General features: G+C 42.6%; 103 protein-coding genes (1 of these 103 running past the window's edge). 55 read left to right on the top strand and 48 right to left on the bottom strand.

What is annotated here, in order from left to right; genetic code table 11:
• The 9 genes from BLP33_RS08300 to fdhD form a co-directional block, all read right to left on the bottom strand.
• Positions 1 to 782 carry the 5' portion of an alpha/beta hydrolase family protein gene (locus BLP33_RS08300; RefSeq protein ID WP_090526462.1) on the bottom strand. The gene continues 241 nt to the left of window position 1, outside the view, so 782 of the gene's 1,023 nt are visible here — the first part of the coding sequence; its start codon is at positions 780 to 782; the stop codon falls past the left edge of the window.
• Positions 783 to 849: 67 nt separating this feature from the next.
• A complete protein-coding gene (locus BLP33_RS08295) occupies positions 850 to 1,419 on the bottom strand; it encodes a Crp/Fnr family transcriptional regulator (RefSeq protein ID WP_090526461.1) in 570 nt (189 codons plus the stop codon).
• Positions 1,420 to 1,548: 129 nt separating this feature from the next.
• The gene (locus BLP33_RS08290; protein ID WP_254780084.1) at positions 1,549 to 2,091 is read right to left on the bottom strand and encodes an O-acetyl-ADP-ribose deacetylase; all 543 of its coding nucleotides are present in this window, start codon (positions 2,089 to 2,091) and stop codon (positions 1,549 to 1,551) included.
• Between the two features lie 19 nt (positions 2,092 to 2,110).
• Entirely contained in the window at positions 2,111 to 2,839 is a 729-nt protein-coding gene (locus tag BLP33_RS08285) for an esterase family protein (RefSeq protein WP_090526459.1), read from the bottom strand.
• 43 nt (positions 2,840 to 2,882) lie between these two features.
• Positions 2,883 to 3,488, bottom strand: coding sequence for a GDSL-type esterase/lipase family protein (locus tag BLP33_RS08280; protein ID WP_090526457.1), 606 nt, complete (start codon positions 3,486 to 3,488; stop codon positions 2,883 to 2,885).
• A 100-nt stretch (positions 3,489 to 3,588) separates the two neighbouring features.
• Positions 3,589 to 3,903, bottom strand: coding sequence for a ferritin family protein (locus BLP33_RS08275; RefSeq protein ID WP_090526455.1), 315 nt, complete (start codon positions 3,901 to 3,903; stop codon positions 3,589 to 3,591).
• A 71-nt stretch (positions 3,904 to 3,974) separates the two neighbouring features.
• Positions 3,975 to 6,290: an FdhF/YdeP family oxidoreductase gene (locus BLP33_RS08270; RefSeq protein WP_090526453.1), complete on the bottom strand. Its 2,316-nt coding sequence runs from the start codon at positions 6,288 to 6,290 to the stop codon at positions 3,975 to 3,977.
• The gene (locus tag BLP33_RS08265) at positions 6,287 to 6,643 is read right to left on the bottom strand and encodes a DUF7009 family protein (protein ID WP_090526451.1); all 357 of its coding nucleotides are present in this window, start codon (positions 6,641 to 6,643) and stop codon (positions 6,287 to 6,289) included. Before BLP33_RS08265 ends, BLP33_RS08270 begins: the two co-directional genes overlap by 4 nt.
• A 14-nt stretch (positions 6,644 to 6,657) precedes the next feature.
• Complete coding sequence (fdhD, locus tag BLP33_RS08260; RefSeq protein ID WP_090526449.1) at positions 6,658 to 7,539, bottom strand: formate dehydrogenase accessory sulfurtransferase FdhD; 882 nt, start codon at positions 7,537 to 7,539, stop codon at positions 6,658 to 6,660.
• A gap of 367 nt (positions 7,540 to 7,906) precedes the next feature.
• Here fdhD and BLP33_RS08255 point away from each other — a divergent pair, with 367 nt between their 5' ends.
• The 3 genes from BLP33_RS08255 (at position 7,907) to BLP33_RS08245 (ending at position 9,151) form a co-directional block, all read left to right on the top strand.
• On the top strand, positions 7,907 to 8,149 hold the full coding sequence (locus BLP33_RS08255) for a MoaD/ThiS family protein (RefSeq protein WP_090526447.1): 243 nt from the start codon (positions 7,907 to 7,909) through the stop codon (positions 8,147 to 8,149).
• Between the two features lie 135 nt (positions 8,150 to 8,284).
• The gene (locus BLP33_RS08250; RefSeq protein WP_090526445.1) at positions 8,285 to 8,719 is read left to right on the top strand and encodes a GNAT family N-acetyltransferase; all 435 of its coding nucleotides are present in this window, start codon (positions 8,285 to 8,287) and stop codon (positions 8,717 to 8,719) included.
• 12 nt (positions 8,720 to 8,731) lie between these two features.
• Positions 8,732 to 9,151, top strand: a complete 420-nt coding sequence (locus BLP33_RS08245; RefSeq protein ID WP_090526441.1) for a molybdenum cofactor biosynthesis protein MoaE — start codon at positions 8,732 to 8,734, stop codon at positions 9,149 to 9,151.
• A 243-nt stretch (positions 9,152 to 9,394) separates the two neighbouring features.
• Here BLP33_RS08245 and BLP33_RS08235 read toward each other — a convergent pair whose 3' ends face one another.
• From BLP33_RS08235 to moaA, 5 genes are all read right to left on the bottom strand, one after another.
• Positions 9,395 to 10,453 carry a HesA/MoeB/ThiF family protein gene (locus BLP33_RS08235; protein ID WP_090526437.1) on the bottom strand — a complete coding sequence of 353 codons (1,059 nt, stop codon included), beginning with the start codon at positions 10,451 to 10,453 and terminating at the stop codon, positions 9,395 to 9,397.
• Entirely contained in the window at positions 10,428 to 11,639 is a 1,212-nt protein-coding gene (locus tag BLP33_RS08230) for an NTP transferase domain-containing protein (protein WP_217633142.1), read from the bottom strand. Before BLP33_RS08230 ends, BLP33_RS08235 begins: the two co-directional genes overlap by 26 nt.
• Entirely contained in the window at positions 11,620 to 12,090 is a 471-nt protein-coding gene (moaC, locus tag BLP33_RS08225; RefSeq protein ID WP_090526435.1) for a cyclic pyranopterin monophosphate synthase MoaC, read from the bottom strand. The genes BLP33_RS08230 and moaC overlap by 20 nt, the downstream gene beginning before the upstream one ends.
• Before the next feature lie 158 nt (positions 12,091 to 12,248).
• On the bottom strand, positions 12,249 to 13,442 hold the full coding sequence (locus BLP33_RS08220; RefSeq protein WP_217633141.1) for a molybdopterin molybdotransferase MoeA: 1,194 nt from the start codon (positions 13,440 to 13,442) through the stop codon (positions 12,249 to 12,251).
• An 18-nt stretch (positions 13,443 to 13,460) separates the two neighbouring features.
• Positions 13,461 to 14,450 carry a GTP 3',8-cyclase MoaA gene (gene moaA / locus BLP33_RS08215; protein WP_090526431.1) on the bottom strand — a complete coding sequence of 330 codons (990 nt, stop codon included), beginning with the start codon at positions 14,448 to 14,450 and terminating at the stop codon, positions 13,461 to 13,463.
• A gap of 432 nt (positions 14,451 to 14,882) precedes the next feature.
• On the opposite strand from moaA, the gene BLP33_RS08210 reads away from it, so the two are divergent.
• Entirely contained in the window at positions 14,883 to 15,473 is a 591-nt protein-coding gene (locus tag BLP33_RS08210) for a nucleotidyltransferase family protein (protein ID WP_090526429.1), read from the top strand.
• A 5-nt stretch (positions 15,474 to 15,478) separates the two neighbouring features.
• On the opposite strand, the gene BLP33_RS08205 is transcribed toward BLP33_RS08210, so the two are convergent.
• Positions 15,479 to 15,922: a KTSC domain-containing protein gene (locus BLP33_RS08205; RefSeq protein ID WP_090526427.1), complete on the bottom strand. Its 444-nt coding sequence runs from the start codon at positions 15,920 to 15,922 to the stop codon at positions 15,479 to 15,481.
• Between the two features lie 276 nt (positions 15,923 to 16,198).
• On the opposite strand from BLP33_RS08205, the gene BLP33_RS08200 reads away from it, so the two are divergent.
• The 3 genes from BLP33_RS08200 (at position 16,199) to BLP33_RS08190 (ending at position 19,806) form a co-directional block, all read left to right on the top strand.
• The gene (locus BLP33_RS08200; RefSeq protein ID WP_090526425.1) at positions 16,199 to 16,924 is read left to right on the top strand and encodes an RluA family pseudouridine synthase; all 726 of its coding nucleotides are present in this window, start codon (positions 16,199 to 16,201) and stop codon (positions 16,922 to 16,924) included.
• 20 nt (positions 16,925 to 16,944) lie between these two features.
• Positions 16,945 to 18,459 carry a hypothetical protein gene (locus BLP33_RS08195; protein WP_139159957.1) on the top strand — a complete coding sequence of 505 codons (1,515 nt, stop codon included), beginning with the start codon at positions 16,945 to 16,947 and terminating at the stop codon, positions 18,457 to 18,459.
• Positions 18,460 to 18,795: 336 nt separating this feature from the next.
• On the top strand, positions 18,796 to 19,806 hold the full coding sequence (locus tag BLP33_RS08190) for a glutamine synthetase beta-grasp domain-containing protein (protein ID WP_090526420.1): 1,011 nt from the start codon (positions 18,796 to 18,798) through the stop codon (positions 19,804 to 19,806).
• 84 nt (positions 19,807 to 19,890) lie between these two features.
• Here BLP33_RS08190 and BLP33_RS08185 read toward each other — a convergent pair whose 3' ends face one another.
• From BLP33_RS08185 to BLP33_RS08175, 3 genes are all read right to left on the bottom strand, one after another.
• Entirely contained in the window at positions 19,891 to 20,868 is a 978-nt protein-coding gene (locus BLP33_RS08185; protein ID WP_090526418.1) for a quinone oxidoreductase family protein, read from the bottom strand.
• 73 nt (positions 20,869 to 20,941) lie between these two features.
• Positions 20,942 to 21,526 carry a Crp/Fnr family transcriptional regulator gene (locus BLP33_RS08180; protein WP_090526416.1) on the bottom strand — a complete coding sequence of 195 codons (585 nt, stop codon included), beginning with the start codon at positions 21,524 to 21,526 and terminating at the stop codon, positions 20,942 to 20,944.
• A gap of 2 nt (positions 21,527 to 21,528) precedes the next feature.
• Positions 21,529 to 21,975 (bottom strand): gamma-glutamylcyclotransferase family protein, encoded by a 447-nt coding sequence (locus BLP33_RS08175; RefSeq protein WP_090526413.1) that lies wholly within the window; start codon positions 21,973 to 21,975, stop codon positions 21,529 to 21,531.
• 116 nt (positions 21,976 to 22,091) lie between these two features.
• Between BLP33_RS08175 and BLP33_RS08170 the strand changes: the two genes are divergently transcribed.
• From BLP33_RS08170 to arsB, 12 genes are all read left to right on the top strand, one after another.
• On the top strand, positions 22,092 to 23,450 hold the full coding sequence (locus tag BLP33_RS08170) for a glutamine synthetase family protein (protein ID WP_090527583.1): 1,359 nt from the start codon (positions 22,092 to 22,094) through the stop codon (positions 23,448 to 23,450).
• 172 nt (positions 23,451 to 23,622) lie between these two features.
• On the top strand, positions 23,623 to 24,660 hold the full coding sequence (locus BLP33_RS08165) for a hypothetical protein (RefSeq protein WP_090526410.1): 1,038 nt from the start codon (positions 23,623 to 23,625) through the stop codon (positions 24,658 to 24,660).
• 50 nt (positions 24,661 to 24,710) lie between these two features.
• A complete protein-coding gene (locus BLP33_RS08160; protein WP_090526408.1) occupies positions 24,711 to 25,580 on the top strand; it encodes an HAD-IIA family hydrolase in 870 nt (289 codons plus the stop codon).
• Positions 25,581 to 25,843: 263 nt separating this feature from the next.
• Positions 25,844 to 26,896: a UDP-glucose--hexose-1-phosphate uridylyltransferase gene (locus tag BLP33_RS08155; RefSeq protein ID WP_090526406.1), complete on the top strand. Its 1,053-nt coding sequence runs from the start codon at positions 25,844 to 25,846 to the stop codon at positions 26,894 to 26,896.
• Positions 26,897 to 26,939: 43 nt separating this feature from the next.
• Positions 26,940 to 28,106, top strand: coding sequence for an aldose epimerase family protein (locus tag BLP33_RS08150; protein ID WP_090526404.1), 1,167 nt, complete (start codon positions 26,940 to 26,942; stop codon positions 28,104 to 28,106).
• A gap of 64 nt (positions 28,107 to 28,170) precedes the next feature.
• Complete coding sequence (locus BLP33_RS08145) at positions 28,171 to 28,527, top strand: DUF6717 family protein (protein WP_090526402.1); 357 nt, start codon at positions 28,171 to 28,173, stop codon at positions 28,525 to 28,527.
• A 15-nt stretch (positions 28,528 to 28,542) separates the two neighbouring features.
• Positions 28,543 to 28,803 (top strand): DUF7674 family protein, encoded by a 261-nt coding sequence (locus tag BLP33_RS08140; protein WP_090526401.1) that lies wholly within the window; start codon positions 28,543 to 28,545, stop codon positions 28,801 to 28,803.
• A 244-nt stretch (positions 28,804 to 29,047) separates the two neighbouring features.
• Complete coding sequence (locus BLP33_RS08135; protein ID WP_090526399.1) at positions 29,048 to 29,533, top strand: hypothetical protein; 486 nt, start codon at positions 29,048 to 29,050, stop codon at positions 29,531 to 29,533.
• Positions 29,534 to 29,686: 153 nt separating this feature from the next.
• Positions 29,687 to 30,016 (top strand): ArsR/SmtB family transcription factor, encoded by a 330-nt coding sequence (locus BLP33_RS08130; RefSeq protein WP_090526397.1) that lies wholly within the window; start codon positions 29,687 to 29,689, stop codon positions 30,014 to 30,016.
• Between the two features lie 40 nt (positions 30,017 to 30,056).
• Entirely contained in the window at positions 30,057 to 30,899 is an 843-nt protein-coding gene (locus BLP33_RS08125; RefSeq protein ID WP_090526395.1) for an arsenite methyltransferase, read from the top strand.
• A 7-nt stretch (positions 30,900 to 30,906) separates the two neighbouring features.
• Positions 30,907 to 31,332, top strand: a complete 426-nt coding sequence (locus BLP33_RS08120; RefSeq protein WP_090527580.1) for an arsenate reductase ArsC — start codon at positions 30,907 to 30,909, stop codon at positions 31,330 to 31,332.
• A 1-nt stretch (position 31,333) separates the two neighbouring features.
• A complete protein-coding gene (gene arsB, locus BLP33_RS08115) occupies positions 31,334 to 32,419 on the top strand; it encodes an ACR3 family arsenite efflux transporter (RefSeq protein ID WP_090526392.1) in 1,086 nt (361 codons plus the stop codon).
• A gap of 80 nt (positions 32,420 to 32,499) precedes the next feature.
• Here the strand turns inward: arsB and BLP33_RS08110 are convergent, their stop codons facing one another.
• From BLP33_RS08110 to gatB, 3 genes are all read right to left on the bottom strand, one after another.
• On the bottom strand, positions 32,500 to 33,189 hold the full coding sequence (locus tag BLP33_RS08110; protein WP_022831601.1) for a response regulator transcription factor: 690 nt from the start codon (positions 33,187 to 33,189) through the stop codon (positions 32,500 to 32,502).
• A gap of 106 nt (positions 33,190 to 33,295) precedes the next feature.
• Positions 33,296 to 34,441 carry a TlpA disulfide reductase family protein gene (locus BLP33_RS08105; protein ID WP_090526390.1) on the bottom strand — a complete coding sequence of 382 codons (1,146 nt, stop codon included), beginning with the start codon at positions 34,439 to 34,441 and terminating at the stop codon, positions 33,296 to 33,298.
• Complete coding sequence (gene gatB, locus BLP33_RS08100; RefSeq protein WP_090526388.1) at positions 34,442 to 35,911, bottom strand: Asp-tRNA(Asn)/Glu-tRNA(Gln) amidotransferase subunit GatB; 1,470 nt, start codon at positions 35,909 to 35,911, stop codon at positions 34,442 to 34,444.
• A 286-nt stretch (positions 35,912 to 36,197) separates the two neighbouring features.
• Between gatB and BLP33_RS08095 the strand changes: the two genes are divergently transcribed.
• Complete coding sequence (locus BLP33_RS08095; RefSeq protein WP_090526385.1) at positions 36,198 to 36,710, top strand: hypothetical protein; 513 nt, start codon at positions 36,198 to 36,200, stop codon at positions 36,708 to 36,710.
• Positions 36,711 to 37,135: 425 nt separating this feature from the next.
• On the opposite strand, the gene alaS is transcribed toward BLP33_RS08095, so the two are convergent.
• Positions 37,136 to 39,775, bottom strand: a complete 2,640-nt coding sequence (gene alaS / locus BLP33_RS08090) for an alanine--tRNA ligase (RefSeq protein ID WP_090526383.1) — start codon at positions 39,773 to 39,775, stop codon at positions 37,136 to 37,138.
• 182 nt (positions 39,776 to 39,957) lie between these two features.
• On the opposite strand from alaS, the gene BLP33_RS08085 reads away from it, so the two are divergent.
• The gene (locus BLP33_RS08085) at positions 39,958 to 40,158 is read left to right on the top strand and encodes a hypothetical protein (RefSeq protein WP_090526381.1); all 201 of its coding nucleotides are present in this window, start codon (positions 39,958 to 39,960) and stop codon (positions 40,156 to 40,158) included.
• Positions 40,159 to 40,262: 104 nt separating this feature from the next.
• Here the strand turns inward: BLP33_RS08085 and BLP33_RS08080 are convergent, their stop codons facing one another.
• Positions 40,263 to 42,503 (bottom strand): DUF3857 domain-containing protein, encoded by a 2,241-nt coding sequence (locus tag BLP33_RS08080; RefSeq protein WP_090526379.1) that lies wholly within the window; start codon positions 42,501 to 42,503, stop codon positions 40,263 to 40,265.
• Entirely contained in the window at positions 42,500 to 44,380 is a 1,881-nt protein-coding gene (locus BLP33_RS08075; protein ID WP_090526377.1) for a transglutaminase-like domain-containing protein, read from the bottom strand. The genes BLP33_RS08080 and BLP33_RS08075 overlap by 4 nt, the downstream gene beginning before the upstream one ends.
• A gap of 102 nt (positions 44,381 to 44,482) precedes the next feature.
• On the opposite strand from BLP33_RS08075, the gene BLP33_RS08070 reads away from it, so the two are divergent.
• The 4 genes from BLP33_RS08070 (at position 44,483) to BLP33_RS08055 (ending at position 49,692) form a co-directional block, all read left to right on the top strand.
• The gene (locus tag BLP33_RS08070) at positions 44,483 to 44,818 is read left to right on the top strand and encodes a MerR family transcriptional regulator (protein WP_090526375.1); all 336 of its coding nucleotides are present in this window, start codon (positions 44,483 to 44,485) and stop codon (positions 44,816 to 44,818) included.
• Between the two features lie 91 nt (positions 44,819 to 44,909).
• Positions 44,910 to 47,012, top strand: a complete 2,103-nt coding sequence (locus BLP33_RS08065; RefSeq protein ID WP_090526373.1) for a ComEC/Rec2 family competence protein — start codon at positions 44,910 to 44,912, stop codon at positions 47,010 to 47,012.
• 79 nt (positions 47,013 to 47,091) lie between these two features.
• Positions 47,092 to 47,736 carry a DUF4412 domain-containing protein gene (locus BLP33_RS08060; RefSeq protein WP_090526371.1) on the top strand — a complete coding sequence of 215 codons (645 nt, stop codon included), beginning with the start codon at positions 47,092 to 47,094 and terminating at the stop codon, positions 47,734 to 47,736.
• A gap of 72 nt (positions 47,737 to 47,808) precedes the next feature.
• Entirely contained in the window at positions 47,809 to 49,692 is a 1,884-nt protein-coding gene (locus BLP33_RS08055; protein WP_090526369.1) for an LTA synthase family protein, read from the top strand.
• A gap of 97 nt (positions 49,693 to 49,789) precedes the next feature.
• Here BLP33_RS08055 and BLP33_RS08050 read toward each other — a convergent pair whose 3' ends face one another.
• From BLP33_RS08050 to BLP33_RS08035, 4 genes are read right to left on the bottom strand one after another with little or no spacing between them, the layout of a single operon-like run.
• Complete coding sequence (locus BLP33_RS08050) at positions 49,790 to 50,395, bottom strand: hypothetical protein (RefSeq protein WP_217633140.1); 606 nt, start codon at positions 50,393 to 50,395, stop codon at positions 49,790 to 49,792.
• Between the two features lie 3 nt (positions 50,396 to 50,398).
• Positions 50,399 to 51,664: an adenosylmethionine--8-amino-7-oxononanoate transaminase gene (gene bioA, locus BLP33_RS08045; RefSeq protein WP_090526367.1), complete on the bottom strand. Its 1,266-nt coding sequence runs from the start codon at positions 51,662 to 51,664 to the stop codon at positions 50,399 to 50,401.
• Positions 51,661 to 52,101 carry an NUDIX domain-containing protein gene (locus BLP33_RS08040; protein WP_090526365.1) on the bottom strand — a complete coding sequence of 147 codons (441 nt, stop codon included), beginning with the start codon at positions 52,099 to 52,101 and terminating at the stop codon, positions 51,661 to 51,663. Before BLP33_RS08040 ends, bioA begins: the two co-directional genes overlap by 4 nt.
• A complete protein-coding gene (locus tag BLP33_RS08035; RefSeq protein WP_090527575.1) occupies positions 52,101 to 53,075 on the bottom strand; it encodes a cation diffusion facilitator family transporter in 975 nt (324 codons plus the stop codon). Before BLP33_RS08035 ends, BLP33_RS08040 begins: the two co-directional genes overlap by 1 nt.
• 93 nt (positions 53,076 to 53,168) lie before the next feature.
• Here BLP33_RS08035 and BLP33_RS08030 point away from each other — a divergent pair, with 93 nt between their 5' ends.
• The gene (locus BLP33_RS08030) at positions 53,169 to 54,362 is read left to right on the top strand and encodes a pyridoxal phosphate-dependent aminotransferase (protein ID WP_175489972.1); all 1,194 of its coding nucleotides are present in this window, start codon (positions 53,169 to 53,171) and stop codon (positions 54,360 to 54,362) included.
• Between the two features lie 165 nt (positions 54,363 to 54,527).
• Here the strand turns inward: BLP33_RS08030 and BLP33_RS08025 are convergent, their stop codons facing one another.
• From BLP33_RS08025 to BLP33_RS08010, 4 genes are all read right to left on the bottom strand, one after another.
• Positions 54,528 to 55,100 carry a hypothetical protein gene (locus BLP33_RS08025; protein ID WP_090526363.1) on the bottom strand — a complete coding sequence of 191 codons (573 nt, stop codon included), beginning with the start codon at positions 55,098 to 55,100 and terminating at the stop codon, positions 54,528 to 54,530.
• Positions 55,101 to 55,500: 400 nt separating this feature from the next.
• The gene (locus BLP33_RS08020) at positions 55,501 to 58,677 is read right to left on the bottom strand and encodes an efflux RND transporter permease subunit (protein WP_090526361.1); all 3,177 of its coding nucleotides are present in this window, start codon (positions 58,675 to 58,677) and stop codon (positions 55,501 to 55,503) included.
• Between the two features lie 74 nt (positions 58,678 to 58,751).
• Positions 58,752 to 59,927, bottom strand: coding sequence for an efflux RND transporter periplasmic adaptor subunit (locus BLP33_RS08015; RefSeq protein WP_090526359.1), 1,176 nt, complete (start codon positions 59,925 to 59,927; stop codon positions 58,752 to 58,754).
• A gap of 54 nt (positions 59,928 to 59,981) precedes the next feature.
• Positions 59,982 to 61,334, bottom strand: a complete 1,353-nt coding sequence (locus tag BLP33_RS08010) for a TolC family protein (RefSeq protein ID WP_090526356.1) — start codon at positions 61,332 to 61,334, stop codon at positions 59,982 to 59,984.
• A gap of 371 nt (positions 61,335 to 61,705) precedes the next feature.
• Between BLP33_RS08010 and BLP33_RS08005 the strand changes: the two genes are divergently transcribed.
• The 11 genes from BLP33_RS08005 to BLP33_RS07955 all read left to right on the top strand — a co-directional run bounded on the left by BLP33_RS08005 (position 61,706) and on the right by BLP33_RS07955 (position 77,431).
• Entirely contained in the window at positions 61,706 to 62,914 is a 1,209-nt protein-coding gene (locus tag BLP33_RS08005) for a serine palmitoyltransferase (protein WP_090526354.1), read from the top strand.
• 104 nt (positions 62,915 to 63,018) lie between these two features.
• Positions 63,019 to 64,137 (top strand): GNAT family N-acetyltransferase, encoded by a 1,119-nt coding sequence (locus BLP33_RS08000; RefSeq protein WP_090526353.1) that lies wholly within the window; start codon positions 63,019 to 63,021, stop codon positions 64,135 to 64,137.
• Positions 64,134 to 65,120: an NAD-dependent epimerase/dehydratase family protein gene (locus BLP33_RS07995; RefSeq protein WP_090526351.1), complete on the top strand. Its 987-nt coding sequence runs from the start codon at positions 64,134 to 64,136 to the stop codon at positions 65,118 to 65,120. Before BLP33_RS08000 ends, BLP33_RS07995 begins: the two co-directional genes overlap by 4 nt.
• A 33-nt stretch (positions 65,121 to 65,153) precedes the next feature.
• Entirely contained in the window at positions 65,154 to 66,476 is a 1,323-nt protein-coding gene (locus BLP33_RS07990) for an inositol-3-phosphate synthase (protein WP_090526349.1), read from the top strand.
• Between the two features lie 607 nt (positions 66,477 to 67,083).
• Positions 67,084 to 69,648 (top strand): DUF5686 family protein, encoded by a 2,565-nt coding sequence (locus BLP33_RS07985; protein WP_090526347.1) that lies wholly within the window; start codon positions 67,084 to 67,086, stop codon positions 69,646 to 69,648.
• A gap of 28 nt (positions 69,649 to 69,676) precedes the next feature.
• Positions 69,677 to 70,417, top strand: a complete 741-nt coding sequence (locus BLP33_RS07980) for a CDP-alcohol phosphatidyltransferase family protein (RefSeq protein ID WP_090526345.1) — start codon at positions 69,677 to 69,679, stop codon at positions 70,415 to 70,417.
• Positions 70,418 to 70,663: 246 nt separating this feature from the next.
• Complete coding sequence (locus BLP33_RS07975) at positions 70,664 to 71,287, top strand: sterol desaturase family protein (RefSeq protein WP_090526343.1); 624 nt, start codon at positions 70,664 to 70,666, stop codon at positions 71,285 to 71,287.
• 2 nt (positions 71,288 to 71,289) lie between these two features.
• Complete coding sequence (locus BLP33_RS07970; protein ID WP_090526341.1) at positions 71,290 to 72,225, top strand: phosphatase PAP2 family protein; 936 nt, start codon at positions 71,290 to 71,292, stop codon at positions 72,223 to 72,225.
• Between the two features lie 264 nt (positions 72,226 to 72,489).
• Positions 72,490 to 75,585, top strand: a complete 3,096-nt coding sequence (locus BLP33_RS07965; RefSeq protein WP_217633139.1) for a TonB-dependent receptor — start codon at positions 72,490 to 72,492, stop codon at positions 75,583 to 75,585.
• 417 nt (positions 75,586 to 76,002) lie between these two features.
• Complete coding sequence (locus tag BLP33_RS07960) at positions 76,003 to 76,764, top strand: hypothetical protein (RefSeq protein WP_090526337.1); 762 nt, start codon at positions 76,003 to 76,005, stop codon at positions 76,762 to 76,764.
• Positions 76,765 to 76,873: 109 nt separating this feature from the next.
• Positions 76,874 to 77,431, top strand: coding sequence for a CAP domain-containing protein (locus BLP33_RS07955; protein ID WP_090526334.1), 558 nt, complete (start codon positions 76,874 to 76,876; stop codon positions 77,429 to 77,431).
• 109 nt (positions 77,432 to 77,540) lie between these two features.
• On the opposite strand, the gene BLP33_RS07950 is transcribed toward BLP33_RS07955, so the two are convergent.
• The 4 genes from BLP33_RS07950 to BLP33_RS07935 all read right to left on the bottom strand — a co-directional run bounded on the left by BLP33_RS07950 (position 77,541) and on the right by BLP33_RS07935 (position 80,260).
• On the bottom strand, positions 77,541 to 77,789 hold the full coding sequence (locus BLP33_RS07950; protein ID WP_090526331.1) for a DUF1456 family protein: 249 nt from the start codon (positions 77,787 to 77,789) through the stop codon (positions 77,541 to 77,543).
• Between the two features lie 21 nt (positions 77,790 to 77,810).
• On the bottom strand, positions 77,811 to 79,112 hold the full coding sequence (locus BLP33_RS07945; RefSeq protein ID WP_090527568.1) for a DEAD/DEAH box helicase: 1,302 nt from the start codon (positions 79,110 to 79,112) through the stop codon (positions 77,811 to 77,813).
• Between the two features lie 146 nt (positions 79,113 to 79,258).
• On the bottom strand, positions 79,259 to 79,528 hold the full coding sequence (locus BLP33_RS07940; RefSeq protein WP_090526329.1) for a hypothetical protein: 270 nt from the start codon (positions 79,526 to 79,528) through the stop codon (positions 79,259 to 79,261).
• 54 nt (positions 79,529 to 79,582) lie between these two features.
• Positions 79,583 to 80,260 (bottom strand): pseudouridine synthase, encoded by a 678-nt coding sequence (locus BLP33_RS07935; protein WP_090526328.1) that lies wholly within the window; start codon positions 80,258 to 80,260, stop codon positions 79,583 to 79,585.
• Between the two features lie 196 nt (positions 80,261 to 80,456).
• On the opposite strand from BLP33_RS07935, the gene BLP33_RS07930 reads away from it, so the two are divergent.
• On the top strand, positions 80,457 to 81,605 hold the full coding sequence (locus BLP33_RS07930) for an acyltransferase family protein (RefSeq protein WP_090526326.1): 1,149 nt from the start codon (positions 80,457 to 80,459) through the stop codon (positions 81,603 to 81,605).
• Positions 81,606 to 81,712: 107 nt separating this feature from the next.
• Here the strand turns inward: BLP33_RS07930 and rlmF are convergent, their stop codons facing one another.
• A complete protein-coding gene (gene rlmF, locus BLP33_RS07925; protein ID WP_090526324.1) occupies positions 81,713 to 82,675 on the bottom strand; it encodes a 23S rRNA (adenine(1618)-N(6))-methyltransferase RlmF in 963 nt (320 codons plus the stop codon).
• 26 nt (positions 82,676 to 82,701) lie between these two features.
• On the bottom strand, positions 82,702 to 83,172 hold the full coding sequence (locus tag BLP33_RS07920; protein ID WP_217633138.1) for a pyrophosphohydrolase domain-containing protein: 471 nt from the start codon (positions 83,170 to 83,172) through the stop codon (positions 82,702 to 82,704).
• Between the two features lie 266 nt (positions 83,173 to 83,438).
• Between BLP33_RS07920 and BLP33_RS07915 the strand changes: the two genes are divergently transcribed.
• The 4 genes from BLP33_RS07915 to BLP33_RS07900 all read left to right on the top strand — a co-directional run bounded on the left by BLP33_RS07915 (position 83,439) and on the right by BLP33_RS07900 (position 87,620).
• Positions 83,439 to 83,762, top strand: coding sequence for a hypothetical protein (locus BLP33_RS07915; protein WP_090526322.1), 324 nt, complete (start codon positions 83,439 to 83,441; stop codon positions 83,760 to 83,762).
• A 283-nt stretch (positions 83,763 to 84,045) separates the two neighbouring features.
• Positions 84,046 to 84,654: a carboxypeptidase-like regulatory domain-containing protein gene (locus BLP33_RS07910; RefSeq protein WP_090526320.1), complete on the top strand. Its 609-nt coding sequence runs from the start codon at positions 84,046 to 84,048 to the stop codon at positions 84,652 to 84,654.
• Positions 84,596 to 86,818, top strand: a complete 2,223-nt coding sequence (locus BLP33_RS07905) for a TonB-dependent receptor plug domain-containing protein (protein ID WP_090526318.1) — start codon at positions 84,596 to 84,598, stop codon at positions 86,816 to 86,818. The genes BLP33_RS07910 and BLP33_RS07905 overlap by 59 nt, the downstream gene beginning before the upstream one ends.
• A 214-nt stretch (positions 86,819 to 87,032) precedes the next feature.
• Positions 87,033 to 87,620, top strand: coding sequence for an RNA polymerase sigma factor (locus BLP33_RS07900; RefSeq protein WP_090526316.1), 588 nt, complete (start codon positions 87,033 to 87,035; stop codon positions 87,618 to 87,620).
• Between the two features lie 8 nt (positions 87,621 to 87,628).
• Here BLP33_RS07900 and BLP33_RS07895 read toward each other — a convergent pair whose 3' ends face one another.
• Positions 87,629 to 88,183, bottom strand: a complete 555-nt coding sequence (locus BLP33_RS07895; protein WP_090526314.1) for a dihydrofolate reductase family protein — start codon at positions 88,181 to 88,183, stop codon at positions 87,629 to 87,631.
• A 175-nt stretch (positions 88,184 to 88,358) separates the two neighbouring features.
• Between BLP33_RS07895 and BLP33_RS07890 the strand changes: the two genes are divergently transcribed.
• The 5 genes from BLP33_RS07890 (at position 88,359) to BLP33_RS07870 (ending at position 95,647) form a co-directional block, all read left to right on the top strand.
• The gene (locus tag BLP33_RS07890) at positions 88,359 to 89,351 is read left to right on the top strand and encodes a FecR family protein (protein WP_090526312.1); all 993 of its coding nucleotides are present in this window, start codon (positions 88,359 to 88,361) and stop codon (positions 89,349 to 89,351) included.
• A gap of 65 nt (positions 89,352 to 89,416) precedes the next feature.
• Complete coding sequence (locus BLP33_RS07885; RefSeq protein ID WP_254780083.1) at positions 89,417 to 92,080, top strand: TonB-dependent receptor; 2,664 nt, start codon at positions 89,417 to 89,419, stop codon at positions 92,078 to 92,080.
• A 4-nt stretch (positions 92,081 to 92,084) separates the two neighbouring features.
• On the top strand, positions 92,085 to 92,906 hold the full coding sequence (locus tag BLP33_RS07880) for a DUF4249 domain-containing protein (RefSeq protein ID WP_175489971.1): 822 nt from the start codon (positions 92,085 to 92,087) through the stop codon (positions 92,904 to 92,906).
• A gap of 145 nt (positions 92,907 to 93,051) precedes the next feature.
• Complete coding sequence (locus BLP33_RS07875) at positions 93,052 to 93,756, top strand: 3'-5' exonuclease (protein ID WP_090526306.1); 705 nt, start codon at positions 93,052 to 93,054, stop codon at positions 93,754 to 93,756.
• Positions 93,740 to 95,647 carry a DUF294 nucleotidyltransferase-like domain-containing protein gene (locus BLP33_RS07870; RefSeq protein WP_090526305.1) on the top strand — a complete coding sequence of 636 codons (1,908 nt, stop codon included), beginning with the start codon at positions 93,740 to 93,742 and terminating at the stop codon, positions 95,645 to 95,647. Before BLP33_RS07875 ends, BLP33_RS07870 begins: the two co-directional genes overlap by 17 nt.
• A gap of 328 nt (positions 95,648 to 95,975) precedes the next feature.
• Here the strand turns inward: BLP33_RS07870 and BLP33_RS07865 are convergent, their stop codons facing one another.
• The 8 genes from BLP33_RS07865 to BLP33_RS07830 all read right to left on the bottom strand — a co-directional run bounded on the left by BLP33_RS07865 (position 95,976) and on the right by BLP33_RS07830 (position 106,889).
• On the bottom strand, positions 95,976 to 96,275 hold the full coding sequence (locus BLP33_RS07865; RefSeq protein ID WP_090526303.1) for a GIY-YIG nuclease family protein: 300 nt from the start codon (positions 96,273 to 96,275) through the stop codon (positions 95,976 to 95,978).
• A gap of 122 nt (positions 96,276 to 96,397) precedes the next feature.
• Entirely contained in the window at positions 96,398 to 97,465 is a 1,068-nt protein-coding gene (locus BLP33_RS07860; protein WP_090526301.1) for a glycoside hydrolase family 76 protein, read from the bottom strand.
• Positions 97,466 to 97,562: 97 nt separating this feature from the next.
• Positions 97,563 to 98,717 (bottom strand): glycoside hydrolase family 76 protein, encoded by a 1,155-nt coding sequence (locus BLP33_RS07855; protein ID WP_090526299.1) that lies wholly within the window; start codon positions 98,715 to 98,717, stop codon positions 97,563 to 97,565.
• Between the two features lie 66 nt (positions 98,718 to 98,783).
• Positions 98,784 to 99,920 carry a SusE domain-containing protein gene (locus tag BLP33_RS07850; RefSeq protein WP_090526297.1) on the bottom strand — a complete coding sequence of 379 codons (1,137 nt, stop codon included), beginning with the start codon at positions 99,918 to 99,920 and terminating at the stop codon, positions 98,784 to 98,786.
• Positions 99,921 to 99,963: 43 nt separating this feature from the next.
• Positions 99,964 to 101,592 (bottom strand): RagB/SusD family nutrient uptake outer membrane protein, encoded by a 1,629-nt coding sequence (locus BLP33_RS07845; RefSeq protein ID WP_090526295.1) that lies wholly within the window; start codon positions 101,590 to 101,592, stop codon positions 99,964 to 99,966.
• An 11-nt stretch (positions 101,593 to 101,603) separates the two neighbouring features.
• Positions 101,604 to 104,966, bottom strand: coding sequence for a TonB-dependent receptor (locus BLP33_RS07840; RefSeq protein ID WP_175489970.1), 3,363 nt, complete (start codon positions 104,964 to 104,966; stop codon positions 101,604 to 101,606).
• Positions 104,967 to 105,223: 257 nt separating this feature from the next.
• Complete coding sequence (locus BLP33_RS07835; protein WP_090526291.1) at positions 105,224 to 106,192, bottom strand: FecR family protein; 969 nt, start codon at positions 106,190 to 106,192, stop codon at positions 105,224 to 105,226.
• Between the two features lie 67 nt (positions 106,193 to 106,259).
• On the bottom strand, positions 106,260 to 106,889 hold the full coding sequence (locus BLP33_RS07830) for an RNA polymerase sigma-70 factor (RefSeq protein WP_090526289.1): 630 nt from the start codon (positions 106,887 to 106,889) through the stop codon (positions 106,260 to 106,262).
• 171 nt (positions 106,890 to 107,060) lie between these two features.
• Here BLP33_RS07830 and BLP33_RS07825 point away from each other — a divergent pair, with 171 nt between their 5' ends.
• From BLP33_RS07825 to BLP33_RS07795, 8 genes are all read left to right on the top strand, one after another.
• Entirely contained in the window at positions 107,061 to 107,747 is a 687-nt protein-coding gene (locus BLP33_RS07825) for an NUDIX hydrolase (RefSeq protein WP_090526287.1), read from the top strand.
• 343 nt (positions 107,748 to 108,090) lie between these two features.
• On the top strand, positions 108,091 to 108,987 hold the full coding sequence (locus BLP33_RS07820; RefSeq protein ID WP_090526285.1) for an NUDIX domain-containing protein: 897 nt from the start codon (positions 108,091 to 108,093) through the stop codon (positions 108,985 to 108,987).
• Positions 108,988 to 108,991: 4 nt separating this feature from the next.
• Positions 108,992 to 110,410, top strand: coding sequence for a nicotinate phosphoribosyltransferase (locus BLP33_RS07815; RefSeq protein ID WP_090526283.1), 1,419 nt, complete (start codon positions 108,992 to 108,994; stop codon positions 110,408 to 110,410).
• Positions 110,411 to 110,466: 56 nt separating this feature from the next.
• Complete coding sequence (locus BLP33_RS07810) at positions 110,467 to 111,369, top strand: ribose-phosphate diphosphokinase (protein WP_090526281.1); 903 nt, start codon at positions 110,467 to 110,469, stop codon at positions 111,367 to 111,369.
• 148 nt (positions 111,370 to 111,517) lie between these two features.
• Positions 111,518 to 113,518, top strand: a complete 2,001-nt coding sequence (locus tag BLP33_RS07805; protein WP_090526279.1) for an AlbA family DNA-binding domain-containing protein — start codon at positions 111,518 to 111,520, stop codon at positions 113,516 to 113,518.
• 130 nt (positions 113,519 to 113,648) lie between these two features.
• Positions 113,649 to 114,152, top strand: a complete 504-nt coding sequence (locus tag BLP33_RS07800) for a hypothetical protein (protein WP_090526277.1) — start codon at positions 113,649 to 113,651, stop codon at positions 114,150 to 114,152.
• Positions 114,153 to 114,162: 10 nt separating this feature from the next.
• Positions 114,163 to 114,333, top strand: coding sequence for a hypothetical protein (locus tag BLP33_RS27415; RefSeq protein WP_175489969.1), 171 nt, complete (start codon positions 114,163 to 114,165; stop codon positions 114,331 to 114,333).
• A gap of 194 nt (positions 114,334 to 114,527) precedes the next feature.
• Positions 114,528 to 114,896 (top strand): hypothetical protein, encoded by a 369-nt coding sequence (locus BLP33_RS07795; protein WP_090526274.1) that lies wholly within the window; start codon positions 114,528 to 114,530, stop codon positions 114,894 to 114,896.
• Between the two features lie 202 nt (positions 114,897 to 115,098).
• Here the strand turns inward: BLP33_RS07795 and BLP33_RS07790 are convergent.
• Positions 115,099 to 115,343, bottom strand: a 245-nt coding sequence (locus BLP33_RS07790) for an integrase core domain-containing protein (protein ID WP_139159956.1), incomplete at its 5' end; no start/stop codon positions are given.

Raw genomic sequence — 115,343 nt, 5'->3', positions numbered from 1 at the left:
CTTTGCGAGCCTACAATATACAAGGCGCCTTTAATATCAGCTACCTGCTCTTTACGAGTGAAACCAAAGCCTAATGCGGGCGATATGGAAAAGAATGCTTTGATCCGGTTATCTTTTAGCGGGGGCACATGTTTGGAATCGGCGATCATGGAGCTATCGTCCAGTAATTTTACCAAGCCCGGAAATTCGGGGATTTCCAGCTCTTTGCGGCCTGTGGTTTTGTAATAGTTGCGGGCCTGTTCAAAATCGAGCTTTGCACCGGCCAGGGCGATCATAGTATAGCCGCCAAATGAAAACCCGGTTGCGCCTATTTTTTGCTGATTAATAAGGGGGCCGATCTCGGGGTTATTCAATAAGGATGTAAGAGCAAAACTGATATCCAGCGGGCGTTCCCATGGCTTAACAAATTCAAGGGGAATTTTATGATCGTAGGTATTGCCATAATGATCGACAGCAGCAACTATACAACCGCTGTTTGCGATGGCCTGGGCCAGCCACTCCAAAGTTAACCGGCCGCCACCTGTGCCATGCGAGAGCAGGATAAGCGGCAGTTTATTTGCGGGAAGCTTGCCATTACGGACCGTCGGTTGCCGTAAAAAGGGCGAAAAATGCTTATCTGCAGGCTTCAATGTATCGGCAGTTGGATACCAGATTTCGGTTACCACCGGACGGTTATTACGGCTTTCGTCCTTAAAATTGAGGGTACGCTCGCCTAAGTTTTGGGCAATCGCAAGATGGCCTGATAGCAAGATTATAATAATGGTGAAGGTTTGTTTCCACATAATGTTAGCGTTTATATCACAAAGCAACACATTCAGTGAGTCAAAAAGATTGACAATAGTCAATAAATCACTTTTTTGATTTAAGGCGGCTCAGGGTTTCCTGAGAGATGCCAAGGTAATCGGCAACTATTTTATTGGGCAGTCTTTTGATGATTTCGGGCTGGGTTTGCATCAGGATATTATAACGGGCTTTTGAATCCATAGTGATAAGGCTTTCTATCCGCTGGATGGATGCGATATAATCAAGCTCAAGACCCGTACGGTACATAGTTTCAAAGCCGGGGATCTCCTTCAGTAGCAAATCGCGATCTGCATAGCTCAATACCAATAATTCTGATGGCTCGGGGCTTTGAATAGATGCAACAGAGGGCTCTTTCAATATGAAACTCGGGAATGCGGTACCCATGCGCCCTTCAAATATCAGGAACCGGGTTGATTCGTTGCCCTCATCATCGGTTAAAAACACGCGGAGGCATCCTTTTACCACAAAATATAAATGCTTTGCGATGCTCCCCTTTTCAACCAGTATCTCGTTTCGTTTGGTAAAACGGGTTTTAAAACAATTAGCAATCAGCCGCTCATGTTCAGGCGAGAGGATTAATTTATCTTCAAGATGTTGTTTTAAAGCAGGATGCATAGTTGCAATTTATGCACTTAGCATTGGGTTGACAAATTCCAGATTATTTTAACCTGTGAAGACTTACGAAGTTTTAGAAACTTCGTAAGTCTGGGTCTACAACATATAAGGGATAAGCACAGTCTGCTGCTAAGTAAGCAGCTTATTATACAAGCTGTAATTTTCGTTATCGAAGCAGACAAATATGACTTTCTCAACTACTTCGTTATCTGACAAAAAATCTTTAACCGTTTTAACAGCGATTGCCGCAGCCCTGTCCTTTGGAAAATGATAAATGCCGGTACTGATATTAGGAAAAGCTACGGTATGCACATCATTTTGGGCAGCAAGCTTCAAACTATTTAAATAAGCGGATTGCAAAAGTTCATTCTCACCTCTTTTACCACTATTGTAAACGGGGCCAACTGTGTGGGTCACATATTTAGCCGGCAGCTTACCGCCGGTTGTAATTACAGCCTGCCCGGTTTTGCAGCCGCCCTGCCGGGCTACTATCTTACGACAATCTTCCAGAATCTCCGGTCCGCCGGCGCGATGGATAGCGCCATCGACACCGCCGCCGCCCATGAGCGAGGTGTTTGCCGCGTTTACAATGGCATCAGCTTTAATTTTTGTGATATCGCCCTGTACTAATTCAATAGTGCCATAATATTTTAAATTATAGCAGATAAACAAACAGGAAAGTGTTTTGCTTTTAGAAATAAAGTTGCACCATTTTACGCCAGTAACGGGCGCGGTGTGCTTCCTCGTGCCAAATATACAAGCTGTTTTGGATGCCTTTGCTGGCCAATACGGTGCTTAGGTATTTATTATCTTCCAAAAATGCATCCTCCTCGCCCACGGCCAGGATAATTTGGAGACGCTTGATCTGGTCAATAATTTCGGGGCTATGCAGGTTATTTAAAAACTGGTTAGGCATATTGAAATACACATTCTCATCGCGGTACCCATCTAACAGGTCGCGGAAATTGCCCATAGCCTGGGTAATGTCATAGCGCCCGCTCATACCTACTACTTTCACAAATACCAAGGGATGTTTAAACGCTATGTTAACCGCATGATAGGCCCCCATGCTGCAACCTGCCGAAATAATTGAACCGGCGGCGTTAAGTATTTTCATTAAGGGCACTACCTCCTGTAAAATGTATTGCTCATACTGAAGGTGCCTTTCCATGCGATGGTAGGGATGACTGAACTCATTATAAAAGCTTTCACGGTCGATGCTATCCACACAGTAGACCTGCAGGTGACCTGCCTCAATTTTACTGCGTAAGGCTTCAATTACTTTCCAGTCTTCATAATCATAAAACCGGGCTGTGCGGGTGGGAAAAAATAGAACAGAGGCGCCCGCATGGCCAAAAACCAGCAATTCCATATTGCGCTGAAGCGACGGACTGAACCACTTGTGGTACTCTCTTTTCATCTTTTAAACCGCTGAAAGATGACAAATGCGTGTAAACCCTATATTAAGCTAATTTGATACTTTGTGGCATTCGCTGTAAAACAGCTTTTTTCCACAAAGCGTAACCGGCGCTGCTCAAATGCAAACCATCTTTATCATAATATTCTCGTATTGGTTTACCGGAAGCATCTATCATCTGATTAAATATATTGATGAACTGCCAGTTTTTATGGCGGTGTATTATCTCGTTTTCAATTAGGCTATTGGTGTACCTGTACTTTTCAACAATAGGCCAGCGGGCAAGGCTTGGCTTAAGCGATATATAATAGCAGGGAATGTTACCAAAAAGCCGCTCAACCTCGACAGTGAGCTGCTTAAAAAATATAAAAACTTCTTCAGGGTTGCGGCCATCGCCGAGATCATTATCGCCCGCATACACTACGATGGATTCGGGGTTATAAGAATGCATTATACGCTCAAAAAACCATACGCAAGCAGCCAGTGTAGAACCGCCAAAGCCAAGGTTAACTGGTTGCATGTCATCAAAATCAACATCAAGCGTATTCCACAAACGAATGGATGAGCTTCCATAAAAAATTACCCGCGGCACATAATCAAGCTTGGTTCGCTTAATTTCCAGCTGCTTCACATCCTCTTCGTACCAGATCATATTCTTTTATAGTAGGGCCGTATTAATTTAAGCGCTAAAGATAATACAATAGCCCTAACTTAATGTAACGATGATAAAACTAAAAATGTAAAAATGACTATTATTCTGCCGCTTCTTCACCTTTGGTGCCCAGCTTAACAATATCACCTTCTTTAAAAAGGATAGCTTGCAGCGTAGTACGCCATACCGGCTTTTTGCGCAGTAAAAACTCAAGGTCCATACCAAAGTGCTTAAACTCCTCCTGCTGTGCGTTTTGCATAATGGCTTTGGCCTGGTTATCTTTCTCGACAGAAATCCGCTGTTCGTACCAGTTTATAGCCTCAGCCTCTTCGGTTAATGAAACTATCATTCGGGCAAAGGTGCGGGTTTCGTCGGATAGTTCATTTGCCGGCTCGTGATATTGATCAAATGACATAATACTTTTTTTAAGGAGATAAGTATTATGTAAACGCTTTTGTTTTAAGGTGTAAGTATTTAGAATGGTTATTAACCCACGTGTTTCCTGATTTTGATATTAACCAGTTTGGATGTGGGCGTATTACTTTGTTCGGCAACGCTGTTGATAGGAACCAGTACATTGGCCTCGGGGTAATAGGTCGCTGTATTCCCTTCGGGGATGTTGTAAGGCACAACTACAAACAACCTCGCTACCCGCTCAACACCATCATCATAATTAAACAGGTCAACTTTTTCCTGCGCCCTGAAACCGGCTTTTTTCATATCTTTTGCATTCATCAAAATTACCCGGCGCTCATTGTGAATGCCCCGGTAGCGGTCGTCAAGGCCATATATGGTGGTGTTAAACTGATCATGACTGCGGATGGTTGCCATATGGTATTCGTCGGCAGCCAGTTCATGCTTCGGCAACGGGGCGATATTGAAAGGCACAACAGCTCCATTCTTTTCGGTGATAAACTTACCCTCGCGGGCGGCGTTTGGCAGGTAAAAACCGCCGGGCAAACGTACCTTTTGGTTATAATCCTCACAGCCCGGAATGACTTTGGCAATCGCGTCGCGCACAGCATCATAGCTTTGTGCGTACTTATCCCAGTCGACAACGGCACGATTACCTAATGTGGCTTTAGCAAGATTACAAATGATCTGGTTCTCGTTCATCAGATGTTCAGATACAGGCTTCAGCATCCCTTTTGACATTTGGACAACCCCCATGGAGTTTTCACAGCTTATAAATTGATCCTCGCCATTTACAACATCTTTATCGCTTCGTGACAGTGTTGGCAAGATCAAAGCTTCTTCACCATGAACCAGATGGCTACGGTTTAATTTGGTTGATACATGTACCGAAAGTTTAAGTTTACGCAAGGTCTGTGCCGTAAACAGGGTATCCGGCGTAGCCGAAAGGAAATTGCCGCCCATGGCAAAAAACACTTTAAGTTTGCCTTCGTCCATAGCTTTAATAGATTCAACAACATCATAACCATGGCCCCGCGGCGGCTCAAAACCAAAAACTTCCTTGAGTTTATCCAACTGCTTCGGTTTTGGCTTATCCCAGATCATCATGGTACGGTTACCCTGTACGTTGCTATGACCACGCACCGGACACAAACCGGCACCGGGTTTACCAATGGCGCCTTTAAGCATGGCCAGGTTCACAATTTCTTTTACGGTATCCACTCCGTTTTTATGCTGGGTGATGCCCATAGCCCAGCAAATAATGATGCGGCTTTTATTTTTAATCAAATCAACCGCCTGTTCAATTTCATTCACTGTTAAACCGGCAGCTTTAGCCAGGTCGTCAACCTCATATTGGTTCAGACTGTCTAAAAAGGCAACGTAACCGGTAGTGTTCTTTTTAATAAATTCATGATCGAAGACGCTGCCGGGATTTTCCCGCTCGGCTTTATATAGCAGTTTTTCCATGGCTTTTAGCAAAGCCATATCACCGTTTATTTTTACCTGCAGGTACAGATCGGCCAATTGCGTTTTGATACCTAAAATGCCTTTTACCGTTTGCGGGTTTTTAAAACCCATTAACCCAGCCTCATGCAAGGGGTTTACCGCAATGATCTTTGAGCCTTTCTGCTTAGCCTTTTCAAGCGCGCTAAGCATCCGGGGATGATTGGTACCTGGGTTTTGCCCCATGATAATGATTACATCGGTATCGTAAAAATCATTAAGGGTGACTGTGCCCTTGCCAATGCCAATAGTATCGGCAAGGCCAACACCGGTACTTTCATGGCACATATTGGAGCAATCGGGCATGTTATTGGTACCAAACTCGCGCACAAATAACTGGTAAGTAAATGAAGCCTCGTTACTGGTACGGCCGGATGTATAAAATGCAGCTTCATCGGGCGACGCCAAGCCGTTAAGCTCATTCGCTATTTTTTTAAACGCGAAGTCCCAGTTTACCGGTGTGTAATGTGTAGCTCCTTTGGCCAGATATACTGGTTGGGCTATGCGTCCCTTCTTCCCTATCTCATAATCGTTAAGTTTGGCAAGATCCGCTACCGAATTTTCAGCAAAAAAATCACCAGTGAGCTTTTTGGTAGTAGCTTCTTCGGCAAGGGCTTTAGCACCATTTTCACAGTATTCGGCAATGGGCGAACGGTCGTCATCCGGGTCGGGCCAGGCACAGCCAGAACAATCAAAACCGCTCTTTTTGTTCATATGAAACAAGCCTTCCATACCTCTTGCCAGGCCTGCTTCCTTTAATATATCAACCATAGCCACTGTAACAGCAGGGATACCCGCCGCCCAGTCTTTTGGATGTGTTATTTTCAGGTCGAGTAGCTCCTCAGGATTCTCTGCTGCCGGTCCTTGTTCTGCTTGCTTGCTCATGGCTTTTTAGCTGCTAAGGGATTAGGATAATTATCGCTTTGATCTTCGGCGACTTCATCCAAACACGTAAAATCTTTTTCAACCAGTAAATGCAAACTGCCGTGTTTACCTTCATAACCTACCTTATCGTCGTCGGCAAAGCCGGTGGCCACAGCTTTTGGCACATATAGTGTTATGGCATTCTCCTTATAGGTTGCCGAAAGATGCTCATCATCAACCAGTCTCAAAGCATAAATAAGCTGCTGACTGCCAAAATCGACGGTTTCCTGAACATAACCTTCTTCGGCCAGTTTGGTTACATCAGTTTTTGTGAGCCTGTATCTTAATGAATTACCTTTTATCCTTATTTTCATTGGTATCAATCAGTTTACACCGATGGTGCCGTTAGTACGGCCTCATCGGGGACCATTACCCGGTGCGCGCCCGCGTAAATATTAAAGCGCTCATCGCGTAAAAAGCCAATCAGTGTAATATTAAATTCGTTTGCCAGTTCTATAGCCAGGCTTGACGGCGCACCTACTGCCGCAATAATACTGATGCCTGCCATCGCGGCCTTTTGAATAAGCTCAAAACTCGCCCTGCCGCTAAGTAACAATACTGTTTGCTGCAACGGCAGCCAGTTATACATCATAGCAGCACCTATCAGCTTATCTAAAGCATTATGCCTGCCTACGTCTTCTCTTAATAATAACAGTTCACCCAAAGGAGTAAACAAAGCCGATGCATGCAAACCGCCCGTATCATCAAATACCCGCTGGTGCCCGCGCAAAATCTTCGGTAACTGATTAAGTACCAAACTATTGATCACATTGCCATCATCTGCCCCGGCGGCAAAATTGCTTACTGTGCGAATAGCGCTGATAGAACCCTTTCCGCACACACCGCAACTGCTTGTGGTATAAAAATTCCGTTCGGTATTTTGAAGGTACGGCAGTGCATCCTGTTCAAGTGTTACCAGCATGGTATTCTTCTTGTTTTCAGCGCAGGTTATAAAGCTGTGTTTAGCTGATTTTATCTCATCTGCATTTTTAATAATGCCTTCGGTAAAAAGGAAACCGGTTGCCAGTTCGGCATCATGACCGGGGGTACGCATAGTTACAGAGATATTACGTAACTCCCTGCCGTCTGCAGGGCCATATTCCAGTTTAATTTCAAGTGGTTCTTCAATGGCTATGCTATCCTCTTCCCTTGCGCTTCGGTTAGCGTTAACTTTTACAACCGGGATATGAATAACTGATGGCGTAGACATACTCAAAGATACAATTTATGGCATAGTTTGTTTATGCAAGTTTACATGCAGAAGGCAAGTTTAAGTCCCTTCGTTTGAATTGTTTTTGAGGCAAGCGTCTGCAAAACAGCCGTTAACTTAGGCTGGCAAAGGGTTAACAGGGTTAACAGAAATTCGAACAATTTTATACTATCTAATTAACAATCAATTAATTACATTAAAAATAGTATTAACACATGTAAACCCCGGCAAGGTTAAGGCTTCACGCTTATTTTTTGTTTAGGCTCAAACCCGGAGGCTTTAACCCGCATAATGAACTACATATGTTGATTTGTTAAATTTAAAACCCAGTACTCGTTTTGTAAGCTAATTTGAATATTTTTGAGATATGAAGATCAACATACTGGCTTTTGGAGTGGCTAAGGAGATATTTGGAAGCAGCGAAGTTAGCCTGGAAATGACCAACGATGCTACTATCTCCAATTTAAAATACCTGCTTGAGCAACAATACCCGCGTTTAAAGCAGCTTTCATCCTACATGCTGGCTGTTAACAACGAATATGCCCTGCCCGGCGATACTATTCACGAACGCGACGAAATAGCGATCATTCCGCCGGTAAGCGGGGGGTAGATCAGTTTGCAGTTTTTAAGTAGCAGTGGCAGTAAACTTTTTAGCGGCAGTTTACAGTTTTTAGTGGGCAGCTTGCAGTAGTATTTTAGGACTTACCTCAATTTCATCAATATTAAACAATCAACTTAATATAGAATGGCCATCAGAAGCGCAACGCTTGCCGATCATACTGCAATATCAAATTTGCTAACACAATTGGGTTATCCAGGCACTGAAGATTTTTTGCCGGGTAACCTTGAACGAATGTTAGAGCAACCTTCATCGAAGGTTTTGGTTTATGAAGATGAAGGTAAGGTTGCAGGTTTTATCGCCATTGATTTTTTAACTCAACTGGTTGTTAAGGGTGATTTTATTCGCATCAGTTGTTTTTCTGTTGATGAAAACACCCGGGGCAAAGGTATTGGTAAGGCTCTTGAGGGTTATATTACCGAACTTGGCAAAGAACGTGATGCCGACAGGATAGAGGTGCACTGCCATACACGCAGGACCGACGCCCACCGGTTTTATTACAAGCAGGGTTATACTGAATCGCCCAAATACCTCATGAAATCATTGGCAGATAAAATATAGATTTGCATTGCTATGAACACACAGATCCTCCTATCGGCCCAAACACTGGATATCCAATCATGTATCGACTGGATCATGTCACATGAATCCGGGGGGATAGATGTATTCATTGGTACCGTACGCAATTCAACCAAAGGAAAAAAAGTTTTAAGGCTCGATTTTGAAGCTTACGAGCCAATGGCCATCAGCGAAATGAATAAGATTGTTGCCTGGGCCTTTGAACGCTGGCCGGTACAAAAAATACTGATCCACCACCGTACCGGATTGCTGCAGGTTGGCGAGGTACCGGTTGTTATTGCCGTTTCAGCAGCGCACCGTGACGCTGCCTTTGATGCCTGCAGGTACATCATCGATACACTTAAACAAACCGTCCCTATCTGGAAAAAAGAAAGCTTTGAGGACGGCGATGTCTGGGTAGCAGCACATCCTTAGGATTTGGGATGTTGGATTTCGGAACTTGAAATTCGGATTTTTCAATTTTCAATGGGAGATTTTCCTCGTCGTTGTTGGTGTTGTCACCAACAACTCCCGCTCCGTAGCTGCCGCTTGTTGGAGGTTTCGTCATTATAAAAGCTTAGGATACAAAAAAGTTGTTGGTGACAACACAAACAACGGCACAAACTTTCGATTCAAATTAAAAAAATCCGAAATCGAAATTCCGATATCCGAAATCATTTAATCAGCCTTATACTCTTCTAACCCGCCTTCCAATGAAAACACATCGGCCTCGGGGATCATTTTGAGGATAAGTTTTACGGATTCCTCGCTTCGTTTACCTGATGAGCAGTAAAGGACTTTGGTATTCGGGCTGGTAAAGTAGGCCAGGTACTCTTCTATTTCGTCCAGCGGGATATGCGTACCGCCAATATCATAGGCTTCACGCTCGTGGATGGTACGCACGTCAATAAGTTCTACCGTATCATCTAAAAGGATCCGTTTTTTTAGTTCATCTGCATTGATGGTTGGAATAGTGATAGTTGTTTTTAACCTGCGGATATGTGTTTTTGTTACCGGGCCAATCTTAAAGATGCGGCTTTGCATGCTTTGTGCATCAAAGATCAGCACTTTCCCGGCCAGTAATTCACCGGTTTTGGTAATGTACTTGATTACTTCATTGGCCTGCATACAGCCAATGATTCCGGCCAGTGTAGGTACTACTCCGCCTTCAGTACAGTTAGGGATCTGGGTAGCATCCACTTCGGGGAACAAATCACGATAATTGGGCGAATTTGCCCCTTTGGGGTTGCTTACGTTCCAAATGGCAACCTGCCCTTCAAACTGATAAATGGCACCATAAACAAGCGGCTTACCGGCCAAAACACAGGCATCATTAAGCAGGTAACGGGTTTCGAAATTATCGGTACCATCCAGCACAATGTCGTAATTGTTGATAACATCCATCACATTATCGGATGTTATTTTGATGGCATGAGGTACGAGCTTAATACTCGGATTTTGAGCCTGTAGGCGTAAACAAGCCACTTCAGCTTTATTTTTCCCCTCATCAGCAGGGTTATATAATACCTGGCGGTGCAGGTTACTTATCGATACCTGGTCAAAGTCGGCAATACCCAATGTACCAATTCCGGTTGATGCCAGGTATTGTGCAGCCGGGCAGCCCAACCCCCCAGCCCCAACAACCAGTACGCGGGCTTCCTGCAATAATTGCTGGGCTTCCTCGCCAAAACCAGGCAGCGCTATCTGGCAGTTATATCGTTGTAAATCCTGATTCATTAGTAACAACTATTGTATGGTGGATCATTGATTTTACTTTCTCCAATTCTTCAGGCGTATTCACATTGGTCAGCGCCTCCTGTTGTGGGGCGTTTAACAATGTAATATCACTATTGATCAAAACCTTGCGCGGGCATGAATACCCTTGCGCCAGAAACGATAGCAGTACAGGGTAGCTTTTAGGCTCCCATATGGCTATCAAAGGTTCCGGGAAATCAGTTACCGGACTGTGATAAGCCGTAGCTACCGACGAACTGTTTCGCCAGGCCACTAAATTGCGAAGGGTAGCTTCATCCATCAAAGGCAAATCGCAGGCTATAATCAGCCAGGCGGCATCCGGCTGTTCGCGAAAAGCGGAAAGAATAGCCCCATAAGGTCCTAAACCAGTAAATGTATCCTCAATAACGGGATAAGCCGGGTCAATTTCCTGCTGCTGGCCGGGGCGACCGGAAATGTAAACCTCCCGACAAAAGGTTTTAAGCAGATCGGCCATATAATACCGTTGCTGCTTGCCATGCCATTTGGCCGCACCTTTATCAAAACCCATTCGGGTACTTTTACCGCCGGCCAATACCAGTCCATTTAAAACGGGTTTGGCTAACTTTAATGCGGCTTCAAAAAAGGCAACGATCTTTTCACGTTCATCTACTTTTAAAATTGGGATCTGATGCCAGTTGGGTGTAACTTCCTGTATAAAGTCCGGGATTTCGCTTGCATTATCGGCCAGCAGAAAAAGCTGAATATTATTGAGCTGACCTGTCCTTTTTTGCAGTGACGCCTCTTTATTAACGTCGATAATAACTACCTGGGCCTTAGCCTGCTGGTGATTTCCATTAACTAATACCAGGTCGGCAGACGAAAATTGCTGTTTAAGCTGATAAGGATATACCGGGTTTTGATAGTTAAACTGCTGATAGTTTACCTGGTCGGTATAATCAAGCGAAACGCCGCTCACCAATCTGCCGGGCAGCAAAGTAATATCATCATTATGTGACATATCCACATAAGCACATTTATAAACCGGAGAAAGTGAACGGATCACATCATCGGCCAATAATTTGATCACGGTACAGGGGCCACCTAAAATTGCCCATTCGTTACGGCCGAAGTTACCGGTTGAAGGGCGGGCCAGTTTAGCGTGTTTTTTATGCGTGCCTGATGGCTGGTTATGATCTTTTAAAGTCACGTTTACCTCCTGTTTTTGAGATCAGTTTGGTTTCTTTTATCACTATATCATGGCTCATGGCCTTGCACATATCATAAATAGTAAGTGCCGCTATTGAAGCGCCTACCAGCGCTTCCATTTCCACACCTGTCTTTGCCGTAATGCTTGCAGTACAGTCAACCACCACTTCCTGCTGCTCATTTATTCGGATAGTAACATTACAGTTATCCAAACCCAGCGGATGACAAAGCGGGATCAGGTCGCCGGTTTTTTTTGCGGCCATGATACCGGCGATGATAGCTGTTTGAAAAACGGGGCCCTTTTTACTCTGCAATTCATTCCCTGCTAAAAGTTCAAATACCTCTGCCGGCAAACTAATAATGCTACGCGCAGTAGCAGTACGGTGTGTAACCTGCTTTTCAGTTACATCAACCATATTAGGATCGCCTTGTTTGTTTATGTGGGTTAACATTATTTTTTATTATGATTACAATGATTTCTTATTGTGATTTCATCGATTTGTTAGGGCCATGATTCCTTTGTTTGTTTATAGCGACTTATTATGTTATGGATTCGATCAAATCAAAAAATCGGTGTAATCAACAAAGAAAATCGGTGAAATCCCAAAAACTAAAACCTCCAAACCTTAAACACCTCTCCTGCTTTAAAATTATTCTTTTCAGGCGGAAGTTCTAAAAAAGCTTCGGTATCTGCTAAGTTAGCAAAATCGCCCGAACCATTTCCTTCAACGGGTGTAGCTATCAATTGGCCCTGCCCGTTACTTTGCAGCTTTACCTGCAGATAGTATTGTAAAGCCGGCTGAAATGTAAAATCTTTTCCTAATACCGCATATGTGACGGCTTTCGCGGGCAAGCCGAGCGCTGCATTAAGCCATGTTAAAAAGTAACGGTGCAGGCACATAAATGTGGCTACAGGGTTACCCGGAAAAGCAAACACCAATGCACCGTTATTATGCCTGCCAAACCAAAAGGGTTTACCGGGCCGCTGGGCTACTTTATGAAACAACTTTTCAACCTTTAATTCCTCAAGTGCCTGGGGGATATAATCAAACTTCCCCATCGAAACACCGCCGCTTAGCAGCAGTACATCATAGTTTTGTAAACAGTATTGGATCTTTTCTTTAGTAACCGCGGGCTCATCGGGGATATGCAAAATATCAGCATCGGTACCATGTTGTTTTAAAACGGCTTTTACCATATAGCTGTTTGATTTGCGGATCTGGTACGGCAGCGGCGTTTCATGCACATCAACTAATTCATCTCCTGACGAAACTATTACCACCCGCGGCATTTTTTTAACAAGCAGGTGGGTTTTACCTACTGATGCCGCCACACTAATGATAGCGGGGCTTACCACCTGTCCTGCCGTTGATATAACATCATTTTGTTTTTTATCAAGGCCCTGCAAATGCAGGTTCTGCCCCTTTTTTATGTCGCGGGTGTGTACGCTCGCCGACCCGGCGATGATCTCCACATCCTCATAACGGATCACTGTATCAACCGAAGCGGGCAACACAGCACCGGTCATGATCTCGATGCATTCATCGGCGCTGTCGATTTGAACCGGCTCGTCACCGGCTGCCTGGGTAGCTTTGATCCGGAAAATATTGATTCCACTCTCAATAGCTTCATATCTTATAGCGATACCATCCATGGTTACCCGGTTAAAGGGCGGCAGATCACGATCGGCCTTCAGGTCTTCGGCCAGGGCACAACCCAGAGCCTGTTCAAACGGGAGGCTTTGAGTACCATAATCCCTGATTTGTGTAAGCACCAGTTTTTCAGCTTCTTCAACCGTTGTCATATATATGTAGTTTAAAAACTATCCGCCAATAGTGGCCATTGACTCGTGGATGCCTGTTTTGGCTACCCGTGCCCGCTCGGCTTCCCAGCCATCTGCCGGGCGGTGGCTAAAAGCAGTTAACAAGGCATCCTCCAATACTTCATCAGAAGCTCCCGCACGCATCAGATCTTTTAAATTGAGCACGCCATCATCATACAAACAGGTTTTTAACCCACCCTGAGGCGTTATGCGGATCCGGTTACAGCTGCCGCAAAATGTACGCGAATAAGCGGCTATAATACCAACTGTACCCTTATGCCCCGGGACCTGATAATTGTATGAAGTAGAATAAGCCGGGTCATCCAGTTTCTTTATTTGCGGATACTTGCTTTTTATTTCATCTAAAATGCGAAGATAATCCCAATGTAATCCATCGTACACATGACCATCGCCGTTAAAAGGCATTTCTTCTATAAACCTGACACTTACCGGCAACTCTTTGGCCAATTCAACCAGCGGGATAATATCCTGTATATTTTTGCCATCCATCACCACGGCATTGATCTTTACTTCCATATCATGGCTCAGCATGGCATCTAAGGCTGTCATCACACTGGCAAATTCGTCGCGGCGGGTAATGGTAAAAAAGCGGTTGGCATCCAGCGTATCCAGGCTCAGGTTTATTGACCGTACACCTATCTTTCTTAATTCGGGCACATAAGGAGCTGTAAGTACACCGTTAGTTGTAAGGCCCAGCTCTTTTAAGCCGTCCAGCCTGGATATAGCTGTGAGCAAATGCATAATATCTTTGCGTACAAAGGGCTCGCCCCCGGTAATACGGATTTTTTCGATACCCATTTTTACAAGCAAACTGCAGCTGCGCAGCATTTCCTCATAGGTCATGAGCTCGGCACGTGAAAGCCAGTTCAAGCCATCCTCAGGCATACAGTAAAAACAGCGCAGGTTGCACCTGTCTGTCACCGCGAGGCGCATATAGCTGATCTTCCGTCCATGATTATCTGTTAACAAAATATTGCTTTTTTATCCTGTAAATTTAATTAATTAACAGCCATTACACCTTTAAGTTTATGCACGGCAATTGTAAAAATAAGCATTACCCCGCTTGGAGATGTTTACGAAATGTATTTTTATTCCCTTCCTCAGTGATATATCCGGTCTGAAATAAAATTACAAAAGCGTAACAGGGTTACACCCCTTTCCCAATACACGCATAAAGCACAAAAAATCAAATTGTTATAAATGAATAGATCCGACTAAAACTTTAATTAAATTATTACCGTATTAAGGCAAGCATCCGCCCCAAAGAATTTATAAAAAGGAAGCCCCCTGAGCCTAACAAACATAAACCGCAGGACCGGAAGCTACAAAATGGTAATGCATGATCATTAACCAGGCATTACAACAACAGTTATACCAACATCTAATGTAACAGTAATAAAAATGACAGGGATTATTATTCTGGCAGCGGGCGCATCAAATCGTTTTGGCTCGCCCAAGCAAAACCAAATTTACCAGGGTAAAACCCTTTTACAGCGGGCAATTCAAACCGCGCTTACCTGCCTGCATTGCGAAAAAGTTATTGTGGTGTTAGGAGCCAATGAACAATTAATCCGTCCCAATATAGATGAACAACTTGTAGGCGTCATTCACAATCCGCGTTGGGAAGAGGGAATGGGCTCGTCAATAAAAGTTGGTGTAGCCGAAATTTTGAGGCTTGAACCCCGCATAACTTCAATTATCCTGATGCTTTGCGATCAGCCATTTGTTGATTCATTCCTGATATCACAATTAATGGAAAAAAAAGAAGTTAATGACTGCGGTATTATTGCCTGCGGCTATCGTGATGTTTTGGGCGCGCCCGCTTTGTTCGATATAAAATATTTCCCCGAACTACTTGACCTGCAAGGCTCCGAAGGTGCAAAAAAAATCATTGAAGCACATACCGATGACGTTTTTATACTCCCTTTTCCGCTGGGCGCTATTGACATTGACACCGCCGATGATTTAGAAAGGCTTAACCAGGTAGGATAAGATAATTAAGCCGAAGCAACCAGTTTATTTACACTGCGATATACAAACTCGTTAAAAATATGCCTGCGGGCAAACCGGCCGGGCGAATCAGCATTGATCAGTTTGATATAAACGGCTTTGGGCACGCCAAAATATTCATACACATTACCATCAAGAAAAGTAACTTTCAGTACCTGTTGCTTATACTCAAAATCGGCTATGTTTGATAACGTTGTGGTAGCTGTATAATCAGGCAAAGTTTGAGCACGGGTTTCAGGTGCAATGCTTACCAAAAAATGATAAGCTTCAATAATTGTTTTACTCTTCTCTTCTGCCTCTGCCCTGTTGTCGTCCTGAAACCTGTCGGGGTGCCAGGTTTTCATCATGCTTTTATAAACCGAACGTAACTCGCTTAACTCTGCATTTTCGGTCACGTTCAGGAGTTTCCTGTAGTCGCCAATTTTTTTCATTGTTTATTTAATTCTTTTTTATTGTCGATGAAGGGATTACAGGCAAAAAAGCGCTCAGCACCACCATGAAAATAACGGCGCGAAGGTACACTTTTTTAACGAGGAAAAACAGGAAGTTTTATTTATTAAACAATGATGATATGGAGTAAATATTAGCTAAAACTTTTATTAACATTCAACTTAATTCCTTACCCTGTTTGCAGCTTTAATTTAGCAGCATAAATGAATAAAATACGGTGGCAGCTGTTTAAATTATAAACCGTATTTTTGCGGGCTATGAAGTTTCCCAAATTTGCCGATCTGATACTGTTTGAGAACGACGACGTTATTGTTGTAAACAAACCGCCTTTTATAAGTTCACTTGATGAACGGGGCGAAGGCAGCAGCGAGATCAGCATGTTAAGGCTGGCTAAGGCTTATTGGGACGATGCGCAGATCTGTCATCGCCTTGATAAAGAAACATCCGGCGCGCTTATTTTTGCAAAAAATCCCGAGGCTTACCGGTCGGTTTCCATTCAGTTTGAAAAGCGTAAGGTTAAAAAAGTATATCACGCGGTTATTGACGGCACACATACTTTCGATAACCTGCTTGTTGATTTGCCTATATTAAATGTTGGCAAGGGCAGTGTAACCATCAGCAGGCAGGAAGGCAAGCGTGCCGAAACCTGGTTTCAGTCGTTAAAATATTATAAACATTATACTTTGGTTGAATGCCGCCCGGTTACAGGCCGTATGCACCAGATCAGGATCCACCTGGCTACACAAAGAGCCTCCATAGCCGGCGATGAGATGTATAAGGGCGAGCCTGTTTTTCTCTCTAAAATAAAGCGCAAATATCATTTGGGTAAAGATCAGGAAGAGCTGCCTATCATGAAGCGCTTTGCCCTGCATGCTTATGAAGTAACATTTCGTATCAATCCCGAAACCGAAGTTACCATCCATGCTCCATATCCTAAAGACTTTGAAACGCTTTTGAAGCTGCTTGATAAATTTGACAGTTAAAATTAAATGGTACAAAGTATTTGAAATTATCATGCGCCAACGTATTTTTATGCTCCATGCCGCGTAGCTTAAAAAAATTCCTCTACTGTTTTTTGCTGGTAATATTTGGTGTGAGCTATTCAAAAGCTGATCCTTATATATATCTTCCTGAAGACAGTCTTGTTCATTTTTTAAAGATCCAGAACAGGGATCTTCAGGATAAAAAACTGGTTAATTATATTAAGCTCCGCTTTCAGCAGGGGCCCGTAAATACAATCCCGCAGGGTAAAAATGAAGTTTATAAGGAGCTTGATAAATACGATGTGGGCGATAAGGAAGCTTTAAAATACTTTATTGAAAGCATTATTCAGAAACGCTTTTTAAAACTCCCCGAAGCTGAAAGTGCTATGGTTAAAGCCATTAATCAGGCTTCAAAGAACAAAGCCGATTTTTTGCTTTATTCGTTTATTAGCCATCTTGCTTTTATTCAAACAGATAAAGGCAACCCAATAGGCGCTATATACAGTTACGGCCTGGCTCAAAAACAAGCTTTAAAACTTAACGATCCGCTATTGCAGGTATTCTTGAACATCAATATATCCGATCTGTATTACAAACTCAACCTGTATAGCCAGTCATTATATTACCTTAACCAGGCATTCCATATCAAGGAGGAAAATAAGATAAAGGACGACAGATTTTACACGATAATAAGCTATAACAAGGCCGAGAATTTTTTTAGGATGAAAAACCTTGATTCGCTGCAGCGATGTCATGATGATTTAATGGGGCCAAACAACAAAAGTTATAAACTATTCAGCTACCAATATCGTACTGCCTATTATATATCGCTGTTAAAACATGATTATAACAAAGCTATAACACAAATCAAAAACCTTCAAAGGGACAAAAAATATGTACCTAACGATGTTGAGAAACAAAATCTGGCCGATGCTTTTTACCTGAACGGACAACCGGATTCGGCAAGCGCTATAGCTAACCAACTGCTCGCGCTTCCATATTCTGATAATCACCCTGAAATAAAGCATCATCTTTATCAATTGCTTGGAAAAATAGCCCGGGACAGGGGCGATTACAAACTGGCTGTCGAGAATTTTGACCTTGCATTGAAACAATCAGAAGAGAGCCTGAATAATACTACACAGGTGGGCAACGTATCGGCGCAAATAAAAATTGATAAAATTGAAACCTCGTTTACCGATACTGCCGAAAAATACAGGCGCGAACGCCTTATTTTGATCCTCATCAGCATTACCACAGTTTTCATGTTTGCTGTTATTGCCCTGTTATATCGCAGCGCCAGGCAAAAACGGCACTATGAAAAATTACTATATGATACCAAAAAAAACGAGCTGGCTTTTATCAACTCGCATGAGGTACGCAAACATCTTACCAATATATTAGGCCTTGTTGAGCTGATGAGCGAAAGCAAAGACAAAAAAGAGGAGTTTTTACAGGTTGAAAAGCATCTTTACGATTCGGCCACCAGGCTCGACGACGCTATTAAGAACATATCAGAAAAATTAAGCGACTAAGTTCCTGTATCAATAATTTTTATCTCAGCCTTACCGGAAGAGGCAAGTATATCTGCTTGTATTATACCTGCAAGGCTACCCCGTACATGCACATTTGCATTATTGATAAAAAACAGCCCTTATTCATTTCCGAAAATATGAAATTGTTAAAAACACAGTTTTACAGACCCTTTTTTACAGGTTTGCAGCTATAATTAACGTGTTATTGAAAAAAAATACAAAATTTCTTAACATTTGTAATGAATTTTGTAAAAATAATTTAAATTCGCCTTAATAATTATTGAGATTAATACAAAAACTATAATTAGAACCCCAACTTTACAAATTAATTAAAAAATGGCAACGAAACTCGAGTACATTTGGCTTGACGGCTATAAACCAACACAAAGCCTGCGTAGCAAAACAAAAATCGTTAAAGAATTTAGCGGAAAAGTAGAAGATTTAGATAACTGGAGCTTTGACGGTTCTTCAACTGAGCAGGCACCAGGTGGTTCATCTGATTGTATCTTAAAGCCAGTTTTTGTTGTTCCAGATCCGCAAAGAAAAAGCGCTTACTTAGTAATGTGCGAAGTATTAAGTGCTGATGGCAAACCACATGAATCAAACGGCCGTGCTACCATTGCTGATGATGATAATGATTTCTGGTTCGGTTTTGAGCAGGAATACTTCCTGTGGGATCCCGCAACAAACAAACCACTTGGTTTCCCTGCAGGTGGCTACCCTGGCCCGCAAGGCCCTTACTACTGTTCAGTAGGTGCAAACAATGCTTTCGGTCGCGAAATTGTTGAAGAACACTTAGACGTATGTTTAGAAGCAGGCTTAAACGTTGAAGGTATCAACGCTGAGGTTGCTGCCGGCCAGTGGGAATTCCAAATCTTTGCTAAAGGTGCTAAAGAAGCTGGTGACCAGATCTGGGTTGCACGTTATTTATTGGAAAGAATTGGCGAAAAATACGGAGTTGCTGTTAACTGGCATTGCAAACCGCTTGGTCAATTAGACTGGAACGGTTCAGGTATGCACGCTAACTTCTCAAATACTACTTTACGTACTGCAAACAGCAAAGAAATTTTCACAGCTATCTGCGAGTCTTTCCGCCCTGCAGTTGCTGAGTGTATCGCTGTTTACGGCGCTGATAACGATCAGCGTTTAACCGGTAAACACGAAACAGCTTCTATCCATGACTTTAGCTATGGTGTATCTGACCGTGGTGCTTCTATCCGTATCCCTCTGTACGCTGTTGACCACAACTGGAGCGGTTACCTGGAAGATCGTCGTCCTAACTCAGCTGCCGATCCATACAAAGTTGCTGCTGTGATCATCAAAACTGTAAAATCAGCTAAGCTTTAATCCCCCTAATAAATAGTTATTATTTTATCCCCCGGTTTATAACCGGGGGATTTTTTGTACCGGGATATTATGCTTTGAAATGCCTCAATTGTCGATTATCACCACAAGGCGTTGCCCGTTAGGCACTTCCAGGTTCCAGAGTTCGGCAATATCTGCTAAATTCACCTTAACAGTATCTCCTTTTAATTTACCTGCAGCCGCAAGCGCAAACATCTCCGGTAAAATCTCCCTAAAAAGTTCACCTACCTGTGCTTTTGACCATGCGCCAAGTCCCGACCCTGTTAACTGAAGATCAGCACTTCGGAGGGTTGCCGCCGAAAGCTGTACAAGATCTCCGGCCATACTACCTACAGATACATATCTTATTTTATTGGTAAATGAACCGTTACCCTTTAAGCAAGTAAGGATCATTTCGGCAGTATGCCCCCATAAATAGTCTATGACAATATCTATCGGTGTTTGCGAATGTACTGCTGATAACCGTGCTTTAAAGCCGTCATCATCCTGCGTTAAGGAAATAGTCTCATCGGCCCCAAGTGCCAACAGTTCGTTAAGGGATGCTTTGTTTCTACCGGTTGCAATTATTTTTTTTGCACCGTAGTGTTTGGCAATCTGTACGGCTACACGCCCGGTAAAGCCGGTGGCGCCATTGATAAGCACAACATCTCCGGGTTTGATATTGGCCTTAAATTTAAGTCCCATAGCGGCGCCAATAACTGCATTTGGCAAAGCGGCCGCAACGGCATCATCCACACCATCAGGTATTTTCACCATCCTGTTTTTATTTATAACAGCCTTTTCTGCCAGCATACCGCTTACACCTATACTATATACGCGTTTCCCATCTTCAAGAACACAAACACCGTCGCCACCAATTACACGACCGTTTTCATTAAGTGCATCGCTCGAATAATGCTTGCCCGATGCCCTGCTTTTGTCAAGATGTTTAATAGCTACTGCTTTTACACTAACCAATACTTCGTCGGGGTTTTGAACCGCCGGTTCAGGAAAATCTGTATATTGAGGTAGGCCTCCCTGTTGATACATTACTGCTGCTTTCATGTTATTTTTCTTTTTTTGATAACACAAAATTAGCCAGGCATACAAACCGGGACGATAACATATGTTATCAAGTTCAGAAATGCGATTTGCCTTTTGCCAGTTTGCTTTTTATGCGGCTTAAATGTACTTTGCTTACACCCAGATACGAGGCAATATAATGCTGAGGTACTCGCTGTATGATATGCGGCCTCTCGTTTAAAAGAAGCTGATAGCGTTGTTCAGGTGTATCGCGAATAATGGAAACAAACTCATTAATGTAATGCATTTGCCGCCGGGCCGTCATCTGTAATATCATTTGTGCAAAATCGGGCTCGTGGCTTAACTCATCCATTAATTGGGAAACATACTGCCTGGGCAACAGATAAATAACCGATGGTTCAATAGTTTCGATTGTGAACGAGCTTGGCACGTTGTTTACAAAACTATCGAAAGAACTTAACCCTTCATTTTCAAAGAAAAATTGTACCGTTTTATCATCACCATTGTTATTGAAAAATGTTCGTACACAACCTTTTTCAATAAAGATATAATGCTGAGATATTTTGCCTTCCTGAAGTAACACTGTTTTAGCCGGTACCTCCATGCGTTTCTGAAATGGCAGGTATCTGTCCCAATAGGCATTCAACTTCGGAAATCTATCTTTGAAATGAAAAAACATCGTTATTTAAATGGCTGCTTAGCAACATTATTTTTGACAGAAGTATCTTTTAAATATTGGATATAGTCACCCGTGGCAATCTCATTATAAGCGGCTACAGGTAAATTATAAAGATACATCCAACACTCCATGATATCATTAGTGGTATAGATGCTCACCGTTTCCCTTATATATTCATGCGGATGTTGGTATAACCCACCGACACCTTCATAATCGTCAATTACCTTTAATATAATGTCGGGGTCATCCATCATAAAAATACTACCGTAAATGTAGCGTTCTTCAGTATTACCGATCACTGCGCCAGGATATTCGCCAATATCATAAAGTCGCCCTCTTATTCTTCCGTCACCTATAAATTTACAGTGTTTATTTAGATACGCTGCAAACTCATTGCCGGGCTGCAGCAATGTGCCATACACAAATAAAAATTGACTTGTTGTTTCCATAAATAGCTCAAACAAAGGTAAGCGCAAACGCGTATTATACACGCACAGGCTATTTTTTTATAGTTTAAGCCATAATAGCTATCTTGCTGCACCTTAACCGGCCATACTTTTATACCATGAACACAGAAGAGATCAAAGCGTATATAGAACAGAATAACATCCAGAAAATAAAATTCGCCTTTGCCGATATTGATGGCATTTTGCGCGGTAAGGTGATCCACCCTAAAAAATTTATTGATGGATTGCAAAGTGGCTATGGCTTTTGCGATGTGGTATTTGGCTGGGATAGCAGCGATGTTTGTTATGATAACGTACAGTTAACCGGCTGGCAAAGCGGTTACCCGGACAAACTTTGCCGTATTGACCTGTCGACCCTGCGTAATGTGCCCTGGCAGGATGATATCCCCTTTTTTTTAGCCGATTTCAGCAAACCCGACGGCAACGACTTGCCGGCCTGTCCGCGTAGCCTGCTCAAACATGTTAAAGCGCAATGTGATGAGATGGGCTATCACGCCGAATTTGCACAGGAGTTTGAATGGTTCAATTTTAAAGAAACACCGCAAACCCTTGCCGATAAAAAGTTCACTAATATTGAACCGCTCACACCGGGCATGTTCGGCTATTCTATACTGCGTACATCAGAAAACAGCGATTTTTATTATGATCTGTTTAATCTGCTTACCAAATTCAATATCCCGATTGAGGGCCTGCATACCGAAACTGGTCCGGGAGTATATGAAGCTGCCATATTGCATGATGAAGTTTTAGCTGCCGCTGATAAAGCAACGCTGTTTAAAACCGCAGTTAAAGAGATAGCCTATAAACACGGTATCATGGCGTCATTCATGGCCAAATGGACCGAAACACTGCCTGGCTGCAGCGGCCATATCCATCAAAGCCTGTGGACTAAAGATCAATCAAAGAACCTGTTTTACAACGCCAATGATGTAAACAAAATGAGCGACCTGCATAAGCATTACCTTGCAGGCCAGCTATATTGCATGCCTTACCTGTTGCCTATGTACGCGCCAACCATCAACAGCTACAAACGCCTTGTTGAAGGGGCCTGGGCACCCACTACCATAACCTGGGGCGTAGAAAATCGCACTACCGCGTTACGTGTTATCAATACCACCGAAAACTATACCCGCCTGGAAACCCGCATCCCGGGTTCAGATACCAACCCATACCTGGGCATGGCTGCAGCACTGGCTTCGGGCTTGTACGGTATTAAAAACAAGCTTGAGCTAAATATTAAGCCAACAACAGGCAATGGTTACCAGGACAAACGTAATGGTGTACTATGGCCAAACCTGCATACAGCCGCCACGGCAATGCAAAACTCCGACTTGGCCAAAGAGCTCTTTGGCGAAGGTTTTGTTGATCACTTCACCCAAACCCGGCTGTGGGAATACCGCCAGTTTGCCAAAAGCGTTACCGACTGGGAGTTGAAGAGGTATTTTGAGATTATATAATCTGAACCGGAAGGATGTCTGAACTCGAATTAAACGAATTTTGGGAATGAGTAGAATTAATATTCTGTTTAATTTTTTAATTCGAAAAATTCGGGTTCAGACAATATATTTACACCCTTAATTATAAACCGAATGCTGCCAATGGCGTAACTTTGCCGGCAGACACATACAAATGGACTATTCTTTTATTATCCGCAAGGCCTGGGAAGGGTATGACGCGTCAAAAACCATCCGCGATATTGAAGATATCAGCGCTATGGTTTCAACCAATCACGTGTACCGTATTACGTTTGATGACGATGATATTATCATAGCCAAACTCTCATACTTTGGCAAGTTCGAACATTTTAAGGAGGACCACCGCATTATTCAAACGCTGGCAATTAACCTGCTTTACCCGTTTGAGAATTTCCTGGCTCGTTCTTTACAAAAAAACAACCGCGTTTACATCTATCATCATAAACACGGCAAAACCGATGCCTGGGTGGTTTTCTATAACCCTACACGTATTTTACAGCGCCTGCCACGCCGGTTAGAAGAAAACCATATTAAAAAACTTGGTCAGCAGGTTGGCAAATTCCATAAAGCCTGCTCAAGGGTTAAAAATGTGCTGCCAAAATCGTCAAAGACCTTACGCACCGATATTTGGGCCCTGCAGCAACAAATCGAGAGCAACCCAAAACAATTTGGTACCGGCATGCAGGCCGACTTTTTAAAATACCACTGTGAAACCTTTTTGAAAAACCGCTCCAAATACAACATGAGCTCGTTCGAGATCATTCCTGTATTTATCGACTGGAATATCGGCAACTTTTCGGTAACACCTGATCTTGAGCTTTACTCGCGCTGGGATTATGACTGGTTCAGGATGAGTTACCGCTTGCTCGATTTTTATTTCTTCAGTCGCGTAGTTTCTGATATTGGCGACCGTACTGTTTTCAGCTACGTGATCAACACTATGATGGAAGACCGATTCATTATTTTTTTAAAAGAATACCATAAAGTTAACCCGCTTACTGCCGATGAGATCCGCTTTTTAAAAGAAGCTTATCGTTTTTTTATCCTGAATTACGTAATTAAAGATGGTAAGCACTTTTTTAGCGAACAATATGCAAAAAAACTACAGGCTGAAGCTTTTGACATCTATTTACCATCGGTAGACAGGGATTTTGATGCCGAAAAGATCATTGAGGCCTTAAAATTAAAATAGGTTAACTATCTTTCAGGCTTATTTTATAAAAAGCCCTAAAACAGATAAGCATGACCAGGATAGACAACTTTAAATCCATAATTGATAAATACGAAGTTGTTTTTTTTGATGCTTTTGGGGTTTTGAAAAACTATGGCGGCCTGCTTCCGGGTATTGAGCGCACCTTTTCTTACCTGGCAGAACAAGGTAAGGAGTATTATATTGTAACCAACGATGCTTCACGAAGCCCGGTGCAATTAGCCGAATCCTATACCACCAAAGGATTGACCGCCATAACGCCCGACAGGATCATATCATCGGGCATGCTTACCAAAGAATATCTTGACCTGAAGGTGAACGACGGTATCGTAGCCTATTTAGGCACGCCCGATTCTGCCCATTACATTGACAGCTCTGGGCTGCATACATTGCCTATCAGCGAAGTAAACGAAAGCAATATTGACAGGGTTAACGCGCTGGTGTTTTTAGATGACGAAGGTTTTGACTGGGGACGTGACCTGAACAAATCAGTTAACCTCATGCGTAAGCGCACCATTCCGGCCATTGTAGCCAATACCGATCATGCCTATCCGCTAACCAAGCATGATGTATCTATAGCCATAGGCGGCTTAGCCAGTATGATAGAAAAAATTGTGGGTAAAGAGTTTATTCGTTTCGGTAAGCCGGATTCGCAGATGTTCATGTTTGCCTACGATCTGCTCCGCGAGCGCAGGCCGATCAGTAAAAGAGATATTGTAATGGTAGGTGATACCCTGCAAACTGACATTCTGGGCGGCAATAAATTTGGTTTGGATACCGTACTGGTGCTATCCGGTAATACCCAGGTCAAAGACGCCGAAAACCGCATCACCGCCACCGGCATTGTGCCAACTTATATCTGCGATTCAGCAGTAGTGGAGGCCGGTGGATTGGGATTCTAAACTTCCAAAGCATGTTGTTGCGCGGCAACCGCAAGGAAGCATAGCCGCCTGTACAGAATGTTGTTGCTTCGTCGTTCCTACTCGTATGACATTCAATCCCCCCCTTTTTCTACAAATCCTATCAATCTTTCTACCGCAACTATTTATTTAGAAAAATTTGTTTTAAATGTATGGTTTACATTTATTTTTACCAACTTTGAAATCGCTAAGGTATAACTGTCTACCTTACATGTATAAGCCAATTATTACCTGATTTTAAACTAATGGACACAAATTTTGATCTTAAAGAGCACCCTCACAGCAGGTTAAACATTTTAACAGGCGACTGGATCCTGGTATCGCCGCATCGTACAAAACGCCCGTGGCAAGGCAAAGTTGAGGCTACACAAGCCGACGACCGCCCGCAATATGATCCAGCCTGTTACCTGTGCCCCACAAACAAAAGGGCCGATGGCAGCGAAAATCCCGATTATAAAGGAAGCTTTGTGTTTACCAATGACTATTCATCGCTGTTGCTGAATACGCCGGATGGCGGTTTAAATGAAGAAGAACTGCTGGTAGCTAACAGCCAGAAAGGTATTTGCCGGGTAATCAGTTTTTCGCCGAGGCATGACCTCACCCTGCCCCAGATGACCACCAAAGAGATCAGCAAAGTGGTTGACGTATGGCAGTCGGAATTTGAAGACCTGGCTTCTTATCCATGGATCAAGCACATCCAGATCTTTGAAAACAAGGGCGATATCATGGGCTGCAGCAACCCGCATCCGCATGGGCAAATCTGGGCGCAAAACAGCCTGCCCGTTGAAGTAGCTAAAGAAACCCAGCAGCAAAAGCTGCATTTTGAGCAAAAAGGAACAAGCCTTTTAGCCGATTACCTTGCATTGGAACTTAAAAAGCAGGACCGCATAGTTTTTGAGAATGAACATTTTGTTGTGCTTGTGCCGTTTTGGGCGGTTTGGCCGTACGAAACTATGATTGTAAGCAAAAGGCATGTAACAAGCATTTTATACTTTACCGGGCAGGAAAAACATGCCCTCGCCGACGCTATCAGGAGGCTCACCATCAGGTATGATAACATGTTTGAAACATCGTTCCCTTATTCGGCAGGTATGCACCAATCACCGGTTAACTCGGGCGATCATCCCTACTGGCACTGGCATATGCATTTTTACCCGCCGCTGTTACGTTCGGCCACGGTTAAAAAGTTTATGGTAGGTTATGAGATGCTTGCCAATCCGCAACGCGATATCACAGCAGAGTTTGCTGCTGAAAAATTGCGTGGTTTAAGTGAGATCCATTATAAAACGAAGGAATAATGAAAAAAAGCTATTTTTAAACCAAACTATAACCAACCTATTTATGAGAAAATTAATTAAAGGTATTTATTTAACAATTTTACCTGCTTGTAGCCTATATTTGGCTGCCTGTAATCAAAATTCAACCTCACAGAAAAACACTACTATGGCGGATAGCACCCAAACCACTGCATCAGCATTCGAAAAAACAATCGATGGTAAACAAACCCACTTATTTACCATTAAAAACAAAAACGGCATTATTGCCACCATCACCAATTATGGCGGCCGTGTGGTAAGCCTGTTAGTGCCCGACAAAAACGGCAAGTTAACCGATGTTGTTTTAGGTTTTGATGATGTGGAAGGTTTTGAAAAATCAACCGAACGTTATTATGGCGCTACCATTGGCCGTTACGGCAACCGTATTGCCAAAGGCCATTTTAAAATAGATGGTAAAGATTATCAATCGTCAATTAACAATACGCCCAATATGCTGCACGGTGGCAAACACGGTTTCCAGGAAGTGGTGTGGGATGGTAAAATGATCGATTCATCTACCGTAGAGCTTACCTATCTTTCAAAAGATATGGAAGAAGGCTTCCCCGGTAACCTCAATGTTAAAGTAATTTACAGCCTTACCGACGATAATTCATTTAAATGCCAGTACGAAGCTACTACCGATAAAAAAACGGTTGTTAACCTTACCAATCACGCGTTCTTTAACCTCAATGGCGAAGGCAGCGGTACAATCCTCAATCATTTGGTACAGATAGATGCTGATAATTATTTACCGGTTGATGCAGGCTTGATCCCTACCGGGAAACTTGAAAAAGTTGCCGGCACTCCGTTCGATTTCACTAAGCCCGAAACCATAGGCAAACGTATCAACGACGACAATGTGCAGTTAAAAGATGGCAAAGGTTACGATCACAACTTCGTACTGAACAAACATGACCTGAGCACTCCAATTGCGACTGTTGTAGGTGATAAAAGCGGTATCAAAATGGAAGTATTTACCGAAGAACCTGGCTTACAGTTTTACAGCGGTAACTTTATGCAGGCTAAAAATGCAATGAAACGCGGTATTAAAGATGAGTACCGTACTTCATTCGCGATGGAAACCCAGCATTTTCCTGATTCACCAAATCAGCCGCAATTCCCTTCTACGGAATTGAAACCCGGCGATACCTATAAAACGCAATCGCTTTATAAGTTTTCGGTAGTGAAATAATTGAACACCTTTTTTATACAAAAGTCCTGCCCAACGGCAGGACTTTTTGCTTTATATTAGCGTAATGACAACCGCTATTCATACTTATAAATTTATAAAAGAAGATAACGGCCGCTGGTACATCGATCTACCCGATTGGCAGGGCGTTAAGGCCGACCTTGAAATGGTTGAAGGAGCCGATACCATGCTTGATTATGTTGGTGAAGGGAGCAACGAAGTTAAACTTCTTTTGGCCGAAGAACCTTTTGAAGGCAGCGCGATACTCCAACTCATCGAAGATTATAAAGACCATGTTGGCGGCGGCATTTATTTGCTTGGAGACTATGAAGGAAAAGCCCTTGACCAGCAAATGTGGCTTTGCGATGTTACAAAGTTTGTGTTTGGTAAACTCCCGCCTTTTATCTATTTTAAAAAACAATAAGAAATATCAGCAGTTATGAGCGCCTGGCGAAAACGGGCAATTGAATGCCTCCCTTCCTTAAAGAAGGACTTTGAGGATCCACAAACTTCAATTTATGGCGTTTTCATGGAGTTATTACCGGTTACTGTAGCTTCTCATAAAAGTAATAACGTCGCACAACTCAAAAAGAACTATGATTTTGCCGAATGGTGTTTCAGGCAAAAATCTGAAAACCTGTGGAATGCTGCCGGAGTATCATTTTATGAACATTTAGGTGATAAATCCGAAACACTGTAAGCGATCCATCTATGGGTTAAACTGGATATCTATATCGAGATACGATCACTCTTGAACCAAAGAGTTGGCGAGGCTACTTTAAAAATAATAGACGGCTTATATGGATTGAGTAATGCCAGGTTTACGGGCTGATCTTAATGGCTTCGATGTTTAATGTTTGTTAAGCAGATTTAAAACAAACCTAAACTTTTTGAGGTTAACAGGTTAATTAATAACAATCTGTTTACCTATCTATAAAAACATCATGAGTGATCAATCAACCCAACCCGAAGAAAAAGGATTTTTCGAGAAGGTTAAAGAAACAATTGAAAGCCTTTGGGAAGGCACAAAAGATACAGCCGAAGACGTAAAAGAAGCAGCCGAAGAAAAAATAGAGGATATCAAGGAAAAAGTAACCGCTAAAAAAGCCACGGCTACCAAAAAAGCTGCGCCAACTAAAACCACAGCAGCTAAAAAAGCAAATGTGGTAACCGCCAAAGCAAAAAACGCAGTTTCTGAAGTAAAAGCCAAAGCCGAAACTAAGGCTAAAGCCATTACCGCCAAAGCAAAAGATGAAGCAGCAACCGCTAAACAAGCTGCGGCTGAAGTAAAAGCAAAGGCAGCAACTAAAGCAAAAGCTATTACCACAAAAGCCAAAACTGAAGCCACGGAAGCTAAGAAAGCCGTAGCATCGAAAACTGCTAAAGCAGCTACCAGCGTTAAAAAGAAAGCGGCAGCTACAGCTAAGTAAGATTGCTAATTTTCAGACCTGCGAAGTTTTAGAAACTTCGCAGGTCTTCCTCTCCTCTGTCCGAATTTACTTCATCAATCAACATCCAGCCGAAAATTAAATTGTAAAAGCTATTGACAGTAATTTAATTAATCGTAATATTGCAATATAATTATGGGAATCACTAAAACAGAAATATTTACCGACGAGCAGAACAAACTGGCTGTGCAGCTTAAAGCTATCGCTCATCCGGCCCGTATTGCCATCCTGCAGCTTATTATTGAAGCCAAGGCTTGTATCTGTGGGGATCTGTCATCTGAACTGGGGCTTGCCCAACCTACAGTGTCCCAGCATCTTAAAGAATTAAAGAATGCCGGCCTTATACAGGGTACCATTGAAGGCGTAAGCGTTTGCTACTGCATTGAACCCGAAGCCTGGCAAAACCTGAATGATGAGTTGAATAAACTATTCTCATCGTACAAAGACTTCAATAATTGCTGTTAAAATTTTTTGGTCACATTAATCGTAATATTGCAATACACAAATGAAAACAAACGAGGAATTAAAAGAGTTGGTAAAGCTGAAATACAGCGAAATTGCCTTACAGGACAAGGATACCAATCAATCATCATGCTGCGGAGCCAGCGGATGTTCAACCGAGGTTTATAATATCATGAGCGAAGATTATACCAAACTGCAGGGTTACAATGCCGATGCCGATCTTGGTTTAGGCTGCGGTTTGCCCACGCAATTCGCCCAAATTAAAAAGGGTGATACGGTAATTGACCTCGGCAGCGGTGCAGGTAATGATTGCTTTATAGCCCGCTCCGAAACCGGCGAGACCGGCAAAGTAATAGGAATTGATTTTACAGAAGCTATGATTAGCAAGGCACGCGAAAACGCCGACAAACTTGGCTTTAATAATGTGGAGTTCCGTTTGGGCGATATCGAGCATATGCCGGTAACTGCCAACGCGGCCGATGTGATTGTAAGCAACTGTGTATTAAACCTGGTGCCTGATAAAAACGCTGTCATTAAAGACATTTACCGCGTATTGAAACCCGGGGGCCATTTTAGCATTTCGGATATTGTATTGACAGGCAGCCTGCCCGAAAAGATCAGGACAGCCGCCGAAATGTATGCAGGCTGCGTATCAGGGGCCATTCAAAAAGAGGAATACCTTGAGCTCATCAGCAAAAATGGTTTTGTCAATATCATTGTGCAAAAAGAAAAAGCCATTATTATTCCTGATGATATTTTAAGCAATTACCTATCGGCAGATGAAATTAACGAATTTAAAAACGGCAACAGCGCTATTGTAAGCGTCACCGTGTATGCCGAAAAACCCGAAACAAAAGTATGCTGCGAACCAGGCTGCTGCCAATAAAACAATTATGAAAAATATATTAGTACTGTGCACAGGCAATAGTTGCCGGAGTCAGATAGCCGAGGGATATTTAAAGCATTTTGCGGGCAGTAAAGCAAACATATACAGTGCAGGCATTGAAACACATGGCGTAAACCCCAAAGCCATTAAAACCATGGCCGAGGATGATATTGATATTTCCAACCATACCTCAAACCATGTGGATGAATACGCCAACGTTGCTTTTGATTATTTAATAACCGTTTGCGATAATGCTAACGAAGCCTGCCCTTACTTTCCGGGGAATGTGAAACGTTTTCATTACAACTTCCCGGATCCGGCCAAAGCCCGCGGCACCGAAGATGAAGTAATGGGCGAATTCAGAAAAGTACGTGAACAGATCAAAGCGTATACCCAACAATTTGTAGAACAGCATTTAACCGAAGCGCAATAATATGTCTGCCAATAATTGCACTCCGGCTGTTGAACGAAAACGGCTCGGTTTTATTGATCGTTATCTCACCATCTGGATTTTCCTGGCTATGGCTATAGGCGTTGTAACAGGGTATTTTATACCCTCATCGTCCGATTTTATCAATTCGTTTTCGAGCGGGACTACTAATATTCCGTTGGCGATCGGCCTCATATTAATGATGTACCCGCCGCTTGCCAAAGTAAAATATGAACAAATGGGCAGGGTATTTAAAGATGTAAAGATATTAAGTGCCTCGCTTGTTTTAAACTGGATAATAGGCCCCGTCCTAATGTTCGTTTTAGCTGTCGTTTTCCTGCGCGGTTACCCCGAATATATGACAGGGCTGATACTAATTGGGCTTGCCCGTTGTATTGCCATGGTTGTAGTATGGAATGAACTTGCCGATGGCAGCCGCGAATATGCCGCCGGTTTGATAGCCCTGAACAGTATTTTCCAGGTACTTTTATATAGCGTATATGCTTACATTTTTATAACCGTACTGCCGCCGGTGCTTGGCTTTAAAAGTCTCCAGGTACATATTACCATGCTCCAGATTGCCAAAAGCGTGGGTATCTATCTTGGTATTCCTTTTGCCGCTGGTATTATTAGTCGCTACACATTGATCAAACTAAAGGGCGAGGGTTGGTTTCAGCAAAAATTTGTTCCTTTTATTTCGCCCATAACGCTTATCGCGCTGTTGTTTACCATTATACTCATGTTTAGCCTCAAGGGTAGGCTCATCGTACAAATTCCTATGGATGTGGTTCACATTGCTATACCGCTGGTATTTTACTTTGCAATTATGTTCCTGCTTAGTTTCTACATCGGCAAATATTTTGGTGCCGATTACTCAAAAAGTACCTCCATTGCGTTTACAGCTACCGGCAATAATTTTGAACTGGCTATCGCGGTATCTATTGGTGTATTTGGTATTAACTCGGGGCAAGCCTTTGCAGGGGTAATCGGCCCGCTGGTTGAGGTTCCGGCACTGATAGCGCTGGTTAACGTGGCATTTTGGCTTCGCAGAAAATACTATCGTAATGAAGTTATAGCCAAAGGGGACTAATTACAATGCCATCCCACAAAAAAAAGCGATTGGGGACAATCCAATCGCTTTTTTAATAAATCCCTTCCGGGCCGGGGGGCTTAAGCTTCAAACTTATAACCCACACCCTTCACAGTAGCAACGCAATCGTCGCCCAGTTTTTCGCGTAGTTTACGGATGTGTACGTCGATGGTGCGATTGGTAACCACTACCGAATCTTCCCAGATGTTTTTAAGGATCACCTCACGGGTATAAACTTTGCCGGGTTTTGAAGCCAGCAGGTACAACAGCTCAAATTCTTTTTTGGCCAATACTACTTTAACACCGTTTTTATAAACCAGGTAAGCTTCACGGTCGATAACCAGGTCGCCTATTTCCAGTTTATTATCAATTACGTCTTCGGCAGGGGCATTACGACGAAGTATGGCGTTTATGCGGCTAACCAGCGCACGTGGCTTGATAGGTTTTGCAATGTAATCATCGGCACCTACGTTAAAACCGGCAATTTCCGAATACTCTTCGCTGCGGGCTGTTAAAAACACCATAAAGGTATTTTTAAACTCGGGCATGGTGCGCATAATGCGGCATGCTTCTATCCCATCCATTTTAGGCATCATGATGTCAAGTACAATCAGATCAGGCAAGGCTTTCTTCGCCTCGGCAACAGCTTCCTGGCCGTTACGTGCTAAAAACACCTGGTAACCTTCCTTTTTGAGGTTATACTCAATCAGTTCTAAAATATCCGGTTCATCATCAACAATAAGTATTTTCTGTTTTGCGGTGCTGCTCATGTTGCGTTAAATTTTTTGTATAAAAGTATACGCTTTACAACAGCTAATAGTTAAGCCAATATTAACAAATTGTTAAACGTTACCTTATATTAACCCTAAGTTGAGGCTATTTAAATGTTTTATTTAAAAAAGCTTCAAGATCGGCGCCTGTAATATTCTTGGCAACAATATTTCCCTGCGGATCGATGATGAAATTTGAAGGGATAGCTTCAATATGGTAAAGCCTTTCTGTAGGGCCTTCAAAGCCGTTTAGATCCGAACCATGGGCCCAGGCAAGTTTATCATCGCTGATAGCTTTTTGCCATGGCGCTTTGTCTTTATCAAGGGAAACACCTAAGATGTTAAAGCCTTTACCTTTAAAGGCATTGTACTGTTTAACCACATTAGGATTTTCCTGGCGGCAAGGCTGGCACCATGAAGCCCAAAAATCAATCATTACATATTTGCCCTTGTAATCAGACAAATTAATTGGCTTGCCATCAATACCGTTAACGGTAAACTCGGGCGCTTTATGACCAAGGGATATCGGCTTAGCCTTATCCATTTGCGCGATAAACTTTTGTACGGTAGGGTTATCTTTAAAATCGCCCCTAATTTCATCGGCAAATTTAATAAGCTGGGCTTCGTATTTGGTAGGATCGAGCGTGGTAGCTGCATAAAAGCCCGCAAGCGATTTTTTATTATCGTTCACAAATTTTAAAACCGCTTCGCCGCCTTCATTCACATTCTTTAAAAATATAGGCATATATATTTTCAGCAGCGAATCGTTCCGCTCACCGCGAGATTTTTCCTGGTATTCGGCAAAAAGCTTGGCATTTTTATCGCCGTAAAGATTACTGATGCGGTTAAACTCCTTTATCTTGTCCGAATCATCGGAACCCTTGATAGTATACTCGTGGTTTTTATTGTTATTGTCTGTTTCAAACTCAATATCGTCGCCATTTTTAGCAATGAAATCGTACAGGTTTTCGCCCTGCATTTCGCCGCCCTGCGGACCAGTATTGCCTACCCTAAGTTTAAACAAGTTTGGATAAAGCGCTACATGCTTAAACTCAAACTTACCGCCCTCACCTAACGAAGTAGAATCAACAACCTTTAAGCCCGAGCTATCGGCCTCAATCAAATAAACAGCTTTAAGGTTACCCGGATTTTTGATAGTTCCCGAAACACTAAATTGTGATTCGTTTTTACAAGAGTACATGCCCGCGCTAAGCAATAACAACGCGCCGGCAGCCAGATTTTTAAATTTCATTTACTTAGCTTCTAATTCCTTTATCAATAGCTGGTTAGTTTTCTGCGGGTCGATCTTCCCTTTTGAGCTTTTCATGATCTCGCCCATAAACAGGCCCAAAACGCCCTTTTTCCCCTTTTGGTATTCCTTAACCTTATCAGGATATTTGGCGATGGCATCCTTTATAAAACGGGTTACATCATCACCATCGGCACTGATCAGCAGGTTAAGCTCCTTAGCCAGATCATCCGGTTTTTTGCCGGGTTCTTTGATCATGGCAGGAAATAATTTGTGCGAAGCTACAGAATTATTTATCACCCCGGTGTCAATTAGTTTGATGAGGGCGGCAAGGTTTTGCGGCGTAACAGCAAAGTTACCAATGGTTTGGTTATGATCATTCAGGTATGAGCGTACAGCACCCATCAGCCAGTTAGCGGCAGCTTTATAATGATCGGTATATTTTATCAGCGATTCAAAATAAAAAGCGGTGTCCCTATCAGCAGTGATAACCGAGGCGTCATAAGTGGTTAAGCCTAATTGCTCGGTGTACTTATGATACAACTGACCGGGTAGCGCGGGCAAGCTTTTACGGACGTTTTCCACATACTCATTGGTAAGCTTCAAAGGCGGCAGGTCCGGCTCGGGGAAATAGCGGTAATCGTTGGCCATTTCTTTTGAACGGAGCACTGAAGTTTCACCTGTATCAGCATTAAAGTTCAGCGTATTTTGATCGATGTGGCCGCCGGCTTCAATAATGTTTACCTGGCGAGCAAACTCATGCTCAATAGCACGCTGCACGTTACGAATGGAGTTAAGGTTTTTTACCTCGCAACGGTTACCATAGGCAGTTGCACCTTTAAGCCGCACCGAAATATTAGCGTCGCAGCGCATGCTGCCTTCTTCCATGTTACCATCGCAAATATCAAGATAGCGGAGAATTTTACGCATTTCGGTGAGGAACTGGCCAGCCTCTTCGGCACTGCGCATATCCGGTTCAGATACGATCTCCACCAGCGGTACACCGGCGCGGTTCAGGTCGATCAGTGAATCGGCGTGGTGCTGATCGTGCATACTTTTCCCGGCATCCTCTTCCATGTGAATGTGGTGCAGGGCTATGTTCTTTTCAGTGCCATCGGCCAGTTTCACGGGCACATAACCGTTAAGGCAAACAGGCGCCTGGTCCTGACTAATCTGGTAGCCTTTGGGCAGATCGGCATAAAAATAATTTTTACGGGCGAAGCTGTTATTCAGGTTGATAGTGCAATTACAGGCCAGGCCCATTTTAACGGCATATTCAACCGCTTTTTTATTAATAAAGGGCAAAGTGCCTGGATGGCCCAGCGATACCGCGCTAACATGGCGGTTAGGTTCGGCACCAAAGGCAGCCGAATCTGCCGAGAATATCTTACTTGATGTAGATAACTGCGCGTGTACTTCGAGGCCTATCACCAACTCGTACTTTTCAGCTACCCCGTCTGCGAGAACTGTCATAAAAATAAAAATTCAGCTATGATTTTACTGATGTATAAAAGTCAAATATATAAAGATTAATACAGTAACAACACCATTTTGCTTTTAAAACAACGGTAAAAGTGCAATTATATAGTTGTAAGGTAGGGGTTATAGAGATTATAGCAGATGATTGGAGATCAGTTGATGGGAATATTCAATTCAAAACATGCCTGTCATCAGCATGATTAAACTTTCTGTATCCTCCGCTGTCTATTTATTTGTCAGGCACAGAAATTGAATAAGTGTTCATATTTAGACAGACACCATGAAAAAATTAATTTTAGGAATGCTTGCAGGATGTTTTTTACTTGCAGCTTCGGTTACCAGGACAAATGCACAGGTAAGTGTAAATTTAAATGTTGGCTTATGGAACCCGCCCGCCGAATATGCGGGTATTAATTATTACTACTTACCCGATGTAGAAAGCTACTATTATGTCCCTACTCATCAATATGTTTATTTGGATGGCGGAAACTGGGTTTGGAGGCGATCATTGCCGCCACGCTATGCCAGCTACAACATTGCGACAGGTTACAAAGTGGCCGTAAACCGCCCAAGAGCGTATACCTATTTTACACACGACCGTGACACCTATGCCCGCTACCGCGGTACAAAGAATGTTATAGTGCGAGATAACTATCGCACCAGGGTAATGAACCGCACACATGTGGTTAACCGTACCAGGGTAGTAAACCATTACCAAAAGCCGCATAAAACCGTAGTAAAACGTACCCGCGTAGTTGAACACCGTGGACAAAAAAATGGTCGCCGCCATTAATTGTCCAACAGGCTTTCCCCTAAAAAGTATATAAATAAAAACGACCGCTTCAGTGGAGGTGGTCGTTTTTTTATTTTATTAAACTCGTCATTGCGAGGTACGAAGCAATCCCCAACGTTACAGAGATACTTGCTTAGCCGCTCAACTCATTAGGGATTGCTTCGTACCTTATAATGACGTGATTGTAAGTTATTAAAGTGTATTTTTTCGATCAGTTTTATAACGTGGGCGTTGCCTACGGCCCGGGCTTTCCGTTACAAGTCCTCGCTTTTCCTGCCCACAATCCTAACGCTCGCTGTGGGCTTTACACTGCAATCCCTAACGCGGCCCCCGCGCACCATCGCTAAAATATGTTTCACATGTCATCACGGCTTTTTTCAGGGCTTCCCTGATGGTTACTCGCAATGACGTGATGGAGGGGTTATTTACCCCGCAAAACTCCTCGCCTTCACCAATACATTATCCAATCCGCTTACATCACTGCCACCAGCTGTAGCGAAAAACGGCTGACCGCCGCCACCGCCTTTAACTTCTTTAGCCAGCTCTTTAACGATGTTACCGGCATGCAGGCCTTTTTCCTTTACCAGGTTTTCGGCAATCATTACGGTAATGCTTGGTTTGCCATCGAAATCAGCAACCAGCACAAGGAACAGGTTCGATACGATATCTTTAAGCTGGTAAGCCAGGTTCTTAACCGCATCGGCGTTAGGCAGGGCAACTTTTTGGGCGATGAAATTGATATCACCAATAGCTTCGGCTTTTTGGGCCAGCTCAGTTTTTAAGCCTGATGATTTCTCAAGGATCGATTTTTCGATCTCCTTTTTCAGTTTAGCGTTTTCGTCCAGTAAGCTTTCAATGCTTTTTGAAAGGTCTTTTGGATTCTTAAGCAATTCTTTTAACTGGTTAACCAAAGCGTTTTGGGTAACGATATATTTTTCGGCAGCAACACCGGTAATAGCTTCAATACGGCGAACACCGGCAGCTACAGCACTTTCGGCAATAATTTTAAAGAAACCAATTTGCCCGGTAGCTTTCACGTGCGTACCACCGCAAAGCTCCTTGCTAAAGTTGTCATCAAAAGTAATTACACGTACATACTCGCCATATTTTTCACCAAACAGGGCAGTTACACCACTACTGATGGCTTCAGCATAGAGTACGCTGCGCTCTTCTTTCAACGGAATATTTTCGCGTACCTTTTGGTTTACGATGGCCTCGATCTGCGCCAGTTCCTCATCGGTAACTTTAGCGAAGTGTGAAAAATCAAACCTTAAGTAATCAGCATTCACCAATGATCCTTTTTGATTTACATGGCTACCCAAAACCTGTTTCATGGCAGCATGCAGCAAGTGCGTAGCCGAGTGATTACTATTGGTTTGGCTGCGTAGAGCAGGATCAACAATAGCAGTTAAGGCATCGTCAATATCCTGCGGCAATTTATCGGTAAAATGAACTATCAGTCCGTTCTCCTTTTTCGTATCTGTAACCAGGATGATCTCCCCATCAGGGAAAACCAGTTCGCCCTTATCCCCTACCTGGCCACCGCTTTCAGCATAGAAAGGTGTTTTATCCAGCACCAACTGGTATTGCTCCTTGCCCTTAGCGGTTACCTTACGATATTTTACGATATGGGCAATGGTTTCGGTTTCGTCATAACCAGTAAACTCTACCGATTCATCGTCTTTTAAAACGATCCAATCGCCGGTATCGATGGCGGTTGCTGCACGGGAACGGGTTTTCTGTTCTTGGAGGGCGGCCTCAAAACCCACCATATCTACTGTCCAGCCAATTTCGCGCGCCATCAATTCGGTAAGATCGATAGGAAAGCCGTAGGTATCAGATAATTCAAATGCGAGGGCGCCACTTAAAACTTTATCATTATTGCCGCTCACGCTTTTATTAAAATAGCTTATACCCTGCTGCAGTGTTCTTAAGAAAGAAATTTCCTCCTCCAAAACTACCTTCTGTACAAAATCCTTTTGAGAATATAATTCATCAAATACACCCTTAAACTGTTCAGCCAATAAAGGTACCAGCTGATTAAAAAAAGGTTCTTTAAATCCTAAAGTTTGATAGCTGTAACGCACTGCCCTACGTAAAATCCTGCGGATTACATAACCTGCTTTATTACTCGCAGGCAGTTGTCCGTCAGCAATAGCAAAGCTTATGGCGCGGATATGATCAGCCAGTACGCGCATAGCCACAGCGTCATTCCAATCGGTATCACCTGGTTTAGCGGCGCTGTTATATTTCTTCCCAGATTTTTCGGCAATGAACTGGATCATCGGCTGAAAAACATCGGTATCATAATTTGATGTTTTGCCTTGCAGCACGCGTACCAGACGCTCAAAACCCATCCCGGTATCCACATGTTTGTTAGGCAACGGTTGCAATACACCACCTTTAAGGCGGTTAAATTGCATAAATACATCATTCCAGATCTCGATAACCTGGTCGTGATCGGCATTAACTAAGATGGCGCCGCTTACTTCGGCACGCTCGTTATCCGGGCGGCTGTCAAAATGGATCTCCGAGCAAGGGCCGCATGGGCCTGTTTCGCCCATTTCCCAAAAGTTGTCTTTTTTGTTACCACGGAGGATGTGATCTTCAGCTACATACTGCTTCCACAGTTCGTAGGTTTCGGTATCGGCTTCAAGACCTTCCTTTTCGTCGCCTTCAAAATAGGTAACGTACAGGCGGTCTTTAGGCAGCTTGTAAACTTCGGTAAGCAGTTCCCAGCTCCAGGCTATGGCTTGTTTTTTAAAGTAGTCGCCAAAGCTCCAGTTGCCCAGCATCTCAAACATGGTGTGGTGATAGGTATCGATACCCACCTCTTCCAGATCGTTATGCTTGCCGGATACGCGTAAACAACGTTGGGTATCCGCTACGCGGCTGGCCTTGGGTGCCGCTTCGCCTAAAAATATATCTTTAAACTGGTTCATCCCCGCGTTGGTGAACATCAGGGTTGGATCGTTTTTAATTACAATTGGCGCCGAAGGAACGATGGTGTGTCCCTTTGAAACAAAAAAATCAAGAAAAGCCTGTCGTATTTCGGTAGCAGTCATAGGGAGCAAAGGTAAATAATAGTCGGGAAGTCAGAAAGTCCGGAAGTCGGAAAGTAAAAGGAATTACTCCGAGAGCCCCTGAGGGACTTTCAATTTGAGCTTTATTTATTAATTACATCATATTAACCCTCATTCGTCGATATATTTTAATACAATTTACCTTATTTGCTTTAAATTTGTTTATGGAAACTTTAAGAGTTGATATTCAAAACGAACAGGAGAAGCGAGTACTCCTGGCTTTTCTTGACAGTTTGGATTATAATTATCGCATAGATAATGAAAACGACGCTGTGCTTGAACAACAGGCTAAAGACCTGGCCAGCCGCAAAGCTGATTTCCTGGCAGGCAAAGCGTCTTCCCTGCCCTGGAGCGAAACCAAATAGCCATACGATACAGATTTAGCGGACATTAAAAATAATTACTGATGCAATTATAGAGCGGGTTTAAAAAAGTCCGAATGTAGTATCCGGACTTTTTTAAACAGTCATTAACTTTTTTTCTCAAACAGTATTTTCTGCGCATTGAATCCCGCTGAAGCGTCAATCACCTCGCTAAGGAGCGGCCAGTTTTCTGCTTTTTCAAAATTATTATTGTAAACACGTGTTATCACAATGGTTACAACATTACCGTTAAGGGTTGCTTCTGACGAAAACGAACCGGTTTTATTAGTCTTTTTTGCTGCTATTTCCTCAAGGCCTTTGGCTGTATATCCCTGTGGTACAGCAATGTTTATGGTGTATTTAAAACTACGGGAGCATGGCATATACACGTCATAAGTGCGTTTTCGTTCTTTTTCCACCAGTTTGTAAAACGATCCTGCAAGTTTACCTGCGTCAATAATATAATTATTGCCCGCTTTTTTTACCAGATTATCCAATACAAATGATTCTGAGTACTGAAAAACTGGATTGCTGTTATCAAGAGCGGCGTTAATAATTTTACAATCTGTAACCTGGGTTGGCTCCTGCTCGTACTGGGCTTTTATTTCAGATGTAAATTTCTTTACTGATTTTGACTCATCATCCGAAAATGCGTAGCTGAAATCATCACGCAGTTTTTTTGTTTCAGGGTTTTCTGCCAGTCGTTTTTCCAGCCTTTCACTCTTAGATAATTCCATAAGGATGTTATCAATATCAACTACCGGCAGTAAACGTAACTGATCATCATGCCTCATCAACCCTGTTTGTTTAACCAACCTCTGTATCTTTATTTTTTGCATATTGGCCGGCAAAAGCGAAACCTTAATGTCTTCATTGATATTATTAACAGCGGCCTGCATTACCGGCAAAACCGCTGTACCTTCAGCAAACGAATATTTGGTTGAACTTTCCCGCTTAGGAGTAAGCACAATCACTTTTTCACCCTGAAAGCGTTGAGGTATCTCATTAAAGTGAGTTGCGGCGTCATCAAAAAACATATATAGCGGCTTGGTATCGTTTATGCGGATACAGGCGTCAAAATCACTATAATTAAAGATATTATCGAGTGTATTAGCATTACGCGAACAAACCAATAATACGTCATGATCAATTTTCAGATCATTTAAAGCCATGCTCATAACAACCGTATTAAACTTTGAGGACATACGACGATAATTGATTTCATCAACTTTGCCAACATCATCTTTACTATAACTACCAAAAACCATCCCCTTTCTGATATTGTAAAGCACCTTCATAGCGCTATCAAGCGGTACAGCTTTAATGTTCTTTTTACCGTCGAAATATTTTTTTAAACGATCAACAACATCGCTGAAGTAAGGAATGTTCCGCTCGGTAAAAGTTCCTTCAAAAATTGCTTTATTGGCCTGCAACCTATCAGCAGCACTTTCACCTGCTTTACCACCCGAAACAAACTTTACAAAACCCATGGTGTGTGAACTGCTGATTTCGATATAAGGGAACTGACGAAACTTGGAAGTCCAAAATTCACTCGAATATTTTGCCTGATCTCTGACCTTTAAACTGTATATCTGGTCGCCGGCTGCGTTCGTACTTATATTAAACTGCGGGGCGCCATTTGCACAAATATGCTTTACATTATCTTTTTTTGAATATTGAAAATCATAGCTACTGTATAAAACAGGATACTCGCCGGCCAATACAAAAACCATGTCGTTATCAGCAAAATTATCGGTACTTGCATTTTCGTTTACTTCGACAGTGCTCACGTAATAATCAAGTATATCACCAACCTGCAAATCGGATACGGCAAGTTTACTCACCTGATCGTTCTTTTCATTTTTGATCAGAACTTCTTCGCTTGTGTTTACCACAACTTCTTTGCCGCTTGGCTTAATGATCTTAGCCCCAATGTAGGTGTCATGTGTCATGGAAAATTTAGCGCTCAAAATATGTACGCTTTCATCAAGACGTTTTTGGTAAGATATAGTTGAAAAATCTTCAAGTGCTGATTTATCGTTTATCTTAACCCGTTCGTGAAAAGTGGTAAGCTTGAGTGCCCGAGTTGTTGACGACGCCGTGATGATCATAAATTTAAATTTATTGGTCAGCGATCTTTGCATGCTGTATGATTTGGCAAAAACCACGGCGCTTTCATTACTTAAATTAACAGGCACCTTTGTGGTTGCAAATTCAGGCACGGTTGTCCCCCAAACCTCCTTCTGAATTTCGGCTGCTTTTTCCGCATAGGTTTGGTTATTGTTTTGCGCACCCGCGGTCGTGGCAAACAGAGGAAAGAAAAATAATAAACGTAATGTTTTTTTCATTGTGATACAGGTTTTATAACTAAATTTTCGTTGTAAGCTTTATTCAGGAGCTCAATATCCTGGTTCCATTGTACAAAATTTGCTTTTGTAAGCAGCGTGTTCTTTATGAGCAACGTTTTTTTATAAGTGATTTTTCCGGGCGAACTGATGTAAGTGATATAAAACTCATACCCCGGCCTGGATATGTTAACGCCGGGCGGTATGCTTGCAGTTTTATAACCTGGCGGCAGCGTGAGTTCGGTCTCGGCTGCAATCTGGTCTTTTCTTGAAAACCAATAATCATTTTTTTGCTCATCAATAGCTATGACAGCACCCGAAAGCTCCTTACGGTTATCCAGATCAATATAATACTCTTTACCAAAAGCAGATATTCCACTTTTACGATCAACATCATACCCGGCATTTAAATCTTTGTCGGGATTGCTTGTGCTACTTAAAACAAGGTTATTGATGGCATAATCGGTATTACCTGCAGCAAGATAATGTTTCATAACATCTTCGACATTTTCATGCTTAATGCTATTTATTCCGGCTAATACTGCTTCTTTATCCTCTCCTTTCCAAACGTTGCTCACTTTACCGGCAAGGCTTGCGCCATTTATATAGAGTTTGCTTAGTTCGCTGCTTACATTTTGCTGAGGTTGCGCGTATGGTATTTTACCGAGAATATACTTATCACCATCTTCCATTAAAACCTGTCTGCCTTGTATCCTTTCAGCATATTCATTAATACCTATATAGGTTTCAGTGGCATCAAGATAGTAGGTTTTGCCTTTATAAGGCAACCCGCAAATCATATGATTATCAACTGCCATTGAGGGTGTTTGATAATCATAAGCAATATGTTTTGTACCCAGCCAGCAAAGCCGGGCATCAAAGCCTGCAGATACAAGCAGAGCCTTGGTCAGGTTGGCCATTCCCTTACAATCACCATATTTTTTTCTTAGCACCTCGTCGGCTTTTTCAGGTTTAAAACCTGCTATGCCATCTTCAAATGCTATATATCTGATGTTGTCCTGAACATAATAAAATATGGCTTTTATTTTATCTAAATCATTAGTTAACCCTGCAGTGAGCTCATTACTTTTAGTACGTAACAGCGCGGGGTCGCCAGCCACATCCTTTACTAACTCGTGGTACCATGCATAAAGATCGGCAAGAGTATTGAAATAAGTAAACTGTTTACTTCCTACAATGGCCGATTTACACATGATGAGCAAATGCGGGTATATGTAGGTTGGGCCCGGACCATGCAATTCCTTTTTCATTGCCGGGATATTAGTAAACTTATATGTTATAATATCGGCATCATTGCTGCTGTTATAAACGGTACTTTTTTTAATATTAAAAGCATTAAAATTAAACTCCTTAATCTCCACCTTCATCCAGCGCGGAATTTCGATACTAACTTCGCCTTGTTGGACCGGCAGGTTATCAGCAAAATAAATATTGGTAAAATAGCGGGGATCATTAACGGTTTCTTCAAAAGTAACATTGCTAATACTTCCTTTTTTTGCCAGATCGAGCGTAAAGTAACACAACCGTTCGTCCGAATAAAAAATATCATTATTGCTGTAATAAGTATACTCAGGTTTAAAACCGCGGGGAGTGCGGCCGTCAACTTTGCAGGTTATATTATCAATAGAGATATTGTTGTTGTAAAATTCAGATACGGTGTAATTAACCTGGTAAGCACTACTGGTGTAGATATTATTAAGTTTCTGGATGATCTCTACACGGTTATCTTTGCTGTTCCAATTAAACCGAAACTCATTTTTCAAGGAGGTTATGGTTACAGCCGAATCAACTTCGAGGGCACTTAACCGCATAGTACATAACACACACAGCGTGTATGTTATCAATAGTTTAATAGTCATAAGGTTATTAGAGCCATAAATATATAATTATATGGATCAGATTCAAAGAAAATTCCGAAATCGAAATTCCCAATTCCGAAATCAAATAGATACATTTGTATTATGCCGTATAAAGAACGTGAGATAAGCAAGATGTACTACACCATGGGCGAGGTATCGGCCATGTTTGATGTTAATCAGTCGCTTATACGTTTTTATGAAAAAGAGTTTGATGTTCTGCAACCTAAGAAAAACAAAAAAGGCAACCGGTATTTCACCCCTGAAGACATTGAAAACTTCAAGATCATCTTTCACCTTATCCGTGATAAGGGCTACACTTTAAACGGAGCAAAAGAACATCTTAAAAACAACATGAGCGATACCAGGGATAACCAGCGCGTTATCGATTCGCTCGAAAACCTCAAAAAATTCCTGCTTGAGGTACGCGATCAGTTGTAATCTTCCGCATAAAAACTATCTTTATTTCCAAAACACCGTCGGGTTAACCTATAACCATGCTGTCACCTGCTATAACAATCCGTAAAGATATATGATCGCTAACCACAAGGGCGAGATCCCGGTTGTTATTTTATTGATTCCTTTTTTATTGGGTATAAGCGCTGGGATCAATTTAAGGTCTGTCGCTTATTTAATGCCCTTGGCTATTGGGTTTGCCAGTCTGCTAATATTATTTCTCCTGCTTAATTTTTATTATAGCCCTTTTAAAGTTTATAAAAGGCGGTGGCTTGGCGGAATCATCATTCACTTGTTATTGTTTCTTGCTGGCTGGATAGCTGTCATCAACAATAACGAACTCAATAACACCAGCCATTTTTCCAAACTCCCGGCACAAAGACTGCTTGTACGTATTAATAATGAACCTCAGTTTAAAAACGGGCTGATCCATTTTACGGCCAACGTTGTAGCGAACATCAACCAAAAAAATTCCCTCCCGGCAACCGGGACGTTAATGATCACCATAAAAGATAGTGCTGCGGTGCACCTGGCTTATGGCGATGAACTGTTGGTCCCCGGTAAATACACTGCTATCGACCCGCCTTTTAACCCTGCCGAGTTTAATTATAAAAAATACCTCGCCCATCAAAACATTTATTACCAGGAGTTTTTATACCCGGGGCAATACCGTTTGGTGCAATCACACGCCGGCAATATGTTCATAGCAAACGCGCTGGCGTTAAGGCGGCAAATGGTTGAAAAGTTAAAAAAACAAATGCATGATCCAAATGCTATAGCCGTAGCCTCCACCTTAATATTAGGCTATAAAGCTGATTTAAGCGAAGATGTATTGCAGGCCTATTCCAAAACCGGCACCATTCACGTGTTATCGGTTTCCGGTGCTCATGTGGCTATCATTTGGGCTTTGCTGGCATTTATGTTGAATTTCCTGAACAGATTCAGGCATGGCAGGGTGATTAAAGCGATCATCATTATTCCTATCATCTGGTATTATGCTATGTTAACCGGTTTTTCACCCGCGGTTTGTCGGGCAGCGGTGATGATCAGCACGGTTATCATCGGGAAAACCTACAACCGGTACATCAACAATTTAAATATCCTGGCTATATCGGCTTTTATATTATTACTTTATAACCCTTTGCTGATAACAGATGTAGGCTTTCAATTGTCATATCTTGCCGTTGCCGGACTTGTTGTTTTACAGCCGGTGGTTTATGCCTGGTTTATTTTTAATAACAAATGGATTGACAAGCTGTGGGCCTTATGTTCGGTATCCATAGCCGCGCAGGTGATTACCTTTCCGCTGAGCGCTTTTTATTTTCACCAGTTCCCGGTTTATTTTTTGTTTAGCAACCTGTTCATCATCGTTCCCACAGCTGTTATTATGTATAGCGGGATCTTTTACCTGCTATTGCCGCAAATCCCCTTTATATCTGCCGGCCTTGCCTGGTTCCTCGAAAAAACCATCCTGCTCATGAACGCTGTACTGGCCAGGTTTGAGCACCTGCCGTTGGCAAGCATTAACAAAATATGGCTTACCACAACCGAGTACCTGTTGCTTTACGCTATTATCATATGCGTTTTTTACTTTTTGTACGATAGAAAAATATGGCTGCTGAGAGCAGGTATTGCATTGATATTTTTGTTAGCTGTAAGTATCAGCATAAAAACATACCGCTCATATACAACCAACAGCATCGCCTTTTTAAACCTGCGCAAAAACATAGGGATCATCTTTAAAAACGGTAACCGTGCTCTTGTACTAAGTAACCTAACCGATACCAATAAAAACTACCAATATTCTATCCAACCCTATCTTGATAGTTGTAAAATAAACAACATCGCTTTGTATCAACCTGATCAGGATATCCGATCTGGCTTTTTACGAAAACAGAATAATTTTATTCAATTTCGAAATCGGTCGATAGCTGTTGTGAACAGAGATTATGTGGACACCATATCCGCGGTAAAACAAAAAACCGACTACCTATACATAACCGGGAGCCCTAAAATTCCGCTTGCTATTATTAATAAAAATCACGAATATCATACTATAATTATTGATGCTACCAATGCCCCTAAAACCGTACAATTTATTGCAGATCAGGCATGTGCCCTGCATGTCAATTATGTAATATTAAAACGTAACAAATCGTTCGTGACAGCATCTAATTGAAAAACATATTAAACTACTTATCTAAAAATTTGTCTTTTAATTATTAAAAATTAATTTGGCATTAAATCAAACTCAAAACATGAACATTAAAATTTTCAATGTTGCCTTAGGCCTTGCCCTTACCGCAACAGCTATCAGCGCAAACGCCCAAAAAGCTTACAAAGAGGGTGTGGTAACTATTTCAACGGCTATGCAGGGGCAACAGGTTGAAGCTAAAAGTTATTTCCGCGCCGATTCGGCCGCAATGCAATTTACTACAGGGCCTGCTACCATAAAAATATTAACCGATGCCGATGGTAAATCATTAGTTGTAATGGTTGATGTACCTGTTGCGTCTATCAAAAAAGCTGCGGTTGCTACTCCTGATGAGGTTGACCAGGCTATGGCTTCATTACCAACTCTTACTTTTGCTCCCGGTACCGAAACTAAAGTTATTTCGGGTTTTAATTGCAAAAAAGTGGTAGCTACAGATGCAAAAGCCAACAAAACTTATGATATCTGGGTAACTAATGATGTTACTGTACCTGTAACTGCTATTGCTAAATACTACCGATCTGTTGGTGGTTTCCCGGTACAATACACTTCATTTTCACAGGGCCAAAGCACCGAGGTTACTGTTAAAAGCATAACTGAGCAAAAAAACCCTGCCGGTATTTTCGGCATCCCTGCCGATTTTGAAAAGATCACCCTGGATGACCTGAAAGCTATGAGTGGCGGCAGGTAATCGAAAATATTTCATTAACAATTCATTAAAGGTTCCTTAACATTGTAGCAAAATATTATTTTTGTTACCCCAATGTTAAGGAACCTTTTTAGCTTTTTCAGATTCTTCATCTTTTGGATCGCCTTTTTCGCAATAACAAGAGCGACATTTGAGATCTATTTTCTGCACAAGCTTGATAATGCCAGCATCAGTGAAATCCTTCAAACGTTTTTCTGGGGCCTAAGACTCGATGTTTCGGCAACTGCCTATATCTGCATCATACCAATCCTTGTATTTGCTATCAACTGGTTCATTCCAAAGATTAGGATAAAGCCCATCTGGTTAAAGGCTTATGTTTGGTTTTGTCTGTTCTGCATTTCGTTAAATACGGTACTTAACTTCAATATCTTTCGCGAGTGGGGTACCAAGGTTAGCTTCAGAGTGTTTACTTCATTTTATCATGCCCCTTCAGAAGCCATTGCCTCAAGCGGTTCTTCGCCGGTTGGTAAATGTATTTTCATTGGCATAGCTTTACTGACAACAGGCATAATGTTATCTCACTTTATAATCAACTACGATTTTAAAAAGCCCGAAGCCCGGCCAAGCCTAAAAGTTTCGCTTACTGCACTACTTTTATTTTTGAACTTTGTGCTGATGCGTGGTGGTTTACAAGCTAAGCCAGTAAGCCAGAATTCCGCCTATTTCTCCGAAAAGCAGATTCTTAACCAGAGTGCGCTCAACACCGAGTGGAACCTTTTTAACAATGTATTTGAAAACCTGCGCGCACCTTATAACCCTTATCTCTACAACCATCCAATTGATGCTGCTAAAATTGTTAATGAGCTGTACGATGTTAAAAACGATTCTACCGAACAAATCCTTACCACCAGCAGGCCCAATGTGGTAATTATCCAGTTAGAAAGTTATACAGCCGATGTGATCGAATCATTAGGCGGTGATAAAGGCGTGGCACCAAACTTTGAAAAGTTCATCAGGAACGGACTGCTTTTTAACAACATCTACGCCTCCGGCGATCGTACTGACAAAGGCATTATCGCCCTTATGAGCGGCTTCCCTTCGCAGGCGATCCGCACCATCATCAGCGATACGCTTAAACATAAAAAACTTCCGGCTATATCTGCATCGTTTAAAGATGCAGGTTATGAAACCGCTTATTTTTATGGTGGCAAAAGTAATTACATGAATTTTGATAAGTTCATGACTTCTCATAATATCGATCATATTATCGACGAGGCCAGCTTTGATAATAGCCATATAAAAACACAATGGGGCGTTTATGACGATGACCTGCTTATGCGAAACCTACAATATTTGGCCCGCCAAAAACAGCCATTTTTTAATTATGTACAAACCTCATCCAATCATGAGCCTTTTGTACTGCCTGTTAAGCACCATTTTAGTGATGACGCTGATTTAAGTAATAAATTCAGAAGCACAGCCTATTTTACCGATTCATGCCTGAACGCTTATTTTGATCAGGCCAGAAAACAGCCCTGGTATAAAAACACACTGTTTATCCTTGTGGCCGATCACGGTCACCGCCTGCCGCGTAATACAGCCGAGGCTTACGACCCGGCTAAATACCATATACCTCTTTTGTTTTTCGGCGATGTGATCAAGCCCGAATATCGTGGTAAAAAGAACAGTAAACTGGGCGGACAAACAGACCTCGCAGCTACCCTGCTGGCTCAGTTAGGTATGCCACATAATCAGTTTAAGTGGTCGAAAGATCTCTTGAATCCCAATAGTAAAGAGTTTGCCTTTTTTGATTGGGATAACGGGTTCGGTTTTATGCACTCGGGGCAGGCGGTATCCTATGATAACGCCGGCCGCACCACGATCTATAACAGCAAACCAAATGCTGATAAAAAGGCTACCGAAACAGCACTTGCTTACGGTAAAGCTTATCTGCAACAGGTGTATACGGAGTATATGGGTATTGACTACCAATGCTAATTCTCAAAAACGTCATTATAAGGTACGAAGCAATGCCCGATTAGCAGAGTCTCTCCGTATAGTTCGCGATTGCTTCGTACCTCGCAATGACGGGAGTTTATAAAGCTATTTCCTTCCCCAACTGCTCAACCCACTGATTAAACAATTTGGTTTCAAATTCAACCGCTTTTTGAGCATGTAATTCCCATTGAGGAGAAAAATGCTGTAGTTGGTTGATCATCTCTTCCAAATGACCTTCCTCTTCTAAAATGATTGATTTTACGTTCACTTTGCTGCCTGCTTCGTCAAGGGCATCCTGGTAAATTGGATAAAGTTCATCGGCACGTACCTCAATAGCGTAGGTAACCAACAGGTAAGCTGCAAAACGGAGGTCGGCACCTTTCAGGTTAAGCTCGCTTTTTAAATAACGGCAAACATCAACATCCAACTGGTTCAAATAGTACTTACTTGAGCCCGGAGCCAGCAGGTATTCGGCCGCGTACGTAGGCAGTGTTACAGCCGTTTTTTCCAGTTGTTTTTTTAGGTAGAAAGCATGACGGTGCTCTTCGGCAGCGTGCTTTAATATGATGTAAGTCACAGTAAGTGGATCTTCACTGGCCGAAATCTTGCGTGCGCCGGTATTTTCCATTAAGGATAAAGTATTTAACCAGCGTGAATGCAGTTCGTTATCGGCAATTATGGTAGGTAGTATTTTGTTCAGCATAATTTATAGTTCTTCAAGAGCCTGCTCAATTTTGCTGTAAACATAGTTGAGTTGCTCATTAGTAATGCAATATGGCGGTAAAATATAAATAACGTTCCCCAGGGGACGCAATATGATCCCCGCGGATAAAAAATAATGGTACAGCTTATCCCTAAGCGAACTGAAGTATGAGGTATTATCGCCGGTTTCCCACTCCATGGCCAGTATAGTGCCTGTTTGCCTCGCGGTTTTTATTTTAGGGTGATTGCGGATCTTATCTGCAAAGGCGGTATGAGCGGCTTTGATCCTGGCAATGTTCTCTGCCGTTTCGGGTTGTTGAAACAGATCAAGACTTGCCAATGCCGAAGCGCATGCTATCGGGTTGGCCGTAAACGAATGCCCGTGAAAAAGGGTTTTCAACTTATCATCCGATAAAAAAGCATCATAAATTTGCTGCGTACAGGTAGTTAAGCCCAGGGCCATGGTACCGCCTGTAAGCCCCTTTGAGAAACACATGATATCCGGTTCAACATCCACATGATTTGTGGCGAAGGGTTTACCCGTACGACCAAAACCTGTAAACACCTCATCGGCAATCAGCATCACTTCCTCCTCACGGCAGTGGGCCATCAATTCATTCAAATACTCAGCCTCATACATGATCATCCCTGCCGAGCCCTGCACCAATGGTTCAAAAATAAAGCAGGCTGTTTCGTTCTTTAGATTTGAGATCTGAGATTTGAGATTTGAGATGTTTTCTTTTGTAGGGATGTCGATGAATTCTACTTCAAACAACAGGCTATCAAACGCTTTGGTAAATGCACTGCGGCCGCTTACGGCCATAGCCCCGAAGGTATCGCCGTGGTAAGCATTATTAAAAGCTATGATTTTGGTGCGCTGATCACCTTTATTAAGCCAGTATTGCAGGCACATTTTTATGGCCACCTCAACAGCGGTTGAACCGTTATCTGAATAGAATGCCTTTTTTTGGTTGCCCGGCAAAATTGCTAACAGCCGTTCCGCCAATTCAACGGCGCCTTCATGGGTAAAGCCTGCAAAGATCACATGTTCCAGTTTGTGAAGCTGCTCTGATACCTTTTGGGCAATATAAGGATGAGCATGCCCGTGAATGTTTACCCACCATGACGATACTGCATCAATGTACTGTTTTCCTTCTTCGTCAAATAACAGTGCCCCTTCGCCGCGTACAATGCCTACAGACGGCTGCGCGGTTTTCATTTGGGTATAGGGGTGCCATATTACTTTTAAATCCCTTTCGGTAAGGTTCATAGTTCGTTCTGCAAAAGTTCAACCACACGTTTATCTGTCGGAAATTCAAAATCGGCTACGCTCAGCGCGGTAAGCGGCACCCATCTAAAAGCCTGCAACACCTCTCCTTCCCCGTCAAAATCAAATGCAACAGCCTTTATATTCAAATTAACCGGGGTGATGCTTCGCACCAAATAATATACACTGATCACCTGGGAGTTGTTAAATGCCGATTTTACGGCAAAATCAGTGGTGTAAAAATGGCCTACAACTTCAATCTCAATATTACACTCTTCCATAAACTCACGTTTAAGCCCGTCAATCAGGCCCTCACCAAGTTCCAGGCCTCCGCCCGGGAACTTTGAAAAACGCATGCCATATTCCTGTTCATCGCTTATGAGCAATTCATCATCATCGTTCAGAAGCAGACCGTAAACCCTTACATTAAAGTATTCCATTATTCAAAGTGTTTTTTATTACGTACAACCTTTTCCATTGTCCAGGCTATTGTTTCGGTTTTTGCTTCCGACCGGATAGGGCAATTGGGCATACTGCAGTAGTGACAGCAATTGGGCACACAAGGGTCAGCATGAATAAAAAGCTCCGTTTTGATGCCCATATCTTTATTAATCATCTTATCAACCAATGATATTTCGGTATGTACTGTGTTCAGATCAAAATAGTTTGGCAGCGTCATGTGACAGTCGATATGCAGCTCATGTCCATATTTCTGCGCGCGCAAATTGTGTACATCTATCCAGGCCTCACGGCGTTTTTCACTTAAAACGTTCACGATCCCGGTCACTACCTGAAAATCTGCCTCATCCATTAATCCCCCTACCGATTTACGCACCAATTTGTAACTATTGTACACTATATATAAGCCAACCAATATAGATAATGCACTATCGAGCCATAAAATCCTGGTAAATTCAATTAACAATAAACCTACCACCAGGCCTACGCTGGTAACGGTATCGGCCAGCAAATGACGACCGTCGGCATCAAGGGTGATGGAACGAAGCTCTTTGCCCTTACGGATCATATAATAACCCAGCACGCCATTAATGGCTCCAGTAGCCGCTATAATAATGGCACCGGTAAACAGGTCATGGATAATGTTGGGAAAGAAAAAGCTGTAAACCGATTTTACAATGATTATGCACCCGGCAATGCCGATAAGTGATCCTTCTATAAAAACAGAAAAAAACTCCACCTTGCCGTGGCCGTAAGGGTGGTTTTCATCTCGTGGCAGGGCGGAAAGATAGATACTGTAAAAGGCAAATGAGCTTGCTATTACATTTACAATACTTTCGGCGGCATCGGTAAGTACAAAATTGGAGGCTGTTAAAAAGTAGGCGCCAAATTTCGCCAGCATCAGCACAATCCCCGTTATCAGCGAAATTAAAATGATCCTTTTTTGTTGATTCAAAGCAAGGGTGGTATTAGGCCGCAAATTTAAAAAATAACAAGCGTAAGTAGCAGTAAAGTTATTTTCTATATTTGCCGCGATAACATAATTTATATGAGCGCATTAAGTACCCGGATACAAAACCTGTCCGAATCTGCAACAATTAAAATGGCCAAACTGGGCCGTGAACTTGCCGCTAAAGGTGTCGACGTGATCAGCCTTAGCTTTGGTGAACCTGATTTTCATACCCCTGAACACATCAAGGAAGCCGCCAAGCAGGCCATGGACAAGAACTTCACCTACTACACACCAGTAGCAGGCTACCCTGACCTTCGTAAAGCCGTAGTTACAAAGCTAAAAAACGAGAACAATCTTGATTATGATGCTGCCGACATAGTTGTTTCAACAGGTGCCAAGCAGGCTATCGCTAACGCGGTATTGTGTTTGGTTAACCCCGGCGAAGAAGTAATTATCCCTACTCCTTACTGGGTTTCATACAGTGAAGTAGTTAAATTGGCCGAAGGTAAAAGCGTTTTCATTAACACTACCGTTGATACTAACTTCAAAATTAGCCCTGAGCAGTTAGAGGCTGCTATTACGCCTAAAACCAAACTGTTCATGTTTTCATCACCTTGCAACCCTACAGGAAGCGTTTACAGCAAAGATGAACTTGAAGGTTTAGCTAAGGTATTTGAAAAATATCCACAAGTTTATATCCTGAGCGATGAGATCTACGAACACATCAACTTTGTTGACAAACACGAGTCTATCGCGCAGTTTGACTATATCAAAGATCGTGTGGTTATCATCAACGGCTGGTCGAAAGCTTTTGCCATGACCGGCTGGCGTATTGGTTACACAGCCAGCACTAAAGAACTTGCTGCTGCTTTTGATAAAATGCAGGGCCAGGTAACTTCCGGTACCTGTTCAATCACTCAGCGTGCCGGCATAGCCGCTTACGAAGGTGGTTTGGAAAGCGTGCTTGAAATGCGCGCCGCATTCAAAAAACGCCGTGATATTGTTTATAAATTGCTGAGCGAAATAGAAGGCATTAAAGTAAACCTGCCAGATGGAGCGTTCTACTTTTTCCCTAACGTTACTTCGTTCTTTGGTAAAAGCTACAATGGCCGCGTGATCAATGACTCTGACGACTTGAGCCTTTACCTTCTTGAAGAAGGCCACGTAGCCACCGTGGGCGGCGATTCTTTCGGTGATCCGTCGTCTATCCGTTTATCATACGCTGCTGCTGAAGATAAACTGATTGAGGCTATGAGAAGGTTAAAAGAAGCATTAGGTAAATTGGCATAATAAACTGAACCTGGATTTTTAGGATTTGAGGATTATCAGGATATTAATTGTCTGCACGGTGAAATCAATCCTTTAAATCCGGTAAATCCCCGCAAATCCCGGTTCAGAAATAAAAAATCCGCTTGCTGTTGGCAAGCGGATTTTTTTGGTTAAGTATATTAGAAATTACAATCCAAATCCATAAGCTAAACGTAAGCCAACCAGGCCATAGTTATTGCTTTGTCCCGAGAAGTTTTCATAACGCACACCAATATCCCATGATTTGGTGGCATAACCTAAGCCGGGAGAAAGTATAAGTTTAGTATTCTTTTCACCCCCTGCAATTGGTGGGTGAACTTCAAAACCGGCACCCACCTCTCCTGCGAAATAAAAGCCATCGCCAACAAAAGCTTTAATACCGGCTTTTACAGGAATTATGCCTAAAGACCTGCCCTTAACTGTAACTGTAGTTGTTGACGTAGAGTTGGAAAATGATGAAGTATAGGTTTTACCAAAAAAATTGTAATAACCCGAGGTAAGTGTAAGGGCTAAATCATTACTTACACCATATTGCAAACGAGCGGTACCGCCTAACTCAAATTTTGAAATGTCGTGGGCGTTACCTGTTGGGATACCTGCTTCTAGGCCCACCCCAAAGCGCAACGCGTTTGCTGGTGTGGTTTGAGCTTTAACATTTGTTCCGATGAAGATAGCCACCGCAGTAAACGCCGAAGCTATCATTTTAGTCATTGTTTTCATAGTTGTGTTTTTTAGTCAAATTCTACAATGTTCATTTTTTAATTTTTCATTGTATTAACTCCTCCTTAACAAATACTTTGCCATTATTGGCATCATTTACTATCCAGGATATTATTTAAACTAATAAAACAACCGCATTTAATCCAATCACACACGACTTAATAATTGAAAATCAATAATATTTAAAGCGATAAGGTCAATACAAAATAATTACCGTTTAATATATTTTATGATGAATGGTTTTATTAAAAACTGCCCTGCATAAGCATCAAAAGTGTCTACTAACACCAAATTTCGAGCCTATAAATGGTTAAATAGCGAGGTATAGCAGTATACCAAACCTGCCGGAAAGTAAAAAAGAGAGACTTGCGCCTCTCTTTTTACAAAACTTTAACAATTATTATGCCTCCGGCCCGTGCTTTTTAGGATCATAATTTTTTTCAAGCTCGGCAAGTTTTTCTTTACCGTAAGCCATTTTGGTGATCAGGTAAAATAAAACCGGTACTATAAATATAGCTAATGAAGTAGCGGTAAGCATTCCCCCAAACACAGTCCAGCCTATGGTTTTACGGGCTTCAGCACCGGCACCCGATGCAACCATCAACGGACCTACACCCAATATAAATGCCATCGACGTCATGATGATTGGCCTTAAACGCAGCCGGACGGCCTCGAGCGTAGCTTTTTCCAGTTCCATGCCTGCGTCTACACGTTCCTTGGCAAACTCTACGATCAGGATGGCGTTTTTGGCGGCCAAACCTATCAACGTTATCAAACCGATCTGGGCGTAAACGTTATTGGTAAGATCAGGCCAGAAAGTAAGGAACAATATGGCACCAAATGCACCCAGGGGCACTGACAATAACACAGAGAAGGGTACCGACCAGCTTTCATACAAAGCAGCCAGGAACAGGAACACGAATCCTATTGACAGTGCAAATATATATACCGTTTTTGACCCGGATAATAACTCCTCACGGCTCAGGCCCGAAAACTCGTAACCGTAACCTTGCGGCAATACCTGCGCTGCTGTCTCTTTCAAAGCGGTAATAGCATCACCACTACTATACCCCGGCTTGGTACTACCGTTAATCTCGGCCGAACGGAACAGGTTATAGTGCGATATCAATGGTGAGTTTTCAATTACCTTATATGATGTAAGTGTGCTCAATGGCACCATGGCTCCTGAAGAATTTCGCACAAAATACTGTCCTATGTTTTGCACATTTGTACGATAACTGGTATCGGCCTGGGCCACTACCCTGAAGTTACGGCCGTAAATGGTAAAGTCGTTGATATAGGTACTACCCAAATAGGTTTGCAGCGCATTGTTCACGTCAGATATCGCTACACCAAGCTTTTTAGATTTCTCTCTGTCTATCGTTAACTGGTAAGCAGGCGTACTGGCAGTAAAGAACGAGAAGGCCCTTGCTATCTCCTTACGCTGATTGATTGCGCCAAGGAACGTTCGGAGCGTTTTCTCAAATACCTTGATATCGCCGCCTGCCTGTTTCTCCTCTAATATAAACGAGAAACCTCCTGTACTACCCAACCCCGGAATTGCCGGTGGCTGGATCACCACAACATTGGCTTCCTTATACTTACCGAGCTTTTGGTTTAACCGTGCAACAAGCGCTGTTATCTGCTGCGACTTTTCTTTACGTTCATCCCAAGGTTTCAACTGCACGAATATGGTTGCACTATTTGATTTACTTGCAAAGCTGATGGCATTCAAACCACCCAGCGCCGCGTAATGAGCTATTTCCGGTACGCTATCAAGCGTTCTCATCATGTTGTGCAACACATCAACAGTACGGCCGGTTGCTGACGCCTCGGGCAAATCAAAAGTAATATACACACGACCATCATCTTCCAGCGGAATAAAACCCGACGGCTTGCTTCTAAATAAAAGTATCGCGCCTATAATGATACATACCAGCAGAATGATAATGTATCTTGAGTTTTTAATGCTTTTATCAACCGTGTTTCGATATTTACCGGTTACGCGGGTAAACCAGGTATTGAATTTAAAGAAAAACTTATTTAAGCCACGAGAGCTTTCATCTATCTTATGCGGCCTTAATATCAACGTACACAATGCAGGTGTTAATGATAGCGCAACAAAAGCCGATATCAATACAGATATGGCAATGGTGATGGCAAACTGTTGATACAATCGCCCTACTATACCCGGCACAAAGCCTACCGGCACAAACACTGCAGCCAGGATCAGCGCAATTGCTATTACGGGGGCCGAGATATCGGCCATAGCGTGCTGGGTGGCTTCTTTAGGTGTCATACCCTCCTCATCCATATAATGCTGTACAGCCTCAACCACCACAATAGCATCATCCACCACAATACCAATGGCCAGTACGAAACCAAACAACGTTAACGTATTGATAGTAAAGTTGAGCGGAATAAAGAAAATGAACGTACCAATAATTGATACCGGAATAGCCAGTACCGGAATGAGGGTTGTGCGCCAGCTTTGTAAAAACAGGAATACTACAATAATAACCAGTACAAGTGCAATAACCAGCGTTTCGATAACCTCGCTTACCGACACCTTTACCACGGTTATGGCCTCAAAAGGAACTACGTAATCTATATCTTTAGGAAAGCTCTTTTTAAGCTCATTCATAGTAGCGTATACATTATCGGCAGTTTCAAGCGAGTTACTGTTCGGGGCCTGGTACACCAGCAGATAAGATGCCCTTTTACCATCAACAAATGAGTTACCTGAGTAGTTGAATTTACCCAGCTCAATCCTGGCAACATCTTTTAAGTGTACTATGCCCCCATTGTTAGGCTGGGTTTTAACAACCACGTTACCAAATTCTTCAGGCTTTTCTAAACGACCTTTTACAATTACCGAATACTCAAATGTTTGCCCCTTTAATTGCGGTGTAGCGCCTACCGTACCGGCGGCAACCTGCGCGTTTTGCTCCTGTAGGGCACTGGTTACATCCGCAGCACTCATACCTAACGCAGCAAGTTTGTCCGGATTAAGCCAGATCCGCATACTAAAATCATCAGCACGTGTAACAACGTCGCCAACTCCTTTGGTACGCAAAATAGCGTCCTTTATAAATACGTTGGTATAGTTATCAGTAAAAGTGACATCATGGGTGCCTTTTGGACTAAACATGGCCACAAGCATCAGGATACTTGGGTTACGTTTACGTACCACCATACCCAAACGCTGTACCTCCTGCGGCAAGGTTGGTAAAGCAATACCTACACGGTTTTGCACGTCGAGCGCTGCGATATTAATATCTGTACCAACGTCAAAGTTAACGGTCATGCTCATTTGCCCGTTACTACTGCTGTTACTTTGCAGGTAGGTCATGCCTGGTACGCCGTTTACCTGAACCTCAACCGGGGTAGCAACAGTTTGCTCTACGGTTAGCGCGTCGGCACCGACATAGTTACCGCTAACTGACACGGTTGGAGGTGTAATATCAGGGTACTGGCCTATAGGCAGGCTGGATATTGACAGGATGCCCACTATTAATATTACCAGGGATATTACAATGGCGGTAACCGGTCGTTTTATAAAAGTATCTGCGATCATTCTTTCTCTATATTAAGTTTTCCAGGGTAGATGCGCCCCTTCTTCGGCTTAAAACTTTTCCTGTTGATATAAATTTATTTTTTGGGTGCTGCTCCGGCCGGCGCGGCTGTTCCGGTAGTGACCCTGCCACCATCGCGCAAACGCTGAAAACCGTCGGTAATCACTTTATCACCCTGTTTTATGCCATCCATTATCACTACGTCGCTGTTAATACGCGGCCCTAATTTCACCTTCACCTGTTTTGCAATTGTATCGCGCCTGTCCTTAACAGTTTTATCGGCAGCTGTGTCTTTAACAACGGTATCTCTTGTTGCGAAAACAAAAAACTCACCCATTTGCTCAGTTACTGCTTTGTAAGGGATTTGTACCCGCTGGCCCGACTGGCTGTTCAGCACCTGTAAAACACAACTCATGCCATCCTTAAGCACATCATCCTCGTTCGGAAACTGGATCCTTACCCTAATGCTGCCGGTTTGGTTGCTAACGCCCCTGTCAATCGCCAGTACTTTACCTGTTTTGTTGTATTTGCTTCCGTCGGGCAGCACCAATTTAAAGGTACTGTCGGTACTTGATTTTTGCAGACCGTAAAAGCGGTTGATATCCTGCTCATTGATCACCACATCAACACCTATGGGGTGCTCGGCCGATATGGTGTTCATCAATGTGGTTCCTGCTGCTACCTGTGTTCCAAGCCTCACCTGCGAGATCCCTATTCGCCCCGTAAAAGGCGCGGTAATGGTGGCATATGATAAATCGGTACGGGCCGACTCAAGCGCGGCTTTGGCTACCGCAACCTGGCTTTTATTAGTTTCGTACGTAGCCTGTGCCTGATCCACTGTCTGACGGGCAATCGCATCGCTCTTAAGCAGCATGTTATACCTGTCAATGTCTTTTTGCGCTTTAACCAAATTGGCCTCGGCGCTTAGCACATTAGCTTTAGCCTGGTCAAAAGCAGCCTGGTATTTGCGTTTATCTATTTCATACAATACTTTGCCTTTTTGCACAACATCACCCTCTTTAAAAAATATACCCGTTACAAAACCCGGTACCTGGCTGCGCAGTTCGACAGTGTTCACCGAAACCACAATACCCTGGTATTTATCATAGTATACTGCTTCGGCTGTTTTAGCGTCGGCAAGGTATACTGGTGTTGGGGGCATGGCCGCCGGCCCGCCCTTTTTAGGTTTACCGCATGATGCCCATGTTAAAAGTGCTGCAGGGGCTAACCAATATATATATGTATGTTTCATGTAGAATAGGTTGTTCGTGTGTTGCTGTAGTTTTTATTTTTTTATAACGATATCTTATGGTTGCTGAACAGGCAGGATTCCAAGGGCTCTCTGCAGGTCAATTTTACTGCTGAGCAAATTGAACAGGGCATTATAATAGCTCAGTTCGGCAGTACGCAGATCTGCCTGCGATACGATTACGTCGAGGTAAGTTTTTACCCCCTCGCGGTATTGCAGGCTTACCACCTTATATACATCTTTTGCAAGTGTAACATTTTCGCGAATGAGCTGGTAACTGGTATAATTGCTTTTATATGCCGCCAGTGCCTGGGTATATTCCGTATAAATACTATTTTTTGTATTGATCAGGTCCAGGTCGGTACGTTCAACCTGCAGCCTGGCTTTAGCGAGGTTTTGCAGGCGCTTCGTCCCCTGGAAAATAGGTACAGCCAGCGTTAAGCCAACATAACCTGTAGGGAAAGACTTATTATACAAATCACCTAAATCATGACTGAAGTATGCATGCTGGTAACTCCCTACCGCTGATAATGAAGGCAAAAACCCAAAGCGGTAGTAATTTACGTTGAGATTATTGAGTGCCTTTGTTGTTTCAAGCAAACGGTATTCGATCCGGTTATTTACATTAAGCGATTGCAAAGTATCAATACTGGCCTCCTGCTCATACCGGCTCGAATCATACGAAAGGCTTAACGGTGTAGCCGCGCCTACACCCATGATCTGCTTTAATAAAGCCGTTTTGCTTTTGATGGCTTCTTCGGTTTGTTTACGGGTAGCCAATGAATTATTTAAAGCGATGGTTGCCTGCTTATAATCCGTAGGATCGGATACACCGGCAGTATACCTGCTTTTGGCATCCTTCAGGCTTCTTTGCAACCTGATGATATCCTCATTAGTAATGTCAAGTTGTTTGCCGGATAGTAAAACATCAAAGAAAGCTTTGCTTACATCACTTACCACATCAATCTGACTGCTTAAGGTGTTCTGCTTATAGTACTCGCGCGAATATCTTTTCGCCCTTGAAGCAAGAAATACATCGTTGTTATATAGTACCTGCGAGGCCGTAACGCCCAAGGTTGAAAGGTTACGGATACTGCCCGCGTTGCTGGGGATATTAGCCCCGGACGCACCGGCCTGCGGGCTGCCCTTATAGTAATAATTATAAAGGCCCGAGCCGTTCACCTGCGGCAGCCAGGCCGACAGGCCAATTCTAATATCACGCTCATTGATCTGTTCATCAATGGAAGCCTGCCTTACTGTTGGTTGGTTACGCAAGGCAAAGTCAATAGCCTGTTTTAGGGAAACCGGTCCGCTTATACTATCAGCGGCAGTTTGGGCATAACTATTGCTATGTAAATTCAATGTTAAATTAAGTACAAGAAGCGCCAAAAAGTACTTGTGTTTTTTCATAGGGTAGCTATAAATAACAATGTATATCAGGCAAAAATTATAAGAAAAATTTTATAATTAGTGCAAGATTGTTACGGGGAATGCGAATATGTAATTAATATTACTAATTTAAAATCACGAACAAGAATTTTACGTAAAAAATTACAAAAACACGGGATAGTATCAGCTTTTTGGGCTTTTGACAAAAAAATGAAAATAATAGGCTCGATATAAACAAAAAAATTAATTAATTTGCCGTGTAAGAATTTGTGTGCTTCTTAAGTAGTATTGATACGTTAATAGGCATTATTTTAAAAAAATTTACACACACCGTATAAGTTATATGCTTATTCATGGTATTTTTACACAAAATTTAAGCAGAGTTAATATACATGGTTAAAAAACTACATGGGAAAATCGCTCAGTTTCAAGTAGCAAATATGCTGCGTGAACGGGGGTTATATCCTTATTTCAGGCCTATTGAGTCTGCACAAGACACTGAGGTAATTATTGACAACAAGCGGGTATTAATGTTTGGTTCTAACTCATACTTAGGCCTTACCAATCATCCAAAAATCAAAGAAGCTTCAAAAAAAGCAATTGACAAATATGGCACAGGCTGTGCCGGTTCACGTTTTTTGAACGGCACACTTGATATCCACATTGAGCTTGAAAACAGGCTTGCTAACTATGTAGGCAAAGAAGCTACTGTTTTATTCAGCACAGGTTACCAGGTTAACCTTGGTGTACTTTCGTGCGTTACCGGCCGGAATGACTATATCATACTTGATGAGTATGACCATGCCTGTATCATTGACGGCAGCCGCCTGTCGTTTTCAAAAGTGATCAAGTACGCCCATAACGATATGGCCGATTTGGAGCGCAAATTAAGCATACTTCCTGAAGATGCCGTGAAGATTATCGCTGTTGACGGTATTTTTAGCATGGAAGGCGACATTGTTAAATTGCCTAAGATTGTTGAGCTTGCCGATACTTACGGTGCCAATATCATGGTTGATGATGCCCACAGCCTTGGTGTAATTGGTGATAAGGGTGCAGGTACCGCCTCACACTTTAACCTTACCAATGAAGTTGACCTGATCATGGGTACCTTCAGTAAATCATTAGCCTCGTTAGGTGGTTTCATCGCCAGCGATCAGGACACTATTGATTATATCAAACACCGCGCACGTTCATTGATGTTTAGCGCAAGTATGCCTCCGGGCTCTGTAGCCAGCGTAATTGCAGCATTAGATATCATTGAATCAGAACCGGAGCGTATCGAGAAATTATGGGATAACACCAATTATGCCATGAAACTTTTGCTGGAAGAAGGCTTTGACCTTGGCCCTACCGAAAGCCCTATTTTGCCGATCTACGTTCGTGATAACGAAAAAACTTTCGCGGTTACCAAACACCTGCAAGCTTCAGGTGTATTTGTTAACCCGGTTGTATCCCCTGCCGTTCCTTCCGATTCGTCACTGCTTCGTTTCTCATTGATGGCTACCCATACCTTTGAGCAAATTGACGAAGCCGTTGAAAAACTGTCAAAAGCCTTTAAAGAAGTTGGTGTAACCGCTTCTGTTAAAGAAAAAATATAATGAAGAAACCTGAGGTGCATTTAGCTGCTTTTTAATTAAGGTAAGCTAAATGCACTTTTTATTTTAAAGCATACCAATTTGCTTTATTCAATCATTTACCACACATGATTACAATAGTAACGGTTAAATCAAAAAAAGAACTGGCTTCGTTTATTGATTTCCCGCATGACCTGTACAAGGACGATCCTTACTATGTTCCGGAGTTGTTTATTGCCCAAAGGGACCTCTTAACCAAACATCCCTTCCATAAACACAATACCGTACAACCCTTTTTAGCTTATGATGGCGATAAAATTGTTGGCCGGATAGCCGCGATCCTTAATAACGGCCATAACGAATACAGCCACGTTAACGATGGCTTTTTTGGCTTTTTTGATTGTATTAACGATACGGCGGTATCTAACCTGCTTTTTGAAACCGTTACCAAATGGCTTAAAGAAAAAGGCGTTACCGGCAAATTATTAGGCCCTACCAACTTTTCAACCAATGAGCCTTGCGGTTTATTAATAAAGGGATTTGATAGTTCACCGTTCCTGATGAACACCTATAACTTTGCTTATTACGCTAATCTGGTCGAAAATTTTGGTTTTGCTAAAGATGTCGATCTGATTGCCTGGCACTGGGACGGACAAGCTTATGATGATAAATCAGTACGTTTATTAAACGCGCTTGAAGAGCGGTTAAAGCGAAACGATATAGTTATTCGTAAGATCAACCTTAAAAATTTCAAGGAGGAAGCCGCCAAACTGCGCGAAGTGTATAACTCAGCATGGGACAAAAACACCGGTTTTGTGCCCCTGACCAACGAAGAGTACGATTACCTGGCCAAAGATCTTAAACTGATCCTCGATCCTGATTTTGCCATCGTGGCCGAGCAGCGCGGTAAGATAGTTGCCTTTGGCCTGGCCCTGCCCGACTATAATGACATCTTCAAAAAAATAAAACGCGGTCGCTTGTTGCCAACCGGTATTTTCAAATTACTGTTCGGCAAAAAAAGCATTACCGGTATCCGTATTTATGCCCTCGGTGTTATTGAAGATTACCGCAAAATGGGTATCGAGGCCTGTTTATATGGCACCATCATAAAGGAATATAAGGCAAAGGGTTATAAACATGCCGAAGCCGGCTGGACACTGGAAAACAACGACATGATGAACCGTGCCATTGAAGCTATAAAGGGCGATCCTTATAAAAAATACAGGTTATATCAAAAAGCGATATGAGGGAGCGGGTTTTAATAACCGGTGGAAGCGGATTTGTTGGATATCATTTGATTGAAGAGGCCTTACAAAACAATCTGGAGGTTTTTATAGCCATCAGAAAAAGCAGTGTAATAAGTCACTTAAACGATTTAGATATCCAATATATCTATCCCGAATTTAACAATAAGGAAACATTAAAGAAGCAACTGGCCGAGATAAAGCCCGATTATATCATCCACGCGGCAGGTGTAACCAGTGCCCGCTCCGAAGCCGAATATAACCGGATCAATGCTACATATACCCATAACCTTGCTTCGGCGGCTTATGAAGCTTGCCCCGATTTAAAAAAGTTTGTACTTATTGGCAGCCTGGCTTCGGTTGGGCCGCTTAATACGCTAACCGGCACCATAACCGAGGCAACCCCTCCGCATCCTGTTACAGCATACGGCAGGAGCAAATTGCTTGCCGAACAGAAATTAAAAACGGTGAGCGGCCTGAATTATACCATACTAAGACCTACCGCGGTTTACGGACCAAGGGACACCGGCATATTTATATTTTTTAAACAGATAGTGAAGGGCATTGAGCCCTATATAGGCAAGGCGCAGCAAAAACTCAGCTTTATATATGTTAAAGACCTGGCCAAAGCAAGTATCAAGGCTTTATACGGTGGCAATAACAAGACATATAACCTGAGCGATGGTAATTTTTATAACCGTTATGAGTTAGGCACCATCACCAAAGATGTATTAATGCTAAAAACGCTAAAGTTTCATCTGCCTGTAAATTTTGTTAAAATGATTGCAGCAGTATCTGAAAAAATAAGTTCTTTGAGCAACAAAGCTGCAGTGCTGAATATCGAAAAGCTTAATGAACTGACCGCCATTAACTGGAATTGCGATATTGAAGCAGCTAAATCCGACCTGGGTTTTTATCCTTTATACAATCTGCAAAGCGGCATGGCCGAAACGCTAAAATGGTATAAAGCCAACAAATGGCTTTAGCCGATTAATTTGAAATAAATAATAGTAACATAAATGAAAATCAACATTACACCTGCTAAAGGTAAGCTTGGCATCCTGATCCCCGGGTTAGGCGCTGTAGCAACTACCTTAATTGCCGGCGTAGAGGCCGTTAAAAAAGGCATCTCGCAGCCAATTGGCTCCCTTACTCAAATGGGCCACATACGTTTAGGAAAAAGAACCGAAAACCGTAACCCGAAAATTAAAGAATTTGTTCCTTTAGCCGATTTAAACGACATCGTATTTGGCGGTTGGGATGTTTATGAAGATAACGTATTTGAAGCTGCCTCAAACGCACAGGTATTGGAAGCAGGACTTTTACATTCGGTTAAAGCCGAATTGGAAGCTATAAAGCCAATGAAAGCCGCGTTTGATAAAAACTACGCTAAAAACCTTGATGGCACCCACGTTAAAACCGGAACCAGGCTTGAACTTGCCGAGCAGGTAATGGAAGATATCAAAAACTTTAAAGAGGCTAATGGTCTTGACAGGGTTGTGTTGGTATGGTGTGGTTCAACCGAGATCTATTATGAAGCATCTGCTGTACACCAGTCATTAGCCGCTTTTGAAGAAGGATTGAAAAATGACGACAAGCTGATCGCTCCAAGCATGATCTATGCTTACGCGGCTTTAAAATTAGGTGTTCCTTTTGCTAACGGCGCCCCTAACTTAACAGTTGATATCCCTGCTTTAATCGAACTGGCCAAATTAACCAAAACCCCGATTGCTGGTAAAGATTTCAAAACAGGTCAAACTTTAATGAAAACAGTATTGGCCCCAGGTTTGGCAGCGCGTTCATTAGGTGTGCATGGCTGGTTCTCGACCAACATTTTGGGTAACCGCGATGGCTGGGTTCTTGACGATCCGGATAACTTCAAAACTAAAGAAGTATCAAAACTGGGTGTATTGGAAGATATTTTCAAACCGGAAGATAACCAGGAACTTTATGGTAACATCTACCACAAAATCCGTATCAACTACTACCCTCCGCATGGTGATAACAAAGAGAGCTGGGATAACATCGATATTTTTGGCTGGTTAGGCTACAAAATGCAGATCAAGATCAACTTCCTTTGCCGCGACTCAATCCTTGCTGCCCCTATCGCGCTTGATTTGGCTATCTTCTGCGATCTGGCTAAACGTGCCGGCATGAGCGGTATCCAGGAATGGCTGTCATTCTACCTGAAATCGCCTCAAACTGCACCGGGTTTACATGCAGAAAATGACATCTTTAAACAACTGATCAAATTGGAGAATACCCTTCGTTACCTGATGGGCGAGGACCTGATCACCCACCTTGGTTTGGATTATTATGACGATATGTTCGCGACCGAATAATCGTTAAATTACCAAATACCGTCAAAACAGCCGTAAGCAACTAAACCCTGCATTACGGCTGTTTTGTTTTTATCAGGTAAAAATGATCATACGCAAGTAACATTATTTTAAGGCAATAGTCTTATTGGCGCTAATGTTAATTTGTTAAATAATGTTATTTATTAACCTAAACGACTTCTTCCAAACAATCAAAAAATGGCAAATAACATCTAATTATCAGAGCGTTACGCAATTGGTTATATAACTAACAGCAAACAATAGGAATACCAACTAACCGGCCAAGCCGTTGTTTGAGTTTAGTTATAATTACAGTAATATGATAGCGTAAATAGCTGTAAACAATATTTGACTTTTTGACCACATTAGTCTGTAGTGATTTTTTTTACCTTTGGCCTGTTAATTGTAAACTCCGTAATAACCATCTGCCGGGAGTGTACAAAACAAGGTAAGTGTAGAGAGATTAAGCGGCAGAACAATGAAAAACATACGGAGGCGGGCATAATTAATCTGCCAAAAATATTTGAATAACTGATACATACCTCTTTATCCGATAATAAAAGTGTTAAGCCGAAAAAAGAAGTTTGTATTTGCACAATGCACAAAGTACATGGATTGTAAAAAATTTTATAAAAGCTTATTTTTCTTAATACTGTTCTTCTCTGCTTCGGCATTATATGCGCAGCAAACGGTAATAACGGGTACTGTTACCGATGCAGGTAATAAACAAACCCTGCCTTCTGTTAGTATTTCTTTTACGGGCAGCACTACCGGTACCACTACAGATGTTAATGGCAAATATCGCCTGGCTACAAACAATCAGCAATATAAACAAATCAAAATTTCATTTTTAGGCTATAAAGATGCTTTTTTAGCTGTTGTTCCCGGTAAAGAGCAGGTTATCAATGTAAAGATGTTCCCCGCTTCTCAGCAACTTAACGAGGTTGTGGTAAAATCGGGCAAAAAACCTAAGTACCGTAATAAAGACAACCCCGCTGTTGAGCTGATCCGTAAGGTTATCGAAAATAAAGAAAAGAACCGTCCCGAAGCATACAACTATGTTGAATACAAGGAGTATGATAAAATGATGTTTGCACTAAGCAATGTATCCGCCCAGTTTTCGGACAGGAAATTCTTTCGCAAGTATAAGTTCATTTTAGATAACCGCGATAGCTCATTGGTACCAGGCAAATCATTGTTGCCTATTTATCTTGATGAAAAGCTGCAGCAGGTTTATTACCGCAAAAACCCCGAAAAAACAAGGGAAGATATAACCGGCCAAAAAAGTGTTAACTACGGTGCGGGTATCGATAATGAAGGGCTTACCCAATATTTCAAGCACTTATACAACAAGGTTGATATTTATACCAACAACGTATTTTTGATAACCAGCCAGTTTCTTAGCCCAATATCTGACAACTCGCCGAACTATTACAAATACTTTATTGCCGATACCATTGTTGACGCACATAACAACAAACTGGTTAAGCTTGACTTTACACCCCGCAACACAACCGACGTACTTTTTGAGGGTAGTATCTACATTACGCTTGATGGTAACTACGCTGTACAAAAGTGCGACCTGACCATTAATAAACATATCAACATCAACTTTATCAGGTCGATGACTGTTAACCTGGAGTTTCAACAAAACCCCGATGGCCGCTATCACCTGAGCAAAAGTACTACCATTGCAGATTTTGGTGCATCCAAAAAAGATGCAAAGAGTGGTTTATTTGGTATCCGGGCCATAACCTACAGCAATTACGTGGTTAACAAACCCCGGCCGGATACAACTTACCAGGGGTCGCCATATGCTGAATTAAGCGATGAAGTAAAACATCGCCCCGAATCATTCTGGCAGGAAAACAGGCCGGATACTTTAACGCTTGCCGAATCAAAAGTTTATAAAAACATCGACAGCCTGCGTAATATGCCTTCGTTTAAACGTACGGTTGATATAGCAACCCTCCTGCTTGCAGGCTATAAAGGCTTTGGTAAATTTGAGTTAGGCCCCGCCAACACATTTTACAGCTTTAACCCTGTTGAAGGTTTCCGTTTACGTGTAGGCGGCCGTACAACGCCCGAATTAAGCAAACGTTATTATTTTGAAACTTATGCAGCTTATGGTTTTAAAGACGAGCGCTGGAAGTACTTTTTAAGTGCAACCTACTCCATTAATAATAAATCTATCTATCGTTTCCCTCAAAACTATATTAGGGCAAGTTTTCAGCGTGATACCAAAATCCCTGGCGCAAGCCTGCAGTTTGTGCAGGAGGATAATTTCCTGTTATCGTTTAAGCGTGGTGTGAACGATAAGTTCCTTTATAACGATTTTTACAGGTTTGATTATTTACACGAACTGGAAAGCCATCTTTCGTTTGCCGCGGGCTTCAAAAAATGGACCCAAGAGCCGGCAGGATCATTATATTTTGATAATGTTGTTAATGATCTGCCAAATTCTATCCATCATTTAACCACCACCGAGCTTACCGGAAGTATCCGCTGGGCACCTCATGAGCAGTTTTACCAGGGCAAGATCTATCGCATCCCTATCCCTAACAAATACCCGGCCTTTGAACTTGATTATGCTCAAGGTATTAAAGGCTTATTTGCCGGCGAATACAATTATCAAAAGCTTGACTTCCGTGCCGATAAACGTTTCTATTTTTCGCAGTTAGGTTATGCGGATATTAATGTTTCGGCAGGTAAAATCTTTGGTTCGGTGCCATACCCTTTGTTAACCATACACAGGGCTAACCAAACTTACGCGTATGACCTCGACTCATACAACTTAATGAATTTTTTGGAGTTTGTGAGTGATAAATATGCCAGCTTCAGGATAGATCAGCACTTCAGCGGTTTCTTCTTTAATAAAATACCTTTGCTAAAGAAATTGAAATGGCGCGAAACCGCATCGTTAAAAGTACTATACGGCGGCCTGTCTGATCAAAACAATCCTTCGATACATCCGTCATTATATCAATTACCCGTTGGCACCGATGGCGTGCCGATTACTTATACATTGGGCAAAACGCCTTATGTTGAGGGTAGTGTTGGTATTGAAAATATATTTAAATTTATACGCATAGATTTTGTGAGGCGCTTTAACTACCTTGACCAGCCAAACGTTGCCCAATGGGGCCTGCGCACAAGGGTTAAATTCGACTTTTAATCATTGCACCTAATAAGCAGAGAGAAAAATGGAACAGCAAACAACAACACTCAGGAGATCATTCAGAACCAACCTACAGTTAGGGATATATAAGGTTATTGATCCGTTTGTGAAGATCCTTATAAAAATAGGCTTAACCCCCAATGCAGTTACTACCATAGGTTTTGTACTTAATGTAGGCGTTGCAGGGATATTTATTTTAGGTGCCGAAGAAGGTAACCGCGGCGACCTGAGCTATGTTGGCTGGGCCGGCGGCCTCATCCTTTTTGCAGGCTTATTTGATATGCTTGACGGTCAGGTAGCCCGCTTAGGCAATATGAAATCAACCTTTGGTGCTTTGTATGATTCCGTACTTGACCGCTACAGCGAATTGATCATGTTCCTGGGCATTTGCTATTACCTGGTAGCACATCACTATTTCCTGAGCTCGATAGCCGCCTTTATAGCACTGATTGGCTCAATGATGGTTAGTTATGTACGTGCACGTGCCGAAGGTTTGGGTGTTGAAATTAAAGGCGGTTTAATGCAAAGACCTGAACGTGTAGTAACTATCGGCTTATGCGCAGCTTTATCGGGCATAGTAGCTCAATACATCGGCGGTAACTATAAATTATTTGTTCCCGGCATCAAATTTCATGTATTTGAAACCATATCGATATTTACTATCCCATTGGTAATACTTGCCGTTTTAACCAATATTACGGCGTTTAACAGGTTAAGAGAAGCTAAAAAAGCTTTAATTAAACTGGAAGAGGAAGAAGGTAAGTAAGGCTATAGTTCTAAGTCAAAAGTCTTAAACGAGGACGTTGAATTACTTCTCCTAAGACTGCGAACTTTAGGCTTAAGACTTAGCAACAAATATCATATCTTCGTAACAATAAAATAAAGGCATTTACGCTTAGCAATATCTTTGCTAAAATTGCCTTTTGCTGGTTTAAGGCCAACCATTCTGAACAATTTTAACACCATAAACAGGCAGAGAGATCGTAAAACATTTTAAACCCTGATTATAACAATGAAAAAGAAATATATATCCAACTCGCAGGAATCGGTGCGAATGTTTAAGAGCGACTTTTTAGAAGGCTTATCAAAGGTACACTATACCGTACCTCTATATATTTTTGTACCCGTTATTGGATATTGCAGCTATAAATTCTTTGACCTGGGATTGGATGTATTAACATATCTTGGCCTGTTTATTTTCGGCCTCTTCATCTGGACTATCACCGAATACATCATGCACCGTTTTGTTTTCCACTATCAGCCAAGCGAAAAACTGGAATGGGCACAACGTCTGCATTTTATCATGCATGGCGTGCATCATGATTATCCGAGCGATGCCAAACGTTTGGTATTGCCCCCGTCATTAAGCATTCCGCTGGCTACAGGCTTTTTCTTTTTGTTTAAATGGTTATTGCCTGTAAACTACATCTGGGGCTTTTTTCCGGGCTTTATTTTGGGCTACCTGTTTTATGACATATCGCACTATGCCATGCACCATTTTAATTTTAAAAGCGGGCTGTTCAAAAAAATAAAACAACACCATATGCTGCACCACTACCAGGATCCTGAAAAAGGCTATGGTGTGAGTTCACCTTTCTGGGATAAAATTTTCCGTTCAGATTTCTTAAAAAAATAGCAATGACCAATGCCAATACAGGCGTAACAGTAAATATCCGGTCGATAATTATTGTTTCACTGCTTTCCATTGCTTACCTGGCGTTTTCAACTTTCCTTATTGGTTATAAACCAGATGAGCTTACGCTGGTAGTTATTTTCAATGTGTTATTCTATGCATCGGCAATAACCCGCAAGTTTATATTGGGCTTCACTATTTTCATAGTGTACTGGATTGTTTTTGATTACATGAAAGCCTTCCCCAATTATAACTACAACCCGGTACATATTGCCGAGCTTTATAATGCAGAGAAACGCCTGTTCGGCATTCATTTTAACGGCAAGCTGCTTACACCTAACGAATACTGGCTGGCCAATAGCAACACTTTTATTGATGTGTTATCGGGTTTATTCTATTTATGCTGGATCCCCGTGCCGCTGGGTTTTGCCGCTTACCTGTTCTTCAAAAACAAAAAACAGTTCCTCAATTTTTCGTTAACGTTTGTTTTGGTGAATATCCTGGGCTTTATAGTTTACTACGCCTACCCTGCCGCACCACCCTGGTTTGTTCAATATCACGGGTTTCATTTTATTCCATTAACTATGGGCAATACCGCCGGATTGGCCAGGTTTGACGCCTATTTTCATGCCGGAGTTTTTAAAGGGATTTATACAAAAGGTTCAAACGTGTTTGCTGCCATGCCGTCGCTGCATTCGTCATACCCGGTTATAGTGCTTTACTACGGCTTAAAAAACAAGCTGGGACTTGCTAATATCTTTTTTGCGGTGGTAACCGTTGGTATCTGGTTTACGGCGGTATATGCAAGCCACCACTACGTGCTCGACGTGTTAGCCGGTATCACTTGTGCGGCATTAGGTATTGCCTTATACAATGTACTGTTAAAAAAAATCCCGGGTTTGCAGTCTGCTTTAAATAAATACCAAAGGGTAATCTCGTAGTGTAACATCTTGCTTACACAATTAGCGGATTGTTAGCGTTTACTACAAATTATCATTATATTAAATATAAGCAAAAAATACTGAAACTTTATCAATATTCCCCGAAATACATTATCAATTTTTAACGTTTCACCAACCTCCCCTTAACACCGCAGATGCATTTTTGCCTTAACTAAAAATGTTAAAATGTTAAGGATAAACAAAGTTTTTTTTAAAAAGTTGTGCCTTTTGGGCATATTCAATTTATTTTTAATAACGGCTGGTATGGCACAAACCAATTTGGCCGGTATTTCAGGGAAGGTTTCCGGCCCGAATGGTGAAGCCCTGCCAAATACTACCATTACCGTTAAAAATGAGTCGACCGGGTTTGTAATCAAAGCTACAACCAATTCAAAAGGAACATTTCTGTTAAAGGAGCTTCCGCTGGGTGCACCTTATAGCATAACAGCAGAAATTATGGGCATGACTGCACAAAAACAAACCGGTTATGCTTTAAATCAGGGCGACTTGCTACAGGTTACGTTTGTAATGACAGAAAAGATCCAGGAACTCAATGTTGTTGAAGTAAGAACTACCACAACCCGTAACAGGATCGAAAACATTGGCTCATCCACCGCTGTTACAGCTAAAGATATAGCCAAGTTACCGGTAAACGGTCGTAATTTCACATCCCTGGCCGATTTATCTCCATTGAGCGCGGGAAGCAGCTTAAGCGGGCAGCTGGGGTCAGCTACAAATTATACCATTGATGGCATGGCGGCACGCAGTACTATAGCCGGTGGCCAACCAACCGGTGCTTACTCTATTTCGCTTGAGGCTGTAAGGGAATTTCAGGTAGTTACCAATCAATATGATGTTACTTATGGCAACGCCGGCGGCGGTACAATAAGTACGGTAACCAAATCCGGAACTAACGTATTATCAGGGAGCGCTTTCACTTATGCACGTGCAAATTGGCTATCCAGTCCATTTGGATTAAATGGATTAAAACGTAACCAGTCGTTTTCTACTTATCAATATGGTTTTTCATTAGGAGGCCCTATTGTTAAAGATAAAGCGCAATTCTTTATTGCCTGGGATCATCAGGCAGATTCAAGGCCACTTTATATTGCCAATATCCAATCTGCAGATGACGAAAAACGAAACAATGTAACACAGGCCACGTTAGATAACTTTTTGAGCATAGCAAGGGCTAAATATGGAGTTGCCAATACCCCACAGTTTGGTCAATTTGATAAATTTAAAAATACTCACGCCGCTTTTGCACGTATCGACTGGCAAATTAATTCCAAAAATTTGTTCACTATCAGAGATAATTTCATCTACGACCTGGATAACCAATCCGACGGTGATAATACTGCCATAAACATCTACGAGGTTTACAGCACGCGCAAAAGTTTAAATAACAGTGTAATGGCCTCATTGCGTAGTATATTCAGTCCTAATTTAACCAACGAACTGAAAGTGCAGCACTACTGGGAATACAATAAGATGTTTGCAAACAGCCAGTTACCTGCCGATAATATTCCCCGCGCTATTGTGCAGAATATTTCCTCGCTTGCAGCGGATGGTTCTACCTATTCTACCGCTATACAGTTAGGCGGGCAACGCTACGGCGGCGACTATTTTAACAATAATGTAGCACAGCTAACCGACAACTTGTACTGGACCAAAGGCAAATATAACTTTACATTTGGTGGAGGGTTAACTTTTACCAACCAAAATTCTATTTACGGCAGCGAAACCAATGGACGTTTTTACTTTACAGGCTTAACTAATTTCAATAACCTTACACCCTATCGCTTTGCAAGGGATATTTATACCTCATCAAACCGGAACATTAAATTTAACATACTTGCACCTAATGCTTACACCCAGGTACAAACCATGTTGTTTCCGGGTTTTGAAGTAACCGCCGGGGTACGTATCGATTACACCGATTACTTTGACCAGGCAAATTTCAATCCTACGGTTTATAAAACTTTAGGCTTAAATACATCTAACAAACTGGCTACGCTACAAATTCAACCGCGTTTGCAAACCACCTGGGATGTAGGGCAAAATGGTAAAGACATTGTCAGGTTAGGTGGTGGCATTTTAGGTTCGGCATTGAACCCTTATTCTATGATAAACAATATGCTGTTTGATGGCTCACACATTTTAAGTGTTGATCTTAACGGCAGCCAGGTGCCTACCCCTAACTTTCCGGCTTACCGCAAGGACCCTGCAACAGCACCAGGACAGGATTTACTTAATAACCCCACCATACCCAAGCTTGCTACTATTAATATGAATGGCAAGGATGCTAAAGTGCCAACGGTTTACAAAGCCAACTTGTCTTATTCGCACTTCTTTGCTCAAAACTTCAGGGTTACAGCATCCGGCTACTTAAGTTTAGGCCGCAACAACTATACTTACCTGGATAAAAACATGGTTGATCAGCCGTACTTCCGTATTGCTGCCGAAGATAACAGAGGTGTATATGTTCCGGCAAATACAATAAACGCGTCAAATGGTTCGGCTGACTGGACACAAGGCAGAAAAACAACTGAAGTAGGCAGGGTACTGGAATTAGAAAGCAAGGGAAGAGTTAACCAGATGGCTTTTGTTATTGATGCCGACTACAAATATTATAAACAGGGCGAAATCTCCGTTTCTTATACATGGAATCAAACTAAAGACAATACATCATACAACGGAAACGTTGCTAATACGGCTACACTTGTACAGTACGTAAAAGATGACCCACGTAACCTGGGCGGCATGAATTATTCTGATAACCAATTCAGGAATAAGATTGTTGCTTACGGAAGTTCGCCAACATTTCATGGCTTTAGCGCAGGCTTGCGATTTTCGGGGATAAGCGGCACCAGGTATTCTTTATTGGTGAACGGTAACGTGAACGGCGATTTTGTGGCCAGTAACGATCTGGCTTACATTTACGATCCGAATGCAGCGTCAACACCTCAATACATAAAAGACGGGATCAATGCGATACTGAACAACCCTAAGGTAGAGCAAAGCGCCAAAAATTACATAGTTAAAAGTTTCGGAAAAATTGCTGAACGTAATGGAGGAGTAAACCCGTTTTATGGCGTATTTGATCTACGGTTGATTAAAAGGGTAACGCTATTAAAAAAACAGTATTTTGAAATATCTGTCGACTTATTTAACGTGGCCAATTTATTGAATAAAGAATGGGGCGTTAACCATAACCTGGGTGCAACTCCTATTTATACGATTAAAAGCTTCGACCCAGTTAAAAAACAATACGCATACGCGGTTAACACAAATGCAGGGGTATCCAATTTAAGCGGCAACCCTTACCAGTTTCAGATAGGCTTAAGATATGGTTTTTAATTATCAACCCTAATTAACAACAATAGCGAAAACCTTGTAAACCTTTACGGCTCTGCTTTGAATAGCATAGGATTTTAATGGAATAAAGCTTTGCGATTGGCAACTTTTGACCTTTAAAATCCTTGCTATTGTAAATACCCATTAGTGCAAAATCTCTTTTTCTATACAACTTTATGTATTAAAGCAGGCAGTGTGGAAAACGTACAAACATTTGTTAATTAATATTTCCAGGGCTATCCTCCTGAAAAACAGCCCATACATTTCAAAAACGAACAAAAAGCCAAGCACCTTTCACAAACACCCATGGCGGTGATCTTAAACAGGCACGCTATTTGCCTAATTACAAGTGGATTATTGTATTTTCGAGTAATCTGTTATATGAAGAGACTTTTTACCTTACTTTTTATTCTGACAGCTATGCTTAAATTATCCGCACACGCCAGTGAGCTTGATAGCCTTAAGCAAAAATTACAGGTTACCAGCGACTCGTTAAAAGGCCCTATTTATACCCAAATAGCTGCCCATTATTTAGGATATGATACCGTATCAACCCGGCGGATGAAATACTATTTCCAAACCGAAGCGCTTAACTACACTATGCTCGCCCTGCATAGCTATTCCACTTATAACGATACTTTAGGCTTGCGTACAAGCTTTAACGCGCTTGCAAAGATTTACCGCTCACAGCGTAAATTCAGCCAGGCCAAATGGTTCATTTTGCAATCGAACACCATATCAAGGCAAAGGAAGGATACCCTTAATATTATCAACTCGCTCATAGAGCTTGCAGCCATTAAAAGCGACATCAAAGACTACAAACTCAGTATGAAGGACCTGAACGACGCTTTAACCTTATCGCTCAAAACCCACGATCCTAAAAAAGAGTCGATAGTGCAGGTAGGCTTTGCCGAACTGTACCGGAAAATGAACGATTATGATAAAGCTGCGGTAGCTATTAAACGCCATGAATTTTTGGACGATAGTCTTAACCAGGTTACGGTCGACAGCATTGCCAAGGTAGCTGCTGCCGATTCGATCAAGATCAAAAAGCAGGATTCGGCGATAGCCAAAAAAAAAGTATATACCAAAAACTCCAGGCGCAGGCCAATGCTAAGATACGCCAGGCACATAACGTCATTGTCGTTCTCATCGGCACCACTCTTGTTCTCGTCGTTGTAGCCATCATTATCATTTACAGGCGGAAGAAAACCGGTCGCTGGCGTTCAGCTATCAGGCGGCCTAAACAATAATTTAAACCACAGGCGTTTAAAATTGTCAAAGCACTAAGATGAAAAAATTGATAGTATTATTTGCTGCATTATTCTGGTTTGCGAATGCCTACAGCCAAAGCAGCAAACACTTCAGGACCGAGTTTTTAAACAGCATTAATGCTACACGCCAGAAAGGCTGCAATTGCGGCAGCAAATATTTCCCGCCGGCTCCTCCCCTTACCTGGAATAATGATTTGGAAGATGCAGCTATAGGGCACGCTAAAGACATGGCCCGCAAAAGCTATTTTAGTCACGACAGCAAAGACGGCCGCAGCATGGAAGACCGCATAGTATACGCCGGTTATAAATTTAAAGGGTTTAAAAGTTTTGCCATAGGCGAAAACATAGCCCAGGGCCAGCAAAGCATTGCTGAAGTGATGGCTGGCTGGTTTAAAAGTGAAGGCCATTGCCGCAATCTCATGAACCCGGACTTTAAAGAAGTTGGCGTGGCAGAATATAAAACCTATTGGGTACAGGATTTTGGCGGCCGGACCTCATTTTCGGCTCAGCAACAAAAGTTGATTAAATCAGGGAGATACAGATTAATACAGGAAAAGCCTGTGGAAGGGCATTGATTTTTGTCTGAACCGGGATTTCATAGGATTTTTCGGAAGTCAGGATCTTGCCTGTGAAATCCAACCAATCTACTCATTCTTGCCGTTGTTGGAGTTGTCTCCAACAACCTTACTTCCCTGCCTCCGGTTTCGGTTTTGGCTCCCTTGGGCCGCGTTTGTAGATGATGAGACCATTCAGGAAATTACGCAGGATCTGATCGCCGCAGGGTTTAAAGTTGGGGTGGTCATCAGCGCGGAATATGGCGCCTATTTCGGCTTTGGTGATCCTGAAATTAACTAATGCCAAAACCTTGATAATATCATCATCAGTAAATTTCATTGCCACCCTCAACTTTTTCATGATATCGTTATTACTCATAGTATTCTCTTTTAAACAAAATTACCTCGAAATTTCCATCTTCACCTTTTTGCCCTTAATTTTTTCGGCCTTTACCTGCTTTACTACACTTTCTATTTTATCGCGCTTGATAGCCGCGTACGATGAGTAGTCAAGCACTTCTATCAAACCGAGGTCCTCCTTTGCCAGCCCGCCTTTTTTAAGTAGCAGGCCTACAATATCCACCTTGTTAACTTTATCCTTTTTGCCGGCGGCTATGTACAAGGTAAGCCAAGGCGATGCAGGCGGCAATATCAGTTTTTCGGGCAGTTCTTCAATCTCGGGCAATTGCTTTAAATATGGCAACTTTTCATCGGGTGTTAGCATCAGGTATGATGTGCCTTTAGCGTTCATACGTGCTGTGCGGCCGTTACGGTGTAAAAAAGCCTCCTCATTATGCGGCAGCTGGTAATGTACCACATATTCTATTTCAGGGATATCCAGCCCACGTGAGGCCAGATCGGTGGTGATCAATAAACGGTGACTTCCGTTCCTGAATTTTAACAGGGCGCGTTCCCGGTCGTCCTGTTCCATACCGCCGTGAAAAACATCATGCTCCAACCCCTTGTACCAAAGCAACTCGCTGATCCTGTCAACCGCTTCACGGTGATTACAAAACACAAGGGTTGCTTTATTACCAATTTTACAGATCAGGGCAAAAAGTGCATCCAGTTTATCGGCAGCTTCGGATATCACCGCTTTTTGTTTAATATCTGGCGCCGAAGTAACATTACTTAAAAAGTTCACTTCAACAGGTTTAGCAAGCCCTGTAAAATCCGGGATCTCACTCATTTTTGTAGCCGAAGTCAATATCCGCTTTTTAACAACGGGCAACTGCCTGATGATATAAGCCATATCCTCCTGGAAACCGAACTCAAGCGCTTTATCAAACTCATCGAGAATGAGCGTACGTACAGTATCAGTACTAAAATTTTCTTCACGCAAATGAAAGGCAATCCTCCCCGGCGTACCAACCAAAACTGCAGGCGGATGCGAAAGGTTATTGCGTTCAATTTTCACGGCATGGCCGCCATAACAGCAATTGATCTTGAACCCTGTACCCATAGATTTCCAAACCTGCTCAATTTGTAAAGCAAGCTCACGCGATGGCACCAGGATCATCACCTGTACTGTAGAAACACCGGCATCAAGCAGGTTAAGCAAAGGCAATAAAAAACCAAGCGTTTTCCCCGAGCCTGTAGGTGATAAAAGGATTACATCACCTTTTTTAGCGGCACTAAGCGCGGCAAGCTGCATGGGGTTAAGGGCAGTTATGCCGAGGTTACTCAATGCCTGATCAATCATGGTTTGCTTTTGTTGAGGCGCAAAGATACGGTAAAATTTTCCCGGGGGACCGATTATATGCATCTGCTTAGCTATTAACTTAACAGACTAAAAAAACGGGGGAATGTGCGATTCCCCCGCTTGAGGGGATTTTTTGCTTTAGTTCCCTACTCCGCCACTTCCGTTTTAAAATTATGCTTAATAAACCTCGCAACCTTTTTAGCTTCCCGATGGGTTAAATTTCCCATACAGGTATATTCCCATTCGTGCATGTGATCGTCAAAAACAATATCTCCAAGATCTGTTTCCCCTTCACTTAACCTAAATACGCCCGTTGCATACACATGTGTACCGGGTATCAGCTGTTGCACCGCTTCAATGCCGATCTGGCGTATACCATCTTCGGTATCCAGATCATAGATCACCGACTTTTCCATCTATCAAATACAATATTAAGCCCGTTTTGTTTAAATAATTACCTGAAGGCTGGCTTACCAGCTCATGATCTCCATAACCCGGGTAAATTCGGGTTGAAGTGCGGCTTTGATCGTTATTTCTTCACCGGTTATGGGGTGCTTAAAATTTAACTGCGATGCATGCAGTAGCATGGTTGTCATTGCCCATTGCTCTAAAAACAACTTATTCTGTTTGTTACAGCCGTGGGTGCGGTCGCCTATAATTGGGTGAAAAATATGGCTCAGGTGCTTGCGTAATTGGTGCATACGCCCGGTTGCAGGCACAGCCTCAACCAATGAATACCTTGAAGTTGGATGTTTGCCAAGGGCTATATCAAGTTCTGCCCTTTTTAGGGTAGTGTAACTGGTAAATGCATCCTGCAAAGTGCCGTTCTCTTTGCGCAGTGGGTAATCTATATCTTCCGCATCAGGTGTATGGCCCCTTACTATGGCCAGGTATTTCTTGCTCACCTGGTTTTCCATAAATGCTTTTTGCATGGCAATCTCTACCTCTTTATTAAAAGCAAAAAGCAGGATCCCACCGGTTTTACGATCGATACGGTGAACAGGGTTAACTTTCATGCCAATTTGATCCCGAAGCAATTGCAGGGCAAACTCTGAAGCATCGGCTGCTATGGGCGACCGGTGAACCAGCAACCCATGAGGCTTGTTGATGGCAATCAGATGTTCATCGCGGTATATGATCTCTAACATGGGCATAATTACAAGGCTGCGAATTTACGGCAGCATTTTGGATTTATTTCTGAAATCTTCTACCGTAGGGCACTTCGCATTAAAATACCTCAACAAATCTTTTTAAACAGCTTTTAAAAGTTATTGATGTAAAAAAATAATTTTAAATAGTATTGCTTTTCCTATCTTTAGTTCACACCTAAATACAATTAAACTAATGGCTACCACAGCAGACCAGGCAAGTGCTAAACAGGCCGACGACATTAACGCGGCCCGCACCCGTTTATTTTCACTGGATGCCCTTCGGGGATTTGATATGTTTTGGATTATGGGCGGCGAAAAGATCTTCCATGGCATGGCCAAAGCCACCGGTTCACCATTCTGGAGCGCTATTGCCAACCAGTTCACCCACCCCGACTGGAATGGTTTTCACCTGTATGATCTTATCTTCCCGTTGTTCCTGTTTATGGCAGGCGTATCAACTCCATTTTCTGTGGGGCGCGAACTGGAAAAAGGCAAAACACGTCAGCAATTACTGCTGCGCGTTATAAAAAGGGCATTTATTTTAGTGTTGCTCGGCCTTGTGGTAAACAACGGGTTAAAAATTATGCCTGTTTCAGATATCCGCTTCCCCAGCGTATTGGGCCGTATCGGTATTGCCTATATGTTTGCCAACATCATTTACCTGTATAGTACCGAGCGCTGGCAAATGTTTTGGTTTGGCTTTTTCATCATCGGCTATTGGCTGCTGCTTAAGTTTACCTCCGCACCGGGCTTCCCTATGGGCGACCTGACCATGAAAGGCAATTTTGCCTCATACGTTGACCGCAGCATACTACCGGGCAGATTGTATTTAGGCATCCACGACCCTGAGGGACTTTTTTCAACCATCCCGGCCATCAGCACCGGCATATTGGGCATCCTTACCGGCCTGTTGCTTAAAAAGGGCGGCGTTACGCAAATGCGCAAGGTAACTACCATGGCTGTTGTGGGGGTGATCTTCCTCATTCTCGCACAAATCTGGAACCTTGATTTCCCGATCAACAAAAACCTGTGGACAAGCTCATTTGTGCTGCATGTAGGCGGTTTAAGCCTATTGCTGATGGCATTATTTTACTTCATCATTGATGTAAAAGGCTATCAGAAATGGGCATTTTATTTCAGGGTGATAGGCATGAACTCCATCCTGATTTATATTTCGGGCCACTTTATTAAATGGAGTTATACAACCGAAGGCTTTTTTGGATGGATAGGCCAGTTAGTAGGCGATCCTTACAATATCGTAGTAATGGCTATTTGCTTCGTATTGGTAAAATGGGCGTTTTTGTATTATTTATATACCAAGAAGACATTTTTGAGAGTGTAAGCTGAACCTTGATTGAAAGGATTTTAGGATAACCATGAATTAAAAAGCATCAAGGCTATCCTAAAGTCCGGCAAATCAAGGTTTAAATATCACGGCATCCTTTAATCCTATAAATCAGGGTTCAACCACATTTTCTGCTCCTCCGGCGTTAAGTAAGTCCAGGCCATAATACGGCTTACCTTTTGGCCTTGCGACATATTGATGGTTTGCACATCTTTTACGCCTTCTTTTTGAAGGGTATTATATAAGATCCTGAGATTTTCTTTTTTTGAAACCAGCGTGGTAAACCATAAAACCTGTTTCTCAAATGGCTTACTCTGGGCTGCCATCAGTTTCAGGAATGCAGCTTCGCCCCCGGGATACCACAACTCGGTATTTTGGCCGCCGAAATTAAGTATAGGCTGTTTATCCTTTCTTAAACCAAGGTTATCCCATTTACGGGCCGAACCGGCAGCAGCCTCCTTAGCCGAGGCGTGGAAGGGCGGGTTACAGATTGTAAGATCAAATAACTCGCCGGGTTTAATGATCCCTTTAAAAATATCGGCCTTCTTGCTTTGCTGTCTCAATTCAACAGCAACCTTTAACTGGCTGTTTTGCTCAACAATACTTTGTGCCGATGCCATAGCCTCTAGGTCGAGCTCTGAGCCAACAAAGTTCCAGCCATATTCTTTGAAACCTACTATGGGATAAACCAGGTTAGCACCTGTTCCGATGTCAAGCACACGTACTTTCCGGCCTTTGCGCACAACACCGTTATTAACAGAAGCAAGCAGATCGGCCGCATAATGAATATAATCGGCACGGCCAGGTATAGGCGGACATAAAAAACCTTCGGGAATGTCCCAGTAGTTTATGCCGTAATGATGCTGCAGCAATGCCTTATTAAGTGTTTTTACTGCTTCCGGATCGGCAAAATTAATGGTAAAATTATCATATTCATTGGTACGCACAAACGGCCTCAGGGCAGGCGTGGCTTTGATCAATGCTTTAAAATCATACCCCCCGCGGTGTTTATTACGCGGGTGCATATTGGTTTTAGCCTGAGGCTGGTTGGATTCTTGTGCTGACAATGGAATAGTGTTTTTTTAGTTTATGATTAACCCACAATGCCATTCAGATCGGCAGGCGAATAATTGATAGATTTTAATGTTTTATGGTCAGAGGTGCGGTATACCAGGTACAAGCCGTCTATTTCTTTATAGTATGCATCTGTATTGGCCGTATTTTTATAATGCTCGATGGTTTTTTCGGCCTCCTCAACTGTTTTGCAGGCTTTGCTCATGTTGGAGCGGTGAACCTCATCAAACAGCTCTTTAAATTTTGAGCCCAAACCAAATTCAAGTACCGCTCCTGATAATACATATTGCAGATCGCAGAGGGCATCAGCTACTTCAACCATGTTATTATCATTAACAGCCTGCTGCAGTTCTTTTAGTTCTTCGGCAATAAGTTCGATACGCAGATCACAGCGTGCTCTTGAGGGTATTGCAGGTTTTTCAATTATAGGATGCTTAAAAGTGGCATGAAATTCGGCTACCTGGGTTAATGCACTTAAATCTTTGATCATGTTGTTTTAGGGCGATAAATAAACGGCTAAGTTAAGAATTAACCCTAAGGCTTTCAAAAAATTAGTATAAGCCGTATTAGGCCAAAGGTTATGAAACAAAAAATAAATAAAGCAACAACAATTAATAGCACTGATTATCAATTAATAAAAATTTAACATAAATAGCGATTGTTAACATAAACATAATATTAAAACCACATTATATTAACCTAACTTTGCACCGCGTAGAAAAAAACTGTGCTTCACCCGATCTCCAATCCATTCACATGAAAAATATAAAAGATAAAGCCGCTACTAAACAAGCCCGCAAAATTCTTAAGAAGCAATTAAAAGAAAAATTAGTAATCCAGATTGAAACCCTGGTAAGTGAATTTGGCCCCGATGCCGGCAAAACTAAAAAGGCTATCGACAAAGCTGCAAAAAACCTGGCAAAAATATTGGCGGCTAAATTAAGTCCTGAAGTACACGCCGCTCCCGCTGAACTCAAAGCAAAAAAGGAGAAAAAAGCAACCGAAGCAGCATCGGCTACTCCTGCAAAAGCGCCTGCGAGCAAAACAACAAAAGATACCGAGCCTGAAAAAGCCATTTAATTAAAAAAAACAAACGACAAAAAAGACATTAAATTCATTTTTTTAATACCAAAAAAGCCAAATGTTAAGGATTAAGACCTTTCAGCAGTTGGCTTTTTTTATTAATTCAACAATGTGGCATAAAAAAATACAACAATGCCAATATTTTTCATCACAAATCACCCAAAACAGTAAATCACGAGTGCAAATCTTCCAATAAAATTGATTTTATATTGACAATTATTCAATAATTATTAACTTACGTTAAAATTAACATTATTTCAATAGCCATAACCTCCGTTTTATGAAGAAAATTTTACTATTCACCCTCGTTTTGCTAACCATAACTCCCCTATTGGCATTAGCACAAAAGAAAGCTATAACCGGAATCGTTACCGATGCGGCAAGCAATGCACCAATGCCCGGGGTGTCGGTACATATAAAAGGGAGCAATTTAGGTACAAGCACCAACGCAAAGGGGATATACACCATTTCGGCAGCGGCAACTGATGAACTGATTATAAGCTATACGGGCTACAAAACCATAACAGTTGCTATTAACGGACGTACTAAAATTGATATTACACTGGTTGGTGATATAGCCCAATTAAATGAAGTAGTATTGATAGGTACACGATCTGCCGGGCGGGTAAAACTTGAAACGGCGGTTCCTGTTGATATTGTTAATGTGGGTAAAGCGGCCTCAGTAACCGGTCGTATGGATATTACTGACATCCTTAACTACTCGGCTCCCTCATTCAACTACAATAAACAATCCGGTTCGGATGGTGCCGACCACGTTGAACTGGGTACTTTGCGCGGTTTAGGACCTGATCAAACCCTGGTATTGGTGAATGGCAAACGGCGGCATTCCACTGCTTTCGTTTCGGTATTCGGTACGCGGCCGCGGTAACTCCGGTGTCGATCTGAGTTCGATCCCAACGGCATCTATCGACAGAATCGAGATCCTTCGCGACGGCGCTTCGGCCCAGTATGGCTCTGACGCTATTGCGGGTGTTATCAACCTTGTTTTAAAGAAAACCACCGGCGTGTTTAATGCCAACGTTGGTTATTCTGGTTACTATGATCCCGCCTTTAACAGTGGTAAAAGTGTTGTTGCCTCTCAATACCCTCACGGTGGTGCTATTGATGGCAATGGTATCACCATTGATGCCAATTATGGTTTGGCTCTTGGTAAAAACGGTGGTTTCATCAATTTTACGGGCGACTATGCCAAAAACGGCAAAACCTTTCGCCAAACCCATGATACCACAACCTCAAATCCCAAAGCATTGCCTATAAACCCTTACAGGCGTGCCAATGGCGATGGATCGGCCGAGAGCGGCACATTCTTTTTCAACCATGAATCACCTCTTGCCGGTACCCGTACAACTTTATACAGCTTTGGCGGCTATAGCTATAAAGCATCTGATGATTATGCCTTTACCCGTAATTTCTCTGGTCGCCCCGAACGTTTCCCTACTGACAACAGTGGTAACATAATCCCTGTAAGCGGCATTATTTTTACTACTCCCGACGGCGAATCATATTACAATCCCATTATCCGCACCCATAATACAGATCTTGCCATTGCCGTAGGCGCAAAAGGTACCCTGGGCAATGCCTGGGACTGGGATTTGAGCAATAATATCGGTAACAATAAGTTCCACTTTTTTGGCTATAAAACATTTAATGCTTCTTTAGGGGCTGGTAAAACCAATTTTGACGACGGCGGATCGGAGTTTTTACAAAACACCAGTAACCTGAACATCAACAAACATTTTGGCAATGTAATGCAGGGCCTTAACCTTGGTTTTGGCGGCGAATACCGTTACGAGCGCTATAAGATCTTTTCGGGCGAAGAGGCATCCTACAAAAATTATGATCCAACTGGCGTAAAAGCGGCAGGCTCACAGGGCTTCCCCGGCTATCAGCCCGGTGATGTGGTAAATGCCCACCGTTCGGTAGAAGGTGTATATGTTGATCTTGAAGGCGATATCACTAAAAAATGGCTGGTCGATTTCGCTAACCGCTATGAACATTACAGCGACTTTGGCTCAAACTTTAATACCAAACTGGCTACACGCTATAAAATTACCGATAACTTTAACATCCGCGGTTCATTGGGTACAGGTTTCCGTGCACCATCGTTACAGCAGATCAATTACAGTTCAACCTTTACCAACGTACAGGGCACGGTGATATCTGAAGTTAAAATAGCGCCAAACTATAGCCCTATCACCAAAGCAGCAGGCATCCCTAACCTTAAACAGGAAAAATCAAAAAATGCCGGTTTAGGCTTTACCTTTAAACCAATGCCTGAGTTAAGCTTTACTGTTGATGGATACTATATTAAAGTTACCGACCGCGTTGTGCTTTCTGGCCAGTTCAGTGCCGATGACGAAACCCTCGACCCTACATTTACCAATGCCCTGAAAAACCTGCATGTAAGCTCTGCCCAGTTTTTTGCCAATGCTGTAAACACTACCAACAAAGGTTTGGACGTAGTTATTGACTACAACAAAACTATTGGCGCCAACAGGTTCAGGGTACTTTTTACAGGCAATTTCCAAACCATGAAGATTGACAAGGTAAACTACCCGCCTATACTTGGTACTACCCCTGCCTTGCGCGAAACATTTTTGAGCGAGCGCGAAAAGAAATTCATCCTGGCATCGGCCCCGCCTCAAAAACTTAGCTTAAACCCCGAGTTTAGCCACAAAAGCTTTACCGTAGGTACACGCTTTACTTACTTTGGTAAAGTTGTGATTGATGGCTATGGCGACGGTACAACCCTCACCCCTACCGTACCAACCGATAATGGTTCGGCACAACTACCCGACCAATATATTTACAGCGGTAAAGTTGTAAGCGACCTGTATTTTGCTTATAAAGTGGCGAAATCGGTTCGTGTATCTATAGGAGCGGATAACATTTTTAACGTACATCCTGATCTGGCTTATGTAAAGGGAGCTAAGGGATGGGCTTATAACAACGAACCATCAGGTCCGTTTGATGCCGTACAGATGGGCGAAAACGGCCGCCGCTTTTTTGCCCGGGTAGGCTTTACATTTTAAATAATCAACTGAAAAACTATTAACTGACTGATTCGATACAGGTCGCCCCGATTGTGGGGCGACCTTTTTAATTTAGAGGAAATTCATAAATATTGATAGCTCTGTAACTTTATATGTTGATTAAACTCTAAACTTGTAAACTGTTAAAACATGTTAAATAGGTTCAAAAAATAAGATTTTGCAATCTATTTAACATAGCATTGCAGATAAAATAATGCCTGTACCAAACCAGCACATAGCCCACACGGACGAACAGTTATTACAACTAATGGCCCGCGACAACCGCGATGCCTTTACCGAGTTGTATCACCGGTATTGGGATAAAACCTTTGCTGTGGCCTATCACCGTTTAGATGATGAGCATGAGGCCGAAGAAGTAGTGCAGGAAGTATTTTTAAGCATCTGGCAGCGCCGGGCAAGCCTTAAGTTAACATATACCATGGCTACGTATCTTTCGGTAGCCATTAAATACAAGGTGATCAACCATCTTGATCGCCAGTACAGGAAACAACAGCACCTGGATGAATTCGCTTTTACCTTGCCCGAAGCAGACGACAGCACCATTCAATGGCTGGAGGAAAAAGAACTGCGCCAACGGCTTAACCACAGCATCAGCCTCCTGCCCGAAAAATGCCGTATCGTATTCCTGCTTAGCCGGGATGAAAATAAAACCTATGCCGAGATAGCTGCTGAACTGGGCATATCACAAAAAACTGTTGAGGCACATATGTCAAAGGCGCTAAGTTCGTTAAGGCAATCGCTGGGTATTTCTCTGCCGGTGCTGATTTTACTCCTCAGTTAACATACGCTTCAATTTTTAACATAATGAAGCGCGATACAGCCCGATTCAAGGATCTTTGATTCAATTAGTTTTAAGCCTACATTTTCCTTTAAACCTACGGCTTCCAGCAGACTTCTTCCCTCACCTACAATTACGGGATGTATAACATAATGAAACTCATCAACCAAACCAAGTTCAATGAGTTGTAAGGGCAGGTTCACACCTCCTATTGAAATATTACCACCAGCCTGTTGCTTCAGTTTGCGGATCTCATCGCCAGGGTTTGCTTGACTAATAACAGAGTTTTTATCGTCGGTACTGGTCAGTGTCCGTGAGAAAACAAGTTTTTCAATACTGTCAAATGCCTGTGCAAATTCTTTTTCCTCTTTGGTTGAGTTAGGATCTTTTGCGGCATCCGGCCAATACGGAACCATAAGCTCGAAGGTTTTACGCCCGTATACAATCAGGTCAACATCATCCATAAGTCGGGTAAAATGTTCTAATATATCCTTGCCACCGCTAAATTTGGTGTGGTCGCAGCAACCATCTAAGCTCAGGTTAATGCCGTAGATTACTTTTCTCATTTGATTGGTTTTAATTGGCTTTTTTAAAATTAGTAAATTTCAACCGGCATAACTTATACAGATCTTTATCTCACTAAAAAGAAAAAACGATAGCGGTAAATATTTTTCATTTTCCACTAAGGGTATCTGCTTCCATCACTGACTATATGTGCAAAAGGTTGAAAGATCAGGCACAATGGAAAACAACACCTATAATGTAAAAGAGCTCGCTCATAAGTTAAAACAAGGCACCATCAGTACTGACGAAAAAGCCTGGCTTGATACCTGGTATGCCGGTTTTAATGATGAGGAAGTATTGTTATCGGCCTCGAAATACCAAAATCCTGAACAGCTGCGGGAAAGTATTTTGACTAAGATAACCGCGCAAATGGAAACACCGGGGCAACCTGCGCGTAAGGTATTTACCTTATGGCGAAATATAGCTGCTGCAGCGGCTGTGGTATTACTGGTTACCTTTGCCGCGCTTTACAAAAACCAGGTATTAGAAGTTATTGATCCTGCCAAACAGGTCGATCTGGTTACAGCTCCGGGCAAACACCGGCAAATCAGTTTGCCCGATGGTACCCGGATCTGGCTTAGTCCCGGCAGCCGCATCAGTTATCCAGATAAATTCAGGACTAAAGAACGTTTGGTAATACTGGAGGGTGAGGCGTTTTTCGATGTAGTGCATGATGAAGACCATCCATTCGTTATCCAATCGGGACAGCTTAAAACCGTTGTATTAGGTACCAGCTTTAATGTTAAGGCCTATCCCGACCAGATTATCTCTGAAGTTACGGTTATCAGCGGAAAAGTGGCGGTGCAGGAGCATAACCTACCCAAAAGCCAGCAAGCCATTATGGTACTTAACCAACGGGCCTTGTATAACAAGGCTGACAGATCATTAATTAAAGAAAATTATCCCAATGCCTCCAAATTCCTTTCACAACGTACCGGTTTGTTCAGTTATGACGGGGCGTCCCTGCAAACCGTGGTTGACGACCTGTCGCATCAGTATGGTATCCGCATAAACCTTACGCCGGATATCACCCAAAACGGTTTTTACGGTCATATCAACACGAATGAGCCTATCGACAAAACGTTTAATAAACTTTGCGCCGTAATGGACCTTCGGTGGAAACGGGTCGAAAACCAATATTTCCTGCAACCTTTACCACCCAACAATTAACCTTTTTATTCTAAAACATCATCCCTAAAAAGGAAAACAAACCACACCAACAATTTAAAGCAACTATGAAAACCAACAGACCGGCATGGCCCTCCATGCTGATTTGCGAAATAACGCGAACACCCTTACGAACGGCACTCTGCATGTTGTTATTTTTAATGATGTCACTAAGCAAAGCACAAGCCCAGGGGCCTTTAGATAAACCCGTTACTATAACTATAAGCAACGAACCGCTTAAGCAGGCTTTGGATAAGATCACAGCTGCCTGCGGCGTAAGGTTCACCTATAACGAAACCGTTGCTAAAAGCACGGTGAAACTCAGTGTCAACGCCCAAAATCAACCTTTAGGCAATGTATTACGCAAAGCCCTTGCTCCGCATCCTTTTAGTTTTACGGTGCTGGATAATGAAGTACTGATCAAATATGATGAGGCTAAGATAAAAAAGCGGGCAGCCGCCCCGGCAGACGGAAAATACACCGTAAGCGGCACCATTAAATCTAAACAAACCGGCGAAACGATCATCGGGGCGAGCATCAGGGTTGCCAGTGTAAACGCGGGCACATCCAGTAATGAATACGGTTTTTATTCGCTCACGCTGCCTGCCGGCAATCACGAGCTTTTGGTAACCGCCATGGGGCAAAAAGCCGTGGTTGTTCCGGTATCATTAGCCGGTAGCCTTCGTTTAAATATCGAACTGGAAGACAATGCCCAGCAATTGCAGGAAGTAACCGTTAAAGCAGCGCCTGCCGGTGCACGCGACCTGGCGAGCCCGCAAATGGGTGTTGAACACCTCAGCATTCAGGAAACCAAAAACATTCCCGTGCTGCTTGGCGAGCGGGATGTAATCAAAACCATCCAATTGCTGCCTGGGATCAAATCGGCCGGGGAAGGCAGCGGCGGGTTCTTTGTACGCGGTGGCGCAACCGATCAAAATTTGATCCTGCTGGATGAGGCACCCGTATACAATGCATCGCATTTGCTGGGTTTCTTCTCCACCTTTAACTCGGATGCCATCAAGAACATCAATATTTATAAAGGCGACATGCCCGCGCAATATGGCGGCAGGCTTTCATCTGTACTGGATATTAAAATGAATGATGGTAACAACCAGAAGTTTGGCGTAAGCGGCGGCATTGGCCTGATTGCCGCGCGCATCAATGCCGAAGGGCCTATTCAAAAAGGCAAATCATCTTTCCTGATTTCTGCACGGCGTACTTATGCAGATGCTTTCCTGGCCTTATCAAAAGACAGTATTGCAAAAAAAAGCCAGCTTTATTTTTATGACCTTAATGCCAAAGCCAACTATGTTTTAGGCGATAAAGACAGGTTGTTTGTTTCGGGATATTTTGGAAAGGATGTGCTTAAGGCTGCTGATATAGCCGGCATTAACTGGGGTAACACCACGGCTACCCTGCGCTGGAACCATATTTTTAACAGTCAGCTGTTTTCAAACACCTCGCTCATTTACAGCAATTATGACTATAAGCTTAACATTAAGCAGGATGTAAACGAATACAATATTTATTCGCAGATCCGCGACTTTAATTTTAAGGAAGACATGCAATGGTATGCCGGCGGCAAAAACACCATCAGCTTTGGTGTAAACAGCATTTACCATACCATTAAGCCGGGCGAAATTTCGGCAACCGGTAACTCTGGCGTTATATCTCAAAGCCTGCAAAACAGGTATGCCCTTGAAAACGCCGCTTATGTTACCAACACCTGGAAAGCAACAGACCGCTTTACCCTAACCTATGGGGTACGCCTGTCGGCCTTTACCATTCTTGGCTCAGGCGATTATTATGATATTGATGCTGACGGGAACATCGTAAGCTCTAAACATTACACTTCCGGCCAGGAGGTAAAAACCTATATAAACCCCGAGCCCCGCATTGCAGCGGCTTTCCAGCTAAACGATGTTAGTTCTATCAAGGCATCGTACGCCCGCAATGCGCAAAACCTGCATTTGATCTCCAACTCAAACTCGGGTTCACCAACGGATAAATGGGTGGCCAGCACCAACCTGATCAAGCCCGAAATTGCCGATCAGTTCTCTGTTGGATACTATAAAGATTTTAACGATCATAATTATGAGTTTACCGTTGAAAGCTATTACAAAAAGCTGCAAAACCAAATAGATTACCGTAATGGCGCCAATGTGTTCACCAATCAACCCATAGAAACACAGTTGCTTTTCGGAAAAGGCCGCTCCTACGGTGCCGAGTTTTTACTGAAGAAGAAAACCGGCAGGCTTAGCGGCTGGATCAGCTATACGCTGTCAAAATCTGAACGGATGATTGACGGCATCAATAACAATCAGTGGTACAATGCCCGGCAGGACCGCACCCACGACATTGCCATTGTAGCCATGTATAAAGCCAGCGAAAAATGGACATTCTCGGCCAACTTCGTTTACTATACCGGCGATGCCGTGACCTTCCCGAGTGGTAAATACCAGGTTGACGGCGTAACTTATTACTACTATACCAACCGAAATGCCGACAGGATGCCGGCTTATCACCGTTTAGATTTAGGGGCAACCAGGCAACTCAAAAAGACAGCAAAGTTTCAGTCTGATCTGACATTCAGTTTGTACAATGCATACGGTAATCCAAACGCTTACCGCATATTTTTCCGCGATAACAAGACCGATGCGAGCCGTACCGAAGCGGTGCGCACTACCCTGTTCACCTTTGTGCCTTCGGTTACCTATAACTTTAAATTTTAAGCCGATGAAAAACACTATAAAATATATAACTATCCTGCTTTTTGCAGCAAGCCTAAGCAGCTGCGAAAAGGCCATCGACCTTAAACTGAAAGATACCACCCCGCAATATGTAGTTGAAGGTGTATTAACCAACCAGGCCGGCGGCTGCAAAGTATTATTAAGTAAGACCAAAAACTTCACCGATAACAATGACTTCAATGGCATAGGCGGCGCTACCGTTGCTATTGCCGATGATAATAACAATGTTTACCCGCTTACAGCTACCAGCACAGGCATTTACCAAAACAGTACTTTAACAGGCATCCCTGGCCATACCTATCAGCTTAGTGTGAGTGTTGATGGCAAAACATTCACCTCAAGCTGCTTAATGCATCCCACGGTTCCCTTAGATAGTATTTACCTGGTTAAAGACGAACTTCAAAATAACAAGGACGGCACCCCGCGCAAATATGTTACCGTGCGATATGACGACCCTATAGCTACCAAAAACTATTACCGTTTTGTACAGTATGTAAACGGTCGCAAAGAAGAAACGATCATGCTGGAAGACGACGAATTTACCAACGGGCAGGAGGTGAACAACAACCTCAGGTTTGATAACAGCAACGATAACCCGGCACGTGATATCCGCCCCGGCAATCAGGTAACCATCGAAATGATGAGCATTGACCAGGCCGTTTACAAATACTTTTACAGCCTCAGTAACAGCGCTAATGGCGATGGGAACAACGCCGCCCCGGCAAATCCATTAACCAATATTAAGGGCGGCGCACTGGGTTACTTTAGTGCGCACACAGTGGAGAGGAAGGTATTGACAGCGCCGTAACCGCCAGCCCTTAAAGGGGCAACTATCGTAGTAAAATCATATAAAAACACCCGCCCGAGGCGAGTGTTTTTTATTAAACCAATATTTCCCCGCAGGGATTTTGTTGCCTTTTACCATCATTCAAATAAATTCATAAATTTAGCATGTGCAAGATTACCTTTTATTCATAGATACCGAAACCTCCGGCCTGCCCAAAAAGTGGGACCTTCCCTATTGTGATAACGACAACTGGCCCTATGCCCTGCAGGTGTCATGGATTGTATACAACAGGGACATGCAGGAGATAAAGCGCGAAGATCATTATATTAAGGATAATGACTTCACCATAAGCCCAAAAGCGTATGCTGTTCATGGCCTTACCCAGGAATATTTGGTTGAGCACGGTGAATGGCGGAGGGATGTAATGAACATGCTGGCCAACGATCTGCTTGAATATCAACCACTCGTAGTAGGTCATTTTATTGAGCTTGACCTGAATGTTGCAGGCGTTGAGTTTTACCGTACAGGCATCACCAATCCGCTTCAAAATTTAAAAACCTTTTGTACCATGCTGGCAACCACCAAATGGGTACAAAACCCGCAGACCAAGTATTTAAGGCTAAACCAATTGTACGAAGTGCTGTTTAACAAAACCTTCGACAGGCAGCACAACGCCCTTGAAGATGCCGAAGCTACCGCCGAGTGCTTTTTTGAGATGCTGAAACGCGGCGATATTAGCGAAGAGAGCGTAGAGCACCAGGAGGTTTACCTGCAAAAAATCCGCTCCGAAAAAAAATACCTTTTGCCCGCAGCCATCGTTTTAATTTTGATCATCATCATAGCTTTTTGGTTATATGGTTCAACGTCTTGAATTTTTAAGTAAAGTAGCCCCGTTTAACCTGCTGCCGGCCGATGTACTTGAACAGGTTGCCGATCAGTTGCAGGAGATCCGTTATAGCAAAGACACGGTTATTTACCAGCAGGAAGTAACCAAAATGCGCGGCGTAGACATCATTGCCGAAGGCGAATACGAATCCTTCTTTTACGACACCCAGCAAAATAAGCGATTATTGGAGCACCATCATCCGGGCTATTGCTATGGCGGCATTTCGGTGTTGCTTAACCGCAAGCAGTCTATCCGTACGGTGATCGCCAAAAAAGGTACAACAGTATTTTTCCTGCACCGCAAGGATTTCCGGTCGCTGTGCAAAGCGTACGAGGATTTTGTTCAATACTTTACCGCCGATTTCGGTAAGCGAATGCTGGATGATGAGTTCGCCCATTTTTATAAACGTCCGGCAACTTTTGAGGAAAGTTATATCGCTTCCGAACAATTGTATTCGCGCAAAATAGAAAGTATTGAATACCGCGAAATAGTTTCCTGTCCGCAAAGTACCCCTGTTTATGAAACCGCCCGCCTAATGGCTAAACACAAGGTGAGCTGCATTTTTATCCGCGATGAGCAAGCCAAAATTGTAGGCTATGTAACCGATATAACCCTGCGCGACAATGTGGTTTCCAAACAGGCTGATACGGCACAAGCAGTTGGCAACATTATGGATAATCCCATCGTTTGCATCAGCACCAATGCTTATGTTTACGAAGCCATTTTGATGATGTTCCGCACCAAAACGCGGTACCTGCTCATCAAAAACGGTGATGAATTTGTAGGCAGCATCAGCAGGAATAAATTACTGGCTGAGCAGGCACAGTCACCATTGGTATTTATCCAATCGGTAAAACAGGCCATATCTGTACAGGAACTTAAACGCAAATGGGAATCGGTACCGCAAATGGTTACACAATTGCTTGGTCGGGGTGTAAACGCCGAAATTGTAAACCAGGTGATCACCACCATTGCCGATACCATTGCCATAAAAGTGATTGAAAGCGTTATTGCAACAATGGGCCAACCACCGGCCAAATTTGTTTTCATGGTGCTTGGCAGCGAAGGCCGTAAAGAACAAACCTTTAAAACCGACCAGGATAACGCCATTATTTACGAAGATAAAGCCAACGAGCAGCGTGAGTTAGTGCGCGAATATTTCCTGAGCTTTGCCCAGCAGGTATCTGAAAAGCTTGATCATATCGGCTTCAGCTTTTGCACCGGCGGCTATATGGCCCAAAACCCCAAATGGACGCACTCTCTCTCCCATTGGAAACGCAATTACGAAAGTTGGATGACCGAAGCTGTTCCCGAAACTGTAATTCAGTTCTCTACATTTTTTGACTGCCGATACCTCTATGGCGAAGCCGGCATTATGGATGAGTTAAAAGAGTTTCTGGACGAGGAATTGCAAAAACCTTTGGGTAAGATCTTTTTCCATATGGCTAAAAATGCTTTGCAGTACGAGCCCCCCCTCACCTTTTTCAAAAACATCAAAACTTTTACCAAGGGCAGCCAGGAAGTTTTCGATATTAAAAAATCAATGACCCCTATCGTCGACCTGGTGCGAATGTACGCCCTGCGCCACCGTATTTTTGAGGTTAATACAGGCGAGCGGTTGAAGGCGCTAAAAGAGAAAGGTGTGTTCAACGAAAAAGAGGTTCATGAGCTGATCCAGTCGTACTATTTTTTAATGGGCCTGCGCCTCCGCAACCAGGCCTCCCAAATTATCAGGGACCGCACCGAACCCGACAACTACATCGACCCTGATAAACTCACCAAAATTGAAAAAGTAGCCTTAAAGGAGATTTTTAAAACGATAGATAACTTTCAAACAAGGATAAAGATGGAGTTTACTAATAATTTGTTTGGGTAAGGGGATGATAAATCTTCCTAACCGTCATGCCGAACTTGTTTCGGCACCCCACGCGCTAAGAAATACGCGTGCTAAGCATATCGCCCACCTGTCCCATGGGATCCCGAAACATGTTCGGGATGACGGACGCTTCATCTTAATTGTCATGCCGAACTTGTTTCGGCACCCCACATGCTAAGAAGTACACGTGCTAAGCATATCGCCCACCTGTCCCATGGGATCCCGAAACATGTTCGGGATGACGGACGCTTCATCTTAATTGTCATGCCGAACTTGTTTCGGCACCCCACATGCTAAGAAGTACACGTGCTAAGCGGACAGATTATAATTATTCTATTTCCAATTCTTCCTTCAAGTCTTTCATTGCAGCATTAACAGATTTGATCAAATTGATCTTCCAGTCCTTATGCCAATTCTTTAGTTGTTTTTCCCTATCAATGGCATCTGTTATTCTATGAAAATGTTCATAATAAACAAGATCGTACAAGCGATACTTTTTCACAAATAATGAACCTTCTCCATTAATATGTTGCCAAACTCTTGCACGCAAATCGCTGGTTACCCCGATGTAAAACGTAGTTCGATAGGTATTGGTCATGATATAAACATGACCTTGTTTGTCTGGCATTGTGATTTAGTTAATTATGCTAAATTATTCTATTCTCTTAATAAAAATAAAACTTTATCGCCTAAATACTTAGCATGTGGGATGCCGAAATAAATTCGGCATGACGGTTAGTTAGTAGTTAGTTACACCCCCATCTCCTCCAGCCTCGCATAAATCTCTATCATCGCTGCCTGGTCTATCAGGCTTTTGATGCGATGCTGGCCGAGCAGGTTTTTATCGTTCCGTTCCTGTTGCCATATACGGTTAGCGTCGTCGACAAAAAAACGAAATTGCTTTTTGTCTTTGTCAACACGATATAATTCCTGGTAACCACGAAGTAAAACTGCATTAAACCAATAATTGCCCGGCAACCGGTTGTTACGATAAAAATATTGTTCGGAAGCTTTGGCTATGCGACGGGCCTCGGTCAGGTATTTTTTATCATGGGTGATGTTATAGAGCAGCACATTGGCTTGCAGCATGGTGCCCGCGTTGTATGTATATATGGCCGAATCGATCTTTAACGACGGCACCTTTATGTTATCATAAAACAAGCCAGATGGCGCCAGCAGGTTTTTGTTTGTCCAGTTATAAGCCAGTAAAGCTGTGTCTAAATATTGTTTACGACCTGTTGCTTTGTACAGCTGCAAGGCCACCAATATCCCCGGACCATTTGAACAGGTATTTTTACTTTTCCGGTTGCCTTCTTCCCAATAAAAACCACCACCGGCTTCATTGGTATAACCGGTTAGCAAAAACCTGTAGATCATTTTAGAGGTTTCCAAATACTGTTTATTATGGGTACGGTTATAGGCATCCATCAGGGCAATGGCCACCCACTCGTTATCATCATAAAAACGCGAATCCTGTTTTTCCTTTGCTACCATGGCCTGGTAAGCCGGTGCAGGTGAACGAGGCGAATAATATTGCTGGATAGCAACCATAACAGGCTTAAGATATTGTTTGGAAGGTTCCAGCTCTTCCATTTCATTAGCAGCCTGCACCAGGGCACAAAGCGGCCATAAAAATGAATGGTTGCCCTTATTCTCTGCCGAATCGGTGGTTTCAAGGTACAGGCCGTTCTTCGGATCAGCAAAATAGGTGTTGATGTTTCGGTTAATGATCTTTATCCGCTCTTTGTAATTAGGTGTTTGGGCACTCGTACTAAAAGCTACGGTAAGACAAAGCAGGGCGATAAGTTTAATTTTCATAGATAATTGTATTTGAGACAGGTATAAGTCAGGTGCTAAAATAAGCCATAAAAGTGGTTGAATACTTTTATGGCTTTTATTGTTACAAAGCTGTTGTTTAAAATTTACCGGCCGCTTTCAGCGTTGCTGCAGCTTCAACCATCATTACACCGCTTAACTGGGTAGTGAGGTCTGTTGTTCCCGATGGTTTCTTTTTCCAGTCGGGGCTGATCATGAGCGATGGTCTTTCGATACCTGCCGTATATAGTGTTTCGGCATTAAATTTCAGGAAGCTGATAAACTTAGTTTTGTCTGCTTCTGAAACATCCGGATCAAGCGCCAGCAGTGTAAGATACCTGATCAGGATTCCCTTAAATAAACCACCGTCGCCCTGCCCTTCCGATTTCAGGATGCCGCCGGGTGAAATATCTGTATCATTAATGGTGGCATTAGCTGTGTTTACCGCATCGGTAAGGTAAGCAGCATCTTTGGTAACATGATAAAGTTCCAATGCAGCCCCGATAAACACACCCTGGTTATAGGTAAACTTCCACTTGCTGATCTGCCCGTCGCCATTGGCGTTGATACCATCCCAGATAATACCTGAAGGGTCAAGCAGGGTTTTCTTAAGCCAGGTATATAATCTTTTTGCTGTCGCGAGGTCGGCTTCATTTTTTTCCAAAGCATATAAACGGGCCGCAAAGATGATGGCCGGAGCATTTGCAGGTGTATTTTTATAATCCAACTGATTTTTACGCCAGGCTATACCGCCGCCCTGGTTGCTGTTTTCGCCGGTTTGAATATCTGTCCAAAGCGTGTGGGCTGCCGTTAGATAAGCGGCATCCTTTGTAGCATTGTAAGCCCTTAATGTAGCCAGATCCAGCCATTCCATATCATCGTAAAAATTATTGGAAAGACCGCCGTTAGTAGTTTTTATTCCGGCTAAAAGCGAGCTCATTCTTTGCTTGTAGATATCATTATTGGTGCGCAGGTAGGCATCGGTAAAAATATCAAGGGTATGGGCATTAGGCCAGTAATTAAAAGTGGTACTGCCGGCATTGTTCGCCACAAAATAATTTCCGTTTGCCGATATGAAGGTTGTGTATGTTTTTTCCTGTAATGAATCGGCTGTTTCGGCGTACTTATATTGCACCTTTGCCGAAGCTTTATTGCCGTACAAGGGGAAAGGCTTATCCTTTAAACACGATGAAAAAGTCATGGCTATGCCGCCTACAAGGACAGCAGTAGCTATGTTGAGCAATTTATTTTTCATAAAATATCTTTTATCGTCAACCTGCCGCCATATTTTGGCAACACGGCGGCAGGTAGGCGGTTAATATTATTTAACAGTAACAGAGTGGGTATAAGCAGCAGCATCAGCGCTAAAGTCAACTACGATATCGGCGTTGTGATTATCGGCTGCACCGGTAAACTTAAAGCAGAAATCATATTGCGAGTTGTTAACCGGCACCATGTACCAGAATGATTTGGCTGTATTGGCATCCGGGCGACTGTTATCCGAATTTTTGCTGCCATAAAACTGGGTTGAAGTGTTACCCGCAGCATCTTTAAAGGTAAAGCGGAACTTGTAACGCTCATCCCTACCCCATGATTCCTGGTGAAATACAATAGAAGCGTTATCTATTTCCCATTTACCACCGGCTTTGTAAGGGAGCGGGAACCATACTTTATTATCTGCCGCAAACCATAAACCAACCTCAGTTACTTCGGTTATAGTAGCCGATGCAGATGTAAAGTCAACTACGATACGCTCAACTTTAGTTGCGCCGGTTACGGTAGTGCTACCATCTTTCAGCAGCTTAATACCATCGATAGAGTAAGTAGCAGGAGTGCCTGTGTTACGTTCGGCAAAATGGTAGGTACCTGCTTTTAATGATGTCCAGGCCTCAAAAACACCCGCTGCAGTTTGTTTAAAATGTACCGCTTTGCTTAAGTCTTCGCCGCCTTCGGTTGCCGAACCTGTCAGGTACAGATCAGCAGGAATATCTGTAAAACCCGCAGCACGCTGCACTTCAATAATGCTTGATGCAGTCGCTTTAACCACATTGATACCTTTCGACGACATTACGGTCCATTTCAATTTACCGGTAGCCTGCGGTTGGATCCCGGCTAAATCGGCCACCTTATTCAGGTCTTTGTACGAGATGGTAAGCTTGTTGTAGAGTCCGTTAGCATCTGAAGGAATAGTATAAATTGGCTTTGAAAAATCGCCGCCTTCTTTATCAAAAGCAACCTCGTACAAAACCAGGCCATTGTCTTCGGCATGGGCTTCGGCCCATTCAAATGTGGCCGAACCGGTTACCGGCTCTAACTGGATGAATTTGTTATTTGCAGGAGCAAAAAGGTTGGTTACTGCCGATACCTGTGTATGTTGTAAGGTTTTATCCTTTTTGCAGCCTGTTACCATTAAAATGGCTATGATGCCTGCCATGAGGCAGTATGTAATATTTTTCATGATCGTAATTGATTATAATGTCTTTTTATAAATAATTAATGATTTACCAGCCCGGGTTTTGAGTTAGGTTAGGGTCAACAGCGCGCTCATCGCGAGGGATTGGCCAGAGGTAGTTTTTACCTTTGTCAAATGTGCGCAGGTTGGCCCTGATGTAGCCATTATCAACCGATGCCGGACCAAATTTGGCTCCGTGCGCCCAACCGTTCAGTACGGTTTCGGCAGTATGCCAACGACGGATATCAAACACCCGCAGGCCTTCCATAGCCAGTTCTACACGGCGCTCGTTACGTACAATGTTCCGTAAATCTGCCTGTCCGGTTGCACTGAAGTTAAGTGCAGGCGCATCGGTAAAACCGGCGCGGGCGCGTAAGGCTTTGATTGTTTTATCCCAAACACCGGCATCCAGCTGGCCAAGCTCATTTTTAGCTTCGGCATACATCAGCAACACATCGGCATAGCGGATTAATATTAAGTTTAAACCCGACTGAAAATTGGTGGCAGATGTAGGATCGTAATACTTACGGATATAGTAGCCAGTCGGCGAACTTACCTTTCCGGGAGCATATTCATCAAGCTTGGTAGGAGCAGGATCATCGCCCGGTTTGGTATATATAACCTGTGTTGTGTTATCAGGTTTTTTCCATTGATAGCCATTGTAAACAATAGTATTGGTTAGACGTGGATCGCGGTGAACGTACGGATTGTTTTCGTCGTAGCCCGAACCTGCATCAGATATTTTTTTTCCGTTATCCATCAGGTAACTGTCCACCAGTTCCTGGGTTGGCGCAAGTGCATTCAAACGCGCGCCCACAGCCAGCGGGGCCATATCAAAAAAGTTGCTGTAGGTACGCACAATAGGCACATATTCCAGGTCAAGCATTACCTCGCTGTTATATTCGTTTTGCGGCAAAAACACACCTTCATATGAGGGGAACAAGCTGTATGTACCATTACTATTATCGTTCATCAGCTTTTCGCAGGTAGCAGCAACTTCCTGCCAGCGGTTTTCATATAACAACACCCTTGCTTTAAGGGCAATGGCAGCGCCTTTAGTGATGCGCCCTCTGTCGGATTCTTTATAGGCGGTGTTCACCGGCAAATCGGCAGCCGCTGCATCAAGTTCTTTTAAAACAAAATCCACTACCTGCGCCTTCGGCGTACGTGCAACTGTTTTTGATTCTTCAATTGTAATATCGTGATCAAATAAAGGCACATCCCCCCACCAGGTCTCCAGCATAAAATAATGAAAAGCACGAATAAACCTTGCTTCAGCCTTCATACGGGCTTTCAGCGTTGCATCCATAGCGGTAACCTTATCAACATTCTCCAAAAAAATATTACAGGTTTTTATGCCGCTGTAGTGGAACCCCCACTCCTGTTTGATACGCCCTAACGACGGATCATATGTGCCCGCGGCAAGCGAGGCCACACCCTGGTTGTCACCACGGCCATTGTATGCATTATCCGACGCTCCTTCATTATAAAAGAAATAGTCGTTGTTATACATTTGAGTGTAGGCCGTATTAAGTACACTACCGGCCTTTTCAGTTGTCGTCCAGAAGTTGTTATCGGTAAATTTGTTTACCGGTGCCAGGTCAAGCTTTTTACAGGCCGGTGCCAACCCGGCAAGCAGTAAAAAGAAGGCAATTTTATGTGTTGATTTTTTTTTCATGATGGATAGTATTATAAGGTTACATCTAAGCCAAAACCATAATAAATTGGTGTTGGATAAGCGCGCGCGCTGTTTGCTCCACCTGCACTAAGGTTATTGTTGAACTCGGTCGATTCAGGATCTATAAACTTCATACCTGAAAAAGTGAGTACGTTTTGACCGGATACATAAGCCCGCAGTTTCTGCAAACCCAACTTCTTTGACCATGTAGCAGGTAAGGTATAGCCCAACTGCACATTTTTCACCCGCAGGTATTTGCCATCAAACAGATACATGTCTGACCCCCGCCTGAAATTATTTTCATTTGATTGACTACCGCTGGCTGCGAGTCTTGGGTAACGTGCGTCTGGGTTTTCAGGAGTCCAATAATCTAACTGGTGCTGATAAATAACCTGCGAATAATTTACGTGGAAGGGCTCAACCTGTTCGCCTCTTACAAACATGCTCCGCTTGCCCACGCCCTGTAAAAACAGGTTGAAGTCAAAACCTTTAAACGTAACATTATAGGTAAAACCGAAAGTCAATCGTGGGAATGGGTTGCCCAAAACAAACTTGTCGTTATCATCAATAATGCCGTCGCCGTTAACGTCAACATAACGATTGTCGCCAGGCGAAACAGTTAGGCCGGCTGGTTTAGGGCCTGTTTGGATATCATGGAGATTTTGAAAATAGCCATCGCGTTTTAAACCCACATACGAACCAATAGGCAGACCAACGCGGTTAATAACCTGCATCTCATCGTAAGTTTTTAACTGGTCGCCGCCTTCAAGGTATAAAACTTTGTTTTTACTATCGCCCACATTAAAGCTAAAGGAATGCTTAAAGTTTTGAGTGGTCAAATAATAATTAACCGTAAGTTCCCAGCCGTGGTTTTGCACCTTCCCCGCGTTATAACTTGGCAGCCCGGCGCCGAAAGTTCCGGGTACAACCGGCGGCAACAGGATATCACGTGTCGTTTTGTTGAAATAATCAACCGATACACTTAAACTGTTTTTAAAGAAATTGGCATCAACGCCGGCATTAAACGTTGCCGCGCGTTCCCAACGCAGGTTTGGATTGGCAAAATCAATAGTTATGCCGCCAACGCCGGAATTATTGAACCCGTAAGGATTGGGATTGATTGTTCCATCACCATTGCGGTAGGGCCCATAAGTACGCAGATACTGATAATCGCGCACACTCTGGTTTCCCAAAATACCATATGAGGCCCTTAACTTAATATCGCCTAATTTATCGCGATAGTTTTGCATAAAGGCCTCTTCTGTTAACCTGTAACCGCCCGAAACCGATGGAAAAAATGCGTTACGATTTTGTGTATTGAATTTGGATGAAGCATCCAAACGGAAATCGAACTCGCCGTAGAGCTTGTTTTTATACGAATAGTTAGCCCTGCCAAATAACGAGTTAAGACTGGTTTCTACCGTATTATTATTGGTGTTTGATGACGCCGGGTCGATAACGGTACCTGTAACTGGGGTTCCTAACTCGGGGTCGGTATACTTTAAATAAAGCCTGTTTGATTTATTAGTGGTCGATTCATTAGCAACACCAATAAGTACATCAACATTATGCGATTTATTAAATGTTTTAGTATACTGCGCCAGGAACTGTGCATTGGTAAACAGGTTTTTGTCGTTTTCGTCGTTGGTGTTTCTATCAGCACCGTAGGTACCCGACGGATAAAAATTAACCTGCATTACCCTGCCAAACATGTGGTTTGATAGCAAGGTACCACCAAATACACCTTTTAACTTCAGGTCTTTAGTGATGGAAAGTTCGGCATTAAGATTTCCAAATATGTTATCATTATCGCGTAACCGATAGCCACCTTTTTCGAGTATTCCCAACGGGTTAAACTCGGTAAGCACATCATTGGTAAGGTAGCGGCCCTGGTCGTCTTTGATCTTATAATAAGTAGGTGTACGACCAGCATCAACAATAAGGGTACCGGTGCTGTACGAATGTTCTTTAATTTCGGTACGTGAGTAGGCAAGTATGCCTGTTAACTTAAGCTTACCATAATTACTGGTAAGGTTCATTCTATAATTGTAACGCCTTAAGCCATAATTGGGACCAACCAGGTTACTTCGCTGGTCAGTAACCCCGGCCGATACCAGGAACGTAGTAGTGGCGTTTCCGCCGGTTAAAGCCAGGTTGTGATTTTGCTGCCATGCATCTTTTAAAATTGCATCCAAAAACCATTGCTGATCGCCTTGCTGCTGAAAGTCACGAATTTGCTGCGGACTGTAAATAGGCTGCAAACCGGCATTCACCACAGCCTCGTTACGCAAAATGGCATTTTCATAACTATGCACCGGCTTGTACCCAACATGCGGTGATTGGATGCCAGCCTGCCCATTATATGAAAGCGTTGTACGCGAATTATTTTTTCCTTTTTTAGTGGTAACCAAAATAACCCCATTGGCCGAGCGTGAACCATAAATAGCAGCCGAACCGGCATCCTTCAATACCGAAACACTTTCAATATCTAAAGGGTTGAGCAAGTTGATATCGCCGCCCGTAATACCATCAATAACTACCAACGGGTTATTATCATTCAAGGTACTCATACCCCGTATATTAATATTAGCGTAAGCGCCTGGCTCTGAACTGGTTTGCTGGATGATAAGGTTTGGGGATGTTCCCTGCAAAGCTTGTGTCAGGTTAACCGATGGTTTCGTCTCGATAGCCTTCGAGCTGACCTGGTCAACCGCGCCAATAACATTGGCGCGCCTTTGAGTTCCATAACCAATAACTACCACCTCGTTAAGAGAGGTTCTTTCAGGGATCAGCTGCACGTTCAGCGTAGTTTGGCTACCTACGGGCTGTTCCTTTGTGGTATAACCAATAAAGTTAAACACCAGTACAGCGTCAGCATCGGGCGCATCAATGGTGTAATTACCGTTAATATCGGTTACGGTGCCAATGGTTGTACCTTTAACCCGTACGCTTGCGCCGGGTATAACTAAGTTGTTTTCGTCGGTAACTTTACCTTTAACTTTGATGGGTTGCCTGGGGCCCTGCTCAATACCGCCGGTGCTGCTTTCAATCTCGGGCTTTTCATCAATAACGATAACATCATCGATGATCTTATAGCTGAGGTTGAAGGGAGTCAACACCTGATCAAGTACTTCCTTAATACTTTTGTCTTTAACCCTAAGGCTTATGACATAAGTTGGTTTAAGTACATTATCGGCATAGGCAAATTTGATATGCTTTTGGTTCGAGATCTTATCCAGCGCGTCGGTTAGTTTGGCATTTTTTAATTTGAGCGTAACCGATACCTCCAGAAATTTTTGGCCAAACGAGTTGTTTGCCACGGCCGTAAAGCACATGAGGCAAACCACAAAGCAGGCAAGCGAGGTAATTTTCATTAATATTAATACATGACGAATTACTCCATTTGAAAATAGAGATATATTCATAGATTTGAGAAAATTAAAGTGTTTGAAATTCAAGTGCTTCGTTCTGAATTGGACCTCTAAACGCTGCACTTATTAATAATCCGGCATTTTAGTTTAACCCTGTCAAAATCCCTTTTGAGCAGGGTTTTTTAATGTATTTATGTTGTCATAGCTTGTATTTAGGTTAACTGATAATTGGTATATCTCTTTTATTAGTTGGTTTTATGTTAGCAGCCCTTGCCTTTTAGCTGATAAGCCGGGCCCTTTTGCACAGCTTTTCCCTTCACCAGTTTCGATATGATCTTCATGATATTTTCCAGTGAAACATTGGTAAAGTTGGCGGTAATAGAGCAACGCGCCAGGTTAACATCGGCCTTTACGGTTACGTTGAAATGGCGGTTAATGGTGTTGAGCACTTCGGGCAGTGCCATGTTTTTAAATACCAGTTCGCCGTCTTTCCAACTACTTAGTGCATTCACATCAACCTGTTTATTTTTGGTGACAGAAAGGCCATCTTTGTTAAAAACAACCTCCTCGGCGGGGGTTAAAAATGTGGTTGTATTTTTTGCTGCACCGGCCGGAGTAACTACCCCAACTTTGCCGCTTAAAACGTCAACCTTAATAAAGCTTTCGTTAGCGTAGGCTTTGATATTGAAACTGGTACCCAATACATGGGTGCTCACCTGCCCCGTATGTATAATAAAAGCTTTGGCCGGATCATGCGCCACATCCAAAAAAGCTTCGCCTTCAAGTTTAATCTCACGTTTTTCGCCGCGGAAAGTTTCAGGATAGGTAAGTTTACTGCCTGCGTTTAACCATATCTTAGTACCATCGGCAAGGGTAAAGTTTATAGTTTGCCCGTTAGCAGCAACTAATTGCTTGCTGGCGATAGGATCTAAACGATCAAGCAGGGCATAACGGTAATGATAGGCGGCAGTTACCGTTATGCATAAACCGGCAAGCAGCGAGGCTGCAACCATCCATCTTTTTGATTTGCCGGGAGTTTTCTTTTCTGCATTATCTAAAGTAGCATTGATCCTGCTGTATAAACCGTCGGCGTTAAATTCCACATCATCACCTGCTTCGTTTTGTACGCTGCGGAGATCAAGCTCATCGAAATACTTATTCACAAGCTCTTCCTGCAAATGCCTGTCATTTGCACCGGATTGTTTTTTTCTGAAAGGGAATTTTGCCATGGTTTATAATTGCAGGATGCAATAAACCGGGGTACCCCCTAAAGCAATTGAAAATATTTTTTTATTTCTATTTGCCAAACATATGCAGCAATACCAGCACCACTACCGATGGCAGATAGTCGGTTAAACCGGTACGCAGGTATCTTAAAGCGATAGTGATCTGATTTTCGACGGTTTTAATAGAAATGTTTAGCCGGGTAGCTATCTCTTTATTGCTGAGATACTCTTTACGGCTAAGGGTAAAGATCTGCCGGCATTTTTCGGGGAGTTGAGCTACGCCATCTTCCAGTAAATGAGCAATATCATCCTGGAACAACTTACTATCAGCTGAATATTTTTCAACCAGTGTCTCAATCACGGTGAGATCTACCGATGCCTTTTTTGTGCGCAGATAAAATAATACCCTGTGCCTTATGGCCACTTTGAGGTAAGCCTCAAGCGAAGTGATATTTAGCTGGTTACGCTTTGTCCACAGATCAATAAATAACTCCTGCACCAGGTCTTCACAAACATCCTTATCCCTGAAAAGATTATAAGCGGCATAAAACAACTTCGAGGAATATTTATGGTACAGAATTTCAAATGCCTTACGGTCATCAAGCCTTAACTGCTCCAATAACCGGGCATCGGGCCACATTTGATATTCCTTATCGTGAAGCATAGCGGCGGTAAAACGGTTTACTGATCGGTAGGGCATATTTACAAGAAAAATTTTAAATAAAAAAACTTTTAAATATTCCTCCCGCTAAACACAGTTACCTCATCAACTAATAAAACGTAAAGAAATAGTGTTCGGCACACCGGTTTTAATTGATTGAATAGTTGCCTTTCTCTTGCCCTACCGCTTCTCAATATCTAACTTTGTATTATGTCAGTCGCCCAAAATATAAAGGTTGCCGTTGATGCCGTAGTATTTGGATATACCTCCAAGGAGGGATTGTCCGTACTGCTTATCAAACGCAATATCGAACCTTTTAAAAACAGCTGGGCACTGCCGGGCGGCCTGGTGGGTGACCATGAATCATTAGAGGAAGCTATTCAGCGTGAGCTAAGGGAGGAAACCGGCGTAAATATCACTTACCTGGAGCAACTGTACAGCTTTGGCCAGCCGGGGCGCGACCCGCGTAACCGGGTGATCTCCATAACTTATTATGGCCTTGTACGGCCGGATGCCTTTGTTGTTAAAGCCGCTACCGATGCCAGCGATGTAAACTGGTTCAACATCAAAAAGCTTCCCGCCCTGGCGTTCGATCATACTACCATTATCAGCGTAGCGCGCGAACGCCTTAAAAGCAAAATGCTTTATCAGCCCGTGGGCTTTGAGCTGCTTGAAGAAAAATTCCCCTTCTCCGAGCTCGAAAAGCTTTACCTCGCCGTGCTCGACCGTCCTATCGACCGCCGTAACTTTAAAAAGAAGATCACCAAATACGGTTTCCTCGAAGAAACTACCGAAAAACAAGCCCTCGAAGGCGCCGGCAGACCGGGTAACCTTTTCCGCTTTAACGAGGAAAAGTATTTTCAGTTGAAGAAAGAGGGCATTAGTTTCGAGATATAGCGAGCCCCCTCTAAATCTCCCCCGGTTGAGGAGACTTTTAACTTTTCCATCGTCCCGAATTTATTTCGGGATCCAACATGCTAAGTCACCGCTATGCTTGCGCCTCGGCTTATGGCGTGCTGAAATAAGTTCAACATGCCCACATCCGTCGTCCCGAATTTATTTCGGGATCTCACATGCTAAGTCTCCGCTATGCTTGCGCCTCGGCTTGTGGGGTGCTGAAACAAGTTCAGCATGACCTGTTTATTTTACCAGCATTATAAAATGCTCTAAAAAAATAAAAAAATAATTTGCGTATTAAAAACACATATTTATATTTGTGTATAATTAACGCAAATTAGAAATGAAAACAGGAGTAATTATAGCACGCTTTCAAACGCCATACCTGCATGAGGGTCACAGGGAATTGATAGCACAAGTTAAGCAAAACCATGCCAAACTAATTATATTACTGGGCGTTAGCCCCATAAAAGGCAGCCGCAAAAACCCTTACGACTATTACACGCGTGAAAAAATGATTAAAAAAGATTATCCTGAAATTGTGGTGCTGCCCATCAGCGATAATCCGAGCGATAAAATATGGTCAGATAACCTGGACAACCTGCTGAAAAGTGTTTTCAATGCCGAGCAGTTTTGTTTGTACGGCAGTCGCGATAGCTTCATTCCCTACTATAGCGGTAAATTTGAAACCATCGAACTGTCCGAGCATGGCGACTACAACGCCACCGAATTGCGCAAACAATACGCCGATAAGGTTTTTGACTCAAATGATTTCCGCGCCGGCATCCTGTACGCTTACTATAACCAATATCCAAAGGTGTACCCTACGGTGGATGTAGCCCTGTTCAGGAATAACCGCAGCGAGATCCTCTTAGGCAAAAAAGCCATCAACAATAAATGGCGTTTTGTGGGCGGTTTTTCCGACCCGGAAGATGCCTGTTATGAAGATGCTGCCAAACGCGAGCTTACCGAAGAGTGCGGCGAAATGCAAACCACCGCCATGCAGTACGAAACATCGGCCAAAATAAACGACTGGCGCTACCGCAGTGAAGCCGATAAAATCATTACCCTGCTGTTTAGCTGCGACTTTATTGAAGGAGAACCAAAGGCCAAGGATGATATTGCCGACCTGGCCTGGTTTAAACTTACCGACCTGCCATTGATGATAAAAGATGGCGCCATAAGCGAAGAACACATTGAATTGTTTAATTTCATCACCGGCAAATACTTTAAAAATTAAAGCCATGAAAAAGGAAAATCTGATCCTCTTAGCCGACGCTTATAAATACGCCCACCATAAATTTTACTACCCCGGCACCACCAATATTTATAGTTACCTGGAAAGCCGTGGGGGCATGTTCAACGAAACCGTTTTTTTCGGCCTGCAATATTTTTTGAAGGAATACCTGCAGGGACCGGCCTTTAACCAGGTTGACCTGGACGAAGCCGATGAATTTCTAAAACAGGTTTTCGGGCGCAATGATGTGTTTGATTGCAGCAAGTTTCAATACATATTGGATAAATACAACGGTCACCTGCCGGTACGCATCAAAGCTGTACCCGAAGGCACCAGCGTACCCACCGGTAACGTGCTCATGACCATTGAAAATACTGATCCTGAATGTTACTGGCTCACCAACTTCCTCGAAACCCTGTTGATGCAGGTTTGGTACCCCTGCACCGTAGCTACGCTGAGCCACGAGGTTAAAAAAGTAGTTACCCAATACTATGAAGAAACCGCCACACCCGAAGCTTTTGGTGGAATTGCCTTTGTGTTGAATGACTTCGGTTTCCGCGGGGTGAGCAGCGTGGAGAGCGCGAAAATAGGTGGAGCCGCCCACCTGCTTAGCTTTGCAGGCAGCGATAACCTGGCAGGCTCAGGCATGGCTATTAAATATTACCATGCAGAGAAGGTTTACGGCCTCAGCATTCCGGCTACGGAGCACAGCATTTGTACCCTGCTTGGGCAGCAAGGCGAACTGGAAGTGTTTAAGCATGTGCTGCGCAGCTTCCCTACCGGCGTCATTGCCTGTGTAAGCGATAGCTATAATATTTTCCGTGCCTGCAGCGAGTACTGGGGCGAGGATTTGAAACAGGAGATCCTGAAACGCGACGGCACCCTGGTGATCCGCCCCGATAGCGGCGACCCGGTCATGACCTTATTGGAGATCTTTAACATCCTGTTCGATAAGTTCGGCTTTACCACCAATGCCAAGGGCTATAAAGTACTGCCTCCGCAGGTTAGGGTGATCCAGGGCGACGGGGTTAATTATACCGAGATCGGCGTGATTTACAAAGCCCTTAAAGAAAACGGCATCAGCGCCGAAAACCTGGTGCTGGGCATGGGCGGCGCATTACTGCAAAAAGTCGACCGTGATACCCAAAAGTTCGCCCTGAAATGTAGCAGCGCTGTTATCAACGGCAAAGAGGTAGATGTTGAGAAAAGTCCGGCCGAAATGGACGCCCGTGGCAACATTACCACCAGCTTTAAAAAGAGCAAAGGCGGCAGGCTCAAACTGGTAAAAACTGCCGAAGGCTACAAAACCATTCAGCAGGATGAGCACCCCGAACTGGCCGACCAACTCCAAACCGTTTTTGAGAACGGCCATATCATGAAAGATTTTACCTTTGAACAGGTAATAGATACCTTACAGAACCAATAAATCACATTAACAAAAAAGCTTTATGCGTTAGGCCTTCTGCTTTAAGCTCTTATATAATGAAGAAACTACTTTTTGCCATAACCGGATATGAATACCTTTCCGAAAAAGTGCTTGCCCTTGGCCATTGCGAACGCGGAGAAATTGAAGTAAGTCACTTTACCGATGGCGAGCGTTACCAGCGTATCCTATCCAACGTAGAAGGCCGCGAAGTGCTGCTGATAGGCGGCACCGTCAGCGACAGCGCCACGCTTGAACTGTACGACCTTGCTTCGTCGCTGGTAAGTTATGGTGCCGATTCGCTTACGCTGGTGATCCCCTACTTTGGTTACAGCACCATGGAACGCGCCGTAAAACCCGGCGAAATTGTGACCGCCAAAACCCGCGCCCGCCTGCTTTCGGCAATCCCCAAATCAAACCGGGGCAATAAAGTGATGCTGTTCGATCTGCATAGCGAAGGCATCCAGTACTACTTTGAGCAGGACCTGTACCCCGTACACGTGTACTGTAAGGATATTGTAATTGAAGCGGCTACCCGTTATGGCGGCGATAATTTTGTAATGGCCAGCACCGATGCTGGTCGTGCCAAATGGGTTGAGTCATTAGCTAACGACATGGGCGTAAATGCCGCCTTCATTCTCAAACGCCGCCTCAAAGGCGATCACACCGAAGTAAGCGCTATCAATGCCGACGTAGCTGGAAAAACGGTCATTATCTATGACGATATGATCCGCTCGGGCGGCAGCATCGTAAACGCCGCGATGACTTACAAAAATGCCGGTGCCGGGGATATTTATGTGATCACCACACATGGTTTATTTGTGAACGATGGCATTGGAAAGTTAAAAGCCTGCGGGGCTATTAAGAAACTCATTTGTACCGATACGCATGTGAACTGTAAGGATTTGGAAGGAGATGATTTTGTTGAAGTGAGGACTGTGGCGGGGTTGATTTGTGGGTGAGGGAAATAATTAATTAAAACTGAGCTTACACCGACGAAAGTATGCTTATTAAATAATTAATATCGTCCCTTTTTACAATATCAAAAAAAAACAATTCATATTGTTCTCCGATATATAATAATTTTATATTTGATAAACCACAAACCTAATGACACAAGAACTATTTGACGAATTACTCAGTAATGGAGAAAACGAAACAGTTGACTTTAAGGAGCATTCTTACTTTTACAACCTATTATCAAATAACAAAAAGGATAAAGACGCTGAATTACTTAAAGATATTATTTCTTTCACCAACACCGTAAGAGATCAGAGTGCATATATATTAATTGGAGTTAAAGAAATATCGGGGAAAGGGATTCCAATAGGTATAGATGAAAGTGAGGCAATTGATAATTCCATTATCCAGTCTAAAATCAAAGATAAATCTTCGCCTGTACCTAAATTTTCCTATTACCCTTTCTACAATAATGAGGGAAAACGATTTGATATTGTTGAGATTCCGGTTGCTTGGTATCCATCCCCTTGCGTATCCACGGTTAGCATAGGCAATCTATTGGAGCGAAATCAAGTATATATACGAAGGGTAAGTAGTAATGAAAAAGCAAATTATGATGAAATTATAAGAATTAAAGCTTGGCTGGATGCATTACCCAAAAACATAAATATTAAACCCGCTATTGGTAAATCTTCGGTTAAAAGTTCAGCAAAGACTTTTGAATTTGATGAAGAAACTATTCAGCGTCTATTTGGAAATGAAGCTGCCGAGGACGAAGATATTGATCGTTTAAAAGAATATTACTTCAAAAATGATATTTTTAGTAAAATCTCTGTCGACTTGCCTCTTAGGATTCTCGTTGGTCATAAGGGGATTGGAAAATCTGCACTTTTCAAAGTAGCAATTTCTGAAGATAGTTTAAAAGGTAAATTGCCAATCATCATTAAACCCGATGATGTTTACAATATAGCTAACGACTCTGTCGAATTTTTAGATTTAATTAGAACTTGGAAAGAAGGGCTGTACAATGTAATTATTAAGAAAGTTTTTGCTGCTTTTGGAATTCGCAAAAAAATTGAGTTCAAATATGACGATATACAAGAAGAACTACTTTCTGTAATAATAGAACATTTAAATTTAGCTTTAGATGAGGGAACTTTATCCTCCGCAAGTCAATCAATTTTAGATAAGTTTTTAGAAACCCCCAAAATAATTGTCTACATCGATGACTTAGATAGGGGTTGGTTAGGTGGCAAATCTGCAACTAATAGGATATCAGCTCTATTAAATTCAGTGCGGGATATTAGCAACACGAACAAAGGAATTTACTTTAGAATATCTCTCAGATCCGATGTCTACTTTTTAGTTAGAACTTCAGACGAAAGTACAGATAAAATTCAGAGTTCTGTAATATGGTATCGATGGAGCTATCACGAAATACTTGCGTTACTTGCAAAAAGAGTAATTACTTTTTTTGGTGATGAAATAGATGAAAATTCTCTTAAAGCTTTGCACCAAGGGGAATTATCAAAATATCTTAACAAAATAATTGAACCTGTTTTTGCTGGTGAAGGAAGATGGGAAAATAGGGAGATGTACAAAGTTTTACTTTCGGTAATAAGAAAAAGACCAAGAGATTTGGTTAAGTTATTAACTCTTGCTGCCAGAAATGCAAACTCAAGAGGTTCAAATTTTATACTTACAAAAGATCTTCAAGCAATTTTTGATGAGTATTCACTTGATCGAATACAAGATGCAATAAACGAATATAAGTCCGAACTTCCCGCTATTGAACGACTTATTTTTGGCATGAAACCAAGTAAAAGAAGTAATAAGGCATCTGACAGCTTTTATTACGATACACCTTCATTACTTTTAAAATTAAACAAACTTATTGAACGAGGAGACTTCAAATTCTCAAATGGGGGCATTGCCGATGCAAAACAATTAGCAGCATTCTTATATAAAATAAATTTTATTACCGCCACTAAAAAACAAGATGATGGCTTTATTGATAGAAAAGATTTTGAAATCAATAGATATTTAGCTCCCAAATTTGAAGATTTTGGCTATGATTGGGAAGTTCACATGGCTTATAGATGGGGATTAGATCCAAATGTGACAAAGGATGTATATTCTGAAATATTTTAGGTATCTGCTCTAAAAGCTTCATTTATGTCGCCTTCAGACGAAGTATAGTAAGCAATTTACAGAGTTAAGAACTCTCCTGCGAAAGCACTCGTATTGGTGCAAATAAAAGATTATTCAAAGACGATAAGACATGGCAATACTGGATCAACTATGGCCAACACTTTGGCAACTTAAACACAATAGTATTGTCTTAAACTTGTTAGTTGAAAAATATCAAAATTATAATAGAAGAATTAATTTATTAATTGTTTTGGCGTCATCTTCAAGCGTAGGAGCCTGGGCAGTGTGGAAACAATTTCCTATTGTCTGGAGTTCCATAATTATTGCTTCTCAAATAGCCACAGTAATTAAGCCTTATTTTCCATATACAAAATATATTCGTGAATTTAATTCGAAATGTTCAAAAGTAGACATTATCGTTACTGAGCTGGAGTTTCTTTTTGCGAAAAAAGGCTCGGCTGATGAAAAAGAAATGAAGACTATCGAAAGAGATTATATGAATTTAAAAAGAGAAATTAACAAAACTTTAAATTTCTCGGATGACTTACTTTTTAAAACGTCAAAGAAAATGGAGGTACTTGCTGATAAAAAGCTTGCTTCTTATCTTAAAATAAATTATGATATAGATTCTTAAAACTAAAATTATGAGTAACAAAGACAAATCTCTGCCTAAACAGCAACCGCAACCACAACCGAAATCTGGAGGCTATGTAGAACATCAGCGTTCGGAAAAACTACAAGAGAACAGATTACCGACATCAAGTTTGAATCCACCCGAACCCAAGCCAAAACCTGGTGGCGGTGATAAAAAATAATTGTTCTTTCAAGTGTTCGAAGCATTAAAAGTGCTTCGGACACTTGCGACCAATTTCCGCAGCGCCCCTATCTCGTCCTGACATAGTTTTACAATGCAATAAACAAAGAAGGGAAGACACTTAAAAATTACCCCTCCAACTGGCGCGAGTATAAGGAAGAACAGTTTATAGAAGAGATTTAGAACAAAAACAAAATGAAGAACCGTGAATCATTAAAAGAATTATGTCTGATCCTGCATGAGTTAAAAGAAAATTTAGCTGCAGAAAAATCAAGAACCCGCAAGCTCCTTGAAAATCCTCCCTCTAAAGCAAATTTAGATACTGTAGGAAATATTGAAAGATTAATAGATTATAAGTTCGCAATTGATGACTCTAAAGAGAAAACAGACCAATTGGAACAGCAAATTAAGAGTTATAGTGAGAAAGCCACAACGCTATTAAAGATAGCCGAAGTACCTCCTGGAAAAAAATTTGATGTTCCTTTTGCTGAAAAAAGCAGCATAGAAGTTTGGTACGACACTGAAGGAAATATCACCTCAAATGGACCTATTAGCCATTCCTAATGAATAGGACTCCAACTGGCGCGGGTATGCAGCGCAGGCAATAGCGTGTACCCCTCGCTGGCGCACGCGTGTTAAGGCTGCCTGTCTCGTCCTAAAAAAAGTTTACAGTTGGTCTTGTCCGGATTTTGGTTTACAGTTTTTGGAGGGTTAAAGTATTATTTGTTGTACTAAGTTAATAATTGTTTTTAAAGTAATTATTGATTTACTGTGCGGGCGACGGTGCTTTCTTTCTTCTATTCTTCCAGTGCTTCATAAGCGGTTCTGTACTCTGATGGGCGTATGCCGGTGTCAGGTTACTGCAACTCATATGCGGCCTAACGTTGTTATAAGCCTCTACAGCACTCTTAACAGCTAATAGCGCTTCTGGCCGTGATTTGAATATCCGGCTTAACTGAAATTCGGTTTTAAGAATACCATTTATTCTTTCAGCGATAGGATTCTCATATG

It is taken from the genome of Mucilaginibacter sp. NFR10, from assembly GCF_900100445.1.
Classification (GTDB): Bacteria; Bacteroidota; Bacteroidia; order Sphingobacteriales; family Sphingobacteriaceae; genus Mucilaginibacter; species Mucilaginibacter rubeus.
Note: the sequence above shows the minus strand (reverse complement) of the source record. Positions and strands in the feature narration are given on the sequence as shown.

Bases quoted from the DNA above. Each gene is read 5' to 3' on its own strand.
- BLP33_RS08295 (WP_090526461.1), bottom strand. From the start codon at position 1,419: ATGCATCCTGCTTTAAAACAACATCTTGAAGATAAATTAATCCTCTCG.
- BLP33_RS08285 (WP_090526459.1), bottom strand. From the start codon at position 2,839: ATGAAAAGAGAGTACCACAAGTGGTTCAGTCCGTCGCTTCAGCGCAAT.
- BLP33_RS08280 (WP_090526457.1), bottom strand. From the start codon at position 3,488: ATGATCTGGTACGAAGAGGATGTGAAGCAGCTGGAAATTAAGCGAACC.
- BLP33_RS08275 (WP_090526455.1), bottom strand. From the start codon at position 3,903: ATGTCATTTGATCAATATCACGAGCCGGCAAATGAACTATCCGACGAA.
- BLP33_RS08270 (WP_090526453.1), bottom strand. From the start codon at position 6,290: ATGAGCAAGCAAGCAGAACAAGGACCGGCAGCAGAGAATCCTGAGGAG.
- BLP33_RS08265 (WP_090526451.1), bottom strand. From the start codon at position 6,643: ATGAAAATAAGGATAAAAGGTAATTCATTAAGATACAGGCTCACAAAA.
- fdhD (WP_090526449.1), bottom strand. From the start codon at position 7,539: ATGTCTACGCCATCAGTTATTCATATCCCGGTTGTAAAAGTTAACGCT.
- BLP33_RS08255 (WP_090526447.1), top strand. From the start codon at position 7,907: ATGAAGATCAACATACTGGCTTTTGGAGTGGCTAAGGAGATATTTGGA.
- BLP33_RS08250 (WP_090526445.1), top strand. From the start codon at position 8,285: ATGGCCATCAGAAGCGCAACGCTTGCCGATCATACTGCAATATCAAAT.
- BLP33_RS08245 (WP_090526441.1), top strand. From the start codon at position 8,732: ATGAACACACAGATCCTCCTATCGGCCCAAACACTGGATATCCAATCA.
- BLP33_RS08235 (WP_090526437.1), bottom strand. From the start codon at position 10,453: ATGAATCAGGATTTACAACGATATAACTGCCAGATAGCGCTGCCTGGT.
- moaC (WP_090526435.1), bottom strand. From the start codon at position 12,090: ATGTTAACCCACATAAACAAACAAGGCGATCCTAATATGGTTGATGTA.
- BLP33_RS08220 (WP_217633141.1), bottom strand. From the start codon at position 13,442: ATGACAACGGTTGAAGAAGCTGAAAAACTGGTGCTTACACAAATCAGG.
- BLP33_RS08210 (WP_090526429.1), top strand. From the start codon at position 14,883: ATGACAGGGATTATTATTCTGGCAGCGGGCGCATCAAATCGTTTTGGC.
- BLP33_RS08205 (WP_090526427.1), bottom strand. From the start codon at position 15,922: ATGAAAAAAATTGGCGACTACAGGAAACTCCTGAACGTGACCGAAAAT.
- BLP33_RS08200 (WP_090526425.1), top strand. From the start codon at position 16,199: ATGAAGTTTCCCAAATTTGCCGATCTGATACTGTTTGAGAACGACGAC.
- BLP33_RS08190 (WP_090526420.1), top strand. From the start codon at position 18,796: ATGGCAACGAAACTCGAGTACATTTGGCTTGACGGCTATAAACCAACA.
- BLP33_RS08185 (WP_090526418.1), bottom strand. From the start codon at position 20,868: ATGAAAGCAGCAGTAATGTATCAACAGGGAGGCCTACCTCAATATACA.
- BLP33_RS08180 (WP_090526416.1), bottom strand. From the start codon at position 21,526: ATGTTTTTTCATTTCAAAGATAGATTTCCGAAGTTGAATGCCTATTGG.
- BLP33_RS08175 (WP_090526413.1), bottom strand. From the start codon at position 21,975: ATGGAAACAACAAGTCAATTTTTATTTGTGTATGGCACATTGCTGCAG.
- BLP33_RS08170 (WP_090527583.1), top strand. From the start codon at position 22,092: ATGAACACAGAAGAGATCAAAGCGTATATAGAACAGAATAACATCCAG.
- BLP33_RS08165 (WP_090526410.1), top strand. From the start codon at position 23,623: ATGGACTATTCTTTTATTATCCGCAAGGCCTGGGAAGGGTATGACGCG.
- BLP33_RS08160 (WP_090526408.1), top strand. From the start codon at position 24,711: ATGACCAGGATAGACAACTTTAAATCCATAATTGATAAATACGAAGTT.
- BLP33_RS08155 (WP_090526406.1), top strand. From the start codon at position 25,844: ATGGACACAAATTTTGATCTTAAAGAGCACCCTCACAGCAGGTTAAAC.
- BLP33_RS08150 (WP_090526404.1), top strand. From the start codon at position 26,940: ATGAGAAAATTAATTAAAGGTATTTATTTAACAATTTTACCTGCTTGT.
- BLP33_RS08145 (WP_090526402.1), top strand. From the start codon at position 28,171: ATGACAACCGCTATTCATACTTATAAATTTATAAAAGAAGATAACGGC.
- BLP33_RS08140 (WP_090526401.1), top strand. From the start codon at position 28,543: ATGAGCGCCTGGCGAAAACGGGCAATTGAATGCCTCCCTTCCTTAAAG.
- BLP33_RS08135 (WP_090526399.1), top strand. From the start codon at position 29,048: ATGAGTGATCAATCAACCCAACCCGAAGAAAAAGGATTTTTCGAGAAG.
- BLP33_RS08130 (WP_090526397.1), top strand. From the start codon at position 29,687: ATGGGAATCACTAAAACAGAAATATTTACCGACGAGCAGAACAAACTG.
- BLP33_RS08125 (WP_090526395.1), top strand. From the start codon at position 30,057: ATGAAAACAAACGAGGAATTAAAAGAGTTGGTAAAGCTGAAATACAGC.
- BLP33_RS08120 (WP_090527580.1), top strand. From the start codon at position 30,907: ATGAAAAATATATTAGTACTGTGCACAGGCAATAGTTGCCGGAGTCAG.
- arsB (WP_090526392.1), top strand. From the start codon at position 31,334: ATGTCTGCCAATAATTGCACTCCGGCTGTTGAACGAAAACGGCTCGGT.
- BLP33_RS08110 (WP_022831601.1), bottom strand. From the start codon at position 33,189: ATGAGCAGCACCGCAAAACAGAAAATACTTATTGTTGATGATGAACCG.
- BLP33_RS08105 (WP_090526390.1), bottom strand. From the start codon at position 34,441: ATGAAATTTAAAAATCTGGCTGCCGGCGCGTTGTTATTGCTTAGCGCG.
- gatB (WP_090526388.1), bottom strand. From the start codon at position 35,911: ATGACAGTTCTCGCAGACGGGGTAGCTGAAAAGTACGAGTTGGTGATA.
- BLP33_RS08095 (WP_090526385.1), top strand. From the start codon at position 36,198: ATGAAAAAATTAATTTTAGGAATGCTTGCAGGATGTTTTTTACTTGCA.
- alaS (WP_090526383.1), bottom strand. From the start codon at position 39,775: ATGACTGCTACCGAAATACGACAGGCTTTTCTTGATTTTTTTGTTTCA.
- BLP33_RS08085 (WP_090526381.1), top strand. From the start codon at position 39,958: ATGGAAACTTTAAGAGTTGATATTCAAAACGAACAGGAGAAGCGAGTA.
- BLP33_RS08080 (WP_090526379.1), bottom strand. From the start codon at position 42,503: ATGAAAAAAACATTACGTTTATTATTTTTCTTTCCTCTGTTTGCCACG.
- BLP33_RS08075 (WP_090526377.1), bottom strand. From the start codon at position 44,380: ATGACTATTAAACTATTGATAACATACACGCTGTGTGTGTTATGTACT.
- BLP33_RS08070 (WP_090526375.1), top strand. From the start codon at position 44,483: ATGCCGTATAAAGAACGTGAGATAAGCAAGATGTACTACACCATGGGC.
- BLP33_RS08065 (WP_090526373.1), top strand. From the start codon at position 44,910: ATGATCGCTAACCACAAGGGCGAGATCCCGGTTGTTATTTTATTGATT.
- BLP33_RS08060 (WP_090526371.1), top strand. From the start codon at position 47,092: ATGAACATTAAAATTTTCAATGTTGCCTTAGGCCTTGCCCTTACCGCA.
- BLP33_RS08055 (WP_090526369.1), top strand. From the start codon at position 47,809: ATGTTAAGGAACCTTTTTAGCTTTTTCAGATTCTTCATCTTTTGGATC.
- BLP33_RS08050 (WP_217633140.1), bottom strand. From the start codon at position 50,395: ATGCTGAACAAAATACTACCTACCATAATTGCCGATAACGAACTGCAT.
- bioA (WP_090526367.1), bottom strand. From the start codon at position 51,664: ATGAACCTTACCGAAAGGGATTTAAAAGTAATATGGCACCCCTATACC.
- BLP33_RS08040 (WP_090526365.1), bottom strand. From the start codon at position 52,101: ATGGAATACTTTAATGTAAGGGTTTACGGTCTGCTTCTGAACGATGAT.
- BLP33_RS08030 (WP_175489972.1), top strand. From the start codon at position 53,169: ATGAGCGCATTAAGTACCCGGATACAAAACCTGTCCGAATCTGCAACA.
- BLP33_RS08025 (WP_090526363.1), bottom strand. From the start codon at position 55,100: ATGAAAACAATGACTAAAATGATAGCTTCGGCGTTTACTGCGGTGGCT.
- BLP33_RS08020 (WP_090526361.1), bottom strand. From the start codon at position 58,677: ATGATCGCAGATACTTTTATAAAACGACCGGTTACCGCCATTGTAATA.
- BLP33_RS08015 (WP_090526359.1), bottom strand. From the start codon at position 59,927: ATGAAACATACATATATATATTGGTTAGCCCCTGCAGCACTTTTAACA.
- BLP33_RS08010 (WP_090526356.1), bottom strand. From the start codon at position 61,334: ATGAAAAAACACAAGTACTTTTTGGCGCTTCTTGTACTTAATTTAACA.
- BLP33_RS08005 (WP_090526354.1), top strand. From the start codon at position 61,706: ATGGTTAAAAAACTACATGGGAAAATCGCTCAGTTTCAAGTAGCAAAT.
- BLP33_RS08000 (WP_090526353.1), top strand. From the start codon at position 63,019: ATGATTACAATAGTAACGGTTAAATCAAAAAAAGAACTGGCTTCGTTT.
- BLP33_RS07995 (WP_090526351.1), top strand. From the start codon at position 64,134: ATGAGGGAGCGGGTTTTAATAACCGGTGGAAGCGGATTTGTTGGATAT.
- BLP33_RS07990 (WP_090526349.1), top strand. From the start codon at position 65,154: ATGAAAATCAACATTACACCTGCTAAAGGTAAGCTTGGCATCCTGATC.
- BLP33_RS07985 (WP_090526347.1), top strand. From the start codon at position 67,084: ATGGATTGTAAAAAATTTTATAAAAGCTTATTTTTCTTAATACTGTTC.
- BLP33_RS07980 (WP_090526345.1), top strand. From the start codon at position 69,677: ATGGAACAGCAAACAACAACACTCAGGAGATCATTCAGAACCAACCTA.
- BLP33_RS07975 (WP_090526343.1), top strand. From the start codon at position 70,664: ATGAAAAAGAAATATATATCCAACTCGCAGGAATCGGTGCGAATGTTT.
- BLP33_RS07970 (WP_090526341.1), top strand. From the start codon at position 71,290: ATGACCAATGCCAATACAGGCGTAACAGTAAATATCCGGTCGATAATT.
- BLP33_RS07965 (WP_217633139.1), top strand. From the start codon at position 72,490: ATGGCACAAACCAATTTGGCCGGTATTTCAGGGAAGGTTTCCGGCCCG.
- BLP33_RS07960 (WP_090526337.1), top strand. From the start codon at position 76,003: ATGCTTAAATTATCCGCACACGCCAGTGAGCTTGATAGCCTTAAGCAA.
- BLP33_RS07955 (WP_090526334.1), top strand. From the start codon at position 76,874: ATGAAAAAATTGATAGTATTATTTGCTGCATTATTCTGGTTTGCGAAT.
- BLP33_RS07950 (WP_090526331.1), bottom strand. From the start codon at position 77,789: ATGAGTAATAACGATATCATGAAAAAGTTGAGGGTGGCAATGAAATTT.
- BLP33_RS07945 (WP_090527568.1), bottom strand. From the start codon at position 79,112: ATGATTGATCAGGCATTGAGTAACCTCGGCATAACTGCCCTTAACCCC.
- BLP33_RS07940 (WP_090526329.1), bottom strand. From the start codon at position 79,528: ATGGAAAAGTCGGTGATCTATGATCTGGATACCGAAGATGGTATACGC.
- BLP33_RS07935 (WP_090526328.1), bottom strand. From the start codon at position 80,260: ATGTTAGAGATCATATACCGCGATGAACATCTGATTGCCATCAACAAG.
- BLP33_RS07930 (WP_090526326.1), top strand. From the start codon at position 80,457: ATGGCTACCACAGCAGACCAGGCAAGTGCTAAACAGGCCGACGACATT.
- BLP33_RS07920 (WP_217633138.1), bottom strand. From the start codon at position 83,172: ATGATCAAAGATTTAAGTGCATTAACCCAGGTAGCCGAATTTCATGCC.
- BLP33_RS07915 (WP_090526322.1), top strand. From the start codon at position 83,439: ATGAAAAATATAAAAGATAAAGCCGCTACTAAACAAGCCCGCAAAATT.
- BLP33_RS07910 (WP_090526320.1), top strand. From the start codon at position 84,046: ATGAAGAAAATTTTACTATTCACCCTCGTTTTGCTAACCATAACTCCC.
- BLP33_RS07905 (WP_090526318.1), top strand. From the start codon at position 84,596: ATGGCAAACGGCGGCATTCCACTGCTTTCGTTTCGGTATTCGGTACGC.
- BLP33_RS07900 (WP_090526316.1), top strand. From the start codon at position 87,033: ATGCCTGTACCAAACCAGCACATAGCCCACACGGACGAACAGTTATTA.
- BLP33_RS07895 (WP_090526314.1), bottom strand. From the start codon at position 88,183: ATGAGAAAAGTAATCTACGGCATTAACCTGAGCTTAGATGGTTGCTGC.
- BLP33_RS07890 (WP_090526312.1), top strand. From the start codon at position 88,359: ATGGAAAACAACACCTATAATGTAAAAGAGCTCGCTCATAAGTTAAAA.
- BLP33_RS07885 (WP_254780083.1), top strand. From the start codon at position 89,417: ATGAAAACCAACAGACCGGCATGGCCCTCCATGCTGATTTGCGAAATA.
- BLP33_RS07880 (WP_175489971.1), top strand. From the start codon at position 92,085: ATGAAAAACACTATAAAATATATAACTATCCTGCTTTTTGCAGCAAGC.
- BLP33_RS07870 (WP_090526305.1), top strand. From the start codon at position 93,740: ATGGTTCAACGTCTTGAATTTTTAAGTAAAGTAGCCCCGTTTAACCTG.
- BLP33_RS07865 (WP_090526303.1), bottom strand. From the start codon at position 96,275: ATGCCAGACAAACAAGGTCATGTTTATATCATGACCAATACCTATCGA.
- BLP33_RS07860 (WP_090526301.1), bottom strand. From the start codon at position 97,465: ATGAAAATTAAACTTATCGCCCTGCTTTGTCTTACCGTAGCTTTTAGT.
- BLP33_RS07855 (WP_090526299.1), bottom strand. From the start codon at position 98,717: ATGAAAAATAAATTGCTCAACATAGCTACTGCTGTCCTTGTAGGCGGC.
- BLP33_RS07850 (WP_090526297.1), bottom strand. From the start codon at position 99,920: ATGAAAAATATTACATACTGCCTCATGGCAGGCATCATAGCCATTTTA.
- BLP33_RS07845 (WP_090526295.1), bottom strand. From the start codon at position 101,592: ATGAAAAAAAAATCAACACATAAAATTGCCTTCTTTTTACTGCTTGCC.
- BLP33_RS07840 (WP_175489970.1), bottom strand. From the start codon at position 104,966: ATGAAAATTACCTCGCTTGCCTGCTTTGTGGTTTGCCTCATGTGCTTT.
- BLP33_RS07835 (WP_090526291.1), bottom strand. From the start codon at position 106,192: ATGGCAAAATTCCCTTTCAGAAAAAAACAATCCGGTGCAAATGACAGG.
- BLP33_RS07830 (WP_090526289.1), bottom strand. From the start codon at position 106,889: ATGCCCTACCGATCAGTAAACCGTTTTACCGCCGCTATGCTTCACGAT.
- BLP33_RS07825 (WP_090526287.1), top strand. From the start codon at position 107,061: ATGTCAGTCGCCCAAAATATAAAGGTTGCCGTTGATGCCGTAGTATTT.
- BLP33_RS07820 (WP_090526285.1), top strand. From the start codon at position 108,091: ATGAAAACAGGAGTAATTATAGCACGCTTTCAAACGCCATACCTGCAT.
- BLP33_RS07815 (WP_090526283.1), top strand. From the start codon at position 108,992: ATGAAAAAGGAAAATCTGATCCTCTTAGCCGACGCTTATAAATACGCC.
- BLP33_RS07810 (WP_090526281.1), top strand. From the start codon at position 110,467: ATGAAGAAACTACTTTTTGCCATAACCGGATATGAATACCTTTCCGAA.
- BLP33_RS07805 (WP_090526279.1), top strand. From the start codon at position 111,518: ATGACACAAGAACTATTTGACGAATTACTCAGTAATGGAGAAAACGAA.
- BLP33_RS07800 (WP_090526277.1), top strand. From the start codon at position 113,649: ATGGCAATACTGGATCAACTATGGCCAACACTTTGGCAACTTAAACAC.
- BLP33_RS27415 (WP_175489969.1), top strand. From the start codon at position 114,163: ATGAGTAACAAAGACAAATCTCTGCCTAAACAGCAACCGCAACCACAA.
- BLP33_RS07795 (WP_090526274.1), top strand. From the start codon at position 114,528: ATGAAGAACCGTGAATCATTAAAAGAATTATGTCTGATCCTGCATGAG.